Below are 112,371 nucleotides of genomic sequence, written 5' to 3'. Positions count from 1 at the left end.
AGCGGTGCGCAGCATGGTGGCCAATGGCGGCGGCGTGGCGGTGCTGTCGGACATGGTCTATCGGCCGTGGTCGCTGGAAGGCCGGCGCATCGAGACCATCCAGTTGAAGGATCCGATCCCGCCGATGAACGTGGGGCTGGCGTGGCGCAAGGGCGCGGACATCACCGGCCCGATGCGCGCGGTGCGCGACTATTTCCGCCACGCGTATGCCGTGCCGCGTGGCACCGACAACTTGCGTTGAGTCCGATTCGTACGTATTTGTGGCGCCGCTACCACGCGCCGCGTTGCCGCTTGATACACGTCAAGGCCCGCTTTTCCCGCCTCTGCGAACCTGAATGCCTGCATTCACGCAATACACGGAGAGAGGAAAATGTTCGCGATGTCTCGGCGCCTGCGCGCCCTTGCCCTGGCCACTGCCTGCGGCGCCCCCCTGATGCTTGCCGCCCCCGCCCATGCCCACGAAGCCGGCGACATCCTGTTCCGGGTCGGCGCGACCCAGGTACGCCCCGCGTCCAACAACGGCACGGTGCTCGATGGCACCGTCAAGCTCGACGCCAACAACAACGTGCGCCCCAGCTTCACGCTGGCCTACATGGCCACGCGCAACATCGGCATCGAACTGCTGGGCGCCTGGCCGTTCCAGCATGACGTGCGCGGCAGCGGCCTGGGCAAGATCGGTTCCAGCAAGCAATTGCCGCCGACCCTCAGCCTGCAATGGCACATCCTGCCCGACAGCATGGTTCAGCCCTACATCGGCGTCGGCATCAACTACACCAAGTTCTTCGACACCAAGGCCGAGGGCGCGCTCAAGGGTTCCGACCTGAAGATGGGCGATTCCTGGGGCGTGGCCGCGCAACTGGGCGCGGACATCAAGATCAGCGAACGCTGGTTCATGAACGCCGACATCCGCTACATCGACATCAAGTCCAAGGTGAAGCTCAACGGCGAACACATCGGCACCGCCCGCATCAACCCGTGGGTCGCCACGCTGGGCGTCGGCTACCGCTTCTGATACCCACGTCCCATCGGCTACTGGCGCCGCTGCGCCAGTAGCTGCCGCAACGCCTGCAATGCAGGCGTTTCGTCGTCCGCGCGCCAGATCAATCGCGTCTGCGCGCGGCCATGCCTGCCAGCCAGCGGCGTCACGCGCAGCGACGGCTCCGCGCCCAGCAGCGCCAGCACCGAGCGCGGCACGATCGCCACGCCCGAGCCTGCCGCCACGCACGCGACGATGGCGTGGTACGACGCGAATTCCATCACCTTGCCCGGCGCCACGCCTTCCTGGCCGAACCAGGATTCCAGGATGCGTCGGTACGAACAGCCCGCCGCGAACGCGATGACACTGCGATCGCCGACATCCTTGGGGCCATGGATCTCGGGCCAGGCCAGCGGCGAGATCAGCGCCAGTTCTTCCTCGAAAGCCGGTTGCTGCGCCAGGCCCTGCGCGTCGAAGGGCTGCGCCACGAAGGCGGCCTCGATCTCGTAGTTGCGCACCATGGCCGCCAACGCGCCCGACGTGCCCGTGACCAGTTCGATCCGCACCTTCGGCCAGGCCGCGTGATACGTCGCGAGGATAGGGGGCAGGCGCGCCGCGGCCGTGCTTTCCATGGTGCCGATGCGCAGCAGGCCCTGCGGCGCGCCGTCGCGCACGGCCGCCTGGGCCTCGGCCGACAGGCGCAGCATGCGGTCGGCGTAGGACAGCAGCACGCGCCCCTGTTCCGACAGCACCAGGCGCCGGTTCTGGCGGCGAAACAGCGGCGCCTCCAGCGTCGCTTCAAGCTGCTTGAGGCGGGTCGAGACGTTCGACTGCACCCGGTTCAGGTGGGCCGCGGCGCGCGCCACGCCCCCGTGGTCGGCCACCGCCTTGAAGATCTGCAGCGCGTCGAGATCCAAATTTCTCATTTCAAGAACTCATGTTCTTAATAATTCACTATTCAAGATATTAGTACAGCCGTAGAGTGGGAGCCATGTCAATAGCCGCCCACCCCGATCCCGCGTCCCCGCGCGGCGCCATCCGCCTGGCCTTGCCGGCCGCGCTGGCGCTGGCCGCCGCCATGGGCATCGGCCGCTTCGCCTTCACGCCGGTCTGGCCGTTGATGGCGCAGGAGGCCGGCTTGTCGCTGGCTCAGGGCAGTTGGCTGGCGTCGGCCAATTACGCGGGTTACCTGCTGGGCGCACTGGCGGCGGCGGTGCGGCCGCCGCGCCATCCGCGCGCCATGCTGGCGATCAGCCTGCTGGCCGTGGCCGTGCTGACGCTGGCCATGCCGGCGTTCCACGGCGTCCTGGCCTGGAGCCTGCTGCGGCTGGCGGCGGGCTATGGCAGCGCCAGCGCCTTCATCTGCGTGGCCGCGTCGCGCGCGGTCGCCCCGGGCGACCCGCGCGCGCCAGCCGTGTCGGCCATCACCTACGCCGGCGTCGGCGCGGGCATCGCGCTGACCGGCCTGGCCTGTCTGGGATTGATGGCCGCCGGCGTCGGCGCCAATGCAAACTGGATCGCGCTGGGCGCACTGGCGCTGCTGCTGTCGGTCCTGGCCTGGCCCGGGCTGAAGCGCCCCGGGCCGGCCCGCCACCTGGCCGCCGCGCCCGCGCCCGGGCGCCTGCCGCCGGGTATCGGCCGCCTGGCGCTGCATTACGGCGTGTTCGGCGCCGGCTACATCATTCCCGCCACCTTCCTGCCCGCCATGGCGCGCGAGATCATTCCCGATCCCGCCGTGTTCGGCTGGGCCTGGCCATTGTTCGGCCTGGCCGCCGTGCTCTCCTGCCTGGTGGCGCCGCGCGTGGCGCAAGCCCGCGACGACAAGACGGTGTGGCGCGGGGCGCAGGCGTTGATGGCGCTGGGCATGCTGGCGGCGGCGCTATGGCACGACATCGCCGCGATCATCGTCGCCGCGCTGCTGGTGGGCGGCACCTTCATGGTCATCACGCAATCGGGCATGCTGGTGGCGCAACGACTGGCCGGCAGCGCCGCGCCACGGGCCGCGGCCGTCATGACCTCGGCCTTCGCCGCCGGCCAGATCGTGGGGCCGCTGCTGGCCTCCGCCGCCGCGCGCTGGGGCGCCACGCTGCCGCAAGTGCTGGCGGCAGGCGCGGCATTGCTGGCGCTGTCGGCCTGGCGCTTGGGGAAAATCAGCACCACGGGCGGCAACGCTGGGCATAATGCGATCGGTTCCCGGGAACCATCACATTAAGAGAAAGAGGAGTCACCCAGCATGAAATCGCTACGCCCCCTGGTCGCCACCCTGGCCACCTTCGCCGCCCTGAGCGGCACCGCCCACGCCCAGGCCGCCGACTGGCCCGCCAAGCCCATCACCATGATCGTGCCCTACGCCCCGGGCGGCTTTGCCGATACCCGTGTGCGCCTGCTGGCGCGCAAGCTGGGCGAATCGCTGGGCCAGCCGATCGTGGTCGAGAACAAGGCGGGCGCGGGCGGCGTGGTCGGCACCAACCTGATCGCCAAGGCGGCGCCCGACGGCTACACCATCGGCACCGGCAACCTGGCGCCGATGGCGGTCAACCCGTCGCTGATGAAGGACATGCCGTACAACCCGCAGAAGGATCTGGCGCCCGTCATCCTGATCGAGAACAGCCCCCTGGTGCTGAGCGTGAACAACGAGCTGCCGGTCAAGACCCTGGCCGACCTGATCGCCATGGCCAAAAAGCAGCCGGGCAAGCTGTCGTTCGGTTCGTCCGGCGTGGGCGGCGCCCATCACCTGTCCGGCGAGATGTTCCGCGAGCAAGCCAAGATCGACATCGTGCACGTCCCCTACAAGGGCGGCAGCCTGGCCGCGACCGACCTGATGGGCGGCCATATCTCGATGATGTTCGAGATGGGCTACTCGGCGCTGCCGGCCATCCAGGGCCAGAAGATCCACCCGATCGCGGTGACCTCGGCCAAGCGCCTGGCGGTGCTGCCGGACGTGCCCACCATGGCCGAATCCGGCCTGCCGGGCTTCGAGTCGTACAACTGGCAGGGCATCGTCGCCCCCGCCGGAACCCCCGCGCCCATCATTGCCAAGCTCAATGCCGAGTTCAACCGCATCCTGAAGGAACCCGACGTGCAGAAGGCCATCGCCGACACCGGCAGCCAGGCCGGCGGCGGCACGCCCGAGGAATTCGGCGCGTTCATCAAGAGCGAAACGGACAAGTGGGCGCACGTCATCCAGGCTGGAAACATCCAGCTGCAATAAGCCAACCAGGAGGTTTCCCCATGACATCCCGCCTATCCGATCTGCTCAAGCTTGACCACCCCATCATCCAGGCGCCCATGGCGGGCGGCGCGACGACGGTGGAACTAGTGTCGGAGGCTTCCAAGGCGGGTGTCCTGGGTTCGCTGGGCGCGGCCTACCTGTCGCCCGATCAGATCGAGACGGCGGCCGCCGGGATCCGCGCGCGCACCGACCGGGCGTTCGGCATCAACCTGTTCGCGGCGGTGCCGGAGCAACCGTACCAGGGCGACGCCAGCCGCATGCTGGCGCTGCTGGCGCGCTACCACGCCCAACTGGGCCTGCCGGCGCCCGTCGCGCCGGGCCCTCAGGCCGACCCGCTGCCCGGCCAGATCGAGGCCGTGCTGCGCGTGAAACCGGCGGTCCTGAGCTTCACCTTCGGCCGCCTGCCCGCGGACGTGCTGGCGCGCTGCCGCGAACTGGGCATCCTGACGATCGGCACCGCCACCACCGTGCGCGAAGCGGTGGTCCTGGAGCAGGATGGCGTCGATGCCGTCGTGGCGCAGGGAGCGGAGGCGGGCGGGCATCGCGGCACCTTCCTGGACGATTTCGAGCATTCGCTGGTCGGCACCATGGCCCTGGTGCCCCAGGTGGCCGACGCGGTATCGATCCCGGTGATCGCCTCCGGCGGCATCATGGACGGCCGCGGCATCGCCGCCGCGCTGGCCCTGGGCGCGGATGTCGCACAAATGGGGACGGCCTTCCTGACCACGGACGAAGCCGGCATCGGCGATGCCTACAAGGCGGTGCTGCCGGCCTCGCGTTCCGAACAGTCGCGGGTGACCCGGGCCTTTTCCGGACGCCCGGCGCGCGGCATCGCGAATTCGTTCATGCGCGACGCCGATCAACTTTCAGACGATATCCTGCCTTACCCGCTGCAGAACGCGCTGACCCGCCCCATGCGCACCGCCGGCGGCCAGGCCGGCAACGTCGCCGTCCTGTCTTTGTGGGCCGGCCAGGGCGCGCCGCTGGCGCGGCGCGAAAGCACGGCCGCGCTGGTGGCGCGGCTGGCCCGCGAAACCGCCGCGGCGCGCGGCCGCGGCCGGGCCTGAACGGGGCCGGCGCAAGGGATTCCGGGGGGCCGACAGGCCCCGCCGATTGTTCCCAGTGCCGAAAACACTGTTCCATAGACAACCCTAACGCACTGCGATGACAGTTCGTCGGGCTACAATGGCCCCTCGCCGCCGGGTGCGACGGGTCTTTCCTCGTCCCCGGCATATGAGTAACAGGGCGCTTCCCGACGCAGCCCGTCTCGCTCGCGCCGGCCGGATGATCCGCCCAGGCACGAACGTGGCGGCAGGGCATTCGCCACCGAAACACCCTTTTGTTGCCCATGCCCGATCAAACCCGCAGCACCCCGGAATTCGCCCTGCGCCTGCAAGGTGTGGCGCTAGGCTACGGTGATTTCACCGTCTTGCGCGACATTTCCATGGAAGCGCGTTCGGGCCAGGTGGTCGCCATCATGGGCGGCTCGGGTTCAGGCAAGACCACGTTGCTGCGGGCCGCCACCGGCCAGCTCACTGCGCAACAAGGCACCGTGCTGGCGTTCGGCCAGGACATCGCCCGCGCCACCCCCGCCGAACTGCAGTCGCTGCGCAAGCGCATGGGCGTGCTGTTCCAGCAGGGCGCGCTGTTCACCGACCTGAACGTGTTCGAGAACGTCGCCTTCCCGCTGCGCGAACACACCACGCTGGCCGAATCCGAAATCACGGCGCGCGTGCTCGACAAGCTCGACGCCGTCGGCCTGCGCGCCGCCGCCCACCTGAAGGTGGCCGAGATCTCCGGCGGCATGTCGCGCCGGGTGGCGCTGGCCCGCGCGGTCGTGCTGGAACCCGAACTGATCCTGTACGACGAACCCTTCGCCGGCCTCGATCCGATTTCACTGGGTATCACCGCCCGCCTGATCCGCAGCCTGGCCGACCGCCTGGGATGCGCCTCGGTGCTGATCACCCACGACGTGCACGAATCGTTCGCGATTGCCGACCAGGTCTATCTCGTGGGCCAGGGCCAGCTCAAGGCCGCCGGCACGCCCGAGAGCCTCTCGGCATCGCAGGACCCCTACGTGCAGCAATTCCTCAAAGGCGAGCCCGACGGCCCGGTCGCGTTCCAGTATCCCGAAACGCCGGCTTTCCAGAAGTGGCTGTCGCAACAACAAGGGCGCAAGGCATGAGCGGATCCAACAACGCCGTGAGCGCGCTGGGCGGCTGGGTGCGCACCCGCATCGCCGGCATCGGCTACTTCACCCGTTTCTTCGGCGCCATGCTGGCCCGCAGCGGCATCGCGCTGTCGCGGCCGCGGTTGGTGTCGCAGCAAATTCATTTCATCGGCAACTTTTCGCTGCTGATCATCGCCGTGTCCGGCATGTTCGTGGGTTTCGTGCTGGGCCTGCAGGGCTATTACACGCTGAACCGCTACGGCGCCGAGGAATCGCTTGGCCTGCTGGTGGCGCTGTCGCTGGTGCGCGAACTGGGGCCGGTCGTGACCGCGCTGCTGTTCGCCGGCCGTGCCGGCACCTCGCTGACCGCCGAGATCGGCCTGATGAAGGCGGGCGAACAACTGTCGGCCATGGAAGTCATGGCCGTCGACCCGATGCGCCGCGTGCTGGTGCCGCGCCTGTGGGGCGGCATCATCGCCATGCCGATCCTGGCCGCCGTGTTCTCCATGGTGGGCATCCTGGGCGGCTGGGTGGTCGGCGTGCTGATGATCGGGGTCGATGCCGGCGCCTTCTGGTCGCAGATGCAGGGCGGCGTCGATGTCTGGAACGACGTCCTGAACGGCGTCATCAAAAGCCTGGTCTTCGGCGTCACGGTGACGCTGGTGGCGCTTTACGAAGGCTGGCAGGCCAAGCCCACCCCCGAAGGCGTCGCCCGCGCCACCACCCGCACGGTGGTGGTGGGCTCGCTGGCGGTGCTGGGGCTGGACTTCCTGCTGACCGCCTTGATGTTTGGAAACTGATTACGGATCGATCATGTCTCGCGAAAAAACCGATTTCTGGGTAGGCCTGTTCGTCTTGCTGGGCGCGGCCGCGCTGGCGTTCCTGGCGTTGCGCGCCGGCAACTTGAGCACCTTTTCTTTTGCCCCCACCTATACGCTGACGGCCAATTTCGATAACGTAGGCGGCCTCAAAGTGCGCGCGCCCGTGAAAAGCGCCGGGGTCGTGGTCGGCCGGATCTCCAAGATCTCCTTCGACGACAAGACCTTCCAGGCGGTCGTCGCGATGAACCTGGAAACCGCCTACCAGTTCCCCAAGGACTCTTCCGCGGCCATTCTCACCTCGGGCCTGCTCGGCGAGCAGTACCTGGGCCTGACGCCGGGCAGCGAAGACGACAATCTGGCCGAGGGTGGCAAAATCCGCTATACCCAAAGCGCCGTGGTGCTGGAACAGCTCATCAGCAAGTTCCTGTACGGCTCGGCCGAGAAGGAAGGCACGAACGCGGCTGGCGCGCCCGACGCGAAAGCCCCGAATTGAAGAGGACCCGTCACGCCCGGCAACAACCCGAAGCTTGACGCGCCGCACGCTGCAATAAAAATAGAAATCTGCTGATAGGGATGCCCTGATCATGAACACGAAAGCTCTTTCCCGCATTGCCACCGTCGCCGCCGCCGGCGCACTGATGGCGGGCTGCGCCGCGCCGCAGCACCCGGATCCGCGCGATCCCTGGGAAGGCTTCAACCGCGGCGTGTACAAGTTCAACGACACGGTCGACCGCGCGGTCTTCAAGCCGGTGGCGCAGGCCTACACCTACGTCACGCCGGAACCCGTGCGCAGTTGCGTCCACAACATCTTCAGCAACGTCGGCGATCTCTGGTCGGGCACCAACAGCTTCCTGCAGGGTCGCGGCCACGACTTCGTCAACACGCTCGGCCGCTTCCTGTTCAACACCACCATGGGCGTGGGCGGCTGCTTCGACGTCGCCTCGGCCAACGGCGCGCGCAAGATCCCGAACGACTTCGGCACCACGCTGGGCGTCTGGGGCTTCAGCCAGGGGCCGTACCTGGTGCTGCCGTTCTTCGGCTCGGCGAGCGTGCGTGATGGCGTCGGCCTGGTCGGCGACTGGCAGGGCCGCATGCGCGGCTACATGGGCGTGAGCGCCATCGACAACGTGGCCCTGCGCAATTCGCTGTGGGGCCTGGAAGTGGTCGACACGCGCGCCAGCCTGCTCAACGCCACCGACACCATCGACCGCGTGGCGCTCGACCCGTACAGCTTCGTGCGCGACGCCTACCTGCAGCGCCGCGCCGCGATGGTCAACGGCCAGCGCGTCGACGACGAATCCAGCCTGCCCAACTACGAGGACGACGAGGACGACGCCGCCAAGGCCAAGGGCGCCGCCGCGCCGGTCGCCAACCCCGCAACCAAGTAAGCTGTCGGATTGCGTTTTCAGTACAGCAAGGAGTTTCCATGCGGTTTTCTTTTTTTCCCCTGCTCCAACGCCTGGCCTTTGCCGGCCTGCTGGGGCTCGCGGCAACGCCCGCCGTGCAGGCGCAACCCAACGCCAACGGCGCGCCCAACGATTTCGTGCTGGCGGCCGCCAATGAGGCGCTGGACGTCCTGAAGGCCGACGGCGCAGTCAAGGCCGGCAACACGGCCCGCATCAACCAGGTCGTGAACGAGCACATCCTGCCTTACGTCAACTTCCAGAAGACGACGCGGCTGGCCGCCGGGCGCTACTGGCGCCAGGCCACCGAACAGCAGCGGACCGCCCTGGCCGACGCCTTCCGCGGCACCCTGGTGCGCACCTACAGCGGCGCGCTGACGCGCGTCACGTCGGGCACCACCATTACGGCCCTGCCGTTCCGCGGCGACCCCAAGGCCGACGACGCGGTCGTGCGCACGCTCATCAGCCAGCCCAACGGCCAGCCGGTCGGCGTCGACTACCGCCTGGAAAAGACGTCCCAGGGCTGGAAGATCTACGACATGAACGTCGAAGGCATCTGGCTGATCGAGAACTACCGCAACCAGTTCGCCCAGCAGATCAACCAGAATGGCATCGACGGCCTGATCCAGGCGCTGAACCAGCGCAACCAGTAACGATCCCGTCCGGCTTGTCCCGGCCCGGCGCGCCCCTGCGGTCCGCCGGGCCTGTCATTTTGGGGACGGACCATTGCGCCACGCCCCCACGGCCGCCGGGGCTATCGGCGCCTCGCGTAGCGGGGCGCTTATATAATGATCAATTCGCTCTTTGCCGGGCACCCTCGCCGCCGTCATGTCTGCCGTCAGTCTTGAGAACGTCTCCAAAATCTACTCGCCGCGCCGCAGCGGCTGGGGCAAGCTCACCGGGCGCGCGCCTGGCGCCGGCTTCCAGGCCCTCGACAATGTCAGCCTGAACATCGAGCACGGCGAGTTCTTCGGCCTGCTCGGGCCCAACGGCGCCGGCAAGACCACCCTGATCTCCATCCTGGCCGGGCTGGCGCATGCCACCGCCGGCCGCGCCACCGTCTGTGGCTACGACGTCGTGGCCGACTACAAGTCGGCACGGCGGGCGCTGGGCGTCGTGCCCCAGGAACTGGTCTATGACCCGTTCTTCACGGTGCGCGAGACGCTGCGCATCCAGTCAGGCTATTTCGGCCTGCGCAAGAATGACGACTGGATCGACGAGATCCTGTTCAACCTGGGGCTGGCCGACAAGGCCAACTCGAACATGCGCGCGCTGTCCGGCGGCATGAAGCGCCGCGTGCTGGTGGCGCAGGCGCTGGTGCACCGCCCGCCCGTGATCGTGCTGGACGAGCCCACCGCGGGCGTCGACGTCGACCTGCGCCGCACCCTGTGGGAATTCATCTCGCGCCTGAACAAGGCCGGCCACACCATCATGCTGACCACCCATTACCTGGAAGAAGCGGAAGCCCTGTGCGGCCGCATCGCCATGCTCAAGGGCGGCCACATCGTGGCTTTGGACACCACCCAGGCGCTGCTGGCCCGCGTCGGCGGCGTCGACCTCGAGGACGCCTTCGTGCGCATCATGCACCAGGACGACGCCCCGCAACCCGAAGGTATTCCGCAATGACGCAGCCCGCCGCCAATGCCAGCCAGCCGCTGGTGCAGCCCCGACTGGACGCGGGTTCCGGCTTTCCGACCCTGCTGCGCAAGGAGTTGCTGCGCTTCTGGAAAGTCAGCTTCCAGACCATCGCCGCGCCCGTCATCACCGCGCTGCTGTACCTGCTGGTGTTCGCCCACGTGCTGGAAGGGCGCGTCATGGTCTATGGCAGCGTGCCGTACACCGCGTTCCTGATCCCCGGGCTGATGATGATGAGCATGCTGCAGAACGCCTTCGCCAACCCGTCGTCGTCGCTGATCCAGAGCCGCATCACCGGCAACCTGGTGTTCATGCTGCTGCCGCCGCTGTCGCACCGCGACATTTTCGCCGCCTACGTGCTGGCGGCCGTGGTGCGCGGCCTGGCCGTGGGCCTGTGCGTGTGGGTGGTGGCGCTGTTCTTCGTCTCGCTGGTGCCGTCCAACCCGCTGTGGCTGCTGGTGTTCGCGGTGCTGGCCTGCGGCATCATGGGCGTGCTGGGCCTGATCGCCGGCCTGTGGTCCGAGAAATTCGACCAGTTGGCGGCGTTCCAGAACTTCCTCATCATGCCGGCCACCTTCCTGTCCGGCGTGTTCTATTCCATCCATACGCTCCCGGCCTTCTGGCAGGGCGTGTCCCACTGGAACCCCATCTTCTACACCATCGACGGCTTCCGCTACGGATTCTTCTCGGTGTCGGACGTCTCCCCCTGGCGCAGCCTGGCGGTGGTGACGGGGGTGTTCCTCGCGCTTTCGATCTATGCGCTGCGGCTCCTGGCCAGCGGCTACAAACTCAGGAACTGACGTCCATGCTTCCCACTCCCGCGCAAGTCCGCCAATACATCGCGGACGGCCTGCCCTGTGAACACCTCGACGTACAGGGCGACGGCTCGCATTTCGACGCGGTCATCGTCAGCGCCGCCTTCGAAGGCAAGCGCCTGATCCAGCGCCACCAACTGGTCTACGCGGCGCTGGGCGACCGCATGAAAGCCGAGATCCACGCTTTGTCGATGCGCACCCTGACCCCGGCCGAATACACCCAGGCGGGCAAGTGACCATGGACAAGCTACGCATTACCGGCGGTGCGCGCCTGCATGGCGAAGTCACCATCTCCGGCGCCAAGAACTCGGCCCTGCCGATCCTGTGCGCCGGCCTGCTGACGGCGGACCCGCTGACCATCGCCAACGTGCCGCACCTGAACGACACCGCCACCATGCTGCGCCTCCTGGGCCGCATGGGCGTGCGCGCCGAACGCGCCAACGACGGCATCGTGACCCTGCAGGCCGACCGCGTCGACAGCCTCGAAGCGCCGTACGACCTGGTCAAGACCATGCGCGCCTCGATCCTGGTGCTGGGCCCGCTGGTGGCGCGCTTCGGCGAAGCCCGCGTCAGCCTGCCGGGCGGCTGCACCATCGGCCAGCGGCCGGTGGACCAGCACATCAAGGGCCTGGCGGCGCTGGGCGCCGACATCAGCATCGAGCACGGCTTCGTGGTGGCGCGCGCCAAACGCCTGAAGGGCGCCTCGATCCGCACCGACATGGTCACCGTCACCGGCACCGAGAACCTGCTGATGGCCGCCGTGCTGGCCGAAGGCCAGACCGTGCTGGAAAACGCCGCGCGCGAGCCCGAGGTGGTGGACCTGGCCGAGCTGCTCATCAAAATGGGCGCCCGCATCCAGGGCCACGGCACCGACCGCATCGTGATCGACGGCGTCGAACGCCTGCACGGCGCCGAGCACCGCGTGATTTCCGACCGCATCGAGGCCGGCACCTTCCTGTGCGCCGTGGGCGCGGCGGGCGGCGACATCGTGCTGCGCAACACCGACGCCGGCATCCTCGGCGCCACGCTCGACAAGCTGACCGAGGCCGGCCTGGCCATCGAGACCGGCCCCGACTGGATCCGCGGCGCCATGTCGAAGCGCCCCAAGGCCGTGGGCTTTCGCACCCATGAGTACCCCGGCTTCGCCACCGACATGCAGGCCCAGTTGATGACGCTGAACACGGTGGCCGAAGGCACCTCGGTGATCGTCGAGAACATCTTCGAGAACCGCTACATGCACGTGCAGGAACTGCGCCGCATGGGCGCGGACATCGACATCGACGGCCACACCGCGGTGGTGCGCGGCATTGCCCGCCTGTCGGGCGCGACGGTCATGGCCACCGACCTGCGGGCCTCGGCCAGCCTGGTGATCGCCGGCCTGGCCGCCGATGGCGACACGCTGGTCGACCGCATCTACCATCTGGATCGCGGCTACGATCGGATGGAAGTCAAACTGCGCGCCCTGGGCGCCAATATTCAACGCGTCGTTGAACGCACTAGCGGCAAGGAATCGGCATGAGCAATGCCCCGCTCGCCCCGCTGACCCTGGCTCTGTCCAAGGGGCGGATCTTCGAAGAAACCATGCCTTTGCTGGCGGAAGCCGGCATCGAGGTGCCCGAGAACCCCGAAAGTTCGCGCAAGCTGATCCTGCCGACCAGCGATCCCGGCCTGCGCCTGATCATCGTGCGCGCTTCCGACGTGCCGACCTACGTGCAGTACGGCGCGGCCGACCTCGGCATCGCCGGCAAGGACGTGCTGATCGAGCACGCCGCGCAGCAGCCCGGCGGCCTGTACCAGCCGATCGACCTGAACATCGCCAAGTGCCGCCTGGCCGTGGCCGTGCGCAACGGCTTCGACTACGAGGCCGCGGTGCACCAGGGCGCGCGCCTGCGCGTGGCCACCAAGTACGTGCAGTCAGCCCGTGAACACTTCGCCTCCAAGGGTGTGTACGTCGACATCATCAAGCTGTATGGTTCGATGGAACTGGCGCCGCTGGTGGGCCTGGCCGACTGCATCGTGGACCTGGTGTCCACCGGCGGCACGCTGCGCGCCAACGACCTGGTGGCGGTCGAGGACATCATGCCGATTTCCTCGCGCCTGATCGTCAACCAGGCCGCGCTGAAGACCCGCGGCGAACGCCTGCAACCGCTGCTGGACGCTTTCGAGCGCGCCGCCTCCCGCAACGCCTGACCCAGGCCGCCGCCCCGCGCGGCGGCCGCCACCCGCCTGAACGCCATGGCCCTGATCAATCGTCTCGACTCCCGCGATCCCGGATTCGCATCCGCCCTGTCCAAGCTGCTGGCCTTCGAAGCCACCGAGGACGAGTCCATCGACCGCGCCGCCGCCGGCATCCTGACCGACGTGCGCGCCCGCGGCGACGCCGCGCTGGTGGAATACACCCAGCGCTTCGACCGCATGCCGCACGCGTCCGCGGACACGCTCGAAGTCCCCAAGGCCGACTGGCACGCCGCCCTGGCCGCGCTGCCGGCCGCCCAGCGCGACGCGCTGCAGGCCGCCGCCGAGCGCGTGCGCCGCTACCACGAACGCCAGCGCGCCGAGACCTGGACCTACACCGAAGCCGACGGCACGGTGCTGGGCCAGCAGGTCACGCCGCTGGACCGCGTCGGCCTGTACGTGCCGGGCGGCAAGGCCGCGTATCCGTCGTCCGTGCTGATGAACGCCATCCCGGCCAAGGTCGCCGGCGTGCAGGAACTGGTCATGGTCACGCCCACGCCGGACGGCGCGCGCAACCCCATCGTGCTGGCCGCAGCCGCCATCAGCGGCGTCGACCGCGTGTTCGCCATCGGCGGCGCGCAGGCCGTGGGCGCGCTGGCCTACGGCACCGCCACCGTGCCGGCCGTGGACAAGATCGTCGGCCCGGGCAACGCCTACGTGGCCGCCGCCAAGCGCCGCGTGTTCGGCGTGGTCGGCATCGACATGATCGCCGGCCCCAGCGAAATCCTGGTGATCTGCGACGGCAAGACGCCGGCCGACTGGATCGCCATGGACCTGTTCTCGCAGGCCGAACACGACGAACTGGCCCAATCCATCCTGCTGTGCCCGGACGCCGCCTTCATCGCCGAGGTCGAGGCCGCCATCGCGCGCCTGCTGCCGACCATGCCGCGCGCCGACATCCTGCGCACCAGCCTGGCCAACCGCGGCGCGCTGATCCAGGTGCGCGACCTGGACGAAGCCTGCCGCATCGCCAACGACATCGCCCCGGAACACCTGGAGATCTCCACCGAGCAACCGGAAATCTGGACCGCCAGGATCCGCCACGCCGGCGCCATCTTCATGGGCCGCTTCAGCTCGGAAGCCCTGGGCGACTACTGCGCCGGCCCCAACCACGTGCTGCCGACCTCGCGCACGGCGCGTTTCTCGTCGCCGCTGGGCGTCTATGACTTCCAGAAGCGCTCCAGCCTGATCCAGGTCTCGCACCAGGGCGCCCAGACGCTCGGCCGTATCGCCGCCGAACTGGCGCTGGGCGAAGGCCTGCAGGCCCACGCCGCCAGCGCCCAGTACCGGATCGACCAGCCATGAGCGAGGTCGCCGGCCGCATCGCCGGCACCATCCGGCCCGATATCCGCAAACTGACCGCGTATCCGGTGGCGCACGCCGAAGGCTGCATCAAGCTGGATGCGATGGAGTCGCCCTACGAACTGCCCGAGGCGGTGCGCGACGACCTGGCCCGGGTGCTGCGCGATACGCCGCTGAACCGCTACCCGGCCGCCGACCTGACCGAACTGCGCCAGGCCGTGAAGACGGCCTTCGGCGTGCCCGCCGGCGCGGGCGTGCTGTTCGGCAATGGTTCGGACGAGCTGATCCACATCGTGGTGCAGGCCTGCTGCAACCCGGGCGAGGTGGTGCTGGCGCCGTGGCCGTCGTTCGTCTATTTCGACATGGCGGCGCGCTTCGACCACGCCCGCTTCGTCGGCGTGCCGCTCGCCGAAGATCTGTCCCTTGATCTTCCCGCCATGCTGGCCGCGATCCGCGAACACCAGCCCAAGGTGGTGTTCCTGGCCGTGCCCAACAATCCCACCGGCGGCGCCTGGTCGGACGCCGACATGGCCGCCATCATCGCCGCCGCCCCCGGCCTGGTGGTGGTGGACGAGGCCTACCAGCCGTTCACCGACCGCAGTTGGATGCCGCGCCTGCTGGACGCGCCCAACGTGGTGGTGATGCGCACGGTGTCCAAGATCGGCCTGGCGGGCCTGCGTTTCGGCTACCTGGCCGGCCACCCGGACTGGGTCGCCGAACTGGACAAGGTGCGCCCGCCCTACAACCTGGACGTGCTGACCCAGGCCGCGCTGCTGACGGTGCTGCGCCACAAAGCGGTGCTGGACGAGCAGGCGGCCCGCCTGCGCGCCGACCGTGAACCGCTGGCGGCGGCGCTGGCGGCGCTGCCCGGCGTCAGGGTATTCCCTTCCGCGGCCAACTTCATACTCGCGCGCTTTTCCGGCAAGCTGGACGGCAACGCCGTGCATCTTGCCCTGAAACAGCGCAAAATATTGGTTCGAAACTTCTCCAACGCCCATCCGCTCCTGGCCGGCTGCCTCCGCATCTCGGTAGGTTCCCCGGACGAGAACGCCGCTTTGCTATCGGCACTGCAAGACATCCTGAGTGCCTAATCGAGTCCTGACATGCGTACCGCAGAGATCACCCGCAACACCAACGAAACCCGCATCCGCGTGGCCATCAACCTGGATGGCACCGGCAAGCAGACGATCGACACGGGCGTGCCCTTCCTGGACCACATGCTGGACCAGATCGCGCGCCACGGCCTGATCGACCTCGACATCAAGGCCGAGGGCGACCTGCACATCGATGCGCATCACACGGTGGAAGACGTGGGCATCACGCTGGGCATGGCCATCGCCAAGGCGGTCGGCACCAAGGCCGGCCTGCGCCGCTACGGCCACGCCTACGTGCCGCTGGACGAGGCGCTGTCGCGCGTGGTGGTCGATTTCTCGGGCCGTCCCGGCCTGGAATACCACATCCCGTTCACCCGTTCGCACATCGGCGCCTTCGACGTCGACCTGACGCGCGAATTCTTCCAGGGCCTGGTCAACCACGCGCTGATCACGCTGCACATCGACAACCTGCGCGGCACCAACGCCCACCACCAATGCGAAACGGTCTTCAAGGCCTGTGGCCGCGCGCTGCGCATGGCCATCGAAGTCGACCCGCGCATGGGCGACGTCGTCCCCTCGACCAAGGGCGTGCTGTAAGCTGCGCGACCTCCCGCCACGCATCAGGTAAACCGAAGTGACCACTATCGCCATCGTCGACTACGGAATGGGCAACTTCCACTCCGTCGCGCGCGCGCTCAAGTACGCCGCCCCGGACGCGGACATCCGCATCTGCAACCAGCCCCATGAAATCGACGCGGCCGACCGCGTGGTGTTTCCCGGCCAGGGCGCCATGGCGGACTGCATGCGCACCCTGAACGAATCCGGCCTGCGCGAAGCGGTCGTCAAGGCCGCCCGCAGCAAGCCGCTGCTGGGCGTCTGCGTGGGCGAACAGATGCTGTTCGATTCCAGCGAAGAGGGCGCCACCCCGTGCCTGGGCCTGTTCCCCGGCGTGGTGCGCCGCTTTGCCGGTCCGCGCTTCGCCGACCCGGTCGCGGCCGACGACGCGGCCTGCGAGGCCGACACCGGCACGGCCGGCCCGGTCGATGTCCGCCCCGAGCGCCTGAAAGTCCCGCACATGGGATGGAACAAAGTGCGCCAGACGCGCTCTCACCCTATCTGGGACGGCATTCCGGACGACACGCATTTCTATTTCGTCCATAGTTATTACGCCGACCCGGCCGATACGAGCCTGACCGTTGGTGAAACCGATTACGGCGTCGCCTTTACCTGCGCGGTGGCGGCAGCTAACATTTTCGCGGTGCAGTTCCACCCCGAGAAGAGCGCCGAGCACGGTTTGCGCCTGTATCGCAATTTTGTAGACTGGCAGCCCTAAGCCCACCCGGCCGACGCGCGCCAGCCCGTTCAACCCCATATTTTCCCGCTGCCCACCATGCTGCTGATCCCCGCCATCGATCTCAAAGACGGACGCTGCGTGCGTCTGCGCCAGGGCGACCTGGACGATGCAACGGTGTTCTCCGAAGACCCCGCCTCCATGGCCTCGCAATGGCTCGACCAGGGCGCCCGCCGCCTGCATCTGGTCGACCTGAACGGCGCCGTCGCCGGCAAACCGAAGAACGAAGCGCCCATCAAGGCCATCCTGGACGCCGTCGGCGACGACATCCCGGTCCAGATCGGCGGCGGCATCCGCGATCTCGACACTATCGAACGCTACCTCGACGCCGGCATCTCCTACGTGATCATCGGCACCGCCGCGGTCAAGAACCCGGGCTTCCTGCAGGATGCCTGCGGCGCCTTCCCCGGCCAGATCATTGTTGGCCTGGACGCCCGCGACGGCAAGATCGCCACCGACGGCTGGAGCAAGCTGACCCGCCACGACGTGCTCGACCTGGCCAAGAAGTTCGAGGACTACGGCTGCGAAGCCATCATCTATACCGACATCGGCCGCGACGGCATGCTGTCGGGCGTGAACGTCGAGGCCACCGTGCGCCTGGCGCAGCACGTGCGCATTCCCGTGTTCGCCTCGGGCGGCATCGCCGGCATCCAGGACATCGAGGCGCTGTGCGCCGTCGAGGAAGAGGGCGTCGAAGGCGCCATCCTGGGCCGCAGCATCTACGAAGGCACGCTCAACTTCCAGGCGGCGCAGGCCCGCGCCGACGAATTGGCCAAATGACCACCTCCAGCAGTACCTCCGGGGCGGGCGCGCCCGCCCAGAGCGCGCTGACCCGCCGCATCATTCCCTGCCTTGACGTCACCGCCGGCCGGGTCGTCAAGGGCGTGAACTTCGTCAACCTGGCCGACGCCGGCGACCCCGTCGAGATCGCCCGCCGCTACAACGAGCAGGGCGCCGACGAGCTCACCTTCCTGGACATCACCGCCACCAGCGATGGCCGCGACCTGATCCTGCCCATCATCGAGCAGGTCGCCTCGCAGGTCTTCATCCCCCTGACGGTGGGCGGCGGCGTGCGCCAGGTGTCCGACATCCAGCGCCTGCTGAACGCCGGCGCCGACAAGATCAGCATCAACAGCGCCGCCGTGGCCAATCCGGAACTGGTGCGCGCGGCCTCCGACTACCACGGCTCGCAATGCGTGGTGGTGGCGATCGACGCGCGCCGGGTCTCGGCCGCGGGCGAAGCGCCGCGCTGGGAAGTCTTCACCCACGGTGGCCGCAAGGCCACCGGACTGGACGCCGTGGCCTGGGCCCGCCGCATGGCCGCCTACGGCGCCGGCGAGATCCTGCTGACCAGCATGGACCGCGACGGCACCAAATCCGGCTTCGACCTGGAACTGACCCGCACCGTGTCGGATGCCGTGCCGGTGCCGGTCATCGCCTCGGGCGGCGTCGGCACCCTGCAGCACCTGGCCGACGGCGTCACCACCGGCCGCGCCAGCGCCGTGCTGGCCGCCAGCATCTTCCACTTCGGCCAGCACACGGTCGGGGAATGCAAGCGCTTCATGGCCGAGCAGGGCATCGAAGTAAGGATATGACGATGAGCAACGAACCCACTTGGATGGCCGACGTCGTCTTCGACGAGAACGGCCTGATCCCCGCCATCGCCCAGGACGCCGACAACGGCCAGATCATGATGGTGGCCTGGATGAACCGCGAATCGCTGGCCGAGACCGCCGCCACCGGCCGCGCGGTGTACTGGTCGCGCTCGCGCCAGCGCCTGTGGCGCAAGGGCGAGGAATCCGGCCACGTGCAGCAGGTGCACGAGCTGCGCCTGGACTGCGATGGCGACGTGGTGCTGCTCAAGGTGCACCAGGAAGGCGGCATCGCCTGCCACACGGGCCGAGCCAGTTGCTTCTACCGCCGCCTGGAAGGGCAGACCGACCAGGCCGCCTGGGTTACCGTGGACCCGGTGCTGAAAGACCCCGAACTGATCTACAAATGACCGACTCGCCCCTGACCGCCCACGACGTCCTGGCCCGCATCGCCGACACGCTGGAGACCCGCCGCCCCGAGAATGGCGGCGACCCCAAGGCCTCGTACGCGGCCAAGCTGCTGTCCAAGGGCCCCGACGCCTTCCTCAAGAAGATCGGCGAGGAAGCCACCGAGCTGGTCATGGCCGCCAAGGACGGCGTGCCCGAACGCATCGTCAGCGAAACCGCCGACCTGTGGTTTCATTGCCTGGTGGCGCTGACGCACTTCAACCTGCGCCCCGACGACGTGCTGGCCGAACTGGCCCGCCGCGAAGGGCTGTCGGGCCTGGCCGAAAAGGCCAGCCGTCCCCAGGACTGACACGGAACCGGAAAAATGAGCGCCAACTGTATTTTCTGCAAGATCGCCGCCGGCGAGATCCCGTCCAAGAAGGTCTACGAGGACGAGGACTTTGTTGCATTCCACGATATCAACCCGGCCGCGCCGGTGCATTTATTGCTGATCCCTCGACGTCATGTCACATCCATGCAGGATATTACGGCCGAGGACGCAGGTTGGTTGGGTAGAATGATGGCATTGGCGCCGCGGCTTGCCGCTGAAAACGGTTGCACCCCGGGCCCTGATGGCGGGTTTCGCATCATGATCAATTCTGGCGTCGAAGGCGGCCAGGAAGTCCCGCATCTGCATTTCCACATCATCGGCGGTCAGCGACCCTGGAAAGGGCGCATGGCCCCCACTGCGTAATACGGAGAACCATCATGGGTAGCTTTAGCATTTGGCATTGGCTGGTCGTTCTGGTCATTGTGGCGCTGATCTTCGGCACCAAGAAACTGCGCAACATCGGCTCGGACCTGGGCGGCGCCGTCAAGGGCTTCAAGGAAGGCATGAAGGACGCCAACAGCGACAAGCCGGCCGAACCCATCGCCCAGCAGCGCGTGGCCGGCGACACCATCGACGTGCAGGCCAAGGAAAAGTCCAACTCCTGAGCGCCTGCGCGTCCCCGGGCCCGGCCTGCACCGGCCGGCCCTCATAGCCTCAATTCCCGAGCGGCCGTCGAATGTTTGATGTCAGCCTCACTGAACTGATGGTGATCGGCGTCGTCGCGCTGATCGTCATCGGCCCCGAACGCCTGCCCAAGGTCGCCCGCACGGTCGGCCACCTGCTGGGCCGCGCGCAGCGTTACGTCAATGACGTGAAATCCGATATCCAGCGCGAGATCGAACTGGACGAGCTGCGCAAATTCAAGAGCGAAATGGAGACCGCGGCACAGGATGTGCACCAGTCGCTGAACGATACCCACAACGCCTTGCAGGAGCCGGTGCAGCAATTCCGCGCCGAACTCGACGAAGTCGCCCGGGAAGCCAGCGGCAAGCCCGCGCTGACGGCCGGCGCCGAAACCACCGCCCCCGCCGACCCGCACGCCGCGCCCGCCAATACGGCTGGCGCCGGCGCCGCGCCGGCCGCGTCGGCCGACCCGCTGATGACGCCGCACGCGGCCCAGCCGGCCGAGCCGCCGCGCACCATCGCGCCGCCCAGCCCGAACCTGAGCCTGGACCTGGATCCGCCCGCCGCCGCGCCGGCCGCCCAGCCCGCGCCCGCCCCGCAACCGGCGCCGGCGCCCGGCGCCCCGGCCGCCAGCGAGACCCCGCCGGCCAACAAGCCCGCCACGCCCTCCGGAACGACAACGTGACCCAGGACGCCTCCCAAGAAGACGGCCAGCAGGAAAGCTTCATCTCCCACCTGGTCGAACTGCGCACCCGCCTGCTGCGCGCCGTCGGCGCGGTGGTGGCGGTGTTCATCATCCTGTTCATCTACCCCGGCGCGTCCGCCATCTACGACGTGCTGGCCCAGCCCATGCTGGCCTCGTTGCCGCAAGGCACGCGCATGATCGCCACCGGCGTCATCACGCCCTTCATGGTGCCGGTCAAGGTCACCATGATGGCCGCCTTCATCGTCGCTTTGCCGGTGGTGCTGTACCAGGCCTGGGCCTTCGTCGCGCCCGGCCTGTACAAGCACGAGAAGCGCCTGGCGCTGCCGCTCATCATCTCCAGCACGCTGCTGTTCATCGCGGGCATGGCGTTCTGCTATTTCGTGGTGTTCCGCACGGTCTTCCACTTCATCGCCACCTTCGCGCCGCAATCGATCACGCCGGCGCCGGACATCGAGGCCTACCTGAGCTTCGTCATGACCATGTTCATGGCGTTTGGCATCACCTTCGAGGTGCCGGTGGCGGTGGTGCTGCTGGTGCGCATGGGCGTGGTGGAGCTGTCCAAGCTCAAGAGCGCGCGCGGCTACGTGGTGGTCGGCGCCTTCATCATCGCCGCGGTGGTGACGCCGCCCGACGTGGTCAGCCAGTTCATGCTGGCGGTGCCGCTGTGCCTGCTGTACGAGCTGGGACTGATCTGCGCGCGCATGGTCACGCCCAAGCCCGGCGCCGACGACGCCGTGAACGACGGCTCGCTGACCGAGCGCCACTGAACCCTCGTTGCCGACCCTGACGGGGCCCCTTGCGGGCCCCGTTGTCATTGCATAAACGGACTGTTTCCGCTTGTCCGGCGGCGACTGCAAACTTACATTGCAGCCATGTCGCTCGCCCTACGCCTGCGCACCCTGATGCGGTGGCGCGGCATCAAAAGCCAGAACCAGCTTGCCCGCATCTCCGGCGTGCCGCAGTCCTGCATCCACCGTATCCTCACCCGCGATGAACACTACGCGCCCACCCGCGCCACGCTGCAACGGCTGGCGCGGGCGCTGGACACGCAGGTCCCCTGGCTGGCCGACGGCATGGTGGCGCAGGCCGGCGCGGCGCCCCTGGCCCAGGAAGACGCGCACTCCGACGCCTACAGCGCCGAAATCTGCGCGCTGCTGCGGCATCAACCCGAAGCCGTGCGCAAGCGCGTGCTGCAGGTCGTGCGCCTGGTGCTCGACGCCCCGTGCCGTCCGCGACGCGCCGCCGCGTCGCGACAGCCTCAGGCCCGACCGTAGCGGCAGCGACGGCCAGCGCGCCACCTGCGCCGCCCATCCACGGCCATCTCCGGGCTGGCGTGCCAGGTGACCGCCTCGTTATCGCGGCAGCCCCGGCCGCGTGCCCACCATCACCGTCAGCTCGGCCACCTTGCCGCCGCGCAACACGCCCAGCGTCGCGCGCTGTCCCGGCGTCAGTTGCGCGATCTCGGCCAGCAGCGCCGACGTATCCATCATCGGCTTGCCGTTCACCGTCTGCACGATGTCGCCAACCCGCAGGCCGCCCTTGGCGGCCGGGCCGTCGCGCAGCACGCCGGCGATGATCACGCCGCGCGCATCGCGGTCCAACTGGAACGCGCGCGCCAGCTCGGGCGTCAGGTCCTGCGGCTCCACGCCCAGCCAGCCGCGCTTGACGCCGCCGGTCTTGACGATCTCGTCCATCACTTTGCGGGCGATGTCGATGGGCGTGGCGAAGCCGATGCCCATCGAGCCGCCCGACTCGGAATAGATCGCGGTGTTAATGCCCACCAGGTTGCCCTGCGCATCCACCAGCGCGCCGCCCGAATTGCCCGGATTGATGGCGGCATCGGTCTGGATGAAATTCTCGTAGGTATTCAGGCCCAGTCCGTTGCGGCCCAGCGCCGACACGATCCCCTGCGTGGTGGTCTGCCCCACGCCGAACGGATTGCCGATGGCCAGCACCACGTCGCCGACCCGCAGGCCGCGGTCCGGCGCCAGCGCGGCCGCGGGCAGGTTGCGCAGGCTGGCCAGCTTCAGCACCGCCAGGTCGGTGTCCGGATCGGCGCCCACGACCTTGGCCGTATCCTTGCGCCCGTCCGCCAGCGCCACCTCGATGGCGTCGGCCGCCTGCACCACGTGATAATTGGTCAGCACGTACCCGTCATGATTCACCACCACGCCCGAGCCCAGGCTGGTGCTGGCCTGGCGCCGGCTGACGCCAGGCACCTGGCCGAACAACTGGCGCAGGATCGGATCGTCCGGCAGCGGCACCAGCGGCACGTCGACGTGCTTGGTGGTGTAGACATTGACCACCGAGGGCGCCGCGCGCGCCACGCCATCGGCGTAGGAAACCGCCCCCGCCAACGGCCGCACGGTCGCGGCAACCGGCTGCGGCGTCGCCGCGGGCGCGGCGTCCGGCCCGACCAGCCGCAGCAGATCCGGCCGCAAGGTGGTGACGACGAATAGAATACCCAGGCAGACCGTGACGGCCTGAGCGAAGATCAGCCAATATCGGCGCATGTTTCTGATAGGACTAGCAATGAGTAAAGTGGACTCCCACGTCCTGGCCGCCTGGCTGGACGACACCCTGCAAGCCGCCCGTTTCAAGGACTACTGCCCCAACGGGCTGCAGGTGGAAGGCCGATCCGAAGTCGGACACATTATCACCGGTGTCACCGCCAGCGAAGCCCTGTTGCGCATCGCCGTGGAACGCGGCGCCGACGCGGTGCTGGTCCACCACGGCTGGATGTGGCGCAACGAGGACCGCCGCATCATCGGCACACGCCGCACCCGCATGGCGCTGGCGCTGAAGAACGACCTCAACCTCTACGCCTACCACCTGCCCCTGGACGCCCATCCCACCCTGGGCAACAACGCCCAGTTGGCCCGCGTCCTCGGCCTCGAACCCGAACGCCGCGACGACGGCGCCCCCCACACCTGTGGCCCCGACAACCTGGTCTGGCTCGGCGCCGCCCCCGACGTGGCCACCGTCGGCCAACTCGCCGCCCGCATCCAGCAACGCCTGGGCCGCCCGCCCCTCGTCGTCGGCAAACCCGACCAGCCCGTCGCCCGCATCGCCTGGTGCACCGGCGGCGCCCAGGGCATGCTCGCCGACGCCATCGACGCCGGCGCCACCGCCTACATCACCGGCGAAGCCTCCGAATCCACCTTCCACCTCGCCCAGGAAACCGGCGTCGCCTTCCTCGGCGCCGGCCACCACGCCACCGAACGCTACGGCGTCCAGGCCCTGGGCCAGGCCGTGGCCGAGCGCTTCGGCATCAAGGTCGAATTCGTGGACCTGGACAACCCGGTGTAACGGCAACGAAAGGGCATGGCCGCAACGCTGATCCGAGCGCGTACCCGCCCACCCGCAGCCACGCAGCCACGCAGCGTCTGAACGCCGCCGGGCCACCCATAACACTCACCGCCAGCGCGCAGCGCACACCCTCCCACTCCCCAGAAGCACGTATGCCACAACCGGCTGCCCGCGCAGCCGGTTGTGGCGGGCAACCCAAGCCTCTCCCATGCCCCCTCGGTCCAGCAGCGCATGAAACCTCGAAACCGGTAGCCCGGCGCGGGTGGTCGCGGGCGGGGCGCGCCGTCAGATGCGCCCGGCGGAAACCGAAGGCAGCCGCCGGCAGGCGGCAACGAGGTTGAGCTCGGGGCAGTCCGGAGCGAACGCTCCGGACCGCAATCGCAGGCGCGCCCCGCCCGCGACCACCCGCGCCGGGCGGCCTACGAAGCCCACACCCCCGCAAGCAACCAACCACTGAACCAATAAAAAAGCGCCCCGCAGGGCGCTCTTCCATTTCAGCTCAAGGCTGCTTCTTCAACAAATCCCGAATCTCGCGCAACAACGCCACATCTTCGGGCGTCGCAGCAGGCGCCGCCGGCGCTTCCTCGGCCTTGGTCCGCGCCTTGTAGATCGCCTTCACCATCCAGAAGATCACAAACGCCAGCAACACGAAATTGATAATGATCGTGATGAAGTTCCCCCAGGCGAAAACGTTGGCTCCCGCCTTGGTCAGATCGGCATACGTCATCGGCCCGTTGTAACCGGCCGGCATCGACAGCACCAGGAACTTGTTCGAAAAATCGACGGATCCGCCAAGCACGAAGTTCACCAGCGGCATGACGATATCCTTGACCAGTGAGTCGACGATTCTGCCGAAAGCCGCCCCAATGATCACACCAACCGCCAAATCAACCGCATTGCCTTTGACAGCGAAATCTCGGAATTCTTTGACGAAACCAGTCGCTTTGCTCATAAAAGCACTCCCTTCGTGATACGCCCACCAGTAGGCTGGCGCTATAATACGCGGTTGCTATGTTGTTACATATTCCCGCGAAGCCGATGCCGCAGAAGTGATGCTACTCGTAGAGCGGGCGCATCAACAAGGATAGGAAGATGAGTCAGGATACGCTGGTGCATGATGATGACGGTGCGGTTGATCCAAATCTGCCGCCCGATCCTTCGCGACGTTTCTGGGTAACCACCGCCTGTGCTGTGGGTGGCGTAGCAGGTGTCGCAACGGCAATACCGCTTGTGAGCACGTTTTCCCCTTCTGAAAAAGCCCGCGCGGCCGGCGCCCCCGTCGAAGTCGACATCGGCGATATCCCGGTCGGCACCATGAAAACCGTGGAATGGCGTGGCAAGCCGGTCTGGATCATCCACCGGTCTCCTGAACAGATCGCCGGCCTCAAGACCCAGGACGCGCTCCTGGCGGACCCTCAATCCAAACGCCCCGGCTTCACTCCCAAATACGCAGAAAACGAAGGTCGCTCGCGCAAGCCCGAGATCTTCGTCTGTGTTGGCATCTGTACCCATCTGGGCTGCTCGCCCACCTCGCACTTCGAAACGGGCGGCGGTGGCGGCATGGGCGCCTCCTGGCAAGGCGGATTCCTCTGTCCGTGCCACGGCTCCACGTTCGACCTGGCAGGCCGGGTCTACAAGAACAAGCCCGCTCCCGATAATCTCGAAGTCCCGCCGTACCAGTATCTCACCGACTCCCGCATCATCGTGGGCGTCGATGAAGACAACAAGGCCTGACGCTCGCGTCGCGCTTTTTTCCCGAATTACGTAAGTAAAACAAATACGCCACGTATTAGAGAAGGAGCCGTTACATGGCTGGCGAGAAAACCGTCGAGACGACAGGCCTGTTGGGCTGGCTGGATCGGCGCTTCCCGGTGACCTCCACCTGGAAAGCGCATCTGTCCGAATACTACGCACCGAAAAACTTCAACTTCTGGTATTTCTTCGGCTCACTGGCGCTGTTGGTGCTGGTGCTGCAGATCGTGACCGGCATCTTCCTGGTCATGCATTACAAGCCGGACGCCGAACGCGCGTTCCAATCCGTCGAATACATCATGCGCGAAGTCCCGTGGGGCTGGCTGGTGCGCTACATGCACTCGACCGGCGCCTCGATGTTCTTCGTCGTCGTCTACCTGCACATGCTGCGCGGCCTGCTCTACGGCTCGTACCGCAAGCCGCGTGAACTGGTCTGGATCTTCGGCGTCGCGATCTTCCTCTGTCTGATGGCCGAAGCATTCTTCGGCTACCTCCTGCCGTGGGGCCAGATGTCCTACTGGGGCGCACAGGTGATCGTGAACCTGTTCGCGGCCATCCCGTTCATCGGCCCCGAGCTGTCGATCTGGATCCGCGGCGACTACGTCGTCTCCGACGCCACGCTGAACCGCTTCTTCGCCTTCCACGTCATCGCCATTCCGCTGGTGCTGGTGGGCCTGGTGGCGGCCCACCTGGTGGCGCTGCACGAAGTCGGCTCGAACAACCCGGACGGCATCGAGATCAAGGAAGGCCCGAAGGACAAGTACGGTCGCCCGAAGGACGGCATTCCGTTCCATCCGTTCTACACGGTGCACGACCTGGTCGGCGTCGCGGGCTTCCTGCTGGTGTTCGCCTTCATCGTGTTCTTCGCGCCGGAAATGGGCGGGTACTTCCTGGAGTTCAACAACTTCATCCCGGCCGACTCGCTCAAGACGCCGCCGCACATCGCCCCGGTCTGGTACTTCACGCCGTTCTACTCGATGCTGCGCGCCACCACCGACGAGTTCACGTGGGTGCTGGCCGGCGCTTCGGTGCTGGGCGCCATCGCGCTGCTCGTCAAGAGCAACCTGAAGGGCTTCATGCGCATCGCGGTGCCCGGCATCCTGATCGTCGTGGCCGTGCTGCTGCGCGTGATCGACGCCAAGTTCTGGGGCGTGGTCGCCATGGGCGGCACCGTGGTCATCCTGTTCTTCCTGCCGTGGCTGGACCATTCCCCGGTCAAGTCGATCCGCTACCGCCCCACCTGGCACAAGTGGATCTACGGCATCTTCATGGTCAACTTCCTGGTGCTCGGCTACATCGGTACGCAGCCGCCCAGTCCGCCGTTGAACATCACGTCGCAGATCGGCACGCTGCTGTACCTGGCATTCTTCTTCCTGATGCCGGTCTGGAGCCGCCTGGGCACTTTCAAGAAAGTGCCTGACCGCGTGACGTTCCACGCCCACTGAGCCCCACGAAAATAACGGACTGACCATGATCAAGAAGCTGATTGGTGCCGTGGCGTTGATGATGCTCACGTGTACCGCCACGTTCGCCGCCGAGGGCGGCTATCCGCTGGACAAGGCGCCTTACCGCGTCAACGACATGGCGTCGCTGCAAAACGGCGCCAAGCTGTTCGTCAACTACTGCCTGAACTGTCACAGCGCATCGTCGATGCGCTACAACAAGCTCAAGGACATTGGCCTGACCGACCAGCAAATCAAGGAAAGCCTGCTGTTCACCGGCGAGAAGGTCGGCGACATGATGAATGTCGCCATGACGCCCAAGGACGCCAAGAAGTGGTTTGGCACCACGCCCCCGGACCTGTCCGTGATCGCGCGCGCCAAATCCGTCAACGCCGGCCCCTCGGGTTCCGACTACATCTACACCTACCTGCGCACGTTCTACCGCGACACCTCGCGTGCCACGGGCTGGAACAACCTGGTGTTCCCGGCCGTCGGCATGCCGCACGCGCTGTGGGAACGGCAGGGTCCGCGCGAGCTGACCACGGTGGCGATGCACGAGGTCGAAGGCAAGGACGGCGCGCCGAAGTCGTGGGAACGGGTCACGACGGTGTACGATGCGCAAGGTTTTGCCACGGTCAAGGCCGAGCCGGTAGCCAGCTACCACGGCCATGCCACCTTCGAGGCCAAATTCAAGGCCGCCAACCCGGCCCAAACCGCAACATACGACAACGACGTCGCCGACCTGACCGCGTTCATGTCCTGGATGGCCGAGCCCGTCCAGACTTTCCGCGTCCAGTTGGGCGTCGGTGTCATGTTGTTCCTGCTCTTGTTCTTCCTGGTGATGTGGCGCCTGAACGCCTCTTACTGGAAACACGTGCGCTAACCGCAACGCCCCGCCAGGCTTATCCGCCCCCATTTTCGCCAGGGTGGATAATGGCGGGTTAGGGCTGTATGCCTACCCCCCGCCTGGCAATCGGGGCCAGCGCCTGCTAGATTAGGGCGCTGGCCTTTCGTTTTTCATAAAGGATTTTTCGCCATGATGGTGCTCTATTCCGGAACCACGTGTCCGTTTTCGCAACGCTGCCGCTTCGTGTTGTTCGAAAAGGGCATGGATTTCGAGATCCGCGACATCGACCTGTACAACAAGCCCGAAGACATCTCGGTGATGAATCCGTACGGTCAAGTGCCCATTCTGGTCGAGCGCGACCTGGTCCTGTACGAGTCGAACATCATCAACGAGTACATCGACGAGCGCTTCCCGCACCCGCAGCTCATGCCGGCCGATCCGGTCATGCGCGCGCGCACCCGCCTGTTCCTGTACAACTTCGAGAAAGAGCTGTTCGTCCACGTCTCGACGCTGGAAGACCGCAGCGCCAAGCCCGACGAGAAGAAGCTGGCCAACGCCCGCCAGAACATCCGCGACCGCCTGGCCCAACTGGCTCCGATGTTGCTCAAGAACAAGTACATGCTGGGCGAGGAATTCTCCATGCTCGACGTGGCCGTGGCCCCGCTGCTGTGGCGCCTGGACCACTACGGCATCGAACTGCCCAAGAACGCGGCTCCGCTGCAAAAGTACGCCGAGCGCATCTTCTCGCGCCCGGCCTACATCGAAGCGCTGACGCCTTCGGAAAAAGTGATGCGTCGCTAAGGTTGTTGCGTGATGGGTGAAACTTCGACCAAACCGTATCTGATCCGCGCGCTGCACGAATGGTGCACCGATAACGGCTACACGCCGTACATCACCGTGCAGGTCGACGAGCACACCATGGTGCCCGTCGCCCACGTGCGCGACGGCCAGATCACCCTGAACGTGGGCACGCTGGCCACCAACCGCCTGGTGCTGGGCAACGAATTCATCGAATTCCAGGCCCGCTTCAGCGGCGTGACCGAAAACGTCTACGTGCCGGTGGGCGCCGTCAGCGCCATCTATGCGCGCGAAACCGGCGCCGGCATGGGCTTCGAAGTGCAGCCCTACGAACCGCCGGCCCCGGGCGCGCAGAACGCCTCCGAGACCGTCCCGTCCGAAGCCGAGGCGGATGCCGCCCCCGGCGATGACGGCGGCGACGACGAGCCCAAGCGTCCGCACCTGACGATCGTCAAGTAATCCGGCAGGTCCCCCGCGCCGCCCCGGCCCCAGGCCCGGGCGGCGCGGTCACGTCTGGCCGCCGCCGATGTGACGCCCGATTGCATGGCGATCTTCTGAAGCACGGGATAAGAGTGCGTATCATTTGCATATCCAGGAAAAATCCCGTCTCATACGCCTGAACCGGGTCCGCTGCGGCACGCGCCGCTCCCCGGCTTTCCAGGAGTGATGCACCGCCCATGCCGTACCTGATCGGAATGACGCCCGCCGGCGGCGTATCGACCCAGTTCATGCCGCAGATAGACCGCCAACTGGTTGCCAAGCTGTGCCTGTTCGATAGCCTGTCGGACGACGATCTCGCCCGCATCCCGCGTCAGATCCGACTGACCTTGCGCGGCACCGGCCGCGTCCCCGCGATCGTCGGATGGGACGGCGGGCCATTCCTGGTCAATGCCCGGGTGCGCGAACTCATGGAAACGCTCGAACCCGACACGCACCGCTTCCTGCCGGTCGAGGCCGAGACCATGATCGTGGGCCGCAAGAGCCGGCCGTTCCGCACCTACCACCTGCTGCTGTGCCCGCCGCGCGTGGACGCCGTCATCATCGAGAAGACCGAGTTCTCCAAAGGCATGGGCCGGGCGGGCTACGAAGCCGGCGGCTGCTTCTCGTTCCTGAAGGGCACGCCGCTGGTGCTGGACCGCGGCGCCATCCAGGACCGCTGCTTCTGGCGCCTGCCGCGGCAATTCGGCGTCCGGCCGTCATATCCGCACAGCGGCATCAGCGGCTACTTCTGCTCGGATGAATTCTGGCGCGCCCTGCGCGCCGAGCGCCTGGGCGGCTGGGAAGCCAGGCGCCGCTGCGCGACGGGCGTGCGCCCGGAATGACCCGCATGCACGCCGGAAAGAATCTCCTTTTTTCATTACAATGCAGTCCCTGTGCGCGCGGCCCGCGCGCGCCACGCCGGTGTAGCTCAGTTGGTAGAGCAGCTCACTTGTAATGAGAAGGTCGAGGGTTCGATTCCTTTCACCGGCACCATCAGCATCCCCCGGGATCCTCCCTCAGCGCACAAGGTCAGGCCGAACGTCCCAGTTCGCCAATCAATCACGCGATTTCGCCGCGTGCCGTGCCACCGGTAAATGATCGATTCGATGAAGTCCGGCCATCCGGCCAGTCTGGCGTGGCTATACTTGTCTCGGTCCCTCGCACAGGCCCCGAACGCCGCGGTAACACGACAGTCCATGGCAGCGAGGATCGCTTGCCTGTGAAGCACTTGATTTGGGAAATGCGGATCCATGTTCAGTCACATCACGGTCGGCGTCAGCGATCTGGCCCGCGCCTCGGTTTTCTACGATGCGATCCTCGCACCGCTTGGCCTGCGCCAACGGCAGGTCACACCCGACGGCGGGCCGGCAGCGCTCTGCTGGGTGGTTCCCGGCGCCACGCTGCCTCGGTTCTACGCCTACGCGCCGTTTGATGGAAAGCCCTGCTCCGCGGGTAATGGCAGCATGGTGGCGTTCCTCGCGCCCGACGAGCAGGCGGTGAGGCACGCGCATGCCCTCGGGCTTGCCGCGGGAGGTGTGGACGAGGGGGCTCCGGGCCCGCGCCCCCACTATGGCAACGGCTACTATGGCGCCTACCTGCGCGACCCCGACGGCAACAAGATCCACCTCGTCTACCGGGGCGATATCGTCTAGAACGCCGAGACGGCAACTCCCCATACGGTGCACCCATGATGCCCATGGAATCCGACACCTGCGCCAGCTCCTGCGGGTCTACGCGACCTGTCTGATCGCCACGGCGAGCCGCGCTTGCGCGTTGTCTGATTGAGTTCCGGCGTGCAGCCGACAAAAAAAACGGCCATTCGGCCGTTTTTTTCGATTCCTTGCACGCAGGCAGCGGCCGCATTCCGGCCGGCCCGTGCCGCGGCTCACCCCAGCGCCGGCAGCATGTTGAACAGTAGCACCATCACCAGGCCGGCCACCGACACGATGGACTGCACCACCGAGATCGTCTTGGTGGCCTCGCCCATGGTCATGCCGAATGATTCCTTCACCATCCAGAAGCCGGCGTGATTGGCATAGTTGAAGAACAGCGAGCCGCAGCCGATCGACAGCGCCAGCAGCGGCAGGTTCAGCGAGGGATCGGCGCCGGCCAGCGGCGCCAGCAGGCCGGCCGCGCCAACGATGCCGACCGTGGCCGAGCCGGTGGACACCGACAGCAGCATGGCGATCAGCCAGCCCAGCACCAGCGGCGGAAACGCGAACTGGTGGGTCAGGTGGACGATGGCGTCGCCGACCTTGGCGCTGGTCAGCACCTGCTGGAAGGCGCCGCCGCCAGCGATGATCAGCATGATGCCCGCGATGGGCTTGAGGCTCTTGCCGAGCCCGTCGCGCAACTTCTCGGCGTCGCCGCCGCGCGCCAGCACCAGCGCCACGGCTGCGAACAGCACGCCCAGCAACATGGCGACCAGCGGATTGCCCAGGAAGGCCGCCACGTGCATCAGGGGCGAGGTCTTGGGCAGCAGCATCTCCGCCACCGCGTGCAGCAGCATCAGCAACGCGGGCAGCAGGGCCGCCAGCACGCCCAGGCCCACGCCCGGCACCGAATGGCCGGCATCGGCCTGGTGGACGGCGGTGAATTGCTCGAGCAGGGCTTCGTCCGGGCGGGTCGTCATGCGCGGCGCGATGAAGGCGCCGTACAGCGGACCGCCCAGGATCATGGCGGGCAGGGCGGCGAGAAAGCCGTAGATCATGGTCGGGCCGACCGTGGTCTTGAGACTGGCGATAGCCGTCAGCGGGCCGGGATGCGGCGGCACCATGCCGTGCATGGCGGCCAGGGCCGAGATCACGGGCACGCCCACGTACACATAGGCCGAGCCCTTGAAGCGTTCCTGGCCTTCCAGCTTGCGCGCCACGCTGAAGATCAGCGGCAGCATCACCACCAGGCCCACCTCGAAGAACATCGGGATGCCGATGATGAATGCCACCAGCGTCATGGTCCACGGAATCATGCGCGGCGAGGTGCGGTTCAGGATCGCATTGGCCAGGCGCTCGGTGGTGCCCGAGTCCGCCAGGATCTTGCCGAGCATGGCGCCCAGCGCGATCACCACGCCCACCGCGCCCAGGGTCTTGCCGGCGCCGTCGGTCAGGTTCTTGACGATGGCGGTCGGCTCCATGCCGGTGGCGAAGCCGACGCCGATGGACACGATCAGCAGCGCCAGCAGCGGGTGCATGCGGATGCGCGAGACGATGAGTGCGACCAGCACCAGGACGCTCACCAGGGCGGTGAGCAACAATTGGATGTCGAACGAAGACATGTGTGAAACCCAGAAAAAACGTGAGAGGTCGCGAACCTTCTGGTTGCCATGATAAGGGATCGCCCTGGCGCCGAAGCGTCATAACCCCTCCAGTCATCCGGGCCGTTTTGCATTCCCCGCGAAATTTGTGCATAATTCGCCCCCTCTACCTGTTCCCCGATAGCTCAGTCGGTAGAGCGACGGACTGTTAATCCGCAGGTCGCTGGTTCGAGCCCAGCTCGGGGAGCCAAAGAATGCAGTACTGAAGGGCCCGCAACGTGTTGCGGGCCTTTTGCATGGGCGAACGCCCGCGGCACGCCGCCAAAGTCGGACGGTGTTCCGCCTCAATCGAGCGGTCCGGGCCCGAATGCGGGGTGAAATGGTTCTACGATTGGCGTCGAGTCAACCGTGATGCCCGGGTACCAGCCGCTCTCCCCATGCCTTCCCCAACGAAATCCGTCGACGCAAAGACCGCCTTTGAACTCGTGTTCGGGCTGCTGCAGAAAAATCCCTGGATCGTGCCCGGCGCCTCGGCCCCGCTGCCGGACATCGCGGTCATGAAGCGGCACCAGGCCGAGGCCGTCAATGTGATCCTGTGGATCTGTGAAACCGGCGACCTGACGGGCTGGCCCGCGCAGACGCCGCTGGACACCCAGGCCACGGCCGCGTATCTGCTGATGGATCTCACTTTCCGGCTGCTCGATCCGGCCTCGGCGCTGTCGGCAAGCACCTGGGACGTCCCGGCGGACGAGCAGGCGCAGCGCCAGGCGCTGCGGATCGTGCGGCATGAAGTGCAGCGCAGCAAGCCGATCAACGCGGCCGACCTGGCCCGATTCCCTGCCCACTCCTGATTTGCGAGAATGGGGCGCCCGCCGGATACTCCCCCAAGCCGGTCCTTCCGCCACCGCCTGCCCCATGCGATCCAATCGATCCCTGCCCGCCCTGGTCTCGCTGCGCGCCTTCGAGGCCGCCGCCCGGCGCCTGAGCTTCAGCCTGGCGGGCGAAGAGCTGTTCGTCACCCAGAGCGCCATCAGCCACCATATCCAGCGGCTGGAGGCGGAACTGGGCGTGGCGCTGTTCGAGCGCCGCACCCGTGCCGTGGCGCTGACCCCGGCCGGGCAGGCTTATTACGAGCAGGTCCACGCCGCGTTCACGCTGCTGCGCCAGGGCACCGACGCCATCCGCGCGCCGGCCCCCGCGCGCCGCGCGCTGCGCGTCGGCCTGCTGGCATCGTTCGCCACGCGATGGCTGGCGCCGCGGCTGCCGGACTTCGCCGCGGCGCATCCGGACATCGACCTGCAACTGCTGCCCGACATCGGCCTGGCCGACGTGGCGGGCGGCGAGGTCGACGTGGCCATTCGCTACGGCCGCGGCACGTGGCCCGGCGTGCGGGCGCGCCGCATCATGGCGGAGCGGCTGTCCGTGGTGTGCGCGCCCGCGCTGCTGGCGGGCCGGCGGCGTCCGCGCACGCCGGCGGACCTGCTGCGCCATTCCCTGCTGGTCTCGCATACCCGGCATCCGTTCGAGTGGGACACGTGGTCGCGCCATCATGGCCTGGATCTCGGCCGCGCCCAGACCGTGCACCTGCACGACTACAACATCGTGGTCGAAGCCGCGCTGGCGGGGCAGGGCCTGGCCATGGGCCGCCACCGCATGATCGCCGCGCAACTGGCCAGCGGCGCCCTGGTCGAGGCCCTGCCGGGCACCACCCTGGAAGATCCGCGTATCGGCTGGTGGTTCGTGAGTCCGCGCGGCAAGACCGATGCCGCCGCCCAGGCGTTCCTGGCGTGGCTGATGCGGGCCGCGGCGCAAGGCTGACGCATTACTTTTACTCATACGTCGCTCGCAATAATTGATTGGTCAGGCGCGACGCGCATCGATAGCATGGAGATCACCCTTTCTTTTCCGTTTCACAGGTGACTCCATGACCCGTACGATCTCCGGCCGCGTGGCCGAACTCGGCCTTGCGCTGGACCCCGCGGCCGCGCCCGCCGCCAATTACGTCCCCTTCGTGCAAGAGGGCAACCTGCTGTACATCTCGGGCCAGATCTCGCGCGCCGCTGGCAAGGCGACGTTCCTGGGCCAGTTGGGCAACCAGATTTCCGAAGCCGACGGGGTCGCCGCCGCGCGCCTGTCGGCGCTGGGCATCCTGGCGCAGATCGCCGCCGCCACCGACGATCGGCTCGATCGCGTGGCGCGCGTGGTGCGCCTGGGCGTATTCGTCGCCAGCACGCCGGACTTCAACCGCCAGAGCGCGGTGGCCAACGGTGCCTCGGACCTGATGGTCGAAGTGTTCGGCGACGCCGGCCGCCACGCGCGCAGCGCGGTCGGCGTGGCCTCGTTGCCGCAAGGCGTGGCGGTGGAAGTGGAAGCGGTCATCGCGCTCACCCCCGCCTGATGTCCCGACGCCGGGCCGCCGCCCGGCGCGATTTTCCTGGAATTGCCATGTCCGCCGCCCTGACCCCCGCCGCCCTGGAAGCGTTGCGCGCCGCCACGCCCGGCACGCGCACCACCGTCCATTTCAACCATGCCGGCGCCTCGCTGCCGTCCGCCGCCACCCTGGACGCCATCCAGGCCCACCTGCGGCGCGAAGCCGAGCAAGGGCCGATGGAGGCGGGCGTGGCCGCGCGCGCAACGACCGAACAGGCGCGCCAACTGGCGGCGCGCCTGCTCAACGCCCAGCCCTACGAGATTGCCCTGACCGGCGGCAATTCCCCCGGCTGGGGCGCGGCCTTCGCCGCGCTGGGCCCGTGGCGCGCGGGCGACCGCATCCTGGTCGGACGCCACGAATGGGGCGGCAATCTCTCCGCCATGCGGCTGACGGCGCAACGCGCCGGCGCCTCGATCGAGACCATCCCGTCGGACGACAGCGGTTGCGTCGATCCGGTCGCGCTGCAAGCCATGCTGGACGAACGGGTGCGGCTGATCGCGTTGACCTGGCTGCCCGCCAACGGCGGCCTGATCAACCCGGCCGCCGCCGTCGGCCGCGTGGCGCGCGCCGCCGGCGTGCCGTATTTCATCGATGCGGCGCAGGCCGTTGGGCAATTGCCGGTGGACGTGGCCGAGGTCGGCTGCGACGTGCTGAGCGGCGCCGGTCGCAAGGCCCTGCGGGGCCCGCGCGGCACTGGCCTGCTGTACGTGCGGCGCGATTTCCTGCCACGGCTGACGCCGGCGTTCGTCGACACCTATTCGGCGCCGCTGGGTGCCGACGGCCAGCCGCAAGTGCGCGCCGACGCGGCGCGCTTCGAATCCGCCGAGGCCTCGCTGGCGCTGCGCTGCGGCCAGGCCAATGCGCTGCGCGAAGCGCTCGATATCGGCCTGGAAGCGATCCGCGACCGTATCGACACGGTCGCCCAGGCCCTGCGGGCGGAACTGGCCGCGATTGCCGGCATCGAGGTCCTGGACCAGGGCCGCGAGCGCTCGGGCCTGGTGTCGTTCAACCTTGCCGGGCACGAAGCCACCGCGGTGCAGCGGGCCCTGGCGGCGCAGGGCATCATTATCGGCAGCAACGGCGTGCCGTACACGCCGCTGGACATGAACGCGCGCGGGCTGACGCAGATCGCGCGCGCCTCGGTCAGCTACCTGACGCGCGACGACGAGATCGACCGCCTGCTCGACGCGCTGCGCATGCTGGCGCGCCAGGGCTAGCGCTCGTCGCCCGGCGCCGATGCACACCGCGGCGCCATCGCCCTACACCGCGATACGGCGTGCGAACGGCGACCACTTGGTGAAAACCAGCAGATTGCCGAACATCACCAGCGCCAGACCCAGCAACGCGGCAGGGGTCCACTGATAGCCCTCGGCAAAGGTCGACACGCTCAAGGCCACCACGGGGAACAGCACGGTGCAGTACGCCGCGCGCGCCGGCCCCATGCGACCGACCAGCGTCAGGTAGGCGGTAAAACCGATCACGGACCCCGGAATCGCCAGGTACACCAGCGCGCCAACATAGGCCGTGGAGGTGTCGAAGCGGAACGGCACGCCCGCGGCCAGGCAGCCGGCCAGCAGCACCGCCGCGCCGTACAGCATGCTGTAGGCGTTGCCGGTGAGCGGCCGCAGGCCCGCGCGCTGTTGCAGCGACGACAGCATGTTGCCGGTCGAGAAGCAGAACGTGCCGAGCAGCGCGAAGCCCAGGCCCAGCAGGGTCTCGTGGCTGGCCTGCTGGCCCGCCAGTTCGGGCCAGAACAGCAACACCAGCCCGCTGAATCCCACCACGCCGGCGACCATCACGCGCGGCGCGATGCGGGTGCCGAACCAAAGCCGCGCGTTGAGCGCGTTCCACAGCGTCGCGGCCGAGAACACCACCGACACCAGGCCGCTGGGAATCCACTGCGTAGCGGTGTAGAAACAGAGGAAGTTCAGGCAGAACAGGCACAGCCCCTGACCCAGGCACAACAGGTGCCCGCGTCGGTCCATGCGCTGCAGTTTGCGCGTCAGCAGCAGGGCGGCGAACAGCACCAGCCCGGCCAGCGCGAAGCGGTAGAAAATGGACACGGGAATGGGCACCACGCCCAACTGCAGTTTGATGGCAATCCAGGTGGTGCCCCAGATGATGACGGTCAGGAAATACAGGAAGAGATTCACTTTCGGACGCTCGACAGGGCGAAAAGAGACATGGAATCCGGGCGCGCGAAAATGCGTCGCCCTGTCGCGCAGTCTGCGCCCGCGCGGGCCACGAAAATTGCCGGTTCTTGCGGTTTTTTCTTGCTCCGCGCGATCCACGCGCGCAAGGATCGCAGTAGCATTTCGATTCCATGGGCACCATCGCATCGGCTCCGTCCGACTTCTCCGTTTTCCGCACGCTGTCCGCGTCCACCGCGACGCTGGCGCGCGCGGCCTCGCTGGGCGAGGGCATCGCCATCTCGCAATGGAGCCGCAGCGCCCATGAGACGCTTGGCTACGACATGCCCGGGCATCACACGCTGTCGCTGTACCTGCATGGCGGCGAGAAATCCTTCCGCGTGGGCAACCCGCTGCATGGCGGCGCCGGCAAGTTCTGCGTGCTGCCGGCCGAGCACTATTCCCGCTGGTGCATGAACGACACGGTGCACTTCCTGCATCTGTACATCGCGCCGGAGCGGCTGGCGCGCGAGGCGGTGATGCGGCTCGATTGCGAGCCGCGCTCGCTCGAACTGCGCGACCGCACCTATATCCACGACGACTCGCTGACCGACGTCTGCCGGGCCCTGCTCGACACCGACTGGCGCGCGCCCGCCGACCGTCTGGCCGCCAGCAGCGCGGCCGAGACCGTGCTGCATCACCTGCTGCTGCAGGGTGTGTCGCGCAAGGTCGCGCCGCCAGCGCGCGGCGGCCTGGCGCCCGCGGTGCGCCGGCGTGTCATGGACTATGTCGACGCGCATCTCGCCGAGCCCTTGACGCTGGATCAGTTGGCCGGCGTGGCCGCGTTGTCCACCTATCACTTCGCGCGCATGTTCCACGCCTCGTTCGGCGAACCGCCGCACGCCTGGGTGCGCGCCCGCCGCCTGGCGCATGCGCGCGGCCTGCTGGCCGCCGGCAAGGGCGACCTGGCGGGCATCGCGCAGGCCGCCGGGTTCGGCAACGCCAGCCACCTGTCGCGCGTCTTCCGCGACGCGGTTGGGGTGACGCCGGGCCAGTACCGCGCCGCCCGCCGCGGCCACTGAACCGCCGACCCCGCCGGCGCGCCCGGTCTACAATGGCGCACCGCCCTTCGCGGCCTTGATCGCCTGCCCCGCCCGCGATGCCATCGCCGACTTCCCGCGACGTTTCCGCTGTCCCCGACGCCTCCCGCCCCTCGCCGCTGCACGCGCATTGGCTGGCCGAGCTGGTCCGGCTGCGCGAAGCGCACTGGGGGCCGCTGGAAGACGCCGCCGTGGTGCGGCGGGTGCGCCAGTTGGACGCCGACCTGCCAGACCGCATCCTGGCCCGCGCGCAACACCTGGCGCGACGCGAAGGCCTGGCGCCGCTGGTGGACGGCTGGCGCCGCAGCGCCTGGGCCGTGCTGGCGGTGTTGCTGCTGCTGGCGCTGCTGTCGGGCGCGGGCGTGGCCGCCGGCGCGCTGGGCGACGGCGCCCGTCCCGTCAATGTGCTGTGGGCGCTGGGCGCCTTGCTTGGCCTGCACGCGCTCACTTTCCTGCTGTGGCTGGCCAGCTTCCTGCTGACGCCCGCCTCGATGACCCCGCTGGGGCGCCTCTGGCTGTGGGCCACCCGCAAGCTGGCGCGCGGCCCGGACAGCGCGCTGGTGCCGCAGGCCCTGCTCAATCTGCTGGCCCGCGCGGGCGCGCTGCGCGCGCTGTTCGGCGCCGTCAGCCACGGGCTGTGGCTGGCCGGCCTGAGCGCGGCGCTGGCGACCTTGCTGGCGCTGTTGACCACCGCCAGCTACCGCTTCATCTGGGCGACCACGCTGCTCGCGCCGGACACCTTCGTCTGGCTGACCCAGGTGGCGGGCTGGCTGCCGGCGCATCTGGGTTTTCCGCTGCCCGACGCCGCCATGGTGCGCGCCAGCGACGGCGTCCAGGCGCTGGCGGCCGACGCGCAGGTGCAGTGGTCGTGGTGGCTGATCGGCGTGCTGGTGACCTACGGCATCCTGCCGCGCCTGGTGGCGTGGCTGGCATGCGTCGCCGTCGCCCGGCGCGCCTTGCGCGGCCTGCGCATCGATCCCGCGCTGGCCGGCTACGCGGCGCTGCGCGATCGGCTGGAGCCGCCGGCCCAATCCACCGGCATCGACCGCCCGGTCGATCCGCTGCATCAGCCCCGCGTCGAGTCTGCCGTCCCGGCGAGCATGGGCGGCCAGCCCGTGCTGCTGGGGCTGGAGCTGCCGACGGATCTGGACTGGCCGCCCGCCGGCCTGCCCGACGCCATCCGCATGGCCGGCAATCTCGATACCCGCGAGCAGCGCAATCGGCTGCTCGACGCGCTGTCGCAAGCCGGCGCCTCGCGCCTGCTGATCGCCTGCGACGCGCGCCAGACGCCCGACCGCGGCACGCTGGCGCTGATCGCCGAACTGGCCGCGCACGCTGGCCAGACCCGCGTCTGGCTGCGCGCGCCCGCCGCCGCCGACACGCGCGAACCCATCTGGCGCGAGCGCCTGGCGGCCCTGGGCCTGGAGGCTGGCGCCATCATCAGCGCCGGCGGCGCGCCGCTGGACTGGCTGGAGCACGGCGATGCGTGAGCCGCTCATCAGCATCGCCGTGGTCGGCCACACCAACACCGGCAAGACCTCCCTGCTGCGCACGCTGACGCGCGACACCACTTTCGGCGAAGTGGCCGACCAGCCCGGCACCACGCGGCACGTCGAGGGCGCGCGCCTGCGGCTGGACGGCCGTCCGGTGCTGGAATGGTTCGACACGCCGGGCATGGAAGACAGCATCGCCTTGCTGGAGTATCTGGAACGCCTCGCCCAGCCTGGCGAAAGGCTCGACGGACCGGCGCGCATCCAGCGCTTTCTCGACACCCCGGAAGCGCACGGCCGCTACGAGCAGGAAGCGCGCGTGCTCAAGAAAATGCTGGACTGCGACGCCGCGCTGTACGTGGTCGACGCGCGCGACCCCGTGCTCGGCAAGCATCGCGACGAACTGGCCATCCTGGCCGCCTGCGGCCGCCCCTTGCTGCCAGTGCTGAACTTCGTCAATGCGCCCGCGCACCGCGCCGGCGAATGGCGCGACGCGTTGGCCAGGCTCGGGCTGCACGCGGCGGTCGAGTTCGACACCGTCGCACCGCCGCTCGATGGCGAACAGCAGCTATACGCCAAGCTCGGCGTGCTGCTGGACCGCCATGCCGACACCCTGGCGCAACTGGCCGACAGCCTGGCGCGCCAGCGCCGCGAGCGTCATGAGGCGGCGTGCGAACTGCTGGCCGATCTGCTGGTCGACGTCGCCGCGCTGCGCCTGACCAGCGCCAGCGACGAAGCGGCGCTGGCCGCGACCGCGCAGCAACTGCGCCAGCAGGTGCGGCAACGCGAACAGGCCTGCGTCAGCGCCTTGTTGGCGCTCTACAACTTCCGTTCATCCGATTTCGATGACGACGCGCTGCCCCTGCAGGGTGAACGCTGGGGCATGGACCTGTTCCACCCGCAGGCGCTCAAGGACATGGGCGTGCAGGTCGGCATGGGCGCAGCCGCGGGCGCCATGGCCGGCGCCGCGGTGGACCTGCTCAGCGCAGGCTTGAGCCTGGGCACCGGCATGTTGATCGGCGCCGCCGCCGGCGGCCTGTGGCAGGGCGTGGAAAAGCTCGGCAAGCGCGTCGCCGGCAAACTGCGCGGCTGGCGCGAGATCAGCGTCGACGACGCGGTGCTGCGCCTGCTGGCGTTGCGCCAGCGGCAGTTGATCGACGCGCTCGAGCGCCGCGGCCATGCGGCCCGCTCGCCGCTGCGGCTGGAACGGCCTGATAACGAGGCGCTGCGCAGCGGTCCCTTGCCCGAGGCGCTCAAGGAAGCCCGCAGTCGCCCCGAATGGTCGGCGCTGGCGCCCGGCCACGAAGACAGCGAGCGACGCAAGCAGGTGGTGCGCGAATTGGCGAAAGCAAGCAAGTACTAACCCCAACCCAAACCGATTGACGCTTAAACGAATCGATCTATAAGATTCGTTCTGCATCGGTGCGGTCCATCCCGCCATGACAATCACAAGGGGTTGGATCTACCGTGAACCGCCTTTCCTCGTAGCAGCAACGCCATGCCCCGGCTCCCCGTGGGGCCAGGGCCCTATCACTTCTGTCGCGCTATCCGCGCATTACGGAGCATGAGGGCTATGCGTACTTTCCCCCACCTGAAACAAGCGGCGCTGGCGGCTGCACTGACGGCCTCGTTGGCGTTCAGCGCCGGCGCGGCCGCCAAGACTTTCCACTGGTCTTATCAAGGCGACGCCACGTCGATGGACCCGATGGCGTTGAACGAGACGTTCACGCTGGGCTTCCAGGGCAACATCTACGAAACGCTGGCCGGTTATGACGGCAACCTGAAACTGACGCCGCTGCTGGCCGAGAGCTGGGAAAACCCGGAGCCCACCAAATGGGTCTTCAAGCTGCGCAAGGGCGTGAAGTTCCACGACGGCTCGCCGTTCACCGCCGATGACGTGATCTTCTCCTGGAAGCGCAGCCTGACGCCGGGCTCCGACATGAAGGGCTACGGCGCCAAGGCCTCCGACATCAAGAAGATCGACGACTACACCATCGAGGTCACCACCCCCACGCCCAACCCGATCCTGCCGCGCGAATGGGTGTTCCTCTACATCATGAGCAAGACGTGGTCGGAGAAGAACAAGACCACCGAGGCCACCAACGTCAAGGGCGACAACCAGGGCAACTACGCCAATCTCAACGCCAACGGCACCGGCCCGTTCATGCTGGTGTCGCGCCAGCCGGACGTAAAGACCGTGCTCAAGCGCTACGACGGCTACTGGAACAAGGACATCAAGACCAACGTCGACGAGGTCATCTTCCAGCCGATCACGCAGGAGGCCACGCGCGTGGCCGCGCTGATCTCGGGCGAGATGGACCTGGTGCAGCCGGTGCCGGTGCAGGACTGGAAGCGCCTGGAAGACGCCAAGGGCGTCAAGCCGCTGACCGCGCCCGAGGCCCGCGCCATCTTCATCGGCATGGACCAGGACCGCGACGAACTGCTGTTCTCGGACGTGAAGGGCAAGAACCCCTTCAAGGATCCCAAGGTGCGCGAAGCGGTGGTGCTGGCCGTGGACACCAAGGCCATCAATGAAAAGATCATGCGCAACGCGGCCAAGCCGCTGGGTTCGCTGATCGCCACTGCCATCAACGGCTACGACGAATCGTTCGGCGCGCCCTACAAGCCGGATCCGGAGCGCGCCAAGAAGCTGCTGGCCGAGGCCGGTTATCCGAAGGGCTTCACCGTCACCATGGACTGCCCCAACGACCGCTACGTCAATGACGAGAAGGTCTGCCAGGCGGTGGCCGGCATGCTGGCGCGCGTCGGCATCAAGATCAACCTGCTGGCGCAGACCAAGTCCAAGTACTTCGGCAAGATCCTGCTGCAGGCCGGCAACCAGACCAGCATGTACATGCTCGGATGGACGCCCAGCTCGACGGACGCGCACAACACGCTGCTGAACCTGGCCGCGTGCCGCGACGCCAAGACGGCGGCGGGCCAGTTCAACCTGGGCGGCTACTGCAACAAGAAGGTCGACGAGCTCACCGCCAAGATCGGCGTCGAGACCGACCAGGCCAAGCGCAACGCGATGATCAAGGAAGCCTTCGGCATCGTGCGCAGCGACTTCGGCTACCTGCCGCTGCATCAGCAGCCGATGTCGTGGGGCGTGAAGGACAACATCAAGGTCATCCAGCGCGCCGACGACGTGCTCGACCTGCGCGACGTGGTCCTGCCGTAGTCCCCGGGCGCCGCGCCACGCCGCAGGGCGTGCGCGGCGCCGTGTTGATGCGACCCCCGCGACGGCGCCAGCCGTCCGGGCGCGCCCGGCCCAGCCCCGCTTGCCGCGACCGGCAACGCGCGGCCCGGCGTTATCCGACCAAGAGGGCATCCAACCATGCTTTCCTTTATTGCGCAGCGGCTGATCCAGTCGGTGCTGGTGATGTTGACGGTGGCGCTGATCGCGTTCTCCATGTTCCGCTATGTCGGCGATCCGATCGCCAGCATGGTGGGGCAGGACACCACGCCCGAGCAGCGCGAACAGTTGCGTGAACAGTTGGGCCTGAACGATCCCTTCGTGGTGCAGTACGCGCATTTCGTCGCCAACGCGGTGCGCGGCGACTTCGGCATTTCCTATCGCCATCGCCGGCCGGTCAGCGAACTGCTCGAAGAACGCCTGCCGGCCACGCTGGAGCTGTCGTTCGTCTCCGCCGTGATGGCGCTGGCGCTTGGCATCCCCATGGGCATCTACACCGCGCTCAAGCGCCACGGCGTGCTGTCCAAGACCTTCATGGCGATCTCGCTGGCCGGGATCTCGCTGCCCACCTTCCTCATCGGCATCCTGCTGATCCTGTTCTTCGGCGTGCAGTTGCGATGGCTGCCCAGCTTCGGGCGCGGCGACGTGGTCGGGCTGGGCTGGTGGACCACGGGCTTCCTGACCAAATCCGGCCTGCTGGCGCTGATCATGCCGGCCATCACGCTGGCGCTGTTCCAGATGACCCTGATCATGCGGCTGGTGCGCGCCGAGATGCTGGAGGTGCTGCGCGCCGACTTCATCAAGTTCGCGCGCGCCCGCGGCCTGCCGGAGCGGCTGATCAATTTCCGCCATGCGCTCAAGAACACTATGGTGCCGGTCATTACCATCACCGGCCTGCAACTGGGCTCCATCATCGCCTTCGCCATCATCACCGAAACGGTGTTCCAGTGGCCCGGCATGGGCCTGCTGTTCATCCAGGCCATCAGCATGGTGGACATCCCGGTGATGGCCGCCTACCTGGTGCTGATCGCCTTCATGTTCGTCGTCATCAACCTGGTGGTCGATCTGCTGTATTTCGCCGTCGACCCGCGCCTGCGCGTGCAGAGCAAATAAGGGAACCGCCTCATGAACGCCCGCATCGCTCCCTTCTTCGCGCGCGCCGCCGACAGCGACCTCTGGCACAGCTTCAAGCGCTCGCCCGGCGCCATCGTCGCCGCCGCCGTCACGCTGGCCATCCTGCTGGGCGCGCTGTTCGCGCCGGTGGTGGCGCCGCACAATCCGTTCGACCTGGCTTCCCTGAACATCATGGACGCCAACACCCCGCCAGCATGGCAGGAGGGCGGCAGCCCCGACTTCCTGCTCGGCACCGATGACCAGGGCCGCGACATCCTCTCGGCCGTGCTGTATGGCTCGCGCGTGTCGCTGCTGGTGGGCTTCGCCTCGGTGCTGTTCTCGATGGTGCTGGGCGTCACGCTGGGCCTGATCAGCGGCTACGCCGGTGGCCGCGTCGACAGCTTCATCATGCGCATCGCCGACGTGCAGCTATCGTTCCCCGCCATCCTGGTGGCGCTGCTGATCGACGGCGTGGCGCGCGGACTGTTGCCGCGCGACATGCACGACGAACTGGCCCTGTACGTGCTGATCTTCGCCATCGGCATCTCGGGCTGGGTGCAGTACGCGCGCACCGTGCGCGGCTCGACGCTGGTGGAACGCAACAAGGAATACGTGCAAGCGGCAAGGCTGATCGGCATCGGCCCGGTCACCATCCTGCGCCGCCACATCCTGCCCAACGTCATGGGGCCGGTGCTGGTGATCGCCACCATCCACCTGGCGATCGCCATCATCACCGAAGCCACGCTGTCGTTCCTGGGCGTGGGCGTGCCGCCGACCGCGCCGTCGCTGGGCACGCTGATCCGCATCGGCAACAGCTATCTGTTCTCGGGCATGTGGTGGATCTCGATCTTCCCCGGCATCGCGCTGGTCGCGCTGGTGCTGTCGGTCAACCTGCTGGGCGACTGGCTGCGCGACGCGCTCAACCCCAAGCTGCGCTGAGGATGCCATGGCCCTGTTGAACATCGATGACATCCGCATCGAATTCCCCAGCCGCCGCGGCACGCTGGTGGCGGTGGACGGCGTGTCGCTGTCGCTGGAGAAAGGCGAGATCCTGGGCGTGGTCGGCGAGTCCGGCGCCGGCAAGTCGACCATCGGCAACGCCGTGATCGGCCTGCTCGAAGCGCCCGGCCGTCTGGCCGGCGGCGCGGTGCTGCTCGACGGCGAACGCATCGACACCCTTACCCCGGCGCAGAAGCGCAAGGTGCGCGGACGCCGCATCGGCATGATCTTCCAGGATCCGCTGACCTCGCTCGACCCGCTGCAGACCGTGGAAAGCCAACTGGTCGAAACCATGCTGGTGCACCTGGACCTGACGCACGACCAGGCCAGGCAGCGCGCGGTGCAATTGCTGGCGCAGGTCGGCATCGACCAGCCCGAGCTGCGCGTTCAACAGTATCCGCACCAGTTCTCGGGCGGCATGCGGCAGCGCGTGGTGATCGCGCTGGCGCTGTGCTGCGAACCCGAGGTCATCATTGCCGACGAACCTACCACCGCGCTCGACGTGTCGATCCAGGCGCAGATCCTGGAGCTGCTGAAAAAGCTCTGCCGCCAGGAGCAGGTCGGCATGATCATCATCACCCACGACATGGGCGTGATCGCCGACGTCACCGACCGGGTGGCGGTGCTGTACCACGGCAAGCTGGTCGAGCAGGGGCCCACCGCCAAGATCCTGGGCGATCCCGATCATCCCTATACCCGCAGCCTGATCTCGGCCGTGCCGCGCCCGGACATCAAGCTCAAGCGCTTTCCGCTGGTCACCTACATCGAGGACGTCAAGACACCGGCCAAGCCGCTCGACCTGGCCACCCACTGGCTCGGCCAGCGGCGCGACTTCGGCGCACGCGGCGAAGGCCTGCTGGTGCAGGTCCGGGACCTGAGCATGCGCTTCGTGCTCAAGAGCGCCTTGTTCAAGCGCAACCAGCGCACGCTGGATGCCGTCAAGCGCGTCAACTTCTCGATCGGCGAAGGCGAGGTATTCGGCCTGGTGGGCGAATCCGGTTCGGGCAAGTCGACCGTGGCGCGGCTGATCTCGGGCCTGTACACGCCCAGCGGCGGTTCGGTCACGTTCGGCGGCACCGACCTGACCGCGCTCAAGGGCGAAAAGCAGCTCAACCCGTTCCGGCGCCAGATCCAGATGATCTTCCAGGATCCGTTCTCGTCGCTCAACCCGCGGATGCGGGTGCTGGACATCGTGGCCGAGCCGATCCGCTTTCACAAGCTGGCGGCCAGCGAGGCCGAAACGCGCCGCGTGGTGGCGGACCTGCTCGACGTGGTCGGGCTGGGCGAGCGCGCCGCCGAGCGCTTCCCGCACGAGTTTTCCGGCGGCCAGCGCCAGCGCATCTGCATCGCGCGGGCGCTGGCCACGCGGCCGCGCTTCCTGATCTGCGACGAACCCACGTCGGCGCTGGACGTGTCGATCCAGGCCCAGATCCTGAACCTGCTCAAGGACCTGCAGGAACAACTCGGCCTGACCATGCTGTTCATCAGCCACGACCTGCCCGTGATCCGCCAGATGTGCGACCGCGTTGGCGTGATGCGCTACGGCGAACTGCTGGAGGTGGCGGACACCGAGGCGCTGTTCGAGCATCCGCAGCATCCCTACAGCCAGCACCTGCTGGGGCTGATGCCCCGCTTGCAATCCATGTCCCGCGAGGGACTGGAGGTGGAAGGCTGAGCCTCACCCACACGACAAGGAGCGAGACATGAGTGCGTTGCCACAGACCCTCTTCATCGGCGGCAAGGTGTTCGACGGACATGGCGCAATGCTGCCGGGCCATGGCGTGCTGGTCGAGGGCAGGCAGGTCACGCGGGTGGCGCCGGCCGCCGAATTCAACGGCTTCGCCGGGCGGCGCATCGACACCACGGGCATGACGCTGATGCCCGGCATGGCCGACTGCCACGTGCACCTGGTCTACACCGGCGGCGCCGACCCGCAGACGCAGATGTCGAAACAAGGCCCGGCCCAGATTACGCTGACCGCGCTGGAGAACGCGCAAGCCGCGCTGCGCGGCGGCTTCACGGCGCTGCGCGATTGCGGCGGCAAGGACTACCTGGAATTCGGCGTGCGCGACGCCATTGCGCGCGGCGTGTTCCCGGGCCCGACCATCAAGGCCTCGGGGCGCATCATCTGCATGACGGGCGGCCACGGCAACCGCATCGGCCGCGTCGCCGACGGCTGCGAAGAAGTGGTGAAGGCGGTGCGCGAGCAGGTCCACGCCGGCTGCGACCTGGTCAAGATCATGGCCACCGGCGGCGTCATGACGCCGGGCGTGAGCCCGATGGATGCGCACTACAGCTTCGACGAAATGAAGGCGGGCGTGCACGAAGCCAAGCGCTTTCGCAAGAGCACCGCCAGCCATGCGCAAGGCACGCAGGGCATCCTGAACGCGGTGCGCGCCGGCATCGACTCGATCGAGCACGGCATCTTCATGGACGCGCAGTGCCTGGAGGAAATGCTCGCGGCCGAAACCTACCTGGTGCCGACCATCGCGGCCGTGCGCAACATCGTCGCCAACGCCGACAACGGCATTCCCGCCTATGCCGTGGAAAAGGCGCGCGCGGTGGAGCAGCGCCATCGCGAATCGATCCAGATGTACTACAAGGCCGGCGGACGCATCGCGCTGGGCACGGATGCCGGCACGCCGTTCAACCTGCATGGCGAGAACGCGATGGAGCTGGCCTACATGGTGGAATTCGGCATGACACCGGTCGACGCCCTGATTGCCGCCACCTCGCGCGGCCATGACCTGATGGGCATGGACGGCCATGGCGTGGTGCAGCAGGGCGCCGTGGCGGACCTGCTGCTGGTGCGCGGCGACCCGACCGAGGACATCATGCGGGCCGCCGACAAGCGCTTCCATGTGGCGGTGCTGCGCAACGGCGACGTGGTGGCGGGCGCCTTGCCGGCCTGACGCGCTGCGCCCGCGAGTCGGGCGCAGGCTTTACTTCACGCCCCGCGACATCAGCCAGGCCAGGAAGGTCTCGAGCGACATGCGCTCTCCATTGAAATCGACCTGGCCGCCCGCGTAGCTCAGGCTCGCCAGCAGCTTGCCGTCTTCCAGGCGCCCCCATTGACTGCCCACGATGCGGTCGCGCACGCCATCGGCCTGCCGGCGCGCGGCGTCGCGGGCGGCGGCCTCGGCCATGCCGTCGGCCTGCAGGCGCACGGCGATGAGGTCGGCCACGCTGGCAACCGGCACCGACAGCCGCGCGTCGAACTTGCGCACGGTCTCCTTGACCACCGCGGCCGGCGAGTGATTCCACAGCGTCGGCGCGGCCAGGCCCACCGCCAGTTGCAGCGTGGCGCTGCCGTTGGCGGTATCGATCTGCAACGGCGCCAGCGAGAAGCCAGGTTCGGCCAACAGAAACTTCATCACATGACCTGCCCCCACCATCTTGTCGCTCATACTGCCGCCGCCATCTTTCGTGGCCTCCATGGTGTCGCGGAACCCGCGAAACGACACCAGGTCCAGGTTGTGCGCCTCAGCCGCCAGGCGCAGGTTGGCCACCTGTCCGGCGCGGGTGTCGATGCCCGCCACCTGCACGGCCAGCTTGCCTTGCATGGCGCTGTCGGCGCCGCTGGCGTCAAGGTTCACCGCGACGTCACGCAGGGTGACCGGCTCGCCGTCGATCTCGGCGGTCCATTGCTTGAGGGTCGCACGGGTCGTGGCCACGCCCGTCTCGTCGCTGGCGCGGGTCGCGTCGTACCTTATCGCCAGGTCACGCATGGCCAACCGGCGCGTGTGGTTCGCGCCGTCTTTGATGAACGGCTCGAACAGGTCGGCCCGGTCCGAGCGGATCGTCACGACGGTGTGTTTGCCGCCGGCGGCAACGTCGGTCTGCAGCGTCAGGCCCGAGAAACTGAAGCGGGACTCGTCGCGCGCGCGCTCGACAGGCGCCAACGCCAGGGAAGCCGCGATGTCGCGGCCATACCCCGCCACGGCCTCGGCCGTCATCGGCACGCCGCCCTGCGCGGCGGCGAACCAGGTTTCCAGCGACGGCGTGGGCGCCAACTCGGCGCGGGCTGCGGCCATGGCCGGAAACAGATGGCCCTGCAACAGGCGGTACCGCGGGAACGGCCCGTGATCCAGGCACACCACTATCTCGTAGTCGCGTCCCGTCGCGCCGGGGCCATCCTTGGCCAAGGGCTGCGCCTTCAGCCGATAGCGCGCTTGCGACGTGAACACGCCGCGTTCGTACGACCGTTGTTCGAACGACAGCGTCTCGCCCAGCTTCGCGCCGATCAGCCGCGCCTGCGCGTCGGCGCTTTCGGCCAACTGCGCCATGCCGCTCTCGAGCTGCTTGCCGGTGTACCAGGCCGTGCCTGTCCAGATCGCGCCCAATGCCAGCACGGTGCAACCCACCGCCACCCATTTCCGCATGATGTCCTTCCCGCTTCCCAATTGCGCCGGTCCCGCATGAACCGAAGCCGCCAGCATACGCCGCGCATGAAAAACGGGCTGCCGCGCCCTAAGGCGCCGCAGCCCGCGTGGGGCGCCGGCATCATGCCGGCGCCGGGGTCTTGCCCGCGCCTTAGCGCATGCCGCCCATCGCGCCGCTCATGACCATCATCATGAACTGCTGCAGCGGCATCTTCTTGCCGTTGAAGTCCACTTGGCCGTCGGCGTAGTTGAGGTAGGAAACGATGTTGTCGTTTTCCGCCTTGGCCACGCCCATCGCCACCGCCATGGTGCCGACCATTTCGGCCTGGCCCTTGGCGGTCTGGACGGCGCGGTCGGCCGGCACGCCGCGCGTCTGCGGCTCGATCGCCATCAGGTCGGCCAGATTGGCCTTGGACAGGATCAGTTTGGCGTTGAGCTTGCGAATGGCTTCCATGGCCAGGTCGCTTGCCGGCTTGTCGGTCGAGGCCGGCTTGGCCAGGTCCACGTCCAGGTTGAAGGTCGAGGTGCCGTTGGCGGTGCGCACCTGCAGCGGCGACACCGACAGGCTGGGATTGCCGGCCAGCAGCAGTTCGACGTTGGTCTTCAGGATCTGCTGTTCTTCGGGCGTGAACTCGGAAGAACCCTCCTGGCCGCCGCTTTGCATCATGCGGCGCGACGAAGACTCGTACACGTCGTTCAGGGCCTTGAGCGCCTTGGGGTCCATGTTCTTCATGCCGATGGCCAACTGCAGGCCCGCCATGTCCTTTGCCTGGACGTTGATCATGCCAAAGTCCAGCACCATCTTGGCATTCACGCCGGTATCGGCCTCGGACAGGTCAACGGCAACGCTGGTGTCCTTGAGCAGCACCGGCGGCTTGGTCTGGGACGTGATGGTCCATTCCTTGAGGACCAGCTTCTGGCTGCCCATGGCCATGTCGTTCTTGCCCGGGGTCAGGTCGCTGTTGAGCGTGATGCCCTTGACCGCCATGCCCACGATATCGCTATCGCCGGCGGGTCCGGCCAGCGTCACGCCATCGCTCTTGAGCGCCAGCACGCCGTGCTTGGTGTTGGTGTCGAAGTCGACATCGGCCGCCATGCCGGCGAAGGTCAGCTTGGTCTTGTCGGTCGAGGCTTCGGCCGGGGCCAGGTTGAACGTGCCGGTGACCTGCTTGCCGTAGCTGACGCTATAGGCGCCCGTCAGCGGCGTGGCGCCCTTGGTGGCGGCGAACCAGCCCTTGACGGCCGGGGTCTCCTCGATCTGGAAGCGGCTCGCGACCATGGCTGGGGCCAGCTTGCCCGAGGCCAGGTTCGAGAACGGGAACGGGCCGTGCGACAGGTGTTCGACGAACTGGAGTTCACGCTCCTCGGCCGGCTTGCCATCCTTGGCGGGCAGCGTGAACTTGACGCGGTAGCGCTCGGTGGACGAGAACACGCCGCGCTCGAACGACATCAGTTCGATCACCGGCGTCACGCCCCACTTTTCACCGAACTTGCGCAGTTCGACGTTGCCGTCTTCGATCGACTGCTTCACGAACGCTTCGGCCTTCTGGCCGGTGTACCAGGCCGTGCCGGTCCAAATCGCACCCAGTGCAACGACCAGACCCGCTATTGCCGCCTTTTTCATAGCAACCCTTAATTCTTGTGTGATGGAGGTAAGCGATCGGATTATAGGGAGGCCGGCTTAGGGATTACACTAATTTCGTACACGATTAGTGCAAAATGTTACGCAGCTATACCGCAGACCGTGTGCGCCACATGCCGCGGCGCCGCATCGGCTACAATGGCTTTGCGTGCTTTGCCAATCTGCACGCGTCCGCTAGGCACTTCGCCGCCAAGCTTCGCCCTCAGGGGCGCTTCCCTTTTCTCCTTATTCGTCCGCCTGGATTGGAGTCTCTCAACTTGAGCGACGGGCTGCCGCTGGAGTTGTTTTGACTACCTCTTCCTCTTTCGCCGACCTCGGGCTGGCCGATTCCCTGTTGCGCGCCATTGCCGATACCGGCTACACCGCGCCCACCCCCATCCAGGCCCAGGCGATTCCGCAGGTCCTCAAGGGCGGCGACCTGCTGGCCGCCGCCCAGACCGGCACCGGCAAGACCGCCGGCTTCACGCTGCCCATCCTGCATCTGCTGATGCAGCGCAAGCCGGAAGCCCGCAAGGCCGGCCGCCCGCGCTGCCTGATCCTGACGCCGACGCGCGAACTGACCGCGCAGGTGGCCGAATCGGTGCAGACCTACGGCAAGCACACCTCGCTGACGTCCATGGTGATGTTCGGCGGCGTCAACATCAACCCCCAGATCTCCGCCCTGCGCAAGCCGCTGGACATCCTGGTGGCCACCCCCGGCCGCCTGCTGGACCACTGCGGCCAGAAGACGGTCGACCTGTCCGGCGTCGAGATCCTGGTGCTGGACGAAGCCGACCGCATGCTCGACATGGGCTTCATCCGCGACATCCGCAAGATCCTGGCCCTGCTGCCCAAGCAGCGCCAGAACCTGCTGTTCTCGGCCACCTTCTCGGATGAGATCCGCGCGCTGGCGCGCGGCGTGCTGAACAACCCGGGCGAAGTCTCGGTCACCCCGCGCAACACCGCCACCGAACTGGTCACCCAGACGGTGCACCTGGTCGAACAGCACCACAAGCGCGACCTCATCAGCCACATCATCCGCGAAAGCGGCTGGCACCAGGTGCTGGTGTTCACGCGCACCAAGCACGGCGCCAACCGCCTGGCCGAAAAGCTGGTCAAGGACGGCCTGACCGCCGCCGCGATCCACGGCAATAAGAGCCAGTCGGCCCGCACCCGCGCGCTGGCCGGCTTCAAGGACGGCACCGTGACGGTGCTGGTGGCCACCGACATCGCCGCCCGCGGCCTGGACATCGACCAACTGCCCCAGGTGGTGAACTTCGAACTGCCCAACGTGCCGGAAGACTACGTGCACCGCATCGGCCGCACCGGCCGCGCGGGCGCCACCGGCGCCGCGGTCTCGCTGGTGGACAACAGCGAGATCAAGCTGCTCAAGGACATCGAGCGCCTGATCAAGAAGACCATCGAGCGCAAGCCGGTGGCCGACTGGACCCCGCCCGCCACCAGCGCCGCCGCCTTCGAACGCCAGGAACGCGACGAAGACTCGCGCCAGCCGCGTGGCGGCGGCGGCCGTAACGGCGGCCGCGGCGGCAACGCCGGCGCGCCCCGTTCGCGCCCGGCCAACGCCGCGCCGCGCGGCGCCAACGGCGGCCGCGCCCCGGCGCCGGCCCGTGCCGGCGGCGACAACCGCGGCGGCCAGGGCCAGCGCGATGGCAAGCCGTCCGACCGTCCGGCCCACGCCGGCCGCGGCGACGCCCGCCCGCAGCAGAACCACCGCCGCCCCGAAGGCAGCGCCCGTCCCGCCGGCAACGGCAACGGCGGCCGCCCGGCCGGCGCCCCGCGCGCCGCGCTGCTCTCCAAGTAATATCAGCGGCATACCTGTTACTGCGACCCACGGACCCGCGCCATCATGCCCCTTTCCACCTGGTTGACGTTCTTCCTGGCCTCCTGGGCCATTTCGTTCTCGCCCGGCGCGGGGGCCATCTCCGCGATGTCCTCCGGACTGAAGTACGGCTTTGCCCGCGGCTACTGGAACACAGCCGGCCTGATCCTGGGCATCCTGTTCCAGTTCGTGGTGGTCGCGGTCGGCCTGGGCGCGGTGCTGGCCACCTCCGAGATGGCCTTCAACGTGGTCAAGTACCTCGGCGTCGCCTACCTGATCTACCTGGGCGTGCGCCAGATCCGCACGGACGCCGCGCCGGTCGCGGTCGATGCCGGCGATCCCAAGCAGGCCTCGATCCGCGAGCTGGTGATGCGCGGCTTCCTGATCAACACCATGAACCCCAAGGGCACGGTGTTCCTGCTGGCCGTGGTGCCGCAGTTCGTCGACACCGCCTTGCCGCTGACGCCGCAGTACGCGGCGCTGGCGGGCACGCTGGCCTTCACCGACCTGGTGGCGATGGGCGTGTACACGCTGCTGGCGGCGCGCGTGCTGCGCCTGCTGCGCGATGCCAAGCACATCCGCTGGATGAACCGCACCTTCGGTTCGCTGTTCATCCTGGCCGGCGTGTTCCTGGCGTCGTTCCGCCGCCATTCCTGAATTTCCACGCGCGGGGCATGCGCCGGCAACGGCGCGTGCCCCGCTTGTTTCGATGCACGATACCGGACCGCGCCGGGCTGAAGCCGCGGCGTCAGGTTGAATCCTCCGATCATGAACATCCCACAAGAAGTAGCGCGGCGCCGTACCTTCGCCATCATTTCCCACCCTGACGCGGGCAAGACCACGCTGACCGAAAAGCTGCTGCTGTTCGCAGGCGCGATCCAGATCGCCGGCAGCGTCAAGGCGCGCAAGGCCTCGCGCCACGCGTCCTCCGACTGGATGGAAATCGAAAAGCAGCGCGGCATTTCGGTGGCCTCGTCGGTGATGCAGATGGAATACCGCGACTGCGTCATCAACCTGCTCGACACCCCGGGCCACCAGGACTTCTCGGAAGACACCTACCGCGTGCTGACGGCGGTCGACGCCGCGCTGATGGTGATCGACGCGGCCAACGGCGTCGAACCGCAGACCATCCGCCTGCTGCAGGTCTGCCGCGCGCGCAACACGCCCATCATCACGTTCATCAACAAGATGGACCGTGAAGTGCGCGAACCGCTCGAGCTGCTGTCGGAAATCGAAGGCCACCTGGGCATGGACGCCGTGCCGTTCTCGTGGCCGGTGGGCATGGGCAAGGCCTTCGGCGGCGTGTTCGATATCCGCCGCGACCGCATGCGCGTGTTCCGCCCCGGCCAGGAGCGCCGTTCGGACAACGACGACTTCATCGAAGGCCTGACCAACCCCGAGATCGCGCGCCGCTTCGGTTCGGCCTTCGACCAGGCCAGCGGCGAGATCGAGCTGATCAATGAAGCCGCGCCCGCGTTCGACCGCGACCAGTTCCTGGCGGGCAAGCAGACCCCTGTGTTCTTCGGCTCGGCCATCAACAACTTCGGCGTGCAGGAAGTGCTGGACGCGCTGGTCGAGCAGGCCCCGCCTCCCGGCCCGCGCGTCGCGCTGCAACGCGAAGTGCAGCCCGAGGAACCCAAGTTCACCGGCGTCGTGTTCAAGGTGCAGGCCAACATGGATCCGGCTCACCGCGACCGCGTCGCCTTCGTGCGCGTGAGCTCCGGCCGCTTCGAGCGCGGCATGCGCCTGAAGGTCGCGCGCACCAACAAGGAAATGCGCCCCAACAACGTGGTGTCGTTCCTGTCGCAACGCCGCGAACTGCTGGACGAGGCCTATGCCGGCGACGTGATCGGTATTCCCAACCACGGCGTGCTGCAACTGGGCGACGTGCTGACCGAAGGCGAAACGCTGCAATTCACCGGCCTGCCGTTCTTCGCGCCGGAACTGTTCCAGGCCGTCGAAGTGAAGGACCCGCTGCGCACCAAGCAGTTGCGCACCGGCCTGACGCAGTTGGGCGAAGAGGGCGCCATCCAGGTGTTCCGGCCCGAGGCCGCCGGCGGCTCGCTGCTGCTGGGCGCGGTCGGACAGCTTCAGTTCGAAGTGGTGGCCCACCGCCTCAAGACCGAGTACGGCGTGGACGCCCGGATGATGCCTTCGCGCTACACAATGGCACGTTGGATTACCTCTGATAACCCCAAGGCGCTGCGCAAGTTCATGGATGCCAATGCCGCCCATATCGCCTATGATGTGGTCGATGCGGCGGCGTTTTTGATCAGTTCCCCCGCGCAGTTGCGCGTGGCCGAGGAACTGTATCCGGATGTGAAATTCCACGCCATGCGCGAGCACGGCGGCAAGGTTTTCGGAGACAAGGCGTAGACCCGTTCGGGTACCGCACGGCAGATTGAGGGTAGCAATGTCTTGGCGTTTATTATTCGCAACGCTCCTGCTGGCGCTTGGCGCGTCGGCGTGGGGCGGTATTCAATTGGGTGACTGGCTGGTGGCGCATGCGCCGCAGGCCGCGCCCGCGCCCGGCCAGGATGCGGCCGCGTCGCAGCAGCCCGTGCTCGATGCCAACGGGCGCCCCTACGTGGCGCAGCCGCCGCAGCCGCGCATCGATGGCACGCTCGGCGTGCCAGACAAGCCGGCCGACCGCGAGTGGGCCATCAATACCGTCTCGCTGTTCGACACCGTCAGCGATCCCGCCGTGAAGATCTCGCGCGAGCGCATCAGCCAGGACCAGGCCCGCGAAATCGCCGCCGCCTCGCAAGTGCCGCTGCCGCAAGGCACGTCAGACGTCAGCACGCTCGACCTGCAGGCGCCGGGCACCGGCACCGCCGTCAATGGCGGGCAGGGCCAGGCCCCGGGGCAGCAGGCGGCTGGCTACGGCAATACGCAAATGGTGCAGGCGCCGCCCCCGCCCAATTCGTCGCCCGCCCCCGGCGCGCCCGGCTGGCAGGACGCGCTCAAGCGCGAACTGGCCCACTGTGCCACGCAGGGCTTCTTCGAGCGCCCCTCGTGCTCGTGGGCGGCCCGCAACAAATACTGCGGTCCGAACCGGGCCTGGGGCACGATGGCCGAATGCCCGGCGCGGCCGCAATAAGCCGCATCGTCCGGATCGCGCCACCCGCGATCACCCAAAAAAATGGCGCCCCGAGGGACGCCATTTTCATGCCGGGCCGATCGATCAATCGGGCACGGACATCTGGCTTTGCAGGTAGTTCTGCAGGCCGACCTTGTCGATCAGGTCGATCTGGGTTTCCAGATAGTCGATGTGCTCTTCGGTATCGTCCAGGATGTCCTGGAACAGGTCGCGCGAAACATAGTCGCGCACCGATTCGCAATAGGCGATGGCTTCCTTCACGGTGGCCTGGGCGCCTTGCTCCAGCTTCAGGTCACAGGCCAGCAATTCCGGCACGTCCTCGCCGATCAGCAGCTTGTGCAGGTCCTGCAGGTTGGGCAGGCCGTCGAGCATGAAGATGCGCGCGATCAGGCGATCCGCATGCTTCATTTCGCCGATGGATTCTTCGTACTCGTGCTTGCCCAGCTTGTCGAAACCCCAGTGGTTCAACATGCGCGCATGCAGGAAGTATTGGTTGATCGCCGTCAGCTCGTTGGTCAGTTGCTTGTTCAGGAACTGGATGACGGTTTTGTCGCCTTTCATGATGGACTCCTTGCAGTCAGACGCGACGCGCACTGCATCGCGACAAGAAGCGCACGATGCCGCGAGTACGCAACCCCGGCAGACTAACATCGGCCGCGGGGCCGCGACTAGCCTTGGCGCGCATTTGGTAAACCGCTTTACGAGCGCTACAAGAAAGCGACAGACGAATGAGAATGAGTATGCATGCGCGATGTCCTGCGGGCAATGCATTGCGGTTTCGCGGGTTGGGCGGACACGGGCGTCCCATTTGCCGCGGCATTTCAAGCGCGCCGCACAGCGTGAATGGCGCGATGACGCCATGAATCTATCAGACCGTTCCGAACGCACGCCACGTTGTGCAAACCCAACCCTGGTGCGCTGCGCGGGGTCCCGCGCCACGCGCACACCCCAGCCTCGGCCAGCTTGACGCGCGCGCTGCCCGCGCCTAGGCGGCGCGCCGCGTCGCCAGCCAGATGCCGAATGCGATCGGCACGATGCCCAGCAGGTCGAGCCACGACACTGACTCGCGCAATACCACCCAGCCGAACAACAAGCCCAGCGGCGGCATCAGGAAATGCAGCGCGCTGGCCGCGGTGGCGCTGGCGCGTCCGAGGATCATGAACCACAGGTAATAACCGCCGATGGACACCGCCACGATCATGTAGGCCATGCTCCAGAACAGGCTGGCCGTCATGCGCGCGTCGCCGAGGCTCTCGTGCAGCAGCGCCACCGGCATCAGCGCCACCGCACCGGCCAGCGACTGGATGCCGGTCGCCATCCACAGTCCCGTCGACGGCTTGAGGCGCTTGTAGAGCAGCGTGCCCGCCACCAGCGCCACCAGGCCGCCCGTCACCAGCAGGGTGCCATGCAGATCCTCCTGCATGCCCGACAGCCGCGAGCGCAGCACCAGCGCCACGCCCGCCAGGCCCAGGCACAGCCCGAGCATCTTGCGCCAGCCCAGCCGCTCGCCCAGCACGGGCCCGGCCAGCACCCCGATCAGCAGCGGATTGGTGCTGATCAGCACCGCCGTGAACGCGGACGACACGGTCGTCATGCCGCTCCAGCTCAGGCCCAGGTAGGCCGCGTTGTTCAAGACCCCCAGCAGCACCAGCGCCGCCAGGTCGCGGGCGCCGGGCCGCGACCACCGGCCGCTGGCCGCCGCCACGCCCAGCATCAGGGCCCCGGCGATCAGGAAGCGGAGGGTCAGCAGGGTCAGCGGCGGACAGTCGCGCACCGCGATCTTGGCCGCCGCGAACGCCGAGCTCCACAGGAAACAGAATGCCGCGATGGGCGCCCAGGCCACCCCCATCGGCGCGTCGGCGGGCAGGGCGGTGGCGGGCAAAGTCGATGACGCCTTCATGGCAGCAGGTCCGGGCAAAGGAAGATGAGCCCATTCTGGGCGCGGCCCTATCCATTGACAAACGCTTTATTTGGATCAAAAGTATTTGAAAAACCGATGCAAAGGCGCCTCCCATGCTCGATCTCGATCTATTGCACAGCTTTGTCTCCGTCGTCGACGCGGGCGGCTTCACCCGCGCCGGCGAACGGGTGCACCGCAGCCAGTCCACCGTGAGCCAGCAGATCCGCAAACTCGAGGAGACGCTCGAATGCACGCTGTTCGTGCGCGAAGGCCGTCAGGTCCACCTGACCGAGGACGGCGAACGCCTGCTGGGCTACGCGCGCCGCATGCTGGCGCTGTCCACCGAGGTGCGCGAAGCGGTCAGCGGCCGCAAGCGGGTGGAGGTGATCCGGCTGGGCATCCCCGACGATTTCGCGGCGGACACACTGACGGCCATCGTGGCGCAGTTCGCCCGCGCCCGGCCGGCGGTCAGGCTGTCGGTGCGCTGCGACCTGACCGTGGCCCTGACGCGCGGCCTGGAACGCGGCGACCTCGATCTGGCGTTGCTCAAGCGCGAACCCGGCGCCGGTCCGGCGCTGACGACCTGGCCGGAACACCTGCACTGGATCGCCGGCTCGCACGCGCTGCCCGCCAGCACCGAACCGGTGCCGCTGGTGGCTTTCCCGCAGGGCTGCATCTACCGCAACCGCGCCATCCACGCACTGGAACGCGCCGGACGGCGCTGGCGCATCGCTTACGAAAGTCCCAACCTGATGGGAATCCAGGCCGCGCTGGCGGGAGGATTGGGGGTGGCCTTGCTGGAACGCCGCTGCATCGCCGCCGGCCATCGGCTGGTCGACGACATGCTGCCGCCGGTGCCGCCGTCCGAACTGGCGCTATGCCTGTCGGAGCCGGCGCGCGAGCCGGTGCGCCAGTTGGCGGGGATGATCAGGGATTTTTGTGAAACGGAAACACAACGGCTTGCAGGGCTGGGCCTGCAAGCCGTGGCAGGTGGCGACGCCGCTCAGGCGACGGCGACCTGGATGACCGGATAGCTGCTGTTCGCCGCGGACGCGCCCGGCTCGGCCATGGTGGCCGGCGGGTTGACCGGAACGGCGATCGAGCGCACATCGCACACGCTGGAGCAGCGGCCGCCCGGCAGGTATTCGGCGGCGGTGGCCGCGCAGCAGCCGCAGCACGTGGCCACGCCCAGCTCGAACTGCAGGTCGGAAAGCGACGTCGCGCCCGCGTCCACGCTGGCGCGGACTTGGCGTTCGGTGATGGCATTACATACGCAAATGTACATGAGAATAATTATCGAGATTTATTCCTGCAATGGCAAGTACTCAGCGTAAATAATTTGCAACCATGCGGCCGCCTAACCCATTGAAATAAGGGACGTTTTCCGCTGAAACGTCCCTTATTTCATCGCGCCGCGGCCTGCGCTTTGCGCAGCGCGGCCGGCGCGATCCGCAGCGCTTCGCGGTATTTCGCGACCGTACGACGGGCGATGACGATGCCCTGGTCGGCCAGCTTTTCCATGATCTGGCTGTCCGACAACGGCTTGGCGCGGTTCTCCTCGGCCACCATCTGGCGGATGAAGGTCTGCACCGCCGTGGCCGAAGTGGCGTCGCCGCCGTCGGTCGACACCCCCGCCCCGAAGAAGCGCTTGAGCTCCAGCGTGCCAAACGGAGTGAGCATGTACTTCTGCGTCGTGGCGCGCGAAATCGTGGATTCGTGCAGGCCCAGTTCGCCCGCGATGTCCTTCAGGATGAGCGGCCGCATGGCCGCCGGCCCCTGGCTGAAGAAGGCGGTCTGACGGTCCACGATGGCCTGGGCCACCCGCAGGATCGTGTCGAAGCGCTGTTCGACGTTGCGGATCATCCACTTGGCCTGCTGCAGTTGCGCCTGCAGGCCGGCGTGGGCCGATTCCTTCTGGTTGCCCAACATCTGCGCGTACAAACCGTTGATCTGCAGGCGCGGCACGGCGGCGCTGTTCAGCGTCACCTGCCAGCCGCGACGGGTCTTGCGCACGATCACGTCGGGCACGGCGTAATCGGCCGCCGGCACCGTCCAGGCGCGGCCGGGCCGCGGCTCAAGCCGCAGGATCAGGGCGTGGGCGACGCGCAGGGTCGCCTCGTCGCAACCGACCGCCGCGCACAGGCGGGCATTGTTGCCGGTGGCCAGCAACGCCAGATGCTGGGCGCAAATGAGACGGGCGCAAGCCAGCGCCTTCGGGTCGGCGGCCTCCGGCAGCCGCGTCAGGTCCGGGTTGCGCAGTTGCAACAAGAGGCAGTCGGACATGTCGCGGGCGCCGATGCCGGGCGGATCGAACGACTGCAGCAGCGACAGCGCGGCGCGCAGTTCATCCAGGTCCGGCTCCATCTCGGCGGGCAGCCAGCCCAGGATTTCCTCCAGCGGCGAGCCCAGATAGCCGTTCTCGTCCAATTCGTCGATCAGCAACGCGGCCAGCGCGGCATCGCGCGGCGCCGCGCGCGTCAGCACCAGTTGGCCCAGCAGGTGTTCGCGCAGGGTATCGGGCCGGGCGGCCTCGGGGAGGCTGGAATCGTCATCGGGGTAGACCCCGCCCGAACCCGGCATTTCCTCCACCGGCGTGTCGCGTTCGGGCGCGGGCTCGTCGTCCTGCACCGACGATTCACGCTCGGATTCGGCCTGCGTTTCGGCCGATGAGGGTTCATCGTCGCGTTCCAGCAACGGATTATCGGCGAGCACCTGCGAGATTTCCGCCTCGAGGTCGAGCGTGGACAGCTGCAGCAACCGGATGGATTGCTGCAGTTGAGGGGTCAGCGTCAGATGCTGGCCGGGCCGCAGTTCTAAAATAGGACGGGTCATAGGTACAATATTTTGCATGATGAATCAGACTTCGCCCGCACGCGTTCGCCAGGATTGCCGACTTATCGGCCAGACCCTGCTCAAACTGGCGCTTCCCCGACTTCTCGTGCGCGCGATCGTGATCGCCGTTGCCGTGATCGTCTGGTATCTCGCCGCCTCCTGGATCCTGGATTTCGGCAAGCGCATCAACTACGAATTCCTGCATTCACTGGGCCAACCCACCATGGACATGGTGCAGAAGGTCAATCCGTACATCTGGTGGGTCGTCGCCGGCATCTGGACCCTGATCGTCTTCTTCATCCTGCGCGCCTGGCTGTCGGCCAGCCTGGCTTCCGGCCGCGCCACCCCCGTGAGCACGGGCGTGCTGGCCGACCTGGCGCCACAGCTCTCGCAGGAGTCGCTGGGCGTACTACGCTGGACGTGGGGCACCCGCGAGGAACCCTTCACCGTCGGCGACCTGCACCGCTCGCTGTCGGAAATCCGCCACAACCGCATCGGCAAGATCGCCATGGTGGCCGAACAGACCGACATTCTCGACGGCGCGGCCGCCAAGCCGTCGCGCGACGATCGCGATGACGGCCGCCGTAACGACGACCGCCGCGATGCCCGCGACAGCCGCGAACCCCGCTACATCGAGCCGCGCATCGGCGGCCCGGCCCGCTGAACCGGCGCGCACCGCCATCCGACCGATGATCCAGGCCGCCGCGAGGCGGCCTGGTTGTTTCAGTCCCCTGCCAGCCGGGCTCCCCTATACTGGCCCTCCAGGCTCGCGCAACCGCGGCCGCGCACCTTTAAAACCAGACCAAGCCGATTGCAGAGACCAGTCGGATGCGCGGCCAGCCCCTGGAGTTGCTTTACATGTTCCGTACCCCCGTCCGGTATGCCGCCGGCCTTCTGCTGGCCTGCTCGGCCGCCTTCGTTGCCGCCCCGGCATCCGCCGCCTGGCCCGACAAGCCCATCACGTTCGTCGCGCCCTTCAGCGCCGGCGGCGCCAACGACCTGGTCGCCCGCATCATCGCCAAGGCGGTGGGCACGACCCTGAACCAGCCCGTCATCGTCGAAAACCGTCCCGGCGCCGGCGGCGTGGTCGGCGCCGCGCACGTCGCGCGCAGCGCGGCCGACGGCTACACCTACCTGGTGGGCAGCAACGGCACCGTCACCAACAGCCTGATCCGCTCGGACCAGCCCTACAAGGACGAAGAACTGACCCCCGTCGCGCTGCTGTCGATCACGCCGTCGGTGATCGTGGCCAACCCGTCGAACCCCGCCAAGGACCTGAAGGACTTCGTCGAACGCGCCAAGCAGGCCAAGACCGACCGTATCACGTTCTCGACCGCCGGCAACGGCAGCACGCCGCATTTCGTGGCCGAGATGGTCAAGGAAGCCACCGGCCTGCCGGTCGAGCCGATCGCCTACAAGAGCGGCTCGGAAGGCGTGACCGCGGTGATCGGCAAGCAGGTGGACGCCACCTCGGAAGCCAGCATCGTCACGCTGCCGCTGGTGCAGAGCGGCAAGCTCAAGGCCCTGGCCACCACCTGGGACAAGCGCATGGCGAGCGCGCCCGACATCCCCACCACCGCAGAGTTGGGTTTCCCCGCCATCCGCATCGGCCACTGGGCCGGCCTGTACGCGCCCGCCGGCACGCCCGCCGACGTGCTCGACAAGATGAACGCGGCCGTCGAGAAATCGCTGCAGACCAAGGAAGTGCAGGACGCGCTGCGCCAGAGCAGCATCGAGCCGGGCGGCGGTTCCCGCGCCAGCTTCGTCGAGTTCGCCAAGAGCGAGCGCGAGCGCCTGGGCCAGGTGGTCAAGAACGGCCACATGCAGACGCAATAACGCGTGTGACGCCAGCCGGGGACGGATCGTCCCCGGCTTTTTTTATCGCCTTCCCGATTGCGCTGTCCGCAAAAGTATGTTTGACTAGCAACCTATGGCCGCTTACCGCACCTCCCTCGCGATTGCCACCGGACGCTCCGCCGCTCCGGTTGCCGGCCTGCGCGCTCGTACCGCCTTCATCGCGCTATCGCTATACCTACCGATCGGTTGCCGGGCCTAGTGTCCCCGTGGTAGCTCGGCAGCCACGCTTGCCACACGCGAATTCCCTTTTTCAAAACTGAATCTTGCGCCGCGCGAATGCGGCCAACCCTGGCATCAGGCCGCCATCCGGCCGCATGCCGGCCGAGGAAACCGATCCCGGGATTCACAAGAAACCGATCGAGGTGTAGTGATGATGCTTGCCAACCCCGCCGCCAAATACGTCCCCTTCACGCCGTTCGCTCGCGACTTTTCCGAGCGCACCTGGCCCAGCCGCCGCATCACGCAGCCGCCGATCTGGATGAGCACCGACCTGCGCGACGGCAACCAGGCCCTGATCGAGCCGATGAGCGTCGAGCGCAAGCTCCGCTTCTTCGAGCAACTGGTCAAGATCGGCTTCAAGGAAATCGAAGTGGGTTTCCCGTCGGCCTCGCAGACCGACTTCGATTTCGTGCGCAAACTCATCGACGAAAAGCGCATCCCCGACGACGTCACCATCATCGTGCTGACGCAGTCGCGTGAGGACCTGATCAGCCGCACGGTGGAATCGGCCGCCGGCGCCAAGCAGGCCATCGTCCACCTGTACAACGCCTGCGCCCCGGCGTTCCGCAAGGTCGTGTTCAACATGACCAAGGACGAGATCAAGAACATCGCCACGACCGGCACGCGCCTGGTCAAGCAGTACATGGCCAAGCACCCGGAAACCAAGTGGCGCTACCAGTACTCGCCCGAAGTCTTCAGCACGACCGAACCCGAATTCGCGCTGGAAGTCTCGAACGCCGTGGCCGACGTATGGGAGCCCACGCCGGACTGCAAGATGGTGCTGAACCTGCCCGCCACCATCGAAGCCACCACGCCGAACATGTACGCAGACCAGATCGAGTGGATGCACAAGAACCTGGCGCGCCGCGACAGCATCGTGCTGAGCGTGCATCCGCACAATGACCGCGGCACCGCCGTGGCCGCCGCCGAATTCGCCGTGATGGCAGGCGCCGACCGCATCGAAGGCTGCCTGTTCGGCAGCGGCGAGCGCACCGGCAACGTCGACCTGGTCACGCTGGCCCTGAACCTCTACACCCAGGGCGTGCACCCGGGCCTGGACTTCTCGGACATCGACGAAGTGCGCCGCTGCGCCGAGTACTGCAACCAGTTGCCCGTGCACCCGCGCCACCCGTATGCCGGCGACCTGGTCTTCACGGCCTTCTCCGGTTCGCACCAGGACGCCATCAAGAAGGGCTTCGCGCAGCAACAGCCCGACGCCGTGTGGGAAGTGCCGTACCTGCCGATCGACCCGGCCGACCTCGGCCGCAGCTACGACGCCGTGATCCGCGTCAACAGCCAGTCGGGCAAGGGCGGCGTGTCCTACCTGCTCGAACAGGAACACGGCCTGGTGTTGCCGCGCCGCCTGCAGATCGAATTCAGCCGCGCCATCCAGCGCGTCACCGACGAAACCGGCCGCGAAGTCACCGCCGACGACGTGCACACCATCTTCAACCGCGAGTACCTGGAGCAGAAGGCCCCGTGGAAACTGGTGCGTCACCGCATCGACGGCAATCCGGCCGCCGGCGAAGGCCAGCACTTCAGCATCGAGGCCGAGCTCGAGTACAACGGCGAACGCCGCATCGTGACGGGCAAGGGCGATGGCGCCATTTCGGCCTTCGTGGCCGCGCTGGACGTGCCCGTGCGCATCATGGACTACCACGAGCACGCCATCGGCACCGGCACCGACACCCGCGCCGCCTCCTACGTGGAACTGCGCGTGGGCGATTCGAGCACGGGCTTCGGCGTGGGCATCGACCGCGACATCGTGACGGCCTCGTTCCAGGCCGTGCTGAGCGCGGTGAACCGCCACATCAACGCCGGCGCCGTCACCACCGAACAGGAAGCCGCCGAGGCCGCGTGATCCGCCGCCAGGCCGCGGGCGTGGCGGTTACCGCCGCCGCGTCCCCCGCGCGCTTCTTACGGTGAAGCCGCGCCGCACAAACAAAGCCCGCCTTTATCCGGCGGGCTTTCTTCTTTTGCGCGACGCATTCGACCGCGCCACCACAGGCGCAGCGGGTCGGGTCAACCGCGCGGCCACATGTCGGAGGCGCCGATGTCGGGCTCGCGCGCGGCCAGCAGCCGCTCGTGGACCCAGGCGGCGATCGCCACGGTGCGGTGGTCGTCGTAGCGTTTGCCGATCAGTTGCAGGCCCACCGGCAGGCCCTGCGGGCCGGTGGCGAACGGCAGGTTCAGGCACGGCAGGCCGAACAGCGTCCAGGCGCGCGAGAACTGCGGATCGCCCGTGCCGAGGTCGGCGAACGGCGCCTCGCCGCTGGCCGCGGGCGCCAGCAGCACGTCGTACTTGTCGAACCAGCCGTCCACCCGCGCGCGCGATTCCGCGGCGCGCGCCAGATTCTTGATGTGCTCCTCGGCGGAGATCTGCGCGCCGGCCTCGAGAATCGCCTGGATCTTGGGGCTGAGCTGCGCGGCGTGTTCCAGCCGTTCGTAGGCCAGCGACTGTGAAGATTCGAACGCCATGATGTCCGCGTGCAGTTGCACCAGCATGCAATGCTCGGGCGGCAGCGGCACCTCTTCGACATGGGCGCCGGCGCGCGACAGCGTGGCGGCGGCCTGGGCGAAGGCTTCCTTGGTTTCCGACTGGGCGTGGCGCCATTGCAGGCTGCGGTACATGCCGATGCGCGGCTTAGCGTCGTAGCTCAGGTTCAGCAGGCGCGGATCGCGCATCAGGACCGAAGCGAACAGGGCCACATCCGGCACCGAGCGGGCAAAGCCGCCCACGGTGTCGAGCGATTCGGCCAGGCTCTTCACGCCGGCGCGAGGGATCGCGCCGAACGTGGGCTTGTAGCCGACGATGCCGCAATACGAAGCGGGGCGGATGATGGAACCCGCGGTCTGCGAGCCCAGCGCGAACGGCACCATGTCGTCGGCCACCGCCGCGGCCGAGCCGCTGGAGGAGCCGCCGGGCGTGTAGGCCTCGTTGCGCGGATTGCGTGTCGGGCCGGCCTGGTAGGTGGCGAATTCGGTGGTGACGGTCTTGCCGATCACGATGGCGCCGGCATGGCGGCACAGCGCCACGGCGGCCGCGTCCAGCCCGGGATGATGGCGCTCGTAGATGGGAGACCCGTAGCGGGTGGGCAAGTCGACGGTGTCGAACAGGTCCTTGACGCCGATCGGCAGGCCATGCAGCGGGCCGCGCAGGGGGCTGCGATCCAGGGCTTCCGCGTGATCCAGGGCAGCCTGCTTCTGCAGCGCCGTCCAGGCATGGATGGTGTTTTCGCGTTGCTCGATGCGCGCAAAGCAGGCTCGCACCAATTGCACCGCGGTCAATTCGCGCCGTTGCAGCTTGCGCGCCGCTTCAAGCGCGCCAAGTCTGTTTAAGGCAGTAGACATGATCCTTTCCTCTATCCCGGTGCCGCGCGATATGCGCGGTACTGACTTCCGCACCCGGTCCCCTTGACCCTGGGGTTTGTCCCGATACGGGACGCAGCATGATGCGCGCCCGTCATGACAAACCCAGCCATTGTGCGCGCCGCGTCAATTGGGAAAACCACTGAAAAAACCAGGTTTTCACAGGGATTTCGAGGCACGCCGCGCCTTGGCCTTATGTTGTTGCGTTGTTATCAGCATAGCGCAAACGGGTGCAACACAAAGGTCATATTTGTCTTGTAAGATGAAAACGTTTTCAGCAAACCGGCAGCAATGTAGCCATGGCGTCGCGCGCATCGCCCCGCTTTTCCATCATCGAAGTGGCCCGCAAGGCGGGGGTTTCCCCCGCCACGGTTTCGCGCGCGTTCAACCAGCCCGAAATCGTTCATCCGGATACGCTGGCGCACATCCGCGCCATCGCCAAGCGCGCGGGCTTCCGGCCCAATCGCGTCGGCCGCAGCCTGCGTTCGGGCAGCACCCGCACGATCGGATTGATTCTGCCGACGCTGTCCAATCCGGTATTCGCCGAGTGCTTCGAGGGCGCCGAACGGCGCGCCCGCGAGTCCGGCTACAGCGTGATGCTGACCGCCACCGGCTATGACCCGGCGGTGGAATCGGCCGCGGTCCAGGGCCTGATCGACCACCAGGTCGACGGCCTGATCCTGACGGTAGCCGACGCGGCCCGCAGCGCCACGCTGGACGACCTGGACAGCGCCGGCATGCCCTACGTGCTGGTCTACAACGAATCCACCGACCACCCCTATGCCTCGGTCGACAATCGCGCGGCCGCCATCGACATGGTGTCGCACCTGGCGGCGCTGGGACATCGCCGCATCGCCATCGTGACCGGCCCGCTGACGGCCTCCGATCGTGCCCGCCGCCGCCTGTCGGGCGCGCGCGCCTGCGCCAAGAAGCTGGGACTGGAACCGATCCAGCACATCGCCATGGGTTCGCACACCGGCAGCGATGCCGAGGCGCTCAAGTCCGCATTGCGCGGCAAGCAGGCGCCGACGGCGCTGTTCTGCTCCAACGACCTGCTGGCCACCGCGGTGATTGCCGATCTGGTGGCGTTGGGTCTGTCGGTTCCGTCCGATATTTCCGTCTGCGGCTTCGACGGCATGCGCTTCGGCGCCTTGCTGACGCCGCCGCTGACCACGGTGGCGCAACCCAGCGACGGCATCGGCCAGGCCGCCTGCTCCAACCTGCTGGCGCAGATCCACGGCCAGCCGCCCCAATCCAATCGCCTGCCGCACTGCATCGTGGTCGGCGGCACCGCGGCGCCAGTGCGCCGCTGAACTTCATCCACAAAAATAACGATCGAGACACGCGTCATGCTCATCGCACAGATTACCGACCTGCATATGCGCACACCGGGCGACAAGGCCTACGGCATCATCGACCCGGCCGCCTTCCTGGGCCCCGCTGTGCGCGCGCTCAACGCGCTGACGCCGCGGCCCGACTGCGTGCTGATCACGGGCGACCTGACGGACCTGGGCCGTCCGCATGAGTACCAGGCACTGCGCGAGCAGTTGCAGGCGCTTGAAATTCCTTATTTCCTGCTGCCCGGCAACCACGATGACCGCGCGCAATTGCGCGCCGCCTTCCCGGACCATGGCTATCTTCAAGCACAGGGGCCGTTCATCCAGTATGCCGTCGAAACCTATCCGCTGCGCCTGCTGGCGCTGGACACGGTGGTGCCGATGAAAAGCCACGGCGAGCTATGCGACGAACGCCTGGGCTGGCTGGCCGCACGGCTGGCCGAACAACCCGACCGGCCGACGCTGGTGCTGATGCATCACCCGCCATTCCAGACCGGCATCGAGCACATGGACGACATCGGCCTGCTGGCCGGCGGGCCGGCGCTCGAACGCATCGTGGCGCGCTATCCGCGCGTCGAGCGCGTGCTGTGCGGCCACCTGCACCGCACCATCTTCCGCCGCTTCGGCGGCACCATTGCCTCGACCTGTCCGGGCACCGCGCACCAGTTGGCGCTGGAGCTGGGACCCCGACCGACGCTGCAATACATCATGGAGCCGCCGGGCTACCAGTTGCACTGGTGGCACGATGGCGCGCTGGTCACCCACCACGCCGTGATTGGGGAATACCCCGGGCCCTATCCCTTCGCCTGAGCCCCCGATCTCGATTACAAACACTATGCCCTGCCATATCTCCGTCATGTTTGCGCTGCACAATGAAAAGGTTTTCATCGCACGCGCCGCAGACGGATCAGAAAACTAGATCCAAGAGACAGCATGTCATCCATCGTTCTGGATAACCTCACCAAGCAATACGGCGGCGCGGCCGCGATCCACGGCGTCAGCTTCACCGTGCCGGCCGGCAGCTTCACCGTGCTGCTGGGCCCGTCGGGCTGCGGCAAGTCGACCACCCTGCGCATGATCGCCGGGCTCGACACGCCCACGTCCGGCACCATCCGTATCGGCGACCGCGACGTCACCCACTTGCCGCCCGCCAAGCGCCGCATTTCCATGGTGTTCCAGTCGTACGCGCTGTTTCCGCACCTGTCGGTGCGCGAGAACATCCTGTTCGGCCTGAAGGTGCGCAAGGAGCCGGCGCGCGACTACGACCGCCGCCTGCAGCGTGTGGCTTCGCTGCTGGGCCTGGGCCATCTGCTGGACCGCAAACCGTCGCAACTGTCGGGCGGCCAGCAGCAGCGTGTGGCGCTGGGACGCGCGGTGATTTCCGAAGCGCCGGTGTGCCTGATGGACGAGCCGCTGTCCAACCTGGACGCGCAGCTTCGCCACGAGATGCGGCGCGAGATCCGCGCCTTGCAGCAGGACCTGGGCATCACCATGGTGTACGTCACGCACGACCAGACCGAGGCCATGAGCATGGCCGACCAGGTGGTGCTGCTGCGCGGCGGCCAGATCGAACAGCACGACACGCCGGACGGCCTGTATGCCCGTCCGGCCAGCGAATTCGCGGCGCGCTTCATCGGCACGCCGCCCATGAACCTGATCAACCTGATGCCGCTCCAGGGCGCCACCGTGATCGCCGGCACCCAAGGTCCGGCCATCGCCGGCGCGCCGGAAGGCGCCGCCAAGCTGGGCGTGCGGCCCGAGCACATCCGCATCGACAACGAAGGCATCGCCGCCACCGTGGAAAGCGTGGAGTACTTCGGCGCCGATTCCATCGTGGTCTGCCGCATCGGCGACAGCGGCGGCGTGGCGGTGCGCGTGGGTGGGCACCTGCGAGCCCGCGCCGGCGAGGCGCTGCGCCTGTCGTGGCCGGCCGAACAACAGCATTTCTTTGCCGCCGACTCGGCGGTCATCGACACCGTCGGGCGCTGAAGACGCCCAATCCACAGGAAAGGAAACGCAATCATGCGACGCATCGTACTCAAGACCCTGGCCGCCAGCCTTGCCGCCGCCTGCCTGTCGCTGCCCGCGCAGGCGCAGCAAAAGCCCGTCGAAGTGGAGTTCTATTACCCGGTCGCCGTGGGCGGCCCGATCACCAAGATCGTCGATGACATGGTGACGGACTTCGAGAAGGAAAACCCCGGCATCAAGATCAAGCCGATCTACGCCGGCTCGTACCAGGACTCGATCGCCAAGGCGCTGACCGCCCTGAAGGGCGGCACGCCGCCGCAACTGGCCGTGCTGCTGTCGACCGACATGTTCACGCTGATCGACGAAGACGCCATCGTGCCGATCGACGGCCTGGCCAAGAGCGACGCCGACAAGAAATGGCTGGGCGGCTTCTACGACGCCTTCATGCAGAACAGCCGCACCGGCGGCCACACCTGGGGCGTGCCGTTCCAGCGCTCGACCATCGTGATGTACTACAACAAGGATCTGTTCAAGGCCGCCGGCCTGGATCCCGAGCGCGCGCCCGCCACCTGGGCCGAGCTGGTCGAATACGGCAAGAAGCTGACCAAGCAGGACGCCAGCGGCAACACCACCCAGTGGGGCATCGAGATCCCGTCGGGCGGCGCCTTCGCCTACTGGCTGTTCCAGGCCCTGACCACGCCCAACGGCGCGATCCTGATGAACGAGGCCGGCAACGAGGTCTACCTGGACAAGCCCGCCGTGGTCGAGGCCGCGCAGTTCTGGCGCGACCTGTCGGCCAAGCACAAGGTCATGCCCACCGGCACGATCGACTGGGGCACCACGCCCAAGGACTTCCTGGAAAAGAAGGCCGCCATCATCTGGACCACCACCGGCAACCTGACCAACATCCGCAAGAACGCCGACTTCCCGTTCGGCGTGGCGATGATGCCGCAGCAAAAGCGCGGCGGCAGCCCGACCGGCGGCGGCAACTTCTACATCTTCAAGAGCGGCACGCCTGAACAACAGCAGGCCGCGCTCAAGTTCGCGCAGTGGGCCACCACGCCCGAGCGCGCCGCCGACTGGAGCATCGCCACCGGCTACGTGGCCGTGACGCCGGCCGCCTGGCAGACCGAGAAGATGAAGAAGTACGCGCAGGAAGTGCCGGCCGCCGCCGTGGCGCGCGACCAGTTGCAGGTGAGCGTGGCCGAATTCTCGACCCACGAGAACCAGCGCGTCACCAAGACCCTGAACGACGCCCTGCAGGCGGCGCTGACGGGGTCGAAGACGCCGCAGCAGGCGCTGACCGACGCCCAGCGCGAAGCCGACCGCATACTGCGTTCCTACAAGTAAATCCGCAAGCACGATGAGCCGCTCCTTGAATGCGCTTTATGGCTGGCTGCTGTTGCTGCCAGCCATCGTGCTGCTCGCCGCGTTCACGCATTACCCGGCGCTGGCGACGCTCTGGCACAGTTTCTATTCCACCCCCAAGGGCGCGCGCCCGGCCCGCTTCGTCGGGCTGGACAACTACGCCGTCATGCGCGACGACCCGGTGTTCTGGCAATCGCTCTGGAACAACCTGTGGTTCGCCCTGGGCACCATCCCGACCTCGATCGGCATCGCGCTGGTCATGGCGCTGTGGGTCAACCGCAACCTGCGCGGGCGCGGTTTCCTGCGCATGGCGTACTTCACGCCGACGGTGCTGCCTATGGTGGCGGTGGCCAATATCTGGCTGTTCTTCTACACCCCGCAGTACGGCCTGATCGCGCAGGTGATGCAATTGTTCGGCTCGCCCGGTCCCAACTGGCTCGGCAACCGCGAAACCGCGCTGCCGGCGCTGATGCTGGTGACGGTGTGGAAGGAATCCGGCTTCTTCATGATCTTCTACCTGGCCGCGTTGCAGACGGTGTCGCCGTCGCTGCGCGAGGCGGCGATGCTGGAAGGGGCCTCGCGCTGGCAGTACTTCCGGCGCGTGCTGTGGCCGCTGTTGATGCCGACCACGCTGTTCGTGCTGATCAATGCGTTGATCAACGCCTTCCGGCTGGTGGACCACGTGGTGGTCATGACCCGCGGCGGGCCCGACAACGCCAGCACGCTGCTGCTGTACTACATCTACCAGGTCGGCTTCAGCTTCTGGGACACCGCCTACGCCGCGACGCTGACCGTCGTGCTGCTGGTGGTGCTGGCGCTGACGGCGCTGGTCAAGTTCCGCTGGCTGGACCGCAGGACGCACTACCAATGAAAGACAAGCTCGATACCCTGGGCGCGTGGGCGCTTGGCCTGTTGTGGATCCTGCCGCTGGCGTACGCCGTGTGGGCCGCGTTCCACCCGCCGGCCTACGCCACCCGCTTCGACCTGTTCGCGCCCCTCACGCTCGACAACTTCGCGCGGGCCTGGCAGGCCGCGCCGTTCCCGCGCTACTTCGCCAACACGTTTTTGCTGGTGACGATGGTGCTGGCGGCGCAACTGGTGCTGTCGACCCTGGCCGGCTACGCCTTCGCGCGCTTCGAGTTCCGCGGGCGCGACTTCGTCTTCATGCTGGTGCTGCTGCAACTGATGATCATGCCGGACGTGCTGCTGGTGGAGAACTACCGCTCCATGAGCCAGCTCGGCATCCGCGACACGGTGTTCGCCATCGGCCTGCCGTACTTCGCCTCGGCCTTCGGCATCTTCCTGCTGCGCCAGACCTTCAAGACGGTGCCGCGCGAGCTGGAGGAGGCCGCGCGCATGGAGGGCGCCAACGCGCTGCAGGTGCTGTGGAAGGTGTACGTGCCGCTGGCCAAGCCGATCTACGTGGCCTACGGGCTGGTGTCGGTCAGCCACCACTGGAACAACTTCCTGTGGCCGCTGATCATCACCAACTCGGTGGAATCGCGGCCGCTGACGGTGGGCCTGCAGGTGTTCTCGTCGACCGACCAGGGCATCGACTGGTCGGTGATCACCGCCGCCACGCTGATGTCGGCGGCGCCGCTGCTGATCGCCTTCCTGCTGTTCCAGCGCCAGTTCGTGCAGTCGTTCATGCGCGCCGGTATCCGCTGATCCGCCCCGGACAACGAAAAGACCCCGCGTCATGCGGGGTCTTTTCGTTGGCGCGGCCAGGCGGTCAGTAACCGACCGTCAGGCCGGGCAGGTCCACCGTGATGCGCGGGCGTTCCAGCGCCAGCGCCAGGTGCTCGGCGAACTCGCGGGCTTCCTTGGCGTCGGTGGACAGGATGTCGTAGCCGAGCGCGTCGGCCACGCCCAGCACCTTGTCCAGCAGCAGCACCTTGCCGCTGGGGCGCAGGGGTTCACAGCCCAGGGTTTCCCAGGCGCCGTCGAACCAGTCGCGGGCGTCGTTCTGGCGCTGCGGGCTGGGTTCGACGTTGGCCGAGAGGTCCAGCGAGCGCCGGGTGTCGAAAACGATGGTGATGTCGCTGCGCATGGCGGGGATTCCTTGAAATGGCGTCAGCCGCAAAGGGTAGGCAAAAAACGCCGGGCAGATTGTCCGTCCGGCGACATTGCCTACCAGCCGCGGGAGACTTCCCAGGTGACCTCGGCGCCGGCGGCCTGCGACTGGCGCATCATGTCCAGCAGCGGGAAGGCGCGCTCCTTCAGGCCGACCGCGCGCGCCATGGGCGCCACCGCCGGCTTGTCCTCGTCTTCCTCGTCCTCGGCGGGATTGCCCTGGGATTCCTCAATGGCCCGTTCGATACCCTGGATGGCCGGACCGAGCTGGTCGGCGGTGAACACGCCGCGCTCGGGGATCTTGTCGCCAAAGGACTTGCCCGCGGCTTGCAGCAGGACGCCGGCGTGGTCGGTGAGCATCAGGACTTCGGCCACGACCTTGGAGTGAAACGTAATCAGCATATTCCGGTCTCCTACGGATTGAATACCCTCAATACACTACCGCAACACCCTGGGGATGCCAACTGGCGCCCCCGGGCGAGGGTCGGCGGGCGGCCCGGCCGACGGCGCCCCCGCGCGGTAACGGCCGCCAAATCAAGCTATGATTCAGGAGATTCCCGTGACGGCAGGATCCGCGGCGGCCGAGAATCCGGCGCCTCGCGCGGTCATGCCCCCGAGGCCCGCCAGCCGGCCGACCCCGCCCCCTGGCGCCGCGCGCGAGCCCACGGCCCGCCGCCCTCGTCACCCACCTAGAACTTCTCCAGACGCCCATGCTCCCCGAGCAACAAAAACAGCTTATCTCCCTGATCCAGGCCGCCGTCGCGCAGAGCCTGCCCGATGCCCAGGCCGATGCGGCCCGAGCCAACGTGCTGCTGGAGCGCCCCAAGGTCGCCGCCCACGGCGACGTCGCCACCAACGTGGCCATGCAGTTGGCCAAGCCGGCCAAGCGCAATCCGCGTGAACTGGCCCAGGCCATCGTCGAGGCCCTGCTGGCCCTGCCGGGCGCCCGCGACCTGGTCGAAAGCGCGGAAATCGCCGGTCCCGGCTTCATCAACCTGCGCGTCACCGCCGCCGCCCGCCAGGCCGTCATCACGGCCGTGGCCGAACAGGGCGAGGCCTTCGGCCGCGCCGCCCGCAGCGGCGAGAAGATCCTGGTGGAATTCGTGTCCGCCAACCCCACCGGCCCGCTGCACGTCGGCCACGCCCGCCAGGCCGCCCTGGGCGATGCCCTGTGCCGCCTGTACGACGCCATCGGCTGGGATGTGACCCGCGAGTTCTATTACAACGACGCCGGCAACCAGATCGAGAACCTGGCCATCAGCGTGCAGGCGCGCGCCCGCGGCCTGACGACCGACTCGCCCGAGTGGCCCGCCGACGGCTACAAGGGCGACTACATTCTGGACATCGCCCGCGACTTCCAGGCCGGCAAGACCATCCAGGCCTCGGACGGCGAGCCCGTCACCGCCACCGGCAACATCGACAGCCTGGAAGACATCCGCGCCTTCGCCGTGGCCTACCTGCGCCGCGAGCAGGACCTGGACCTGCAGGCGTTCGGGCTGAAGTTCGACAACTATTACCTGGAAAGCTCGCTGTACACCTCGGGCCGGGTCGAGGCCACCGTCAAGGCGCTGATCGCCGGCGGCCATACCTATGAAGAAGGCGGCGCGCTGTGGCTGCGCACCACCGAACTGGGCACGGGCGACGACAAAGACCGCGTCATGCGCAAGAGCGAGGGCGGCTACACCTATTTCGTGCCGGACGTGGCCTACCACAAGGCCAAGTGGGAACGCGGTTTCCACCGCGCCGTGAACATCCAGGGCAGCGACCACCACGGCACCGTGGCGCGCGTGCGCGCCGGCCTGCAGGCGCTGGAAGAGGGGATTCCCAAGGACTACCCGTCGTACGTGCTGCACAAGATGGTCAAGGTGATGCGCGGCGGCCAGGAGGTCAAGATCTCCAAGCGCGCCGGCAGCTACGTCACCATGCGCGACCTGATCGACTGGGTCGGCCGCGACGCCGTGCGCTACTTCCTGATCCAGCGCCGCGCCGACACCGAATTCGTGTTCGACGTCGACCTGGCCCTGTCCAAGAGCGACGAGAACCCGGTCTACTACATCCAGTACGCCCATGCGCGCATCTGCTCGGTGATCAACAACGCCGGCATGCCGCCGGCGGACGTGGCCGCGGCCGATGCGTCCCTGCTGACCGCCCCCAGCGAATTCGCGCTGATGCAACGCCTGGCCGAGTTCCCCCACGTGGTGGCGCTGGCCGCGCAGGAACTGGCCCCGCACCACATCGCCTTCTGGCTGCGCGACTGCGCCGCGGACTTCCACGGCTGGTACAACGCCGAGCGCGTGCTGGTCGACGACACCGCGCTCAAGCTGGCGCGCCTGCGCCTGGCCGCGACCACGCGCCAGGTGCTGGCCAACGGCCTGGCGCTGTTGGGCGTGTCCGCCCCCGAGCGGATGTAACATCGGTACATGGCCACCAAGCGCAAACCCACCCGCCGGTCCGGCGAAAGCGGCAGCACCCTGTACGGGGCGCTGGCCGGATTGCTCCTCGGCTTGATCGTCGCCGCCGTCGTGGCGTTCTACGTCACCAAGGCGCCCGTGCCCTTTGTCGATCGCGCCACCCGCCAGGGCGACGCCGGCAAGCTGCCCGATCCGCGCCAGGCGCCGGATCCCAACGCCGGCCTGTACGGCCGCGACGGCGCGGCGGGTTCCCCGCCCACCGGCCCGACCGCCACGGCGCCCGCGCCGCTGCCGGGCGCGGGCGGCACCGCGCCGGCGGGCAAGTCGGACGACCTGGGCGCGCTGATCGCCACCCTGCCGACCTCCAACAACACGCCCGCTGCCGCCCCCGCGCCGGCCGCCAGCGCCCCGCCCACGCCCATCGCCAAGGTGGCGCCGACCCCGGCGCCCGCGGCCAAGGCGCCGGTCGCCAGCGCCGCCCCGACCGCGTCGGCCAATGGCTCGTACTACCTGCAGGCCGGCGCCTTCCGCGGCCAGGACGACGCCGAATCGCTCAAGGCCCGCATCATCCTGCTGGGCCTGCCGGTGGCGGTGCAGAAGGCCGAGGTCAACGGCAAGCCGATCAACCGCGTGCGCGTCGGTCCGTTCGCCCGCCTGGACGACATGAACCGCGCTCGTGGCCGCCTCGGCGAAAACAAGATCGAAACGGCGGTGGTGCGCCAGTAACACGGCGCCCGCATCATGGTTTTTGATTGAACTAATCCGGGCCTGGCCCTGTCTGTAACCTCTTTGTTCAGGAACCTCACCCCATCATGCTGTCCCCCAAGCTCATCCGCATCCTGGCAGCCGCCGCGCTGACCGCCACCGCGTTCTTCAGCCCGGTCAGCCACGCCCAGGGCACCCAGGCCTATGTGCCGATCAATCCGCCGCTGCCGTCGGATACCCCGGGCAAGATCGAGGTCCTGGAATTCTTCGCCTACACCTGCCCGCACTGCGCCGCCATGGAACCCATGGTCGAGGACTGGGCCAAGACCAAGCCCGACGACGTCGTGCTCAAGCAGGTGCCGATCGCCTTCAACGCCGGCATGAAGCCGCTGCAACAGCTCTACTACACCCTGGTGGCCCTGGATCGCCCGGACCTGCACGCCAAGGTCTTCACCGCCATCCACGGCGAGCACAAGCGCCTGATCGACAAGAAGGCCATGGGCGAGTGGGCCGCCGCGCAGGGCGTGGACCGCGCCAAGTTCGACTCGGTGTTCGATTCGTTCAGCGTGCAGACCCAGGTCCAGCGCGCCAACCAGTTGGCCGAAGCCTATCGCATCGAAGGCACGCCGTCGTTCGCCGTCGGCGGCAAGTTCATGACCTCGCCGGTCATGGCGGGCAACAGCTACGAAGGCGCCCTGCAGGAAGTGAACAAGCTGATCCCGATGGCCCGCGGCAAGTGACCCGCGCCTGAATCGCGTTCATGACGACGCCCCGCGCCGACCGGCCGGGGCGTTTTTCATGGGGTCATCCCCAAGGCGCGCGGACGCGGCAAAGCGCCCGCCGCGATATACACTTCCTCCCATAATTATTCGCCGCCACGCGCGGCCTACAAGGGGTGGAAGATGAGACAGCAATTCCTGCGCCGCGCGGCGCTGGGCGTGAGCCTGGCGCTGGCCGGCCTTTCAGCGCAAGCCAATGACGCCGACGGCGTGAAGATCGGCGTCCTGACCGACATGGCCGGCGTCACCGCCGATGCCACCGGGCGCGGCTCAGTCGAGGCCGCGCGCCTGGCGATCGAGGAACTGGGCGGCAGCGTGCTCGGCAAGCCCGTGGCGCTAGTATCGGGCGACCACCAGCACCGGCCCGACATCGGCAGCGGCATGGTGCGCAAGTGGTACGACACCGACGGTGTCGACGTGGTGGTGGACGTGCCCAATTCCTCGGTGGCGCTGGCGGTGCAGGGCATCGCGCGCGAAAAGAAGAAGCTGGTGCTGTTCTCCAGCCCCGGCACCACCGCGCTGACGCAGGCGCAATGCTCGCCCTATGGCGTGCAATGGACCTACACCACCTACGCGCTGTCGCGCGGCACCGCCACCGCCGTGGTCAAGGAAGGCAACAAGCGCTGGTTCATCCTGGCGTCCGATTACGCCTTCGGCAAGCAGCTGGCCGCCGACACCGAGACCGTGGTCAAGGCCAACGGCGGCGAAGTGGTGGGCACGGTGTTCCACCCGCTCAACGCCTCGGACTTCGCCTCGTTCCTGCTGCAGGCGCAGGCCTCCAAGGCGCAGATCATCGCCGTCGCCAACGCTGGCGGCGACACCATCTCGGCGATCAAGCAGGCGGCCGAATTCGGCATCGCCAGCGGCGGCCAGAAGCTGGCGGCAATGCTGTTGCTGCTGACCGACGTGCACAGCCTGGGATTGCAGGCCGCGCAGCACACCTACCTGACGGTGCCGTCCTATTGGGACATGAACGACGGCACCCGCGCCTTCAGCAAGAAGTTCGAAGCCCGCCTGGGCCGCCCGCCCACCTTCCTGCAGGCCGGCGTGTACAGCTCGCTGCGCCACTACCTGCGCGCGGTGCAGGCGGCCGGCACCACCGATTCGGACGCGGTGATGGCGAAGATGAAGTCGATGCCGATCGACGACCCGTTCAGCCTGAACGCGCACATTCGCGAAGACGGCCTGGTGGTGCGCGACATGATGCTGGCGCAGGTGAAATCGCCCGACCAGTCCAAGGCGCCCTGGGACTACTACAACATCGTGCGCACCATTCCCGGCGACTCGCTCGCCTGGCCCCTGTCGGAAAGCCAATGTCCGCTGGTCAAGAAGTAGGCCCCCTGGCGCTGGCCGATTTCGGCAGCTTCTACGCGGGCGGGCGGCAGGCGCATATCAGCGGCCGCCCGGTGCGCGAGATCGCCTTCACCAAGACCGCCTCGCTGACGTACGACCCCAACGGGCTGTACCACGTCGAACAGGCGTACGTGCAGTACTTCATCCCGGCCGAACGCCGCCATCCGCTGCCGCTGGTGCTGCTGCACGGCGGCGGCATGACCGGCGCGATGTGGGAACAGACGCCGGACGGCCGGCATGGCTGGCTGCAGCATTTCCTGCGGCAGGGCCACGCGGTCTACGTGGTCGACAACGTCGAGCGCGGCCGCGCCGGCTGGACGCCGTTCGAGGAGGTCTGGCCGGATGCGCCCATCGTGCGCAACGCCGAGGAAAGCTGGTCGCTGTTCCGCTTGGGCCGCGCCGAGGACTACGCGCAGCGCCGCGCCTTCGACGGCCAGCGCTTTCCGCTGGCGGCCTTCGACGATTTCATCCGCCACGCCGTGCCGCGCTGGCTGGGCAACAACGATGCGGCGCTGGCGGGCTTGTGCGCCGCGCTGGAACGCATCGGCCCGTGCCTGGTGCTGGCGCACAGCCATGGCGGCGAAGTGGCCTACCGCGCGCTGCAGGCGCGGCCGGCGCTGGTGCGCGGCGTCATCGGCATCGAACCGTCGGGGTTCTCGCAGGAGGTGGACCCGGCCGCGGTGGCGGGCAAGCCGTTCCTGTTCGTCTATGGCGACTATCTCGACGCCACGCCGCTATGGGCCAGGCTGGATGCGGCCGGGCAGGCCTACGCCGACCAGTTGGCGGCGCAGGGCGGCCGCGTCACCGGCTGGCGCCTGGCCGACATGGGCATCCGCGGCAATTCGCACATGCCGATGATGGACGACAACAGCGACGACATCGCCGCGCGCATCGGCGCGTGGATCCGCGCCAACGCCTGAAACGTCAGCCCTTGACCGCCGCGGCCTTTTCCAGCGCCTGGGTCAGGTCGGCGATGATGTCCTGCGGCGACTCCAGGCCGATGTGCAGGCGCACCAGCGCGTTGTCGCCCTCGCCCCAATAGCGATGGTGCGACAGGTCCTTGGGCGACACCAGTTGCACCAGGCTTTCGTAGCCGCCCCACGAGAAACCGATGCCGAACAGTTCCAGTTCGTCCACGAACACCCGCGCGGCCGCCGGCGACAAGCGCAGCTCGACCGACAGCATGCCGTTCGAACCGGTGCAGTCGCGCTGCCACAGCGCGTGGCCCGGGTCCTGCGGCCAGGCCGGATGGAACAGGCGCACGGTCTCGGGGCGCTGCTTGAAGAATTCGCAGACCTCCAGCGCGTGGCGCGCGTGCTGCGCCATGCGGATCGGCATGGTGCGCACGCCGCGCAGCGCCAGCCAGGCGTCGTCGGCGCTGATGGAATAACCCATCGCGTACTGGGTGCGATTCAGCTTCTTGGCAATCGCCTCGTCATTGGTGACGACCGCGCCCAGCATCAGGTCGGAATGGCCGCCCACGTACTTGGTGCCGGCGATGACCGACACCTGCGCGCCCAGCGTCAGCGGCCGGTAGATGTAGCCCGAGCCCCAGGTGTTGTCGGTGGCCAGCACCAGGCCGTGGCGCTGCGCAATGGCCGCCATGGCGCCCATGTCGAGCATCTCGAACAGCAGCGAGCCGGGCGATTCCACGTACAGCAGCCTGGTGTTGGGCTGCACCAGCGCGTCCAGGTCTTCGCCGGAGGCGAAGTAGGTGACGGCGATGTTCATGCGCTTGAGCACGGCATCGTCCAGCTCGCGCATCGGGCCGTAGACGCAATCGGAGATCAGCGCGTGGTCGCCGGCCGAGCACAGCGCCAGCATCACCATCGTCATGGCCGACAGGCCCGACGGCGCCAGGTAGGCGTGCGTGCCGCCTTCGAGCTGCGCGAAAACCTGCTCCAGCGCCGCGTGCGTGTCCATGCCCATGCGGCCATAGGTGGTGGCGCGGCCGCCGGCGGCCTTGCTGCGCTGGGCCTTTTCCAGGGCCGCCAGGTTCTCGAAGCGCACCGTGCTGGCCCGCATCGGCGGCAGCGGCACCGGGGCCGTGCCCGTCTCGGGGTTGAACGGGGCGGTGCCCGCGTGCTGCAGAACCGTATCGATGTGTTTGGTAGCCATCTTCAAGAGGGAATGCTTGCGTATTGGGAGAACCCGAACCGTAGCAGGAACGCGCGCGGCTGTCGCGCCCCCGGTCCGGTGTCAGTCGATCCAGCGCACCGCCGCGTCCAGGTCGGCGCGGCTGGTGCGATAGCTGTTGGCCGGATGCGCGGTATCGGCATAGCCGAACGAAATAGCGCAGACCACGCGCCGCTCGGGGCCGATGCCGAGCTGTTCGCGCAGCACCTCGGGATACATCGCCAGCGAGGCCTGGGCCACCGTGGCCACGCCGTTGGCCTGCGCCGCCAGCAGGAAATTGGCGACATAGCCGCCGCAGTCGATGGCGCCGTATTCGCCCAGCGCCTCGTCGGTGGTGATGATGGCCACGTGCGGCGCGTCGAACAACTGAAAGTTGCGCAGTTCCTGCCGGCGGTAGGCCTCGCGGTCGCCGCGCGCCACGCCCACGGCCCCATACAACTGGAAGCCCGACTCGCGGCGCCGCGCCAGGTAGTCGCCCCGGTACTCGCGCGGAAACGGGAAGTCGGGCGTGAAGCCCGCTTGCCCGGCGCGTTCCACAAGCGCCCGGCTCAGGCGCCGCGCGCCGTCGCCCGAGGCCACCGTCACCTGCCACGGCTGGCAGTTGCACCAGGACGCGGTGCGCTGCGCCAGCGTCAGGATGCGCTCGATGGTGGCGCGCGGCACCGGCTCGGGCAGGAAGGCGCGGCAACTGTGGCGCGCGCGCAGCCAGTCTTCGAGCGCGGCGTCGGGGCGCGCGGCGGCGGATTCGGGTACGGCGGACATGGTGTCTCCTTGGTTTCCTCGTATGATGGCCACTTGATTGCCGGCGCGCAAGGCGCCGCCCGACCCTGGCGAGACCCCATGCTGCCCTTCGATTCCCTGATCGCGTTCTTCGGCATTGCCGTATTGCTGGCCCTCACGCCCGGGCCCGACAACCTGTTCGTGCTGATGCAATCGGCCATCTGGGGCCGCAAGGCCGGGCTGTTCGTGGTGCTGGGGCTGTGCACCGGGTTGCTGGGCCACACCGCCGCCGTGGCGCTGGGGCTGGCCGCCGTGTTCGCGGCTTCCCCTGTGGCCTTCACGGCGCTGAAACTGGCGGGCGCGGCATATCTGGCCTACCTGGCGTGGCAGATCCTGCGGGCGCCGGTGCATGCCGAGGACGGCCAGCGGCCCGAGCCGATGAAGACCTCCGCGCTGTACCGGCGCGGCATCGTCATGAACCTGACCAATCCGAAGGTGCTGCTTTTCTTCTTCGCCTTCCTGCCGCAGTTCACCTCGCCCAAACTGGGTTCGGTGGGCTGGCAGACGGTGCAACTGGGCGCGGTGTTCATGCTGGCCACGCTGCTGGTGTTCGGCGCCATCGCCTTCTTCTCGGGCGCGTTCGGCGAACTGCTGCAGCGCTCGGTCACGGCCAAGCGCTGGCTCAATCGCGTCGCGGCGCTGGTGTTCGTGGGGCTGGCCGTGCGGCTGGCGACGGCCACGCGCTGAGGCCGCCGGCCGGCGCGAGCCTGGCAAGGGCCGCCCCGGCGCAGCCACGCGCGCCGGATCGCGCCCGAGGGACGCCGCCGCGCAACGTGGCTGGGAACGGCGTCAGGCCGCCTTGAAGCGCACGATGCCGTCCGCGCCTGTGCTGCGCGTCAGCTTGCCTTCGAAGTACAGCGCATGCAGGTGCGCCAGCGCCTCGCCCATGGCGAAGGTCAACTGGTGCAGGTCGAGCTTGCGCTTGAACAGCACCGGCACGATGTCGGAGGTCGATTGCGGTCCGGCGGTACAGGCCTCCAATACTTCGGCCAGACGGTCGCGGTGATGCTCGTGCTGCTGCGCGATGCGCTCGTGCAGGCCCTTGAAAGGCCGGCCATGCGACGGCAGCACCAGCGTGTTGCGCGGCACGTCGGCGTAGCCGTCGAGCGAGCGCAGGTACAGCGGCAGCGGGTTGGCGTCGGGCTCGTAGTCGAACACACTGACATTGGTGGAGATGCGCGGCAGCACCATGTCGCCGGAGATCAGCACGCCCAGGTCGGGCGAATGCAGCGAGGCGTGCTCGGGCGCGTGGCCGTAGCCGACGATGACGCGCCAGTCGTGCGCGCCGATGCGCACCGCGTCGCCATGCATGATGCGGGTGTAGCGCGACGGCACGGCCGGCACCAGGTTGGGAAAGTAGTTGGCGCGCTGGCGGATCTGCTCCTGCGCGTCCGGATCGGTCAGGCCGTGGCGGGCGAAGTGGTCGACGGCCGACTGGCCGCCGGGACCGGCGCCGGCGTCATTGCGGCGCGACGACCACAGCGACGCGACCATGAAGTCGGTCATGGTCATCCACAGCCGCGCGTCCCAGCGTTCACAGAGCCAGTAGGCCAGGCCGATGTGGTCCGGGTGCATGTGGGTGACGATGACGCGCAGCACCGGCAGGCCGTCCAGTTCGTTCTCGAACACCTGTTCCCACAGCGTCTTGACCTCGTCGCGCGAGATGCCGCAGTCGACGATGGTCCAGCCGTCGCGGCCGTCGATGCGATCGCGCAGCAGCCAGAGATTGATATGATCCAGCGCGAACGGCAGCGGCATGCGGATCCACTTGACGCCCTCGGCCACCTGGTGGGCGCGGCCGGCTTCGGGCTGGAAATCGGCCCAGGGATACTGCAGCTTCTGTTCGTTGGGGTTCATTGCCTCGCTCTCCACGCTTGACGATCGCGTCAAGTCATCATAATTTACGTTTACGTAAACTGCCACACGTCGCATGTCCCCGTCAACCTGGACCATCTCCGAGCTCGCCCGCGAGTTCGACGTCACGCCCCGCACGATCCGCTTCTATGAAGACCAGGGGATCGTCAGCCCGGCGCGCGAGGGCCGCAACCGCATCTTCGGGCCGCGCGATCGCACGCGCCTGAAGCTGGCCCTGCGCGGCAAGCGCCTGGGCCTGCAGTTGTCGGAGATCCTGACGCTGATCGACATGTACGACGGCCCTGGCGACACCGAGGTGCAGTTGCGCCAGTACCTGGCGGTGCTGGCCCAGCACCGCGCCACGCTGGAACAGCAGCGCCGCGACATCGAGGATACGCTGCAGGAAATCGCGGTGCAGGAACGCCAGTGCCGCGAGCTGCTGGCGCAGCAACGAGCCTGAAGCGCCTGACATGGCGATGCTGCAAACCTTCGCGCTGTTCGTCCTGACCGCGCTGGCCGAGATCATCGGCTGCTACCTGCCGTACCTGTGGTTGCGCCGCGGTCATTCCATCTGGCTGCTGGCGCCGGCCGCCGTCAGCCTGGCCCTGTTCGCCTGGCTGCTGACGCTGCACCCGACCGCGTCGGGGCGCGTGTATGCGGCCTATGGCGGGGTGTACATCGGCATGGCGCTGCTGTGGCTGTGGGCGGTCGATGGCGTGCGGCCCAGCGTCAGCGATTATGTCGGCGTGGGGCTGTGCCTGGCCGGCATGCTGGTGATCATGTTCGGGCCCAAGACGACCTGACCGATTGCCGCGAAGGCGCGTGGGCGCACGACGGGCCAGCGCGCGTTGGCGGTCCGACTCACGCGGCGCGACGCCGGCCCGCCTCTCCGAAAATGAAAAAGCGCGCTCCCCGTGGAGCGAGCTTTGCGTTGCCTGCGCGGCATCCCGGCCGGGATGCGCGGCGCCGGCGTCATTCCGCCTTGATGTTGCCTTCCTTGATGATGCGGGCGTTGTTGGCGAACTCGGCCTGCACCTGCTTGGCGAAGGCGTCGCCGGACGCGGTGCCCGGCTGCAGGTAGGACTTGGCCAGCAGGTCCTTGAACTCGGCGCTGGCCACGGCCTTGGCCAGCGCGGCCTGCAGCGGACCCGACACCGCCGGCGGCAGATTGGCCGGCGCGAAGATGCCGAAGTTCGAGTAGTACTGCGCCTGCGGCAGCTTCAGTTCGGCCATGGTGGGCACGTCGGGCCAGGCGGCCAGGCGCTCGGGCGCCATCACCGCCAGCGGTTTGAGCGCGCCGCTGGCCACGTGCGGCAGCACCACGTCGGTGTTGACCACCAGCAGCTCGACCACGCCGCCCAGGCCGTCGGTCAGCGCCTGGCTGTTGCCGCGGTAGGGCACGTGCAGCATCCTGGTGCCGGTCTGCGTGGTCAGCGCCGCCATGCCGATGTGGGCCACGGTGCCCTGGCCCGGCGTGCCGTAGCGCACGCCGTCCGGGTGCGACTTGGCGTAGTCGATCAGGCCGGCGAAGTCCTTCACCGGCAGGGCCTTGGTGGCGACGATGGCCACGGGCGCCACGGCCACGCTGGCCACCGGCGTCAGGTCCTTCATCGGGTCGTAGTTGGTCTTGGCCAGGTGCGGGAAGATGGTCAGCGGGCTGGTGGAAGCCAGCAGCAGGGTGGCGCCGTCCGACTGGGCGCGCGCCACGAAGTCGGTGCCGACCGAGGCGCCCGCGCCGGGCTTGTTTTCGACGATGACGGTGGCGTTGGCCTCCTTGCGCAGCACGTCGCCCAGGCGGCGCCCGATCGCGTCGGCGCTGCCGCCGGCGGTGTAGGGCACGACCAGGGTGATAGGCTTGGCGGGCCAGCCCTGCGCCAGCGCGGCGCCGCCCGTCATGATCGCCAGGGCCGCCCCCGCGGCCGTGAACAGCATCTTCTTTTTCATAGCTTCCTTGTGGTGTTGCGTAGCACTGCGTCAGGTAATGCTCGAATCAGCCAGCCAGGTAGCGCTGCGTCAGCCGCACCCAGTAGCTCGCGCCCGGCGCGATCAGGGCGTCGTTGAAGTCGTAGCTGGTGTTGTGCAGCATGCACGGGCCCAGGCCGTGGCCGGCCATGCGGTGGTCGCCGTCGCCGTTGCCCAGGAACACGTAGCAGCCGGGCTTGGCCTGCAGCAGGAAAGCGAAGTCCTCCGAGGCCATCACCGGCTCGATCACGCGGGCGTGGTCGGAGCCAGCCACCTCGCGCATGACCTGCATGCAGAACTCGGTTTCGGCCGGCGTGTTGATCAGCGCCGGATAGCGGCGCTCGAAGTAGACCTCGGCCTCGCAGCCATGGGCGGCGGCGATGCTGCCGGCGATCTCATGCATGCGGCGCTCGATCAGGTCGACCACGTCGGTGCTGTAGGCGCGCACCGAACCGCCCAGCCAGGCGCTGCCCGGGATCACGTTGATGACGCTGCCGCCGGCCTGCACCTGGGTGATGGACAGCACGGCGGCGTCCAGCGGGCGCTTGCTGCGGGTCAGAATGGTCTGCAGCGACTGGCCGATGGCGAACAGCGCCGGCACCGGGTCGGCGCAGTCGTGCGGCGCGGCGGCATGGCCGCCCTTACCGCGCACGGTGATCTTGAAGCCGTTGGCGGACGCCATCATCGGCCCGGCGCAGACGCCGAACGAGCCGGCCTCCAGGCCAGGCCAGTTGTGCATGCCGAACACGGCCTCGCAGGGGAAGCGCTCGAACAGGCCGTCCTGGATCATGGCGCGGCCGCCGGCGCCGCCTTCCTCGGCCGGCTGGAAACAGAAATAGACGGTGCCGTCGAAGCCGCCTTCCTGTTGCAGGTGGCGCGCGGCGGCCAGCAGCATGGCGGTGTGGCCGTCATGGCCGCAGCCATGCATCTTGCCGTCGTGGCGCGAACGGTGTTCGAACTGGTTCTCTTCCTGCATCGGCAGGGCGTCCATGTCGGCGCGCAACATGATGGCGCGGTCGGAAGTGCCGCGCTTGATGACGCCGACCACGCCGGTCCTGGCGATGCCGGTGTGGGTCTCGATGCCCCAGCCGCGCAGGGCGTCGGCCACCACCTTGGCGGTGCGGTGCTCCTCGTAGCAGAGCTCGGGATGGGCGTGCAGGTCGCGCCGCAGCGCCACGATATCGTCAAGATTGGCCAGGTCGGACACCGCTGACTCCGTAACAAAATTTGAAGTTTCAAGGACCCGGGGAATAGTACCCAGGGCGCTTCCCGTGGACGCAAACATTTGCCTAGGGAAAACCCGACTCATATTTACGTTTACGTAAACGTAATATTTGCGCTGCATCATTGCGTAGCCAGCGTCGATCAGCGCATCATGGGGCCACGCGGCGAGATCCGGCGCGATCGCAGGCGCCCATAAGAATGTAAGTACCCACTATCACGGAGACAGCGATGAACCTTCCTGGCCTGAACTTCGATCTGGGCGAAGACCTGGACATGCTGCGCGACGCCGTGCGCACTTTCGCGCAGGCCGAGATCGCGCCGCGCGCGGCCGAAGTCGACCGCAGCGACCAGTTCCCCATGGACCTCTGGCGCAAGTTTGGCGACCTGGGCGTGCTGGGCATGACGGCCAGCGAGGAATACGGCGGCGCCAACATGGGCTACCTGGCCCACATGGTGGCGATGGAGGAAATCTCCCGCGCCAGCGCCTCGATCGGCCTGTCCTACGGCGCCCACTCCAACCTGTGCGTCAACCAGATCAACCGCAACGGCACCCCGGCCCAGAAGGCCAAGTACCTGCCCAAGCTGATTTCCGGCGAGCACGTCGGCGCGCTGGCCATGAGCGAACCGGGCGCCGGCTCGGACGTGGTCAGCATGAAGCTGCGCGCCGACAAGAAGGGCGACCGCTACGTGCTCAACGGCTCCAAGATGTGGATCACCAACGGCCCCGACGCCGACACCCTGGTGGTCTACGCCAAGACCGACCCCGAGGCGCACCAGCGCGGCATCACCGCGTTCCTGGTGGAAAAGGGCTTCAAGGGTTTCTCGGTGGCGCAGAAGCTGGACAAGCTCGGCATGCGCGGCAGCCACACCGGCGAACTGGTGTTCCAGGACTGCGAGATCCCCGAGGAAAACGTGCTGGGCCAGGTCAACGGCGGCGTCAAGGTGCTGATGAGCGGCCTGGACTACGAGCGCGCCGTGCTGTCGGGCGGCCCGGTCGGCATCATGCAGGCCGTGATGGACGTGGTGGTGCCGTACATCCATGACCGCAAGCAGTTCGGCCAGGCCATCGGCGAATTCCAGTTGATCCAGGGCAAGGTGGCGGACCTGTACACCACGCTGCAGGCCAGCCGCGCCTTCTGCTACCAGGTCGGCAAGAACCTCGACCGCCTGGGCGCCGAGCACGTGCGCCAGGTGCGCAAGGACTGCGCCGCGCTGATCCTGTACACCGCCGAGAAGGCCACCTGGATGGCCGGCGAGGGCGTGCAGATCCTGGGCGGCAATGGCTACATCAATGAGTACCCGGTGGGCCGCCTGTGGCGCGACGCCAAGCTGTACGAAATCGGCGCCGGCACCAGCGAGATCCGCCGCATGCTGATCGGCCGCGAGCTGTTCGCCGAGACGGCCTGAGTCCCCCCGGAAGTCGTTTGCCATGATCCGCACGTCCGACGTCCAGCACATCGAGCAGGCGCCCGTCCGGGGCCCCTCGCCGCTGGACGTCGCGCGCCGCATCCTGGCCGGCTTCGACCGCCACTACGCGCTGTTCCGCTACAGCGCGCAGCGCGCCAAGGCGCTGTTCGAATCGGGCGACTGGCACGGCATCCAGCACCTGTCGCGCGAGCGCATCGAGTACTACGACATGCGGGTGCGCGAATGCGCCAGCCAGCTCGAAGGCGTGCTGCGCGGCCGGCCCGAGGGCGCCGTCGGCGCCCATGCCCCCAATGGCGTGAACGGCGCCGCGCTGACGGATGCGCAGACCGCCTACTGGCAGCAGATCAAGCAGGAATTCGTCGGCCTGCTGGGCGAGCACCGCCAGCCCGAATGCGCCGAGACCTTCTTCAACTCGGTGTCATGCCGGCTGCTGCACCGCGACTATTTCCACAACGATTTCCTGTTCGTGCGGCCGGCCGTGGCCACCGACTACCTGGACAGCCGCATGCCGTCGTACCGGGTCTACTACCCGGTGACCGAGGGCCTGCACAAAAGCCTCATCCGCATGGTGGCCGACTTCGGCCTGGCGCTGCCGTTCGAGGACCTGCCGCGCGACACCCGCCTGCTGGCGCGCGCCGCCATCGGCCAACTGCGCCGGCAGTTGCCGCGCCACGTCGGCCGTCGCATCGCCAGCGACTGCCAGGTGCATGCGCTGGGTTCGCTGTTCTTTCGCAACAAGGGCGCCTACATCGTCGGCCGCCTGATCAACCAGGGCACCGTCTACCCCTTCGCCGTGGCGCTCACGCGCAACCCGGCCGGGCAGGTGAACCTGGACGCGCTGCTGCTGGGCGCGGACGACCTGAGCACGCTGTTCAGCTTCACGCGCGCGTATTTCCTGGTGGACATGGAGACGCCCGCCGCGGTGGTCAACTTCCTGGCCAGCCTGTTGCCGCGCAAGCCCAAGGCCGAGCTGTACACCATGATCGGCCTGCAGAAGCAGGGCAAGACGCTGTTCTACCGCGATTTCCTGCACCACCTGGCGCATTCGCGCGACGCCTTCGACATCGCGCCCGGCATCAAGGGCATGGTGATGTGCGTGTTCACGCTGCCGTCCTATCCCTATGTGTTCAAGCTGATCAAGGACCGCATCGATAAGGACGGCATGGACCACGCCACCGTGCGGCGCAAGTACCAGATGGTCAAGCTGCACGACCGCGTCGGCCGCATGGCCGACACCTGGGAATACTCGCAGGTGGCGCTGCCGCGCGCCCGCTTCGCGCCGCGGCTGCTGGACGAACTGCGGCGCCTGGTGCCCAGCCTGATCGAGGAAACCGGGGACACGGTGGTCATCCGCCACGTCTACATCGAGCGGCGCATGACGCCGCTGAACCTGTACCTGAGCCAGGCGCCCGATGCGCTGCTGGAGCCGGCCGTGCGCGAATACGGCGACGCCATCCGCCAGTTGGCCGCCGCCAATATCTTCCCCGGCGACATGCTCTACAAGAACTTCGGCGTGACGCGGCTGGGCCGGGTCGTGTTCTACGACTACGACGAAATCCAGCGCATGACCGAAATGAATTTCCGACGGATTCCGCCCGCCCCCAATGAAGAGGCGGAAATGGCGTCGGAACCTTGGTACGCGGTCGGACCGAACGACGTCTTCCCCGAGGAGTTCGGCCGTTTCCTGCTGGGCGACGCGCGCGTACGCGGCGCCTTTCTGCGCCACCACGCCGACCTGCTGGAACCGGAATGGTGGCAGGCCTGTCGCGCCCACGTGGCGCAAGGCCGGATCGAAGAATTTTTCCCTTACGATACGGACAGGCGCCTGCGCCCGGCACCCGCCGGCGCGGCCTCGTAAGCAGACGCTGTCCCGACCCTCACAGGAGCTAGTCATGTCAGATCCCATCGTTATCGTTTCCGTCGCCCGCACGCCCATGGGCGGCATGCTCGGCAGCCTGTCCGGCCTGGCCGCGCACGAACTCGGCTCGATCGCCATCAAGGCCGCCGTCGAGCGCGCCGGCGTCAAGCCCGAACAGATCGAAGAAGTCATCATGGGCAACGTGCTGCAGGCCGGCCAGGGCCAGGCGCCCGCTCGCCAGGCCGCGCTGGGCGCGGGCCTGCCGCTGGGCGTGGCGTGCACCACCATCCACAAGGTGTGCGGTTCGGGCCTGAAGGCCGCCATGTTCGGCCACGACCTGCTGGCCGCGGGCTCGGCCAACATCGTCGTCGCCGGTGGCCAGGAAAGCATGAGCAACGCGCCCTACCTGCTGCTCAAGGGCCGCCAGGGCTACCGCTACGGCCACAACACCGTGTACGACCACATGGCGCTGGACGGCCTGGAAGACGCCTACGACAAGGGCAAGGCCATGGGCGTGTTCGCCGAGGACTGCGCCGCCAAGTATTCGTTCACCCGCGAGCAGCAGGATGCGTTCTCGCTGGAATCGCTGCGCCGCGCCCGCGCCGCCACCGAGGACGGCAGCTTCAAGTGGGAAATCACCCCGGTCACGGTCGCCGGCCGCAAGGGCGACACCGTGATCGACACCGACGAGGCCCCCACCAAGGCCATGCCGGAAAAGATCCCGACGCTCAAGCCCGCGTTCAAGAAGGACGGCACCGTCACCGCCGCCAACTCGTCGTCGATCTCCGATGGCGCCGCCGCCATGGTGCTGATGCGCGCCTCCACCGCCGAGAAGCTCGGCGTCAAGCCGCTGGCCCGCATCGTGGCGCACAGCCAGCACTCGCAGGAACCGAACTGGTTCACCACCGCCCCCGTTGGCGCCTTGAAGAACCTGTTCGCCAAGACCGGCTGGAAGGCCGAGGACGTGGACCTGTACGAGATCAACGAAGCCTTCGCGGTGGTCACCATGGCCGCCATGGCCGACTTCAAGCTGCCGCATGAAAAGGTCAACATCCACGGCGGCGCCACCGCCCTGGGCCACCCCATCGGCGCCTCCGGTGCGCGCCTGATGACCACGCTGATCGGCGCGCTGCGCAAGACCGGCGGCAAGCGCGGCGTGGCCACGCTGTGCATCGGCGGCGGCGAAGCCGTGGCGATGGCGATCGAGATGGTCTAAATCCGCATGTTCGGGAAGCGGGCCTCGGCCCGCTTCCCGAACCGGATTCCGCTGCGCCTTTCCTGCATGGCAGTGTCCGCGACGGGTCGGTCGCGGGCCGTGCGGGAGAGGCGCAACGAAATCCGGACAAGCAACAAAAATCATCGACAACCATGCCCGGCCCACCGGGCGGCGAGACAAACCGCTCGATTCCGAGCGCCTTCAACATCCCAATCAGCAGGACGGGTGGTACCCCATGCCCATCATCGAATCCCGCATCAATCCGCGGTCGCAGGACTACACCGACAACGCGCGCGCCATGCAGGCGCAACTGGACGACCTGAGCCGGCAACTGGCGCAGACCGCCCTGGGCGGCAGCGAATCGTCGCGCGCCAAGCACGTGGCGCGCGGCAAGCTGCTGCCGCGCGACCGCGTCGAGAACCTGATTGATCCGGGGTCGCCGTTCCTGGAACTGTCGCCGATGGCGGCGCATGGCATGTACGACGGCGAAGCGCCGGGCGCGGGCGTCATCACCGGCATCGGCCGCATCGCCGGCACCGAATGTGTCATCGTCTGCAACGACGCCACCGTCAAGGGCGGCACCTACTATCCGATGACGGTCAAGAAGCACCTGCGCGCGCAGGAGATCGCCGCGCAGAACCGCCTGCCGTGCGTCTACCTGGTCGACTCCGGCGGCGCCAACCTGCCGCAACAGGACGAGGTCTTTCCGGACCGCGAACACTTCGGCCGCATCTTCTACAACCAGGCGCAGATGTCGGCGCAGGGCATCGCGCAGATCGCGGTGGTGATGGGGTCCTGCACCGCCGGCGGCGCCTACGTGCCCGCCATGAGCGACGAGTCCATCATCGTCAAGAACCAGGGCACCATCTTCCTGGGCGGCCCGCCGCTGGTGAAGGCCGCCACCGGCGAGGAAGTCAGCGCCGAGGACCTGGGCGGCGGCGACGTGCACACGCGCCTGTCGGGCGTGGCCGACCACCTGGCGGCCAACGACATGCACGCGCTGCAACTGGCGCGCGGCGCCGTGGCGCGCCTGAACCGCCAGAAGCCCGCGCCGCTGGCCACCGTGCCGGTGCGCGAACCGCGCTACGACCCGGCCGAGCTGAACGGCATCATCCCCGCCGACACGCGCAAGCCGTATGACGTGCGCGAGGTCATCGCGCGCATCGTCGACGGCTCCGAGTTCGACGAATTCAAGGCGCGCTTCGGCCCCACGCTGGTGACGGGCTTTGCCCACATCCACGGCATGCCAGTGGGCATCGTCGCCAACAACGGCATCCTGTTCTCGGAATCGGCGCAGAAGGGCGCGCACTTCATCGAGCTGTGCGCGCAGCGCAAGATCCCGCTGGTGTTCCTGCAGAACATCACCGGCTTCATGGTCGGCCGCAAGTACGAAAACGAAGGCATTGCGCGCCACGGCGCCAAGATGGTGACGGCCGTGGCCACGGCCAACGTGCCCAAGTTCACCGTGCTGATCGGCGGCTCGTTCGGCGCCGGCAACTACGGCATGTGCGGCCGCGCCTACTCGCCGCGCCTCTTGTTCATGTGGCCCAACGCGCGCATCTCGGTGATGGGCGGCGAGCAGGCCGCCAGCGTGCTGGCCACGGTCAAGCGCGACGGCATCGAGGCGCGCGGCGGCCAGTGGTCGGCGGCCGAGGAAGACGCCTTCAAGGCGCCGATCCGCGAGCAGTACGAACGCGAGGGCCATCCGTACTACGCCACCGCGCGGTTGTGGGACGACGGCATCATCGCGCCGGCCGACACGCGCCGCGTGCTGGGGCTGGCGCTGTCGGCGGCGCTGAACGCGCCGATCGAAGACACGCGCTTCGGCGTCTTCCGGATGTAGAGGAAAGCCCACCCCCTACGCGCTGCGCGCGCCCCCTCAAGGGGGCGACACCGGCGGACCGGCGAAGCCGGATCCGCGGTGTCCCCGATAAGGTCGGCGTGATGCGACGTGTGAGAGCTTCGAATGCATTGCGCTCGTCGCTGCAACGTAGTCAACGAATCATCCCAGTCTGGATAACGCCATGTTCGATACCCTGCTGATTGCCAACCGCGGCGAAATCGCCTGCCGCGTCGCCGCCACCGCCCGCCGCCTGGGCATCCGCACCGTCGCCGTCTATTCCGACGCCGACGCCGACGCCCGCCACGTCGCCGCCTGCGACGTCGCTGTTCACATCGGCGGCCCCGAGCCGCGCGCCAGCTACCTGCGCGCCGACGCCATCCTGCAGGCCGCGCGCGATACCGGCGCCCAAGCCATCCACCCCGGCTACGGCTTCCTGTCGGAAAACGAAGCCTTCGCCGAAGCCGCCGAACAGGCCGGCATCGCCTTCGTCGGCCCGCCGGCCTCGGCCATCGCCGCCATGGGCAGCAAGTCCGCCGCCAAGTCGCTCATGGAAAAGGCCGGCGTGCCGCTGGTGCCCGGCTACCACGGCGACAACCAGGACCCGCAATTCCTCAAGGAACAGGCCGACGCCATCGGCTACCCGGTGCTGATCAAGGCCAGCGCCGGCGGCGGCGGCAAGGGCATGCGCGTGGTCGAATCGACGGGCGCGTTCCTCGATGCGCTGGCCTCGTGCCAGCGCGAGGCCGCCTCCAGCTTCGGCGACGACCGCGTGCTGATCGAACGCTATCTGCAGAAGCCGCGCCATATCGAGATCCAGGTGTTCGCCGACACCCATGGCAACTGCGTCTACCTGTTCGAGCGCGACTGCTCGGTGCAGCGCCGCCACCAGAAGGTGATCGAGGAAGCGCCCGCGCCCGGCATGACCGAGGAACGCCGCCGCGCCATGGGCGAAGCCGCCGTGGCCGCCGCGCGCGCGGTGGGCTACGTGGGCGCCGGCACGGTGGAATTCATCGCCGAGCCCGACGGCCGCTTCTACTTCATGGAAATGAACACGCGCCTGCAGGTCGAGCACCCGGTCACCGAGATGATCACCGGCCACGACCTGGTCGAGTGGCAGTTGCGCGTGGCCGCCGGCCAGCCGCTGCCGGCGCGCCAGGAAGACCTGCGCATCCACGGCCACGCCATCGAGGCCCGCATCTACGCCGAGAACCCCGAGAAAGGCTTCCTGCCGTCGATCGGCACGCTGGCCTACCTGGGCCTGCCGGCCCACGTCGCCTTCGCCAACGGCGATATCCGCGTCGATGGCGGGGTGCGCACCGGCGACACCATCACGCCGTTCTACGACCCCATGATCGCCAAGCTGATCGTGCACGGCGCCGACCGCGACCATGCCCGCGCCCGCATGCTGCAAGCGCTGGCGCAGACCCAGGCGGTGGGGGTGCAGACCAACGTCGCCTTCCTGTCGCGCCTGATGCGCGACAGCGCCTTCGCCGCCGCCGACCTCGACACCGGCCTGATCGAGCGCCAGCGCGCCACGCTGCTGCCCGAGCCGACGCCGGCCGACGCCGCCACGCTGGCGCTGGCCACGGCCGCCGTGCTGGCCAGCCAGGGCCAGGCGCAATCGGCGCCCCACCGCGCCACCCCGGCCGATCCGTGGGACACCCGCGACGGCTGGCGCCTGGGCGGCCGCTATCAGCGCACGTTACAGTGGATCGACAACGGCGAGACCCGTCACGTCACCGTCGTACGCCAGGGCGCCGACTGGACGCTGGACAGCGGCGACGGCGCCCGGCCCTTCGCCTGGCGCGCCGAGGACCACAACGGCCCGGCCCGCGTGCTGCGCATCACCCTGGACGGCCGCGAACGCGCCGGCACCGTGGTGCTGCACGCCGACAAGGCCCACGTCTTCGGCGACGGCGGCGCGCGCGTGCTGGACCTGTACGACCCGCTGGCGCACGCCCAGGACACCCAGGGCGACCACGGCGGCGGCCTGACCGCCCCCATGCCGGGCAAGATCATCTCCATCGCCGTCAAGGCCGGCGACAGCGTCGCCAAGGGCCAGCCGCTGCTGGTGATGGAGGCCATGAAGATGGAGCACACCATCTCCGCGCCGGCCGACGGCAAGGTCGAGGAACTGTTCTACGCGGTGGGCGACCAGGTGACGGAAGGCGCGGAACTGGTGTCGATCGGCGCCTGAAGCGGCCCCGCTCCCACGGCGCGCAAGACCCCACGGCCGGCGGGCGCTTTAGTTTGGCGTCAGCCGGCTGTTTATAGAATGCGCATTCCGGCGCCGTCCGCGCGCCTGCCGCGCGTTCCGCCCCGATGCCCGCCCCCGACTCGCCCAGTCCGCTTTACCGACCCGCCTTCCTGCACTTCCTGTTCGCGCGCATCGGCGCGTCGCTGGCCTTCCAGATCGTCTCGGTGGCGGTGGGCTGGCAGATCTACGCGCTGTCGGGCAGCGCGCTCGACCTGGGCCTGATCGGTCTGGCGCAGTTCCTGCCGATGGCGGCGCTGACGCTGGTGGTCGGCCACGTGGCCGACCGCTACGACCGCCGCAAGATCGTCGCCATCTGCATGGCGGTCGAGACCCTCGCCACGCTGCTGCTGGCGATCGCGGCGCTGCACGGCGTCGGCGGCAAGACGCTGATCTACGCCACCCTCATCATCATGAGCTCGGCGCGCGCCTTCGAGGCGCCCACGCTGACCACGCTGATTCCCGCCATCGTGCCGCGCGAATGGCTGCCGCGCGCCACCGCGCTGTCGTCCTCCGGCGGCCAGATCGCGCAGATCGCCGGCCCGGCGCTGGGCGGCATCGGCTATGGCCTGGGGGCAGGGTGGATCTACTGCGTGGCGGCGGCGCTGTACCTGTGCGGCTTCGCCTGCATCGCCAGCATGTCGATCGACCGCGCCCCGCCGCGCAGGGAGCCGACCACCTGGCGCACGCTGTTCGCGGGCATCACCTTCATCTTCCAGCGCCGCATTCTGCTGGGCACGCTGTCGCTGGACCTGTTCGCGGTGCTGCTGGGCGGCGCCACGGCGCTGCTGCCGATCTTCGCCAAGGACATTCTCAACGCCGGTCCGTGGGCCCTGGGCGCGCTGCGCGCCGCGCCGGCCTGTGGCGCCATGCTGATGTCGCTGACGCTGGCGCGGCTGAGCCTGGGCGAGCACGTCGGCCGCCTGCTGTTCGGCGCGCTGATCCTGTTCGGCCTGGCCACCACCGTGTTCGGCCTGTCGACCTCGATCCCGCTGTCGGTGGGCGCGCTGGTGGTGCTGGGCGCGGCCGACGCCATCAGCGTGGTGGTGCGCTCGTCGCTGGTGCAGCTGAACACGCCCGACCACATGCTGGGCCGCGTCAGCGCGGTCAACACGCTGTTCGTCGGCGCCTCGAACCAGTTGGGGGAATTCGAGTCCGGCGTGATGGCGGCGCTGCTGGGCGCGGTGCCGGCGGTGGTGGTGGGCGGCCTGGGCACGATTGCGGTGGCGGGGCTGTGGATGCACTGGTTCCCGGAGCTGCGCAGGCTGCGTTCGCTGCATCCCGAAACCGAACCGGCCTGACGCTGCCTGCAGCGCCCGGCAAACCGCGATTGTTGCTGGGCGAAATTTTGTTGCGACGCAACTTTACCCTCGCGGCGGGCCTGCCTATCTTGTGACCATGTTCAGCCAACGGGTCCTGCCGCTGCCATGTCTACACCGGATACCAGCCTTGTTTCCGCGACGAAAAAGGTCTGCCGCGTCCTCGCCAGCCTGTCGAACCGGCGCGTCCAGCGCCTGACCGACATCGCCCAGGCAGCGCAGTTGGACGTGTCCACCGCGCTGCGCATCCTGAAGGACCTGGAGGCCGAGGGTTTCGTGGAGCGAGACCCGGTCAGCAAGCACTACATGCTTGGTCCGCAGGTCTATGCCATGCACCATGCCATGGTCGACGGCCTCGATCTGCGCGCCCTGGCGCGGCCAGCGCTGATCCGCCTGGCGCGCAAGTTCGGCGACACCGTCATCCTGTCGATGCCAACCGGCTGGGAATCGGTCTGCCTGGACCTGTGCTTCGGCAACTATCCGATCCGCGCCAACTACCTGGAGGTCGGCAGCCGCCGTCCGCTTGGCATCGGCGCCGGCAGCCTGGCGCTGCTGGCGGCCATGGACGAGAGCGAAACCCAGGCGGTGCTGCCGCCGGTGCACCAGCGGTTGCAGGAACGCTACCCGCGCTATCCCGTGCGGCTGCTGGAACAGATGACGGCGCGCGCCCGCGAGCTCGGCCACGCCATGCTGCTGGACGTGGTGGTGGAAAAGATGGGGGGCCTGGGCGTGGCCGTACGCGGCCCCAGCGGCCGCGCCATCGCCGCGCTGAGCGTGGCCGCCTTGAGCGAGCGGGTCGAATCGCGCGAACAGGAACTGGCCCAGGCGCTGGCGGCCGAAGCCCGCGCCATCGAACGCGCCTGGATGCCCCATGCCTGATCTTCACCACGCCTGCCTGCTGGCCGCGGCCACCACGCGCTTCGGCCGCCACGAGGGCCGCTCGGCCCTGGACCTGATGGCCGAGGCCGCCAACGCCGCGCTGGCGCAGTCCGGCCTGCGGCGCGCCGATATCGACGGCGTGCTGTGCGGCTACGCCACCACCTTTCCGCACCTGATGCTGGCCACGCTGCTCAGCGAAAAGCTGGGCCTGGACCCGCGCTACGCCCACGGCATGCAGATGGGCGGCGCCACCGGCGCGGCCATGGTGATGCTGGCGCGCGAACTGGTGCGCGCCGGCCGCTGCCGCCGCGTGCTGGTGGTGGCGGGCGAGAACCGCCTGACCGGCCAGGCCGTCGACGCCTCCATCCAGACACTGGCGCAGGTTGGCGAAGCCGATACCGAGGTGCCCAACGGCGCGTCGGTGCCGGCCTATTACGCGCTGCTGGCCTCCGCCTACATGCACCGGACCGGCACCCGCCGCGAGGACCTGGCCGAGCTCGCCGCGTTGATGCGCCGCCACGCCGCCAGCCACCCCCATGCGCACCTGAACGAAGCCATCAGCGTGGACCAGGTGCTGGCGTCCCGGCCCATCGCCACGCCGCTGCACCTGCTGGACTGCTGCCCGATTTCCGACGGCGCGGTGGCGCTGGTGGTCGGCGCCGACGAAGGGCCGGTGCGCATCAGCGGCGCGGGGCAGGCGCATCGCCACCAGCACCTGTCGGCGCTGCGCGACATTCTCGACACCGGCGCGGCGCGCGCGCTCGGCCAGGCCTATGCCGACGCCGGCATCGGCCCGGACCAGGTCGACTACCTGGGCATCTACGATTCCTTCACCATCACGCTGGCCATGCTGCTGGAAGAACTGGGCTTCGCGCCGCGCGGCGGCGCGGCGGATCGCGTGCGGCGCGGCGACTTCGACGCCGCCGGGCCGCTGCCGCTCAACACCCATGGGGGCCTGCTGTCGTTCGGGCATTCCGGCGTGGCCGGCGGCATGGCGCACGTGGCCGAGGCCTGGACGCAGTTGGCGGGCCAGGCCGGATCGCGGCAGGCGGGCGCGCCGCGCTGCGCGCTGGTGCATGCGGACGGCGGCGTGCTGTCCGCCCACGTCAGCCTGGTGCTGCAGGCGGAGGGCCATCGATGAACACCCGCGATCCGCTGGAATTGCAGCGTTGCGAGGATTGCGGCGCCTGGTGGGCGCTGCGCCCCTACGCCTGCGCCCATTGCGGCGGCACCCATCTGCCATGGCGGCGCGGCAGCGGCGCGGGCGTAGTGCTGGCGCGCACCGAGATCCACCGCGCGCCCGACGCCTTCTGGCGCGCGCACGTGCCCTACGTGCTGGTGCTGGTGCGCCTGGAAGAGGGCGCGGTGCTGATGGGCCATGCCGACGCCGGCATCGCCATCGGCCAGCAGGTCATGGGCCGCGCGATCACGATCGACGGCCGCGCATTGCTCGGTTTCGAGGCGCGCCGGCCGCCTTGAAGCGCCGCCGGCAACACCATCCCCAGCAAAACAACATATCCGCACGACGGAGGAGACAATCATGCGCGCAATCGCAGCATGCCGCACGGCCCTGGCCGCGCTTTCCCTGGTGGCAGCCGCCGCCTCGGCCGCCCAGGACTGGCCGACCAAACCCATCACCCTGGTGGTGCCGTACCCGCCGGGCGGGCCCACCGACATCGTGGCCCGCGTGGTCGCGCAGGGCCTGGGCGACGAACTCAAGCAGACCATCATCGTCGACAACCGCTCCGGCGCCGGCGGCAACATCGGCGCCGACATGGTGGCCAAGGCCGCGCCCGACGGCTACACGCTGCTGCTGGCGACCACGGCCCACGCCATCAACATGTCGCTGTTCAAGAACCTGAACTACGACACCCGCAAGAGCTTCGCGCCCGTGTCGCTGCTGACCAGCGGCCCGCTGGTGATCGTGACGCGGCCGGACCTGCCCGCCGGCAACGTGCGCGAGCTGATCGCGCTGGCCAAGTCCACGCCGGGCAAGCTGACCTTCGCCTCGTCGGGCAACGGCCAGTCCACCCACCTGGCGGCCGAACTGTTCGGCGCCATGGCCGGCCTGCGCATGGTGCACGTGCCCTATCGCGGCAGCGCGCCGGCCCTGACAGACGTGATGGGCGGCCAGGCCGACATCATGTTCGACACCATGCTGTCGTCGATGCCCTACGTGAACGGCGGCAAGCTCAAGGCGCTGGCCGTGACCGGCGCAGCGCGCTCGCCCGCCGCGCCCAACGTGCCCACCGTGGCCGAGGCCGGGCTGCCGGGCTACGAAGCCACCGCCTGGAACGGGCTGCTGGCCCCGGCCGGCACGCCGGCATCGGTGGTGGACCGATTGAACGGCGCCCTGCAGAAGGTGCTGGGCCGCGCCGACATCCAGCAGAAATTCGCCGCCCAGGGCTTCGCCCCGGCATGGAAGACGCCTGCCGACACGGCGCGCTTCCTCGATGTCGAGGTCGATAAATGGGCCGGCGTGGTCAAGACTTCCGGCGCCACGGTCAATTGACCGCGCGCGGCCGCCTTCATCCTACCCAGGGGAGTTTCATGGCTTCTGTACCCATCGGCGACGCCAGCCTCGCGCGCCTGCTCGATCCGGCCTCGATCGCGATCGTCGGCGCCTCCGACAATCCCGACAAGATCGGGGGCCGGCCGATCCACTACATGCGGCGCCACGGCTATGCGGGCACGCTGTACCCGATCAACCCGCAACGCGCCGAAGTCCAGGGCGAACGCGCCTGGCCCAGCCTGGCCGCGTTGCCCGCCGCGCCGGACCTGGCGATCGTGGCGGTGGCGGGCGAGCAGGCGTTGCGGGCGGTGGATGACTGCGCCGCGCTGGGCGTGGCGGCGGCCATCGTCATCTCGGCCGGCTTCTCGGAAACCGGTGAGGCCGGGCGCGCCCTGCAGGATGCGATGACGGCGCGCGCCCGCGCCGCCGGCATGCGCATCGTCGGCCCCAACTCGCAGGGCCTGGCCAACTTCGGCAACGGCGCCATCGCCAGCTTCTCCACCATGTTCCTGGAGGTGGCGCCGGGCGACGGGCCGGTGGCGGTCATCAGCCAGAGCGGCGGCATGTGCGCCATGGTCTACGGCCTGCTACGCCAGCGCGGCATCGGCGTGCGCCACGTGCATGCCACCGGTAACGAGGCCGACGTGTCGGTCGCCGAACTGGCCTGCGCGACGCTGCGCGATCCGGAAGTCGGCTGCGTGCTGCTGTACCTGGAATCGCTGCGCGAGGCAGGGCCGCTGGCCGAGGCGGCCGCGCTGGCGCGGGCGCGCGGCGTGCCGCTGATCGTGGTCAAGTCGGGCCGCTCCGAGGCCGGCGCGCGCGCCGCGGCCTCGCATACCGGCGCGCTGGCCAATGAGGACCGCGCGGTGGATGCGTTCTTCGAACACCACGGCATCCTGCGCGCGCGCGATCCGCAGGAACTGGTGCGCTACGCCGAACTGGCCCTGCGCAGCCCCTTGCCGCAAGGCCCGCGCGTGGTGGTGGTCAGCAACTCCGGCGCCAGCTGCGTGCTGGCCTCGGACGCGGCCGCCGAGCGCGGCCTGGAGATCGCGCCGCTGGCCGACGCCACCCAGCAGGCGCTGGCCGAGCGTCTGCCCGGCTATGCCACCACCGTCAACCCCGTGGACATCACCGCCGCGCTGCTGTCGAACAACGGCCTGTTCGGGCAAGTGCTGCCCGTAATCGGCGCCGACCCGGCGGCCGACATGTTCCTGCTCGATATTCCAGTGGCGGGGCGCGGCTACGACGTGGCCTCGTTCGCGGCGGATGCGGCCGGCTTCGCGCAAACCGCCTCCAAACCGGTCGTGGTGGTGGCGTGGCAGGACAACGTGGCCAGCGCATTCCGCGCGCGCGGCCTGCCCGTTTACGCCGACGAGATCCAGGCGATGGATGCCTTGTCGGCGCTGTTGCGCCTGCGGCGGTTGCGCGAACGCGGCCGCATGGCGTCGCCGCCAGCATCGCAAGGCATTGTGGCGGCCGATCCGGCGCCCGAAGCGGCCGGCGGCTTCCTGTCCGAGGCGGCCAGCCTTGCGCTGCTGGCCGATAACGGGCTGGCGGTAATCGAACACGCCGTCTGCCGCACGGCCGACGAGGCCATTGCCGCGTGGCGCCGCATCGGCGCGCCGGTGGCATTGAAGGCCTGCTCGGCGCAACTGCCGCACAAGTCCGAGCACGGGCTGGTGGCGCTGGGCCTGAACGACGAGGCCTCGCTGCGCACGGCTTTTGCCCATCAAGCCCAAACCTTGGGTAAGCTGGACGTGCGCGATGGCGCCTGGCTCGTCGCGCGGATGCAGCGCGGCCTGCAAGAATGCGCGCTGGGCGCGCGCGTTGATCCGGTGCTGGGGCCGGTCGTCATGATCGGCAGCGGCGGCAAATACGTCGAGGCGCTGCGCGACGTGGCGGTGCTGATGCCGCCGTTCGATGCCGCGCAGGTGATCGAGAAGCTGCGCGGCCTGCGCATCGGCACGCTGCTGCAAGGGGTGCGCGGCGATCCGCCGGCCGACGTGCAGGCCCTGGCGCAACAGGCGGTGGCGCTGGGCCGCTACGCCCTGGCGGCCGGTCCGCGCCTGGCGTCGGTCGACATCAACCCGGTGATGGTCGGCGCCGTGGGACAGGGCGCGGTGGCGGTGGATGCGCTGGTGGAACTCAACGCCGCGCGCCAGCCCGCCGCCAGCGAGGCGGCGTAATGCCGCCGGCACACAAACAAAGGAGACGCACCGATGTTTGAAGACCTGAAATCCAAGACCGCGCTGGTCACCGGCGCCTACAGCGGACTGGGCCGCCACTTCGCGCTGCGGCTGGCCGAGGCCGGCGCGCGCGTGGCGCTGTGCGGGCGCCGGACCGAACTGGGCGAAACCCTGGCAACGGAGATCCGCGCGCAGGGCGGCCAGGCCTGCGTCGCGGGCATGGATGTCACCCAACCCGACAGCGTGCTGGCGGCATTCACCCAGGTCGAGCAGGCGCTCGGCCCGGTCGACATCGTCGTCAACAACGCCGGCATCGCCATGACTCGCCCCGCGCTCGACATCAGCGAGGACGAGTGGACCGGCCTGATCGATGTCAACCTGAACGGCGCGTGGCGGGTGGCGCAGTGCGCCGCGCGCCACTTCCACGGCCACGGCCGGCCCGGCGCCATCATCAACATCGCCTCGATCCTGGGCCAGCGCGTGGCCTCGCACGTCGCCGCCTACACCGCCGCCAAGGCCGGCCTGCTGCACCTGACCCGCGCCCTGGCGCTGGAATGGGCGCGCCACGGCATCCGCGTGAACGCGCTGGCGCCCGGCTACATCGGCACCGACCTGAATCGCGACTTCTTCGCCACGCCCGCCGGCGAGGCCCTGGTCAAGCGCATCCCGCAGCGCCGCCTGGGCCGCCCGCAGGACCTGGACGGCCCCTTGCTGCTGCTGGCCTCCGATGCCTCCGCCTACATGACCGGCGCGGTCATCGACGTGGACGGCGGCCACCTGGCCAGCTCGCTCTGAACCCGCATCCCATCCGGAGACCCCGCCATGGATTTTTCGCTGCCCCCCGAACTCGAAGACTACCGCCAGCGCGTGCGCGCCTTCGTCGACCGCGAGCTGATTCCGCTGGAAGCCGACCGCGCCAACTACGACGACCACGAGAACATCGACGCAGCCCTGCTGGACCGCGTGCGCGCCAAGGCCCGCGAGGCCGGCCTGTGGGCCCTGCAGATGCCGCGCAAGCGCGGCGGCCAGGGCCTGCCGATGGTGGGCCTGGCCGCCTGCTATGAAGAAATGAACCGCTCCATCTTCGGCCCGGCCGCCTTCAACGCCGCCGCCCCCGACGACGGCAACATGCGCGTGCTGGCGCAGGTGGCGCGGCCCGACCAGCAGGACCGCTGGCTGCAACCCATCATCGACGGCAAGGTGCGCTCGTCCTTCGTGATGACCGAACCCAGCCCCGGCAGCGGCTCGGACCCGTCAATGATGCGCACCACCGCCACCCGCCAGGGCGACAAATGGCTGATCCATGGCCGCAAGTGGTTCATCACCGGCGCCGGCGCCGCGCAGCATTTCATCCTGATCGCGCGCACTTCGGACGACGCCCGCAAGGGCCTGTCGGCCTTCCTGTTCGACGCCGACCAGCCCGGCTGGCGCATTGTCCGCCGCATCCCCATCATGGGCCCGGAAGAACACGGCGGCCATTGCGAGCTGGAATTCGACGGCCTCGAAATCCCCGACGAGAACCGCCTGATGGAAGTGGGCGACGGCCTCAAGCTGACGCAGATCCGCCTGGGTCCGGCGCGCCTGACGCACTGCATGCGCTGGCTGGGCCTCGCGCGGCGCGCCATGGCGGTGGCGGTGGACTACGTCGGCGAACGCAGCAGCTTTGGCCAGAAGCTGGCCGACCGCGAGGGGGTGCAATGGCTGCTGGGCGACGCCGCCATGCAGATCGAGATCGGCCGACTGCTCACCATGCGCGCCGCCGCGCGGCTGGACCAGGGCGACTTCGCGCGCAAGGAAATCTCCATGGCCAAGATCGTGGTGTCGGAAACCCTGCACAAGGTGGTCGACACCGCGCTGCAGTTGAACGGCGCGCGCGGCTATTCCAAAGACACGCCGCTGGAATGGATCTACCGCTACGCGCGCCAGGCGCGGCTGGTGGACGGCGCCTCCGAAGTGCACAAGATGGTGCTGGCGCGTTACCTGATGGACCAGGGCGATGCGTTCTGGCAGTGGGACGACGCGGACGCCCCGCGCAAGGCGCTGGTATGAGCGCGCCCGATCACGCCACCAACGCCGCCCCCGATTGGCTACCCGCGCTGGCCGCCTACCTGTCGGCGCAGGGCCTGGGCAACGCCAGCGGCCTGCGCGCGCGGGCATTGACGGGCGGCCAGTCCAATCCGACCTACCTGCTGGAAGATGACAGCGGCGCGCGCGTGCTGCGCAAGCAGCCGCCCGGCACGCTGCTGCCCTCGGCCCACGCGATCGACCGCGAGTACCGCGTCATGGCCGCGCTGGCCGGCACCGCCGTGCCCGTGCCGGCCATGCTGCACTACTGCGCCGACCCTTCCATCGTCGGCACGCCGTTCTACCTGATGAGCTATGCGCGCGGCCGCGTCTTCATGGACCCGGCGCTGCCGGGCCTGGCCCCCGCCGAGCGCGCCGCGTTGTATGCCGAGACCGGCCGCGTGCTGGCCGCGCTGCACGCGGTGGAACCGGCCGCCGTCGGGCTCGCGGACTACGGCAAGGCCGGCGACTACTTCGCGCGCCAGGTGGCGCGCTGGACCCGCCAGTACCGCGACACCGAAACCACGTCCATCCCCGCCATGGACGCGCTGATCGACTGGCTGCCGCAGCATCTGCCGCATGACGACCAGACCCGCCTGGTGCACGGCGACTACCGCATCGACAACCTGGTATTCGCGCCCGACGCACCGCGCGCCATCGCGCTGCTGGACTGGGAGCTGTCGACCCTGGGCCATCCGCTGGCGGACCTGGCCTATCACTGCATGTGCTGGCGCATCCCGCCGTCCCTGTGGCGCGGCATCGCCGGCCTGGACCTGGCGGCGCTGGGCATCCCCGGTGAAGCGCAGTTCGTGCGCGCCTATTGCGAGGCGCGCGGCATCGCGCCGCCGCCCAACTGGGATTTCTACCTGGCCTACAGCTTCTTTCGCATCGCCGCCATCCTGCAGGGCGTGTACGCGCGCGCCCGCGCCGGCAACGCCGCCGCCACCGATGCGCTGGAGATGGGCGCGCGCGTCGAACCGCTGGCCGCGCTCGGCTGGCAGGCCGCGCAACGCGAATCCGCACGCCTGGCCACCGCAGGCCACTAGGAGCGCATCATGACCGCATCGCCATCCGCGTCCGACGACACACTGCCCCGCAACGCCGCCAACCACCAGCCCCTGACGCCGCTGGGTTTCCTGGCGTGGGCGGCGGCCGTCTACCCGGAACGCGCCGCGCTGCTGCACGGCAACCATAGCCAGAGCTGGCGCGCCACCTATGACCGTTGCCGCCAGATGGCCGCGGCGCTGGCCGCCTGGGGCGTGCGCCGGGGCGACGTGGTGGCGGTGCTCGCGCCCAACACGCCGGCCCTGTACGAAGCGCACTTCGGCGTGCCGATGGCCGGCGCGGTGCTGAACGCGCTCAACACCCGGCTCGACGCGCGCACGCTGGCGTTCATCCTGGAGCACGGCGGCGCCACCGTGCTGCTGTACGACAGCGAATACGCGCCGCTGGTGCGCGAGGTGCTGGGCCACCTGCGCACACCGCCGCGCACCGTGCGCATCGAAGACAGCGAATACACCGGCCCGCACGGCGACCTGGGCGATGCGGAGTACGAAGCCTGGCTCGCCGCGCAACCGGCCGACGCGCCCTGGGAAGGGCCGCGGGACGAATGGGACAACCTCTGCCTGAACTACACCTCGGGCACCACCGGCAACCCCAAGGGCGTGCTCTATCACCATCGCGGCGCCTACCTGAACGCCACCGGCAACGTGCTGGCCTGCGGCATGCCGCCGCACGCCGTCTACCTGTGGACGCTGCCCATGTTCCACTGCAACGGCTGGTGCTTCCCGTGGACCCTGGCGGCGCTGGCGGGCACCAACGTCTGCCTGCGGCGCGTGGAGCCGGCGGCCATCTTCGAGGCCATCCGCCGCCATCGGGTCGGCTTCTTCTGCGCCGCCCCGGTGGTGCTGAACATGCTGGTCAACGCCCCTGCCAACGTCCGCCACCGCGCCACGCATCGCGTGCAGGCCATGACCGGCGGCGCCGCGCCCCCCGCCGCGATCATCGAAGCGATGGAGCAACTGGGCGTGGGCGTCACCCACCTGTACGGACTGACCGAAACCTACGGCCCGTCGATCGGCTGCGCCTGGCACGACGAATGGGACGACCTGCCGCTGGCCGAGCGCGCCGCGCTCAAGGCCCGCATCGGCGTGCGCAAGCTCAACGTCGAAGCGGTGCAGGTGATGGACGCCGCCATGCGGCCGGTGCCGGCCGACGGCGCCACGCTGGGCGAGATCATGCTGCGCGGCAATACGTTAATGAAGGGCTATCTGCACAACCCCGACGCCACCGCCGACGCCTTCGCCGGCGGCTGGTTCCATTCCGGCGACCTGGCCGTGGTGCATCCCGACGGCTACATCGAGATCAAGGACCGCGCCAAGGACATCATCATCTCGGGCGGCGAAAACATCTCGACCGTGGAAATCGAAAGCGTGCTGTACCGCCACCCGGACGTGCTGGAAGCCGCCGTGGTGGCGCGACCCGACGCGGTGTGGGGCGAAACGCCGTGCGCCTTCGTCACGCTGAAAGAGGGCGCGTCGCGCAGCGCCGACGACCTGATCGCCTACTGCCGCGAACACCTGGCGCGCTTCAAGACGCCGCGCACCGTGGTGTTCGGCGCCCTGCCCAAGACCTCCACCGGCAAGATCCAGAAGTTCGTGCTGCGCGAGCAGGCGGCGGCGCTGGATGACGGCGAGCCTCCCGCATGACGCACAGGGCCGGGCGGTTCACGCCCGCCCGGCGCGATAGCGGCTCGCCGGCGACGCGTCAGTCGCATTGATACGTGACGCGCGCCAGATCGAAGCGGCGCGCCGCGATATCCTGCTCGCGCATCAGCACGTAATAGGCGCCCGGCTGCGGAATGCCGGCGTGCGGGTCGGCGCCGATCTGCAACACCAGCCGCCAGTCCCGCGCCCCCGGCAACAGGGCCTGCGCGGCCTCGCTGCGCCAGACCGCGCCGCCGCCGCAATCCAGGCCGTGCGACACCAGCTGGCAAGTGGCCTGCATGCCATTCTGCAACGACTGTGGATAGCCGCCGAGCTGATGGTTGTCGCGGCCATCCATGTCCGGCGTGCCGAACCGCGACCGCCAATCCTGGTAGCTTTCGTAGGCCTCGTCGTCCTCCAGGGCAAACGCATCCCAGCCCGCGTCATCGACACCGATCGGCGTCAGCACCGTGCGGGCCGAGACCGGCGCCGCGCGGAACACGCAGGTCCATTCATCGTCCGACAGCGAGGCCAGCGCATGCGGCACCGGCGCCCGTTCCAGCCCCGCCACGGGCGTGGTGTCCCACAGCACGCGCCAACCCACCGAAGCCGCCGGCGTGAAGCTCTCGGCCTGTTCCAGGAAATCGTAGAACACCAGCAGCCGGCCCTCGCGCGGCAGCGCGGCGTCGAATCCCGCTTCCCGCGACAACGCGGCCAGATCGAACTGCCCCAGGAACGTCAGCGGAAACGCCGTTTCCACCGCATCCGCCCGGGCGCGGGCATCCGCGCTGAAACGCTCGCCTTGCGCCGGCGTCATCCACGATCCTTTTTTCTTCGAATCCGCCAGCAGGCGCTCGGCCTCCTTGCGATGGCCGGCGGCGCGCTCGTTCGCGTCTGGATAGGCCGGCCGCGTCGGCCAGGCCATGCCACGCGGCAGGTCCGGGCGCCCGCCGATCTTGCTGGCGCCCAGGGGGATCGCGTCCTCCTCGCGGGCGGTGGTCGCCAGCACCAGCGCGGGACGCGCCTGTTCCAGCAGTCGGGAGATCACGCCGGCTGGCAGATCGGTGGCGTCGAGCGAACGACGCAGGGCGTCCTGGTCCGAAGGCAACGGGGTGAAGTCCATGACGGCAATCCTCCTGGGGCGCGGCGCGCTGGCGAAAGTGGGGCGGGCGTCGCCGCCGAATGCGCCATTCTAGGACGGCGCCATGACGTACCCCGCGATGCCGTCCCACAGCAGCTTCACCGCCGTCACCACCAGCAGCCCGTAGCAGAGCCGGTACATCTGCGCCTGGTTCAAGCGGTGATGCAGCCGCCACCCCGCCCAGACCCCCACGAACGCCGCCGGCAGGCTCATGGCCACCAGGCTCCAGTAGCCGCGCGACAGGTCCGCCACCGCCAGCCACGGGCCGGCCTTGAGCAGATTGCCGATGGTGAAGAACATGCTGGTGGTGCCGCCATAGACTTCCTTGGACAGGCCCAGCGGCAACAGATACATGGCCAGCGGCGGCCCGCCCGAGTGCGCCACCATCGTCGTGATGCCGGACGCGCCGCCCGCCAGCAAGGCCTTGCCGCTGGAACGCGGCCGCGCCGTCACCGATGCGCCGCCGCGCCACCACAGCCAGGCGAACAGCAACGTCGTCACGGCCATCAGCACCTCGACGAAATGGCGGTCGACCTGCCGCAGCACCACATAGCCCGCGGCGACGCCCGCCAGCAATCCCGGCACCAGCCACGCCAGGTCCGGCCGCGACCAGGTGCGCGGCTTCCAGTAGCGCAGGGCGAACAGATCCATCGCCACGAACACCGGCGCCAGCACGCTGCCGGCCGTGATCGGGTCCATCACCAGCGCCATCAGCGGAATGCCGATGATGGCGAACCCGCCGCCAAACGCCCCCTTCATGAAACCGATCACCCCGACGGCAAGCAGCGACATCGCAACAACATAGAAATTCAGATCCATGGCCCGGCAAGACAGAAGCAGACATTGAAAAACGCCGCCGCGCGGCGTTGTGTGACGCCATCCTAGGCCGGATAATCTGCCCATCAAAATAATCGTCCTGGATACGCTTTCGCCATGCCCGCGTCGCGCTACAAGCAGTTGGTGGATCAACTGGCGGCCGACATCCGCGGCGGCCGCCTGCCGCCCGGCACGCGCCTGCCCACGCACCGCGAACTGGCGGCGCGCGAAGGCCTGGCGCTGATGACGGCCACCCGCGTCTACGCCGAGCTGCAGACCATGGGCCTGGTCAGCGGCGAATCCGGCCGCGGCACCTTCGTCAAAGAGGCGCTGCCGCGCGGCCACGGCATCGACCTGCGCGCCTGGAACGACGACACCACCGAACTGACCTTCAATTCGCCGACCCTGCCGGGCCAGGCCGCGCTGTACCGCAGCGCCTTGCGCCGGCTGGCCGCCAAAGGCGACGCCGACGCCTTGCTGCGCTACCGCCCGCATGGCGGCAGCGACCCCGAACGCGCCGCCGCCGCCGCGCACCTGGCCCATCGGGGCCTTACGGCAAGCGCCGCCTCGACCCTGCTCGTCAGCGGCGCGCAGCACGGCCTGACCATCGCCGCCATGGCGCTGTTCGAACCGGGCGACGTGGTGGCCGTGGACGCGCTGACCTACCCCGGCTTCAAGCTGGCGGCGGAATTCTCGCGGCTGGAACTGGCGCCCGTGCCCGCCGCCGACGACGGCATGGACCTGGATGCGCTGGCCGACCTCTGCCACCGGCGCCGCGTCCGCGCGGTCTACGCCATGCCGACCCTGCACAACCCGCTCGGCTGGGTCGCCGGCCTGGCCTGGCGCGAGAACCTGGTGGACCTGGCGCGCCGCCACGGCCTGATGCTGATCGAGGACGGCGCCTACGCCTTCCTCGCCGCGCAAGCGCCACCGCCGCTGGCGGCCCTGGCGCCCGAGGCAACGCTGTACATATCGAGTCTGTCCAAGAGCGTCGCCACCGGCCTGCGCGTCGGCTCGGTCAGCGCGCCGCCAGCCTGGATTCCCAAGCTGGAACGCGCCATCCGCGCCACCACCTGGAACACGCCCGCCACCCTCACGGCCATCGTCCAGGACTGGTTCGAAGACGGCACCGTGCGGCGGCTCGAGACCGAGAAGCGCCGCGATGCCGCGCAGCGCCAACGCATCGCCGCGCAGATCCTGGGGCCGCTGCATCCGGTCGCCCATCCCTCGTCATACTTCGTCTGGCTGCCGCTGGCGCCGGAAGTGCGCGCCGATGCCATCGCCATGGCGCTGATGCGCGAACGCATCGCCGTCTCCACGGCTCATCCCTTCGCCGTCTCACACGTGCCGCACGCGATCCGGCTGGCGCTGGGCTCGGTGGACCTGGACGCCTTGCGGCGCGCATTGGAAGCGGTGGCGCGGGTGGTGGCGGACCAGACGGACAGGTAGGGCGGGCAGGCCTGCGCAACGCGCAAGGGCGATTCGCCATCCTCGGCGGGAACGCCAGGCGGCCGCCTTGCCGGATGCGCCCACTGTTGCTTTTCCGCCCGTGCCATCGACGCGCCTGCGCGCAGGCCTTGCAGTCGGACACAATTGGCAAATTGCTGTCCGACGCCAGCCCCGGCCGGCCACTAAGATGGCGCCGCATCATGCGCCACGTGCGCTTACCGAAGACCGATGAGAACAAGTCCGACATGAAAACGCGTCTGAACGTCCGCCCGTCCCCCCGCCCGCTGCTGCGCGCCACGCTGGCCGGCCTGTTTGCCGCCACGCTGGCCGCGTTCGCCAGCCCGGGCACCCTGGCGGCCAACGCCGCCGAGCCGGCCGCTCCCAAGCCCGCCGCCGCCCAGGCCACCGCCGTCACCCCGCCCGATGCCCCCACGGTGATGTACGCCATCTACCAGATCGACGGCAAGGGCGCCGACTCGTACGAAGTGGCCAACGGCAGCGTCGCCACCTACTGGTTCGGCCACGCCTTCGAACTGAACGGCACGCAATACTTCACCGGCTTCACCTGGGACACCCGCGAAAAATACGGCAAGCCCGGCGAAGACGAAGCCGGCCCCGAGACCCAGGTCAACCTGGCCGAAGCCACCTTTACCCTGACCGGCTCCACCGCCGAACGCCCCTGGAAGTTCCGCGGCATGGAGCACACCATCGGCATGTTCGGCGCCTACGAACGGGCCGAAGCCGTCGACACTAGCCGCAAGCCGCTCGACTACCGCACCCCGGAAGGCAAGCTGCTGCTGGCCGTGCCGACCCAGGGCTTTGACAACGGCACCAGCTTCGAAGGCTACGCCCTGTTCGTCTTCAATCCCGGCCCGCGCGACGAGCTCAAGGACAAGGTCTGGACCTACCTGGGCAGCATTCTCACCGGCGACGACAACAGCGCCGCCTGCGCCGACGGCGACGTCATGCCCTGCGTCGCCAAGACCGGCAAGCTGACCTTCACCGCGCAGAACGGCAGCGACATGCCGCGCCTGACCGTCACCCCCAGCGGCACCGAAATCTCCGGCCCGGGCAAGACCCGCAAACTGGGCCCCGCCGACGCGGTCAGCTACGTCTACGACGAAGCCGGCAAGAAGTACACCGAGAAGTAAACGATGACGCGGCAGGCGCGCCGGCCCGCGCCGCCGCCCGCCCAACCCGTCCCGCGACTGCCGCTACACTGACAGGTCATGCAGACCCTCTTCACGGAGCGAACCATGACCTCCCAGCCCCTGGCCATCACCCCGGCGCGCAGCGCCCTGCTGGTCATGCACTACCAGACCGACATCATGGACCTGTTCCCGTCGGTCGCCCCCACGCTGCTGGCCAACACGCGGCAGCTATGCGATGCCGCCCGCCGCGCCGGTGTGAGCGTCTACTTCGCCAAGATCCATTTCAGTCCCGGCTACCCGGAAGTCAGCCCGCTCAACAAAAACGGGCAGGGCATCCGGCAGTTGGGCCGCTTCGTGCATGACCGCGTCTCGCCCGAACTCGGCCGGCGCGACGACGAACCCATCATCCTGGCCCACCGCGCCAGCGTGTTCTTCGGCACCGACCTGCAACCGCGGCTGTCGGCCCAGGGCATCGACACCCTGATCATGGTGGGCGTCGCGTCCACCGGCGTCATGCTGTCGTCCATCGCCCACGCCAGCGACGCCGACTACCGCCTCCTGACCGTCAAGGACTGTTGCTACGACCCCGACCCGGTCGTGCACGACCACCTGTTCGCGACCGCTTTCGAATCGCGCACCACGGTGCTTTCCCTGGACGATGCCCTGTCCTTGCTGGCCACCGCCGCCGGGCCCGGGCTGCACAACAAAGAATGAGTTGACCCATGCGTACCCTGATCACTGCCTCCTTCCTCGTCGCCCTGAATTTCTCGCACGCCGCCGTGGCGCAAGCCGAACAAGGCTGCCCCGACGGCTACGCGCCCAGCGTCGGCACGCCCGGCCAGCAATGCGTGCCGATCCCCGTGGAGATCGCGCCCGCCGCGGGCGGCGCGTCCACCCCCGCCTCGCGCGACGCCCAGCGCTGGGGCGCCGTGGCCTATGACGCGCTCTCCGGCGCGATCGGCATCTCGGCCGACCGGGCCAGCAAGGCCAAGGCCGAAAAAGACGCGCTGGGCCAATGCGCCACCAAGGGCGGCGCGCGCTGCGTCATCAACACCACCTATCACGACCAATGCGTGGCCGTGGCCTACGGCCCGTCGCCCCAAGGCAGCGGCGTGCTGGTCAATTCCGCCACCGCCGCCAGTGAGGAACTGGCCCGCATGCGCGCCCTGGAAAGTTGCGAGAAAGGCGCTGGCGCCAGCTGCCAAACGTTCTACACCGGTTGCAGCCTGCCCCCGCCGGCTCAATAATCGGCGTCTCGCCGGCCCGCATCCCTCGAAGGACCTTCCATGCTCGACCCCGCCACCCTCGTCCTCTTTGGCGGCGCCTGCGTCGCGCTGGCCATGACGCCCGGCCCCGACATGCTGCTGATCGCCTCGCGCAGCGCCGCGCAGGGCAGGGCCGCCGGCT

The 112,371-nt window shown here is 68.3% G+C and carries 111 protein-coding genes and 2 tRNA genes (2 of these 113 only partly in view); 92 read left to right on the top strand and 21 right to left on the bottom strand.

The genetic code is table 11. The features are described 5' to 3' along the window. Positions 1-241, top strand: the 3' portion of a protein-coding gene (locus AAID08_RS01070) for a LysR family transcriptional regulator (protein ID WP_049070599.1). It extends 677 nt beyond the left edge of the window; only the last 241 of its 918 coding nucleotides appear in the window; its start codon lies off the left edge, out of view; the stop codon is at positions 239-241. Between the two features lie 129 nt (positions 242-370). Further along, positions 371-1,012, top strand: a complete 642-nt coding sequence (locus tag AAID08_RS01065) for an OmpW family protein (protein ID WP_049070597.1) — start codon at positions 371-373, stop codon at positions 1,010-1,012. 17 nt (positions 1,013-1,029) lie between these two features. On the opposite strand, the gene AAID08_RS01060 is transcribed toward AAID08_RS01065, so the two are convergent. Next, positions 1,030-1,902 (bottom strand): LysR family transcriptional regulator, encoded by an 873-nt coding sequence (locus AAID08_RS01060; protein ID WP_116791679.1) that lies wholly within the window; start codon positions 1,900-1,902, stop codon positions 1,030-1,032. Positions 1,903-1,967: 65 nt separating this feature from the next. Between AAID08_RS01060 and AAID08_RS01055 the strand changes: the two genes are divergently transcribed. From AAID08_RS01055 to AAID08_RS00930, 26 genes are all read left to right on the top strand, one after another. Then, positions 1,968-3,188 carry a YbfB/YjiJ family MFS transporter gene (locus AAID08_RS01055; RefSeq protein WP_395757270.1) on the top strand — a complete coding sequence of 407 codons (1,221 nt, stop codon included), beginning with the start codon at positions 1,968-1,970 and terminating at the stop codon, positions 3,186-3,188. A gap of 21 nt (positions 3,189-3,209) precedes the next feature. Then, positions 3,210-4,187 carry a tripartite tricarboxylate transporter substrate binding protein gene (locus AAID08_RS01050; protein ID WP_064524546.1) on the top strand — a complete coding sequence of 326 codons (978 nt, stop codon included), beginning with the start codon at positions 3,210-3,212 and terminating at the stop codon, positions 4,185-4,187. Positions 4,188-4,207: 20 nt separating this feature from the next. Beyond that, on the top strand, positions 4,208-5,275 hold the full coding sequence (locus tag AAID08_RS01045; protein ID WP_175189697.1) for a nitronate monooxygenase family protein: 1,068 nt from the start codon (positions 4,208-4,210) through the stop codon (positions 5,273-5,275). 281 nt (positions 5,276-5,556) lie between these two features. Continuing rightward, entirely contained in the window at positions 5,557-6,393 is an 837-nt protein-coding gene (locus AAID08_RS01040; protein WP_054503785.1) for an ABC transporter ATP-binding protein, read from the top strand. After that, positions 6,390-7,178, top strand: coding sequence for a lipid asymmetry maintenance ABC transporter permease subunit MlaE (gene mlaE / locus AAID08_RS01035; RefSeq protein WP_006392341.1), 789 nt, complete (start codon positions 6,390-6,392; stop codon positions 7,176-7,178). Before AAID08_RS01040 ends, mlaE begins: the two co-directional genes overlap by 4 nt. Positions 7,179-7,191: 13 nt before the next feature. After that, the gene (gene mlaD, locus AAID08_RS01030; RefSeq protein ID WP_006392340.1) at positions 7,192-7,692 is read left to right on the top strand and encodes an outer membrane lipid asymmetry maintenance protein MlaD; all 501 of its coding nucleotides are present in this window, start codon (positions 7,192-7,194) and stop codon (positions 7,690-7,692) included. Positions 7,693-7,783: 91 nt separating this feature from the next. Further along, a complete protein-coding gene (locus AAID08_RS01025; RefSeq protein ID WP_054503730.1) occupies positions 7,784-8,587 on the top strand; it encodes a VacJ family lipoprotein in 804 nt (267 codons plus the stop codon). Positions 8,588-8,625: 38 nt separating this feature from the next. After that, the gene (locus AAID08_RS01020) at positions 8,626-9,255 is read left to right on the top strand and encodes a phospholipid-binding protein MlaC (protein WP_175143633.1); all 630 of its coding nucleotides are present in this window, start codon (positions 8,626-8,628) and stop codon (positions 9,253-9,255) included. A 175-nt stretch (positions 9,256-9,430) separates the two neighbouring features. Next, a complete protein-coding gene (locus AAID08_RS01015) occupies positions 9,431-10,228 on the top strand; it encodes an ABC transporter ATP-binding protein (protein ID WP_054503786.1) in 798 nt (265 codons plus the stop codon). Next, positions 10,225-11,037, top strand: coding sequence for an ABC transporter permease (locus tag AAID08_RS01010; RefSeq protein ID WP_006388063.1), 813 nt, complete (start codon positions 10,225-10,227; stop codon positions 11,035-11,037). The genes AAID08_RS01015 and AAID08_RS01010 overlap by 4 nt, the downstream gene beginning before the upstream one ends. 5 nt (positions 11,038-11,042) lie before the next feature. After that, positions 11,043-11,288 (top strand): BolA family protein, encoded by a 246-nt coding sequence (locus AAID08_RS01005; protein ID WP_054503732.1) that lies wholly within the window; start codon positions 11,043-11,045, stop codon positions 11,286-11,288. A gap of 2 nt (positions 11,289-11,290) precedes the next feature. Continuing rightward, on the top strand, positions 11,291-12,571 hold the full coding sequence (murA, locus tag AAID08_RS01000) for a UDP-N-acetylglucosamine 1-carboxyvinyltransferase (RefSeq protein ID WP_054503733.1): 1,281 nt from the start codon (positions 11,291-11,293) through the stop codon (positions 12,569-12,571). Beyond that, entirely contained in the window at positions 12,568-13,242 is a 675-nt protein-coding gene (hisG, locus tag AAID08_RS00995) for an ATP phosphoribosyltransferase (RefSeq protein WP_020925616.1), read from the top strand. Before murA ends, hisG begins: the two co-directional genes overlap by 4 nt. Positions 13,243-13,287: 45 nt before the next feature. Further along, the gene (hisD, locus tag AAID08_RS00990) at positions 13,288-14,592 is read left to right on the top strand and encodes a histidinol dehydrogenase (RefSeq protein ID WP_395757269.1); all 1,305 of its coding nucleotides are present in this window, start codon (positions 13,288-13,290) and stop codon (positions 14,590-14,592) included. Further along, positions 14,589-15,680, top strand: coding sequence for a histidinol-phosphate transaminase (gene hisC, locus AAID08_RS00985; RefSeq protein ID WP_054503735.1), 1,092 nt, complete (start codon positions 14,589-14,591; stop codon positions 15,678-15,680). Before hisD ends, hisC begins: the two co-directional genes overlap by 4 nt. A 12-nt stretch (positions 15,681-15,692) precedes the next feature. After that, positions 15,693-16,280 carry an imidazoleglycerol-phosphate dehydratase HisB gene (gene hisB / locus AAID08_RS00980; RefSeq protein WP_006388056.1) on the top strand — a complete coding sequence of 196 codons (588 nt, stop codon included), beginning with the start codon at positions 15,693-15,695 and terminating at the stop codon, positions 16,278-16,280. Positions 16,281-16,317: 37 nt separating this feature from the next. Continuing rightward, the gene (gene hisH, locus AAID08_RS00975; protein WP_054503736.1) at positions 16,318-17,016 is read left to right on the top strand and encodes an imidazole glycerol phosphate synthase subunit HisH; all 699 of its coding nucleotides are present in this window, start codon (positions 16,318-16,320) and stop codon (positions 17,014-17,016) included. Between the two features lie 57 nt (positions 17,017-17,073). Continuing rightward, complete coding sequence (gene hisA, locus AAID08_RS00970) at positions 17,074-17,814, top strand: 1-(5-phosphoribosyl)-5-[(5-phosphoribosylamino)methylideneamino]imidazole-4-carboxamide isomerase (RefSeq protein ID WP_006388054.1); 741 nt, start codon at positions 17,074-17,076, stop codon at positions 17,812-17,814. Next, on the top strand, positions 17,811-18,629 hold the full coding sequence (gene hisF / locus AAID08_RS00965) for an imidazole glycerol phosphate synthase subunit HisF (RefSeq protein ID WP_006388053.1): 819 nt from the start codon (positions 17,811-17,813) through the stop codon (positions 18,627-18,629). The genes hisA and hisF overlap by 4 nt, the downstream gene beginning before the upstream one ends. 2 nt (positions 18,630-18,631) lie before the next feature. Then, positions 18,632-19,036 (top strand): phosphoribosyl-AMP cyclohydrolase, encoded by a 405-nt coding sequence (gene hisI, locus AAID08_RS00960; RefSeq protein ID WP_395757268.1) that lies wholly within the window; start codon positions 18,632-18,634, stop codon positions 19,034-19,036. Next, positions 19,033-19,383, top strand: coding sequence for a phosphoribosyl-ATP diphosphatase (locus AAID08_RS00955; protein WP_006392326.1), 351 nt, complete (start codon positions 19,033-19,035; stop codon positions 19,381-19,383). The genes hisI and AAID08_RS00955 overlap by 4 nt, the downstream gene beginning before the upstream one ends. Before the next feature lie 15 nt (positions 19,384-19,398). Beyond that, positions 19,399-19,767 carry a histidine triad nucleotide-binding protein gene (locus AAID08_RS00950; RefSeq protein ID WP_049070563.1) on the top strand — a complete coding sequence of 123 codons (369 nt, stop codon included), beginning with the start codon at positions 19,399-19,401 and terminating at the stop codon, positions 19,765-19,767. Between the two features lie 14 nt (positions 19,768-19,781). Next, positions 19,782-20,009, top strand: a complete 228-nt coding sequence (tatA, locus tag AAID08_RS00945; RefSeq protein WP_049070561.1) for a Sec-independent protein translocase subunit TatA — start codon at positions 19,782-19,784, stop codon at positions 20,007-20,009. Between the two features lie 71 nt (positions 20,010-20,080). Beyond that, a complete protein-coding gene (tatB, locus tag AAID08_RS00940) occupies positions 20,081-20,713 on the top strand; it encodes a Sec-independent protein translocase protein TatB (protein WP_054503740.1) in 633 nt (210 codons plus the stop codon). After that, complete coding sequence (gene tatC, locus AAID08_RS00935) at positions 20,710-21,501, top strand: twin-arginine translocase subunit TatC (RefSeq protein ID WP_054503741.1); 792 nt, start codon at positions 20,710-20,712, stop codon at positions 21,499-21,501. The genes tatB and tatC overlap by 4 nt, the downstream gene beginning before the upstream one ends. A gap of 105 nt (positions 21,502-21,606) precedes the next feature. Beyond that, on the top strand, positions 21,607-22,008 hold the full coding sequence (locus AAID08_RS00930; protein WP_054503742.1) for a helix-turn-helix domain-containing protein: 402 nt from the start codon (positions 21,607-21,609) through the stop codon (positions 22,006-22,008). A gap of 78 nt (positions 22,009-22,086) precedes the next feature. Here the strand turns inward: AAID08_RS00930 and AAID08_RS00925 are convergent, their stop codons facing one another. After that, positions 22,087-23,247: a trypsin-like peptidase domain-containing protein gene (locus AAID08_RS00925; RefSeq protein ID WP_395757267.1), complete on the bottom strand. Its 1,161-nt coding sequence runs from the start codon at positions 23,245-23,247 to the stop codon at positions 22,087-22,089. Positions 23,248-23,266: 19 nt separating this feature from the next. Here AAID08_RS00925 and AAID08_RS00920 point away from each other — a divergent pair, with 19 nt between their 5' ends. Beyond that, positions 23,267-24,043 (top strand): Nif3-like dinuclear metal center hexameric protein, encoded by a 777-nt coding sequence (locus AAID08_RS00920; RefSeq protein ID WP_395757266.1) that lies wholly within the window; start codon positions 23,267-23,269, stop codon positions 24,041-24,043. A 499-nt stretch (positions 24,044-24,542) separates the two neighbouring features. Here AAID08_RS00920 and mscL read toward each other — a convergent pair whose 3' ends face one another. Continuing rightward, positions 24,543-24,995 (bottom strand): large conductance mechanosensitive channel protein MscL, encoded by a 453-nt coding sequence (gene mscL / locus AAID08_RS00915; protein WP_006388043.1) that lies wholly within the window; start codon positions 24,993-24,995, stop codon positions 24,543-24,545. A gap of 140 nt (positions 24,996-25,135) precedes the next feature. Here mscL and petA point away from each other — a divergent pair, with 140 nt between their 5' ends. The 8 genes from petA to AAID08_RS00875 all read left to right on the top strand — a co-directional run bounded on the left by petA (position 25,136) and on the right by AAID08_RS00875 (position 31,014). Further along, positions 25,136-25,777, top strand: coding sequence for a ubiquinol-cytochrome c reductase iron-sulfur subunit (petA, locus tag AAID08_RS00910; RefSeq protein WP_006388042.1), 642 nt, complete (start codon positions 25,136-25,138; stop codon positions 25,775-25,777). A gap of 74 nt (positions 25,778-25,851) precedes the next feature. Continuing rightward, the gene (locus AAID08_RS00905; protein ID WP_049070550.1) at positions 25,852-27,240 is read left to right on the top strand and encodes a cytochrome bc complex cytochrome b subunit; all 1,389 of its coding nucleotides are present in this window, start codon (positions 25,852-25,854) and stop codon (positions 27,238-27,240) included. A 25-nt stretch (positions 27,241-27,265) separates the two neighbouring features. Next, a complete protein-coding gene (locus AAID08_RS00900; protein WP_054503745.1) occupies positions 27,266-28,120 on the top strand; it encodes a cytochrome c1 in 855 nt (284 codons plus the stop codon). A gap of 153 nt (positions 28,121-28,273) precedes the next feature. Beyond that, positions 28,274-28,885 carry a glutathione S-transferase N-terminal domain-containing protein gene (locus tag AAID08_RS00895; protein WP_006388039.1) on the top strand — a complete coding sequence of 204 codons (612 nt, stop codon included), beginning with the start codon at positions 28,274-28,276 and terminating at the stop codon, positions 28,883-28,885. Positions 28,886-28,897: 12 nt separating this feature from the next. Then, complete coding sequence (locus AAID08_RS00890) at positions 28,898-29,341, top strand: ClpXP protease specificity-enhancing factor (RefSeq protein WP_054503746.1); 444 nt, start codon at positions 28,898-28,900, stop codon at positions 29,339-29,341. Positions 29,342-29,559: 218 nt separating this feature from the next. Beyond that, entirely contained in the window at positions 29,560-30,204 is a 645-nt protein-coding gene (locus AAID08_RS00885; RefSeq protein WP_054503747.1) for an imm11 family protein, read from the top strand. 75 nt (positions 30,205-30,279) lie between these two features. Beyond that, positions 30,280-30,355 (top strand) — tRNA-Thr (locus AAID08_RS00880). 257 nt (positions 30,356-30,612) lie between these two features. Beyond that, positions 30,613-31,014 carry a VOC family protein gene (locus tag AAID08_RS00875; RefSeq protein WP_054503748.1) on the top strand — a complete coding sequence of 134 codons (402 nt, stop codon included), beginning with the start codon at positions 30,613-30,615 and terminating at the stop codon, positions 31,012-31,014. Between the two features lie 233 nt (positions 31,015-31,247). Here the strand turns inward: AAID08_RS00875 and AAID08_RS00870 are convergent, their stop codons facing one another. Next, on the bottom strand, positions 31,248-32,636 hold the full coding sequence (locus AAID08_RS00870; RefSeq protein ID WP_395757265.1) for a GntP family permease: 1,389 nt from the start codon (positions 32,634-32,636) through the stop codon (positions 31,248-31,250). Positions 32,637-32,789: 153 nt separating this feature from the next. Here AAID08_RS00870 and AAID08_RS00865 point away from each other — a divergent pair. The 5 genes from AAID08_RS00865 to AAID08_RS00845 all read left to right on the top strand — a co-directional run bounded on the left by AAID08_RS00865 (position 32,790) and on the right by AAID08_RS00845 (position 36,263). After that, positions 32,790-32,865, top strand: a tRNA-Asn gene (locus AAID08_RS00865). A gap of 187 nt (positions 32,866-33,052) precedes the next feature. Next, positions 33,053-33,466 carry a hypothetical protein gene (locus AAID08_RS00860; protein ID WP_054503750.1) on the top strand — a complete coding sequence of 138 codons (414 nt, stop codon included), beginning with the start codon at positions 33,053-33,055 and terminating at the stop codon, positions 33,464-33,466. 64 nt (positions 33,467-33,530) lie between these two features. After that, positions 33,531-34,433, top strand: coding sequence for a transcriptional regulator GcvA (gcvA, locus tag AAID08_RS00855; protein ID WP_116791554.1), 903 nt, complete (start codon positions 33,531-33,533; stop codon positions 34,431-34,433). A 106-nt stretch (positions 34,434-34,539) separates the two neighbouring features. Further along, a complete protein-coding gene (locus AAID08_RS00850) occupies positions 34,540-35,013 on the top strand; it encodes a RidA family protein (protein ID WP_054503752.1) in 474 nt (157 codons plus the stop codon). A gap of 47 nt (positions 35,014-35,060) precedes the next feature. Next, complete coding sequence (locus AAID08_RS00845) at positions 35,061-36,263, top strand: aminotransferase class V-fold PLP-dependent enzyme (protein WP_395757264.1); 1,203 nt, start codon at positions 35,061-35,063, stop codon at positions 36,261-36,263. A 42-nt stretch (positions 36,264-36,305) separates the two neighbouring features. Here AAID08_RS00845 and AAID08_RS00840 read toward each other — a convergent pair whose 3' ends face one another. Then, positions 36,306-37,199, bottom strand: a complete 894-nt coding sequence (locus tag AAID08_RS00840; protein WP_054503754.1) for a DMT family transporter — start codon at positions 37,197-37,199, stop codon at positions 36,306-36,308. Positions 37,200-37,369: 170 nt separating this feature from the next. On the opposite strand from AAID08_RS00840, the gene AAID08_RS00835 reads away from it, so the two are divergent. From AAID08_RS00835 to AAID08_RS00800, 8 genes are all read left to right on the top strand, one after another. Continuing rightward, positions 37,370-38,257, top strand: a complete 888-nt coding sequence (locus AAID08_RS00835; RefSeq protein ID WP_064527550.1) for a helix-turn-helix domain-containing protein — start codon at positions 37,370-37,372, stop codon at positions 38,255-38,257. Positions 38,258-38,334: 77 nt separating this feature from the next. After that, the gene (locus AAID08_RS00830; protein WP_064527548.1) at positions 38,335-39,765 is read left to right on the top strand and encodes a DUF2868 domain-containing protein; all 1,431 of its coding nucleotides are present in this window, start codon (positions 38,335-38,337) and stop codon (positions 39,763-39,765) included. Next, a complete protein-coding gene (locus tag AAID08_RS00825) occupies positions 39,758-41,128 on the top strand; it encodes a GTPase/DUF3482 domain-containing protein (RefSeq protein WP_064527545.1) in 1,371 nt (456 codons plus the stop codon). Before AAID08_RS00830 ends, AAID08_RS00825 begins: the two co-directional genes overlap by 8 nt. 210 nt (positions 41,129-41,338) lie before the next feature. Beyond that, positions 41,339-42,946, top strand: coding sequence for an ABC transporter substrate-binding protein (locus AAID08_RS00820; protein WP_064527542.1), 1,608 nt, complete (start codon positions 41,339-41,341; stop codon positions 42,944-42,946). Between the two features lie 156 nt (positions 42,947-43,102). Beyond that, entirely contained in the window at positions 43,103-44,074 is a 972-nt protein-coding gene (locus AAID08_RS00815; protein WP_024067408.1) for an ABC transporter permease, read from the top strand. 12 nt (positions 44,075-44,086) lie between these two features. Further along, positions 44,087-45,013, top strand: coding sequence for an ABC transporter permease (locus tag AAID08_RS00810; protein ID WP_054503759.1), 927 nt, complete (start codon positions 44,087-44,089; stop codon positions 45,011-45,013). A 7-nt stretch (positions 45,014-45,020) separates the two neighbouring features. Then, positions 45,021-46,748, top strand: a complete 1,728-nt coding sequence (locus AAID08_RS00805; protein WP_395757263.1) for a dipeptide ABC transporter ATP-binding protein — start codon at positions 45,021-45,023, stop codon at positions 46,746-46,748. A gap of 28 nt (positions 46,749-46,776) precedes the next feature. After that, complete coding sequence (locus AAID08_RS00800) at positions 46,777-47,985, top strand: amidohydrolase family protein (RefSeq protein WP_054503761.1); 1,209 nt, start codon at positions 46,777-46,779, stop codon at positions 47,983-47,985. 30 nt (positions 47,986-48,015) lie between these two features. Here AAID08_RS00800 and AAID08_RS00795 read toward each other — a convergent pair whose 3' ends face one another. Both AAID08_RS00795 and AAID08_RS00790 read right to left on the bottom strand, forming a co-directional pair. Continuing rightward, positions 48,016-49,455 carry a YdgA family protein gene (locus AAID08_RS00795; protein ID WP_395757262.1) on the bottom strand — a complete coding sequence of 480 codons (1,440 nt, stop codon included), beginning with the start codon at positions 49,453-49,455 and terminating at the stop codon, positions 48,016-48,018. Positions 49,456-49,606: 151 nt separating this feature from the next. Then, the gene (locus AAID08_RS00790) at positions 49,607-51,079 is read right to left on the bottom strand and encodes a YdgA family protein (RefSeq protein ID WP_054503762.1); all 1,473 of its coding nucleotides are present in this window, start codon (positions 51,077-51,079) and stop codon (positions 49,607-49,609) included. A 304-nt stretch (positions 51,080-51,383) separates the two neighbouring features. Here AAID08_RS00790 and AAID08_RS00785 point away from each other — a divergent pair, with 304 nt between their 5' ends. The 4 genes from AAID08_RS00785 to AAID08_RS00770 all read left to right on the top strand — a co-directional run bounded on the left by AAID08_RS00785 (position 51,384) and on the right by AAID08_RS00770 (position 56,016). Then, the gene (locus AAID08_RS00785) at positions 51,384-52,898 is read left to right on the top strand and encodes a DEAD/DEAH box helicase (protein ID WP_395757261.1); all 1,515 of its coding nucleotides are present in this window, start codon (positions 51,384-51,386) and stop codon (positions 52,896-52,898) included. 45 nt (positions 52,899-52,943) lie between these two features. Then, positions 52,944-53,573 (top strand): LysE family translocator, encoded by a 630-nt coding sequence (locus AAID08_RS00780; RefSeq protein ID WP_049070507.1) that lies wholly within the window; start codon positions 52,944-52,946, stop codon positions 53,571-53,573. 111 nt (positions 53,574-53,684) lie between these two features. Continuing rightward, positions 53,685-55,292 (top strand): peptide chain release factor 3, encoded by a 1,608-nt coding sequence (locus AAID08_RS00775; RefSeq protein ID WP_049070505.1) that lies wholly within the window; start codon positions 53,685-53,687, stop codon positions 55,290-55,292. 37 nt (positions 55,293-55,329) lie between these two features. Continuing rightward, complete coding sequence (locus AAID08_RS00770) at positions 55,330-56,016, top strand: hypothetical protein (RefSeq protein WP_006386994.1); 687 nt, start codon at positions 55,330-55,332, stop codon at positions 56,014-56,016. Positions 56,017-56,100: 84 nt separating this feature from the next. Here the strand turns inward: AAID08_RS00770 and bfr are convergent, their stop codons facing one another. Together bfr and AAID08_RS00760 are read right to left on the bottom strand one after the other, a co-directional pair. Beyond that, positions 56,101-56,577 (bottom strand): bacterioferritin, encoded by a 477-nt coding sequence (gene bfr / locus AAID08_RS00765; protein ID WP_006386993.1) that lies wholly within the window; start codon positions 56,575-56,577, stop codon positions 56,101-56,103. Positions 56,578-57,001: 424 nt separating this feature from the next. Next, on the bottom strand, positions 57,002-57,916 hold the full coding sequence (locus tag AAID08_RS00760; RefSeq protein WP_054504386.1) for a DMT family transporter: 915 nt from the start codon (positions 57,914-57,916) through the stop codon (positions 57,002-57,004). A gap of 113 nt (positions 57,917-58,029) precedes the next feature. Between AAID08_RS00760 and AAID08_RS00755 the strand changes: the two genes are divergently transcribed. Then, positions 58,030-58,950, top strand: a complete 921-nt coding sequence (locus AAID08_RS00755; protein ID WP_064522601.1) for a LysR substrate-binding domain-containing protein — start codon at positions 58,030-58,032, stop codon at positions 58,948-58,950. Here the strand turns inward: AAID08_RS00755 and AAID08_RS00750 are convergent. Then, complete coding sequence (locus AAID08_RS00750) at positions 58,920-59,201, bottom strand: bacterioferritin-associated ferredoxin (RefSeq protein ID WP_049070497.1); 282 nt, start codon at positions 59,199-59,201, stop codon at positions 58,920-58,922. The two genes, AAID08_RS00755 and AAID08_RS00750, sit on opposite strands and share 31 nt — an antisense overlap. Positions 59,202-59,320: 119 nt before the next feature. Continuing rightward, positions 59,321-60,766: an RNA polymerase factor sigma-54 gene (gene rpoN / locus AAID08_RS00745; RefSeq protein ID WP_054504384.1), complete on the bottom strand. Its 1,446-nt coding sequence runs from the start codon at positions 60,764-60,766 to the stop codon at positions 59,321-59,323. On the opposite strand from rpoN, the gene AAID08_RS00740 reads away from it, so the two are divergent. The 3 genes from AAID08_RS00740 (at position 60,765) to leuA (ending at position 64,685) form a co-directional block, all read left to right on the top strand. After that, entirely contained in the window at positions 60,765-61,412 is a 648-nt protein-coding gene (locus tag AAID08_RS00740) for a hypothetical protein (protein ID WP_054504383.1), read from the top strand. The two genes, rpoN and AAID08_RS00740, sit on opposite strands and share 2 nt — an antisense overlap. 194 nt (positions 61,413-61,606) lie before the next feature. Beyond that, positions 61,607-62,584 carry a tripartite tricarboxylate transporter substrate binding protein gene (locus AAID08_RS00735; protein ID WP_064522604.1) on the top strand — a complete coding sequence of 326 codons (978 nt, stop codon included), beginning with the start codon at positions 61,607-61,609 and terminating at the stop codon, positions 62,582-62,584. Between the two features lie 391 nt (positions 62,585-62,975). After that, complete coding sequence (gene leuA / locus AAID08_RS00730) at positions 62,976-64,685, top strand: 2-isopropylmalate synthase (protein WP_054504382.1); 1,710 nt, start codon at positions 62,976-62,978, stop codon at positions 64,683-64,685. A gap of 161 nt (positions 64,686-64,846) precedes the next feature. On the opposite strand, the gene AAID08_RS00725 is transcribed toward leuA, so the two are convergent. Further along, a complete protein-coding gene (locus AAID08_RS00725; RefSeq protein WP_054504381.1) occupies positions 64,847-66,175 on the bottom strand; it encodes an amidase in 1,329 nt (442 codons plus the stop codon). A 317-nt stretch (positions 66,176-66,492) separates the two neighbouring features. Between AAID08_RS00725 and AAID08_RS00720 the strand changes: the two genes are divergently transcribed. The 6 genes from AAID08_RS00720 (at position 66,493) to AAID08_RS00695 (ending at position 72,534) form a co-directional block, all read left to right on the top strand. After that, a complete protein-coding gene (locus AAID08_RS00720) occupies positions 66,493-67,506 on the top strand; it encodes a LacI family DNA-binding transcriptional regulator (protein WP_054419491.1) in 1,014 nt (337 codons plus the stop codon). A 36-nt stretch (positions 67,507-67,542) separates the two neighbouring features. Then, positions 67,543-68,340: a phosphodiesterase gene (locus AAID08_RS00715; protein WP_395757260.1), complete on the top strand. Its 798-nt coding sequence runs from the start codon at positions 67,543-67,545 to the stop codon at positions 68,338-68,340. A gap of 123 nt (positions 68,341-68,463) precedes the next feature. Beyond that, entirely contained in the window at positions 68,464-69,519 is a 1,056-nt protein-coding gene (locus tag AAID08_RS00710) for an ABC transporter ATP-binding protein (protein WP_064522603.1), read from the top strand. A 33-nt stretch (positions 69,520-69,552) separates the two neighbouring features. Next, positions 69,553-70,848, top strand: coding sequence for an ABC transporter substrate-binding protein (locus tag AAID08_RS00705; protein WP_054504378.1), 1,296 nt, complete (start codon positions 69,553-69,555; stop codon positions 70,846-70,848). 13 nt (positions 70,849-70,861) lie between these two features. Then, on the top strand, positions 70,862-71,737 hold the full coding sequence (locus tag AAID08_RS00700; RefSeq protein WP_026384938.1) for a carbohydrate ABC transporter permease: 876 nt from the start codon (positions 70,862-70,864) through the stop codon (positions 71,735-71,737). After that, entirely contained in the window at positions 71,734-72,534 is an 801-nt protein-coding gene (locus AAID08_RS00695; RefSeq protein ID WP_006386977.1) for a carbohydrate ABC transporter permease, read from the top strand. The genes AAID08_RS00700 and AAID08_RS00695 overlap by 4 nt, the downstream gene beginning before the upstream one ends. A gap of 64 nt (positions 72,535-72,598) precedes the next feature. On the opposite strand, the gene AAID08_RS00690 is transcribed toward AAID08_RS00695, so the two are convergent. Next, positions 72,599-72,916 carry a hypothetical protein gene (locus AAID08_RS00690; RefSeq protein ID WP_006386976.1) on the bottom strand — a complete coding sequence of 106 codons (318 nt, stop codon included), beginning with the start codon at positions 72,914-72,916 and terminating at the stop codon, positions 72,599-72,601. An 80-nt stretch (positions 72,917-72,996) separates the two neighbouring features. Next, positions 72,997-73,341, bottom strand: coding sequence for a DUF1840 domain-containing protein (locus tag AAID08_RS00685; RefSeq protein ID WP_049070483.1), 345 nt, complete (start codon positions 73,339-73,341; stop codon positions 72,997-72,999). Between the two features lie 308 nt (positions 73,342-73,649). Between AAID08_RS00685 and argS the strand changes: the two genes are divergently transcribed. The 5 genes from argS (at position 73,650) to AAID08_RS00660 (ending at position 79,107) form a co-directional block, all read left to right on the top strand. Continuing rightward, positions 73,650-75,350 carry an arginine--tRNA ligase gene (gene argS, locus AAID08_RS00680; RefSeq protein WP_144656448.1) on the top strand — a complete coding sequence of 567 codons (1,701 nt, stop codon included), beginning with the start codon at positions 73,650-73,652 and terminating at the stop codon, positions 75,348-75,350. Between the two features lie 9 nt (positions 75,351-75,359). Beyond that, positions 75,360-76,076, top strand: a complete 717-nt coding sequence (locus AAID08_RS00675; RefSeq protein WP_049070479.1) for an SPOR domain-containing protein — start codon at positions 75,360-75,362, stop codon at positions 76,074-76,076. 86 nt (positions 76,077-76,162) lie between these two features. Next, positions 76,163-76,795 (top strand): thiol:disulfide interchange protein DsbA/DsbL, encoded by a 633-nt coding sequence (locus AAID08_RS00670; RefSeq protein ID WP_026383974.1) that lies wholly within the window; start codon positions 76,163-76,165, stop codon positions 76,793-76,795. A 162-nt stretch (positions 76,796-76,957) separates the two neighbouring features. Next, the gene (locus tag AAID08_RS00665; protein ID WP_175167284.1) at positions 76,958-78,169 is read left to right on the top strand and encodes an ABC transporter substrate-binding protein; all 1,212 of its coding nucleotides are present in this window, start codon (positions 76,958-76,960) and stop codon (positions 78,167-78,169) included. Then, entirely contained in the window at positions 78,148-79,107 is a 960-nt protein-coding gene (locus AAID08_RS00660; protein WP_058665462.1) for a hypothetical protein, read from the top strand. Before AAID08_RS00665 ends, AAID08_RS00660 begins: the two co-directional genes overlap by 22 nt. Positions 79,108-79,111: 4 nt before the next feature. On the opposite strand, the gene metC is transcribed toward AAID08_RS00660, so the two are convergent. Then, on the bottom strand, positions 79,112-80,305 hold the full coding sequence (gene metC / locus AAID08_RS00655) for a cystathionine beta-lyase (RefSeq protein WP_395757259.1): 1,194 nt from the start codon (positions 80,303-80,305) through the stop codon (positions 79,112-79,114). An 81-nt stretch (positions 80,306-80,386) separates the two neighbouring features. Further along, positions 80,387-81,085: a nitroreductase gene (locus AAID08_RS00650; protein WP_054504374.1), complete on the bottom strand. Its 699-nt coding sequence runs from the start codon at positions 81,083-81,085 to the stop codon at positions 80,387-80,389. Positions 81,086-81,163: 78 nt separating this feature from the next. On the opposite strand from AAID08_RS00650, the gene AAID08_RS00645 reads away from it, so the two are divergent. Continuing rightward, positions 81,164-81,790, top strand: coding sequence for a LysE family translocator (locus tag AAID08_RS00645; RefSeq protein WP_312477824.1), 627 nt, complete (start codon positions 81,164-81,166; stop codon positions 81,788-81,790). A 102-nt stretch (positions 81,791-81,892) separates the two neighbouring features. Here AAID08_RS00645 and AAID08_RS00640 read toward each other — a convergent pair whose 3' ends face one another. Beyond that, positions 81,893-82,960, bottom strand: coding sequence for an MBL fold metallo-hydrolase (locus AAID08_RS00640; protein WP_395757258.1), 1,068 nt, complete (start codon positions 82,958-82,960; stop codon positions 81,893-81,895). Positions 82,961-83,033: 73 nt separating this feature from the next. Between AAID08_RS00640 and AAID08_RS00635 the strand changes: the two genes are divergently transcribed. Both AAID08_RS00635 and AAID08_RS00630 read left to right on the top strand, forming a co-directional pair. Continuing rightward, positions 83,034-83,417 carry a MerR family DNA-binding transcriptional regulator gene (locus AAID08_RS00635; protein WP_049070466.1) on the top strand — a complete coding sequence of 128 codons (384 nt, stop codon included), beginning with the start codon at positions 83,034-83,036 and terminating at the stop codon, positions 83,415-83,417. A 10-nt stretch (positions 83,418-83,427) separates the two neighbouring features. Continuing rightward, entirely contained in the window at positions 83,428-83,760 is a 333-nt protein-coding gene (locus AAID08_RS00630) for a YnfA family protein (protein WP_395757257.1), read from the top strand. A gap of 169 nt (positions 83,761-83,929) precedes the next feature. On the opposite strand, the gene AAID08_RS00625 is transcribed toward AAID08_RS00630, so the two are convergent. Together AAID08_RS00625 and AAID08_RS00620 are read right to left on the bottom strand one after the other, a co-directional pair. Next, a complete protein-coding gene (locus AAID08_RS00625) occupies positions 83,930-84,901 on the bottom strand; it encodes a Bug family tripartite tricarboxylate transporter substrate binding protein (protein WP_395757256.1) in 972 nt (323 codons plus the stop codon). 46 nt (positions 84,902-84,947) lie between these two features. Next, positions 84,948-86,126, bottom strand: a complete 1,179-nt coding sequence (locus tag AAID08_RS00620) for a M20 aminoacylase family protein (protein WP_395757255.1) — start codon at positions 86,124-86,126, stop codon at positions 84,948-84,950. Positions 86,127-86,371: 245 nt separating this feature from the next. Here AAID08_RS00620 and AAID08_RS00615 point away from each other — a divergent pair, with 245 nt between their 5' ends. The 15 genes from AAID08_RS00615 (at position 86,372) to AAID08_RS00545 (ending at position 106,410) form a co-directional block, all read left to right on the top strand. Next, positions 86,372-87,550 carry an isovaleryl-CoA dehydrogenase gene (locus AAID08_RS00615; protein ID WP_006386961.1) on the top strand — a complete coding sequence of 393 codons (1,179 nt, stop codon included), beginning with the start codon at positions 86,372-86,374 and terminating at the stop codon, positions 87,548-87,550. A gap of 22 nt (positions 87,551-87,572) precedes the next feature. Further along, positions 87,573-89,429, top strand: coding sequence for a bifunctional isocitrate dehydrogenase kinase/phosphatase (aceK, locus tag AAID08_RS00610; RefSeq protein WP_395757254.1), 1,857 nt, complete (start codon positions 87,573-87,575; stop codon positions 89,427-89,429). 34 nt (positions 89,430-89,463) lie between these two features. Next, a complete protein-coding gene (locus AAID08_RS00605) occupies positions 89,464-90,645 on the top strand; it encodes an acetyl-CoA C-acetyltransferase (protein WP_064527688.1) in 1,182 nt (393 codons plus the stop codon). 235 nt (positions 90,646-90,880) lie between these two features. Continuing rightward, positions 90,881-92,488 (top strand): carboxyl transferase domain-containing protein, encoded by a 1,608-nt coding sequence (locus AAID08_RS00600; protein ID WP_064527690.1) that lies wholly within the window; start codon positions 90,881-90,883, stop codon positions 92,486-92,488. Between the two features lie 181 nt (positions 92,489-92,669). Next, positions 92,670-94,685, top strand: a complete 2,016-nt coding sequence (locus tag AAID08_RS00595; protein ID WP_395757253.1) for an acetyl/propionyl/methylcrotonyl-CoA carboxylase subunit alpha — start codon at positions 92,670-92,672, stop codon at positions 94,683-94,685. 125 nt (positions 94,686-94,810) lie between these two features. After that, complete coding sequence (locus AAID08_RS00590) at positions 94,811-96,043, top strand: MFS transporter (RefSeq protein WP_054515622.1); 1,233 nt, start codon at positions 94,811-94,813, stop codon at positions 96,041-96,043. A 126-nt stretch (positions 96,044-96,169) separates the two neighbouring features. Next, positions 96,170-96,940 carry an IclR family transcriptional regulator gene (locus AAID08_RS00585; RefSeq protein WP_395757252.1) on the top strand — a complete coding sequence of 257 codons (771 nt, stop codon included), beginning with the start codon at positions 96,170-96,172 and terminating at the stop codon, positions 96,938-96,940. After that, positions 96,933-98,081 carry a thiolase family protein gene (locus tag AAID08_RS00580; protein WP_395757251.1) on the top strand — a complete coding sequence of 383 codons (1,149 nt, stop codon included), beginning with the start codon at positions 96,933-96,935 and terminating at the stop codon, positions 98,079-98,081. Before AAID08_RS00585 ends, AAID08_RS00580 begins: the two co-directional genes overlap by 8 nt. Then, the gene (locus tag AAID08_RS00575; RefSeq protein WP_395757250.1) at positions 98,078-98,419 is read left to right on the top strand and encodes a Zn-ribbon domain-containing OB-fold protein; all 342 of its coding nucleotides are present in this window, start codon (positions 98,078-98,080) and stop codon (positions 98,417-98,419) included. Before AAID08_RS00580 ends, AAID08_RS00575 begins: the two co-directional genes overlap by 4 nt. Before the next feature lie 61 nt (positions 98,420-98,480). Further along, positions 98,481-99,452 carry a tripartite tricarboxylate transporter substrate binding protein gene (locus AAID08_RS00570; RefSeq protein ID WP_395757249.1) on the top strand — a complete coding sequence of 324 codons (972 nt, stop codon included), beginning with the start codon at positions 98,481-98,483 and terminating at the stop codon, positions 99,450-99,452. Between the two features lie 38 nt (positions 99,453-99,490). Then, on the top strand, positions 99,491-101,638 hold the full coding sequence (locus tag AAID08_RS00565; protein ID WP_175167294.1) for an acetate--CoA ligase family protein: 2,148 nt from the start codon (positions 99,491-99,493) through the stop codon (positions 101,636-101,638). A gap of 33 nt (positions 101,639-101,671) precedes the next feature. Further along, complete coding sequence (locus AAID08_RS00560; RefSeq protein ID WP_054515626.1) at positions 101,672-102,433, top strand: SDR family NAD(P)-dependent oxidoreductase; 762 nt, start codon at positions 101,672-101,674, stop codon at positions 102,431-102,433. A 27-nt stretch (positions 102,434-102,460) separates the two neighbouring features. Beyond that, entirely contained in the window at positions 102,461-103,687 is a 1,227-nt protein-coding gene (locus AAID08_RS00555) for an acyl-CoA dehydrogenase family protein (protein ID WP_006389424.1), read from the top strand. After that, complete coding sequence (locus AAID08_RS00550) at positions 103,684-104,748, top strand: phosphotransferase family protein (protein WP_395757248.1); 1,065 nt, start codon at positions 103,684-103,686, stop codon at positions 104,746-104,748. The genes AAID08_RS00555 and AAID08_RS00550 overlap by 4 nt, the downstream gene beginning before the upstream one ends. A 9-nt stretch (positions 104,749-104,757) precedes the next feature. Continuing rightward, on the top strand, positions 104,758-106,410 hold the full coding sequence (locus AAID08_RS00545) for an acyl-CoA synthetase (protein ID WP_395757247.1): 1,653 nt from the start codon (positions 104,758-104,760) through the stop codon (positions 106,408-106,410). A 58-nt stretch (positions 106,411-106,468) separates the two neighbouring features. Here AAID08_RS00545 and AAID08_RS00540 read toward each other — a convergent pair whose 3' ends face one another. Further along, positions 106,469-107,530 (bottom strand): YwqG family protein, encoded by a 1,062-nt coding sequence (locus tag AAID08_RS00540; RefSeq protein WP_395757246.1) that lies wholly within the window; start codon positions 107,528-107,530, stop codon positions 106,469-106,471. A gap of 69 nt (positions 107,531-107,599) precedes the next feature. Further along, complete coding sequence (locus AAID08_RS00535; protein WP_232063928.1) at positions 107,600-108,340, bottom strand: sulfite exporter TauE/SafE family protein; 741 nt, start codon at positions 108,338-108,340, stop codon at positions 107,600-107,602. 141 nt (positions 108,341-108,481) lie between these two features. Here AAID08_RS00535 and AAID08_RS00530 point away from each other — a divergent pair, with 141 nt between their 5' ends. From AAID08_RS00530 to AAID08_RS00510, 5 genes are all read left to right on the top strand, one after another. Continuing rightward, complete coding sequence (locus tag AAID08_RS00530; RefSeq protein ID WP_395757245.1) at positions 108,482-109,813, top strand: PLP-dependent aminotransferase family protein; 1,332 nt, start codon at positions 108,482-108,484, stop codon at positions 109,811-109,813. A gap of 245 nt (positions 109,814-110,058) precedes the next feature. Then, the gene (locus AAID08_RS00525; RefSeq protein WP_343719712.1) at positions 110,059-110,964 is read left to right on the top strand and encodes a hypothetical protein; all 906 of its coding nucleotides are present in this window, start codon (positions 110,059-110,061) and stop codon (positions 110,962-110,964) included. 105 nt (positions 110,965-111,069) lie between these two features. Continuing rightward, positions 111,070-111,678: an isochorismatase family cysteine hydrolase gene (locus AAID08_RS00520; RefSeq protein ID WP_395757244.1), complete on the top strand. Its 609-nt coding sequence runs from the start codon at positions 111,070-111,072 to the stop codon at positions 111,676-111,678. Between the two features lie 8 nt (positions 111,679-111,686). After that, positions 111,687-112,211 carry a DUF4189 domain-containing protein gene (locus AAID08_RS00515; RefSeq protein WP_395757243.1) on the top strand — a complete coding sequence of 175 codons (525 nt, stop codon included), beginning with the start codon at positions 111,687-111,689 and terminating at the stop codon, positions 112,209-112,211. 39 nt (positions 112,212-112,250) lie between these two features. Continuing rightward, positions 112,251-112,371 carry the beginning of a LysE family translocator gene (locus AAID08_RS00510; RefSeq protein ID WP_054419531.1) on the top strand. Its footprint extends 512 nt past the window's final position, so only the first 121 of its 633 coding nucleotides appear in the window; the start codon lies at positions 112,251-112,253; its stop codon lies off the right edge, out of view.

The sequence above is a fragment of the Achromobacter sp. EB05 genome, assembly GCF_044232075.1.
Classification (GTDB): domain Bacteria; phylum Pseudomonadota; class Gammaproteobacteria; order Burkholderiales; family Burkholderiaceae_B; genus Achromobacter; species Achromobacter dolens.
Note: the sequence above shows the minus strand (reverse complement) of the source record. Positions and strands in the feature narration are given on the sequence as shown.

Bases quoted from the DNA above. Each gene is read 5' to 3' on its own strand.
- tatA (WP_049070561.1), top strand. From the start codon at position 19,782: ATGGGTAGCTTTAGCATTTGGCATTGGCTGGTCGTTCTGGTCATTGTG.
- hisD (WP_395757269.1), top strand. From the start codon at position 13,288: ATGGCCCTGATCAATCGTCTCGACTCCCGCGATCCCGGATTCGCATCC.
- AAID08_RS00535 (WP_232063928.1), bottom strand. From the start codon at position 108,340: ATGTCGCTGCTTGCCGTCGGGGTGATCGGTTTCATGAAGGGGGCGTTT.
- AAID08_RS01040 (WP_054503785.1), top strand. From the start codon at position 5,557: ATGCCCGATCAAACCCGCAGCACCCCGGAATTCGCCCTGCGCCTGCAA.
- AAID08_RS00920 (WP_395757266.1), top strand. From the start codon at position 23,267: ATGAGTAAAGTGGACTCCCACGTCCTGGCCGCCTGGCTGGACGACACC.
- AAID08_RS01025 (WP_054503730.1), top strand. From the start codon at position 7,784: ATGAACACGAAAGCTCTTTCCCGCATTGCCACCGTCGCCGCCGCCGGC.
- AAID08_RS00565 (WP_175167294.1), top strand. From the start codon at position 99,491: ATGGCTTCTGTACCCATCGGCGACGCCAGCCTCGCGCGCCTGCTCGAT.
- AAID08_RS01045 (WP_175189697.1), top strand. From the start codon at position 4,208: ATGACATCCCGCCTATCCGATCTGCTCAAGCTTGACCACCCCATCATC.
- AAID08_RS00800 (WP_054503761.1), top strand. From the start codon at position 46,777: ATGAGTGCGTTGCCACAGACCCTCTTCATCGGCGGCAAGGTGTTCGAC.
- hisG (WP_020925616.1), top strand. From the start codon at position 12,568: ATGAGCAATGCCCCGCTCGCCCCGCTGACCCTGGCTCTGTCCAAGGGG.
- AAID08_RS01055 (WP_395757270.1), top strand. From the start codon at position 1,968: ATGTCAATAGCCGCCCACCCCGATCCCGCGTCCCCGCGCGGCGCCATC.
- AAID08_RS00540 (WP_395757246.1), bottom strand. From the start codon at position 107,530: ATGGACTTCACCCCGTTGCCTTCGGACCAGGACGCCCTGCGTCGTTCG.
- AAID08_RS00830 (WP_064527548.1), top strand. From the start codon at position 38,335: ATGCCATCGCCGACTTCCCGCGACGTTTCCGCTGTCCCCGACGCCTCC.
- AAID08_RS01065 (WP_049070597.1), top strand. From the start codon at position 371: ATGTTCGCGATGTCTCGGCGCCTGCGCGCCCTTGCCCTGGCCACTGCC.
- AAID08_RS00615 (WP_006386961.1), top strand. From the start codon at position 86,372: ATGAACCTTCCTGGCCTGAACTTCGATCTGGGCGAAGACCTGGACATG.
- AAID08_RS01020 (WP_175143633.1), top strand. From the start codon at position 8,626: ATGCGGTTTTCTTTTTTTCCCCTGCTCCAACGCCTGGCCTTTGCCGGC.
- rpoN (WP_054504384.1), bottom strand. From the start codon at position 60,766: ATGCAAAATATTGTACCTATGACCCGTCCTATTTTAGAACTGCGGCCC.
- argS (WP_144656448.1), top strand. From the start codon at position 73,650: ATGCTCCCCGAGCAACAAAAACAGCTTATCTCCCTGATCCAGGCCGCC.
- AAID08_RS01010 (WP_006388063.1), top strand. From the start codon at position 10,225: ATGACGCAGCCCGCCGCCAATGCCAGCCAGCCGCTGGTGCAGCCCCGA.
- AAID08_RS00750 (WP_049070497.1), bottom strand. From the start codon at position 59,201: ATGTACATTTGCGTATGTAATGCCATCACCGAACGCCAAGTCCGCGCC.
- gcvA (WP_116791554.1), top strand. From the start codon at position 33,531: ATGCGATCCAATCGATCCCTGCCCGCCCTGGTCTCGCTGCGCGCCTTC.
- AAID08_RS01015 (WP_054503786.1), top strand. From the start codon at position 9,431: ATGTCTGCCGTCAGTCTTGAGAACGTCTCCAAAATCTACTCGCCGCGC.
- AAID08_RS00925 (WP_395757267.1), bottom strand. From the start codon at position 23,247: ATGCGCCGATATTGGCTGATCTTCGCTCAGGCCGTCACGGTCTGCCTG.
- AAID08_RS00560 (WP_054515626.1), top strand. From the start codon at position 101,672: ATGTTTGAAGACCTGAAATCCAAGACCGCGCTGGTCACCGGCGCCTAC.
- AAID08_RS00740 (WP_054504383.1), top strand. From the start codon at position 60,765: ATGATGAATCAGACTTCGCCCGCACGCGTTCGCCAGGATTGCCGACTT.
- AAID08_RS00835 (WP_064527550.1), top strand. From the start codon at position 37,370: ATGGGCACCATCGCATCGGCTCCGTCCGACTTCTCCGTTTTCCGCACG.
- AAID08_RS00845 (WP_395757264.1), top strand. From the start codon at position 35,061: ATGTCCGCCGCCCTGACCCCCGCCGCCCTGGAAGCGTTGCGCGCCGCC.
- hisA (WP_006388054.1), top strand. From the start codon at position 17,074: ATGCTGCTGATCCCCGCCATCGATCTCAAAGACGGACGCTGCGTGCGT.
- AAID08_RS00705 (WP_054504378.1), top strand. From the start codon at position 69,553: ATGCGACGCATCGTACTCAAGACCCTGGCCGCCAGCCTTGCCGCCGCC.
- AAID08_RS00815 (WP_024067408.1), top strand. From the start codon at position 43,103: ATGCTTTCCTTTATTGCGCAGCGGCTGATCCAGTCGGTGCTGGTGATG.
- bfr (WP_006386993.1), bottom strand. From the start codon at position 56,577: ATGAAAGGCGACAAAACCGTCATCCAGTTCCTGAACAAGCAACTGACC.
- leuA (WP_054504382.1), top strand. From the start codon at position 62,976: ATGATGCTTGCCAACCCCGCCGCCAAATACGTCCCCTTCACGCCGTTC.
- AAID08_RS00875 (WP_054503748.1), top strand. From the start codon at position 30,613: ATGTTCAGTCACATCACGGTCGGCGTCAGCGATCTGGCCCGCGCCTCG.
- metC (WP_395757259.1), bottom strand. From the start codon at position 80,305: ATGGCTACCAAACACATCGATACGGTTCTGCAGCACGCGGGCACCGCC.
- mscL (WP_006388043.1), bottom strand. From the start codon at position 24,995: ATGAGCAAAGCGACTGGTTTCGTCAAAGAATTCCGAGATTTCGCTGTC.
- AAID08_RS00795 (WP_395757262.1), bottom strand. From the start codon at position 49,455: ATGCGGAAATGGGTGGCGGTGGGTTGCACCGTGCTGGCATTGGGCGCG.
- AAID08_RS00720 (WP_054419491.1), top strand. From the start codon at position 66,493: ATGGCGTCGCGCGCATCGCCCCGCTTTTCCATCATCGAAGTGGCCCGC.
- hisF (WP_006388053.1), top strand. From the start codon at position 17,811: ATGACCACCTCCAGCAGTACCTCCGGGGCGGGCGCGCCCGCCCAGAGC.
- AAID08_RS00860 (WP_054503750.1), top strand. From the start codon at position 33,053: ATGCCTTCCCCAACGAAATCCGTCGACGCAAAGACCGCCTTTGAACTC.
- tatB (WP_054503740.1), top strand. From the start codon at position 20,081: ATGTTTGATGTCAGCCTCACTGAACTGATGGTGATCGGCGTCGTCGCG.
- AAID08_RS00825 (WP_064527545.1), top strand. From the start codon at position 39,758: ATGCGTGAGCCGCTCATCAGCATCGCCGTGGTCGGCCACACCAACACC.
- aceK (WP_395757254.1), top strand. From the start codon at position 87,573: ATGATCCGCACGTCCGACGTCCAGCACATCGAGCAGGCGCCCGTCCGG.
- petA (WP_006388042.1), top strand. From the start codon at position 25,136: ATGAGTCAGGATACGCTGGTGCATGATGATGACGGTGCGGTTGATCCA.
- AAID08_RS00725 (WP_054504381.1), bottom strand. From the start codon at position 66,175: ATGTCTACTGCCTTAAACAGACTTGGCGCGCTTGAAGCGGCGCGCAAG.
- AAID08_RS00520 (WP_395757244.1), top strand. From the start codon at position 111,070: ATGACCTCCCAGCCCCTGGCCATCACCCCGGCGCGCAGCGCCCTGCTG.
- AAID08_RS00600 (WP_064527690.1), top strand. From the start codon at position 90,881: ATGCCCATCATCGAATCCCGCATCAATCCGCGGTCGCAGGACTACACC.
- AAID08_RS00650 (WP_054504374.1), bottom strand. From the start codon at position 81,085: ATGTCCGCCGTACCCGAATCCGCCGCCGCGCGCCCCGACGCCGCGCTC.
- AAID08_RS00660 (WP_058665462.1), top strand. From the start codon at position 78,148: ATGTCCGCTGGTCAAGAAGTAGGCCCCCTGGCGCTGGCCGATTTCGGC.
- AAID08_RS00695 (WP_006386977.1), top strand. From the start codon at position 71,734: ATGAAAGACAAGCTCGATACCCTGGGCGCGTGGGCGCTTGGCCTGTTG.
- AAID08_RS00820 (WP_064527542.1), top strand. From the start codon at position 41,339: ATGCGTACTTTCCCCCACCTGAAACAAGCGGCGCTGGCGGCTGCACTG.
- AAID08_RS00950 (WP_049070563.1), top strand. From the start codon at position 19,399: ATGAGCGCCAACTGTATTTTCTGCAAGATCGCCGCCGGCGAGATCCCG.
- AAID08_RS00575 (WP_395757250.1), top strand. From the start codon at position 98,078: ATGAACACCCGCGATCCGCTGGAATTGCAGCGTTGCGAGGATTGCGGC.
- AAID08_RS00585 (WP_395757252.1), top strand. From the start codon at position 96,170: ATGTCTACACCGGATACCAGCCTTGTTTCCGCGACGAAAAAGGTCTGC.
- AAID08_RS00690 (WP_006386976.1), bottom strand. From the start codon at position 72,916: ATGCGCAGCGACATCACCATCGTTTTCGACACCCGGCGCTCGCTGGAC.
- AAID08_RS00955 (WP_006392326.1), top strand. From the start codon at position 19,033: ATGACCGACTCGCCCCTGACCGCCCACGACGTCCTGGCCCGCATCGCC.
- murA (WP_054503733.1), top strand. From the start codon at position 11,291: ATGGACAAGCTACGCATTACCGGCGGTGCGCGCCTGCATGGCGAAGTC.
- AAID08_RS00645 (WP_312477824.1), top strand. From the start codon at position 81,164: ATGCTGCCCTTCGATTCCCTGATCGCGTTCTTCGGCATTGCCGTATTG.
- AAID08_RS00515 (WP_395757243.1), top strand. From the start codon at position 111,687: ATGCGTACCCTGATCACTGCCTCCTTCCTCGTCGCCCTGAATTTCTCG.
- AAID08_RS00760 (WP_054504386.1), bottom strand. From the start codon at position 57,916: ATGAAGGCGTCATCGACTTTGCCCGCCACCGCCCTGCCCGCCGACGCG.
- AAID08_RS00890 (WP_054503746.1), top strand. From the start codon at position 28,898: ATGGGTGAAACTTCGACCAAACCGTATCTGATCCGCGCGCTGCACGAA.
- AAID08_RS01005 (WP_054503732.1), top strand. From the start codon at position 11,043: ATGCTTCCCACTCCCGCGCAAGTCCGCCAATACATCGCGGACGGCCTG.
- AAID08_RS00755 (WP_064522601.1), top strand. From the start codon at position 58,030: ATGCTCGATCTCGATCTATTGCACAGCTTTGTCTCCGTCGTCGACGCG.
- AAID08_RS00605 (WP_064527688.1), top strand. From the start codon at position 89,464: ATGTCAGATCCCATCGTTATCGTTTCCGTCGCCCGCACGCCCATGGGC.
- AAID08_RS00930 (WP_054503742.1), top strand. From the start codon at position 21,607: ATGTCGCTCGCCCTACGCCTGCGCACCCTGATGCGGTGGCGCGGCATC.
- AAID08_RS00805 (WP_395757263.1), top strand. From the start codon at position 45,021: ATGGCCCTGTTGAACATCGATGACATCCGCATCGAATTCCCCAGCCGC.
- AAID08_RS00670 (WP_026383974.1), top strand. From the start codon at position 76,163: ATGCTGTCCCCCAAGCTCATCCGCATCCTGGCAGCCGCCGCGCTGACC.
- AAID08_RS00595 (WP_395757253.1), top strand. From the start codon at position 92,670: ATGTTCGATACCCTGCTGATTGCCAACCGCGGCGAAATCGCCTGCCGC.
- AAID08_RS00780 (WP_049070507.1), top strand. From the start codon at position 52,944: ATGCCCCTTTCCACCTGGTTGACGTTCTTCCTGGCCTCCTGGGCCATT.
- AAID08_RS00735 (WP_064522604.1), top strand. From the start codon at position 61,607: ATGTTCCGTACCCCCGTCCGGTATGCCGCCGGCCTTCTGCTGGCCTGC.
- hisC (WP_054503735.1), top strand. From the start codon at position 14,589: ATGAGCGAGGTCGCCGGCCGCATCGCCGGCACCATCCGGCCCGATATC.
- AAID08_RS00885 (WP_054503747.1), top strand. From the start codon at position 29,560: ATGCCGTACCTGATCGGAATGACGCCCGCCGGCGGCGTATCGACCCAG.
- hisI (WP_395757268.1), top strand. From the start codon at position 18,632: ATGAGCAACGAACCCACTTGGATGGCCGACGTCGTCTTCGACGAGAAC.
- AAID08_RS00590 (WP_054515622.1), top strand. From the start codon at position 94,811: ATGCCCGCCCCCGACTCGCCCAGTCCGCTTTACCGACCCGCCTTCCTG.
- AAID08_RS00555 (WP_006389424.1), top strand. From the start codon at position 102,461: ATGGATTTTTCGCTGCCCCCCGAACTCGAAGACTACCGCCAGCGCGTG.
- AAID08_RS00625 (WP_395757256.1), bottom strand. From the start codon at position 84,901: ATGAAAAAGAAGATGCTGTTCACGGCCGCGGGGGCGGCCCTGGCGATC.
- AAID08_RS00715 (WP_395757260.1), top strand. From the start codon at position 67,543: ATGCTCATCGCACAGATTACCGACCTGCATATGCGCACACCGGGCGAC.
- AAID08_RS00905 (WP_049070550.1), top strand. From the start codon at position 25,852: ATGGCTGGCGAGAAAACCGTCGAGACGACAGGCCTGTTGGGCTGGCTG.
- AAID08_RS00770 (WP_006386994.1), top strand. From the start codon at position 55,330: ATGTCTTGGCGTTTATTATTCGCAACGCTCCTGCTGGCGCTTGGCGCG.
- AAID08_RS00665 (WP_175167284.1), top strand. From the start codon at position 76,958: ATGAGACAGCAATTCCTGCGCCGCGCGGCGCTGGGCGTGAGCCTGGCG.
- AAID08_RS01060 (WP_116791679.1), bottom strand. From the start codon at position 1,902: ATGAGAAATTTGGATCTCGACGCGCTGCAGATCTTCAAGGCGGTGGCC.
- AAID08_RS00685 (WP_049070483.1), bottom strand. From the start codon at position 73,341: ATGCTGATTACGTTTCACTCCAAGGTCGTGGCCGAAGTCCTGATGCTC.
- AAID08_RS00530 (WP_395757245.1), top strand. From the start codon at position 108,482: ATGCCCGCGTCGCGCTACAAGCAGTTGGTGGATCAACTGGCGGCCGAC.
- AAID08_RS00870 (WP_395757265.1), bottom strand. From the start codon at position 32,636: ATGTCTTCGTTCGACATCCAATTGTTGCTCACCGCCCTGGTGAGCGTC.
- AAID08_RS00810 (WP_054503759.1), top strand. From the start codon at position 44,087: ATGAACGCCCGCATCGCTCCCTTCTTCGCGCGCGCCGCCGACAGCGAC.
- AAID08_RS00850 (WP_054503752.1), top strand. From the start codon at position 34,540: ATGACCCGTACGATCTCCGGCCGCGTGGCCGAACTCGGCCTTGCGCTG.
- AAID08_RS00550 (WP_395757248.1), top strand. From the start codon at position 103,684: ATGAGCGCGCCCGATCACGCCACCAACGCCGCCCCCGATTGGCTACCC.
- AAID08_RS00525 (WP_343719712.1), top strand. From the start codon at position 110,059: ATGAAAACGCGTCTGAACGTCCGCCCGTCCCCCCGCCCGCTGCTGCGC.
- AAID08_RS00545 (WP_395757247.1), top strand. From the start codon at position 104,758: ATGACCGCATCGCCATCCGCGTCCGACGACACACTGCCCCGCAACGCC.
- mlaD (WP_006392340.1), top strand. From the start codon at position 7,192: ATGTCTCGCGAAAAAACCGATTTCTGGGTAGGCCTGTTCGTCTTGCTG.
- AAID08_RS00700 (WP_026384938.1), top strand. From the start codon at position 70,862: ATGAGCCGCTCCTTGAATGCGCTTTATGGCTGGCTGCTGTTGCTGCCA.
- AAID08_RS00580 (WP_395757251.1), top strand. From the start codon at position 96,933: ATGCCTGATCTTCACCACGCCTGCCTGCTGGCCGCGGCCACCACGCGC.
- AAID08_RS00790 (WP_054503762.1), bottom strand. From the start codon at position 51,079: ATGAAAAAGGCGGCAATAGCGGGTCTGGTCGTTGCACTGGGTGCGATT.
- AAID08_RS00630 (WP_395757257.1), top strand. From the start codon at position 83,428: ATGGCGATGCTGCAAACCTTCGCGCTGTTCGTCCTGACCGCGCTGGCC.
- AAID08_RS00675 (WP_049070479.1), top strand. From the start codon at position 75,360: ATGGCCACCAAGCGCAAACCCACCCGCCGGTCCGGCGAAAGCGGCAGC.
- AAID08_RS00640 (WP_395757258.1), bottom strand. From the start codon at position 82,960: ATGAACCCCAACGAACAGAAGCTGCAGTATCCCTGGGCCGATTTCCAG.
- AAID08_RS00895 (WP_006388039.1), top strand. From the start codon at position 28,274: ATGATGGTGCTCTATTCCGGAACCACGTGTCCGTTTTCGCAACGCTGC.
- AAID08_RS00570 (WP_395757249.1), top strand. From the start codon at position 98,481: ATGCGCGCAATCGCAGCATGCCGCACGGCCCTGGCCGCGCTTTCCCTG.
- AAID08_RS00775 (WP_049070505.1), top strand. From the start codon at position 53,685: ATGAACATCCCACAAGAAGTAGCGCGGCGCCGTACCTTCGCCATCATT.
- mlaE (WP_006392341.1), top strand. From the start codon at position 6,390: ATGAGCGGATCCAACAACGCCGTGAGCGCGCTGGGCGGCTGGGTGCGC.
- AAID08_RS01050 (WP_064524546.1), top strand. From the start codon at position 3,210: ATGAAATCGCTACGCCCCCTGGTCGCCACCCTGGCCACCTTCGCCGCC.
- AAID08_RS00635 (WP_049070466.1), top strand. From the start codon at position 83,034: ATGTCCCCGTCAACCTGGACCATCTCCGAGCTCGCCCGCGAGTTCGAC.
- AAID08_RS00710 (WP_064522603.1), top strand. From the start codon at position 68,464: ATGTCATCCATCGTTCTGGATAACCTCACCAAGCAATACGGCGGCGCG.
- hisB (WP_006388056.1), top strand. From the start codon at position 15,693: ATGCGTACCGCAGAGATCACCCGCAACACCAACGAAACCCGCATCCGC.
- AAID08_RS00900 (WP_054503745.1), top strand. From the start codon at position 27,266: ATGATCAAGAAGCTGATTGGTGCCGTGGCGTTGATGATGCTCACGTGT.